The following is a 115,343-nucleotide window of genomic DNA, read 5'->3' on the forward strand; positions in this document are numbered from 1 at the left end:
GCAGAATCTGAAATTTTCCTTGTAGAGGGAGATTCCGCAGGCGGAACGGCAAAACAGGGAAGAGACAGGTTTTTCCAGGCGATTCTTCCATTAAGAGGTAAAATTCTTAACGTTGAAAAATCAATGCTTCATAAAGTGTATGATAATGAGGAAATAAAAAATATCTATACCGCTCTTGGTGTTTCCGTTGGAACAGAAGAAGACAGCAAAGCTTTAAACATGGCTAAGCTGAGATACCACAAGATTGTTATCATGACAGATGCCGATATCGATGGTTCCCACATTTCTACCCTGATCCTGACGTTCTTCTTTAGATATATGAAAGAACTGATTGAAAACGGATATATTTATATTGCTCAGCCGCCTTTATATTTACTGAAAAAAGGAAATAAAAAGGTCTATGCCTATAATGAGAAGGAGCGTGAAGAATTTACCCTCGAAATGTCTCCGGACGGAAAAGGAGTGGAAGTACAGCGTTACAAAGGTCTTGGAGAAATGAATCCTGAACAGCTTTGGGAAACAACCCTTAATCCTGAACACAGAATTCTTAAGCAGGTAACTATTGATAATGCAGTAGAAGCAGACAGTGTCTTCTCTATGCTTATGGGAGATGAGGTTCCTCCGAGAAGGGAATTTATTGAGAAGAATGCAAAATATGCAAAAATTGATGCATAATATAATAGCATTTAACATAATAAAGGCCTCAGTAATGAGGTCTTTTCCTTTTATTTTAAATCCTGTTTAACATAAAAAAATAATTATAAACACTTAAAGGGATTTTCTTATTTTTGCTAAATTTTAATAACCATGATTAAAATACTTTGTACCGTAGCTCTTTCCACAGCATCATTGTATTATGCACAGAGCTTTCCTGCTTCGGCAATTCCTGAAAATTTGAAGAAGAATGCAGACGCAGTTATCAGAAAAGATTTCACTACTGTCCAGATCAATAAGATCGATGATATCAAATACCAGTATTATACCGTAACAACAGTTCTCAATAAAGATGGAGATTCGGATGCCCAGGTATTCATTCCTTATGAAAAAGGAAACAGTATTTCCGATGTAAAGGTGAATATCTATGATGAAGCCGGGAAAAAAATAAAGTCTTTTTCCAAATCTGATTTCAATGATTTTGCAAATAATAATCAGGGAACATTTTATTCGGATAACAGGGTAATGGTTTTACCTTATATGGCGACACAATATCCTTACACCGTTGAATTTTCTTATCAGATCGGTGATGAAAATACGGTATTCTTACCTGATTTTACACCTTTCAGATCAACGAAAGTATCATTGGAAGAAGCGCAAATGAAAATTGTCAATAAATCCGGAATAGATCTTAAAACAAAAATTTATCCGTCGCCCTATAATTATACTTCGGTAACTGAAAGTGAAAATGCCGGCGAAAAAAACTATACTTATAAAAATGTTCCGGCTATTGATGATGTGTTTTTACTGCCTCAACCTGTGAAAATTTTGCCTAAAGTAAGCTTTGCTTTAACAAAATTCAATCTCGAAGGAAAACAGGGAAGTATCAATAACTGGGGAGATTTCGGAAGCTGGTATTATAATAGCATTTTACAGCCGGTTTCTGTATCTACACCTGCTATTAAAGCTGAGGTGATGAGCCTTGATCTTAAAGGAACAACAGAAGAAAAAGTAAAAAAGCTGTACCAGCATATGCAGGCTAAAACAAGATATATTTTTGTAGCGCTTGGAATAGGAGGATGGCAGCCTATGCTTCCTGATGAAGTGCAGAAAAAAGGGTATGGTGACTGTAAAGGACTTACCAATTATATGAAAACTTTGCTGGATGAAGCCGGTATTCCATCGTATTATTCAGTAGTTAATTCAGGTACTTCGCCTGTATCTTTTGATAAAGATTTCCCAAAGATGGGTGGCAATCACGTTATTTTAATGGTGCCGACAGAAAAAGGGAATATCTGGCTGGAAAATACTTCCCAGCAAGTAGCATTTAATCATTTAAGTTACAATACAACGGCAAGAAATGTTCTTTCGATCAGAAAAGAAGGAATTGAACTGATTAATACTCCGGATTATACCGCTGAACAAAGTAAAGAAAAGCAGAAGCTCACAATCAAAATTAATGAAGATAACAGTATTTCGGGTGAAGGAAGTTTTTCTTATACCGGAATTCAGTATGATAACAATCTTGTTCTTGCTTCCATGTCTTCAAAAGAACGAACCGAAGCCGTAAAAAATATGTTGGATGTTTTGCATTTTGAAAAAATCGAGATGAAAAATTTCCTGAATGATAAAGATAATGCAGTTGCGAAATACGACCTGGATTTTAAAGCCAACAATTATTCTAAAAATGCGGGAAACAGTATTATTTTCAGAGCAGTTCCTATTTTTTCTAACAATGTTTATAAAAATGAAGAAAACAGAGAATTGCCATTCGAATTGAGACAGTCTTTTGAAGATGAATATGAAGTAAGCTTTATCCTTCCGCAGCAATACAAAGTGGAAGAACTTCCGGAAAATGTTGTACTGAATTCGGAATTCGGAACGTACAAGCTGAGTTTTGTGAAAAACGGAGAATCGCTGAAGGTCACAAGATCCATCAGAATTAATAAAGGTATTTACCCGAAAGAGAAATATAACGATTATATCAATTTCAGAAAAAAAACAATTAACATAGACAACTCAAAAGTTTTAATATCTAAAATTTAACATGAAAAAAATAGTATTCATCGCTCTTTGCTCAGCTCAATTTATTTTTGTGAATGCTCAAAAACATAAATTTCTCGATCCGCCAAAATTCAATGATGCAGATTTATCTAAACAGAAATCAACTCTGGATGAAAATGCTCCGGCGGAAATTCTTTACAGATCATTACATTTCAGTATTGATAATACAACCGGTAATCTTATTAAAAATACATTCTATAGAGTAAAAATTTATGATAAAGATAAGGCTGAAGATTGGTTGAATGTTGAAATACCGCTTTATCAGAACGGAAGTGATCAGGAATCACTTGCCAAAATGAAGGCGTTTACTTATAATCTTGAAAACGGAGCTGCGGTTGCCACCAAAGTTGACAAAACATCAAAATATAAAAGTAAAGAAAGCAAAAATATTTCTATCAGCAAGCTTGCATTTCCTAATGTGAAAAACGGTTCTGTTATTGAATATCAGTATGAGGTAGTGTCTCCCTTTCTTTTTATTATTCCCGAAATTTTGATTGAAACGGATACCCCTTCCCTTTATACGGAATACGTTTTGGACAGTCCTGCCAATATTGCATACAATCTTAATTATACAGGTTCTCTGCTGCCAAAATATAAAGAAGTTGATGAAAGACTATTGTATGGAGCAAACTATAGAACCTACCGCTTTGCTTATGAAAACCTGAAATCTTTCAAAACGGAAAAGTTTGTAAACAATGACAGAAATTACAGGACAAAAATTGGTGCAGAGCTTCACTCTACAAATTTTAGAGAACTGAAACTCTACTCATCATCCTGGGAGCAGATTAAAGAACGTCTTTATGAAAGTGAAGATTTTGGAGGAGAGCTCAAGAAAACAAGACTGGCCAAAGATAATATGCCTGCCAATATTGCAGGTATTTCCAATGAATTGGAGAAGGCCAATGCTATTTTTAATTATGTGAAAAATACTTTTACCTGGAACAAAGATGCGGGTCTGTATGTGGAAGACGGGATTAAAAAAATGCTCGAAACTAAAACCGGAAATGCCGCTGAGATGAATCTTTTCCTGGTAATGTTGCTTCGGGAAGCGGGTATTAAAGCAGATCCTCTTGTTATTTCTACAATAGGTAACGGATTGATCAATCTTGCGTCTCCCAATGTTTCTAAGATGAATTTTGTAATTGCAGCAATCCAGACGAAAGATGGTATTCATTTGTTTGATGCTACGGTAAAGCAGTCATCTATCGATCAGCTTCCTCCCAGAGACTGGAATCAGTTCGGAATCCTTATATCTAAAGATAAAGTTCAGCAGGTTACAATGAGCAATGCCAAAGCAAGCTTTACCTATCTCACGGCAACGGCTAAAATTAATGAAGACGGAAGTATTTCCGGAAGTTATTCAGACAGAGATACCGGGACATATGCCATGTTTGCCAAGGAAAGCTATGACGATAATGCTGATAAATATAAAAAACAGTATAAAGAGAATTTCTCCATAGACTTTACAGATATCGATTCAAAAGTTATTGAAAACGGTGACTTTGAAAGCACGATGAAGTTTTCGTCCGAAAACCTTATTGATAAAGTCGGCAAAAAGATCATCATCAATCCGATGCTTTTCCTGAATAAAAACTCCAATGAATTTGATCAGACGGAAGAAAGAAAATACATGATTGATTTTATCACACCTTTTACAAGAGTGAAAAAGATCATTCTTCAGATTCCGGAAGGATATGCGATTGAAGAAATGCCGAAAAATAAAAAAATTGTTACCGAAGATAAAGAAATTGAGTATAGCTATATCGCAGAGCAAAAAGGCAATACTTTGGAAGTGATTTCCACCACAAAAGTTTTGAGCCCGAACTATCCGAAAGAATATTATCCTGCATTCAAACAGATTTGGGGGGTAGCATCCAAACAGGAGAATCAGGTAATCAGCCTGGTGAAAAAATAAAACCACATAATTTTTAAAATAAGTTTAAAACCATTCATTTTTTGAATGGTTTTTGCATGTATATAGAAAAAGAATTATGAAAAACACTATAGCCGCTCTTGCTCTTTCGGCACTTTTTATCATTTCATGTAAAAAAAACGAAAACAGCAGCACGGAAATTATTAAGAATGACTCTGTACACGCAAATACATTTATGGTAGATTCTTTAAAGGTGAGTGATTCTTTAAAATTGAATGATTCTCTTAAAGTTAAATATTCAGCTACAATGCTGGTATTTCCTGACATTAAAAACAATGCACTTCTGGACAGTATTTATTTCGAAGAAAAAAATATCCGTGATTTTTCGAAAAACGGCATTCAGGATTGGCTTGAAAAAGATAAAAACGAATACTTCAACAGCATTAAAAAAAATTCTAAAGACTGGATTTCAGATATGAATTTTTCTCAGGAGTGGTATTCTGATAAAGCTATGAAACTTAAATCAAAGCTGAATGATTATCTGCATATTCAATATATCTGGGGTTCTTATGAAGGAGGTGCTCATGACAATTATGGTTTTTCGGAAAGAGTTTTTGATGTAAAAAACGGTAAAAAGCTTCAGTTAAAAGATATCACCAGCATGTCGACCTCGAAAATTGAAGCCCTGCTTCTGAAAAATATTAATAAAATAAACAGCGGAACTACAGATAATACCGGAGCAGTTAATAATTCGGAGATGCTTTTGGTAGATGTGATTCCCGCAACGGAAAATTTCTATTTTGACGAAAAAAACCTGTATTTTCACTACAGTCCTTACGAAATTGCCGCTTTTGCTGCAGGAGATATTACCATTCCTATTTCATGGACAGAGCTGAAAGGTACTATTAGTCCTGAATTCGAAAAAAGAATGGGCATAACCTATTAAGCCGATACCAAGATCGATACAAAATGATGAAAAAAATCTATTTCATATGGATATTGTCTTTCCTTTCAGTCATCTTTGCCTGCAAAGAATTTGGAAATGAGAATAAAAATTCAGAAAAAAACGGATTTGGTAGAACTACTGTAGATTCTGTCATAGAAGAAGATACCCTGAAAATTTCTGATTCTGTTGTATTGCGTTATTCATCTAAGCTGTTATGGTTCCCCGGTCTTGACAATAAAAAATTTCTTTCGGAAATTTATTCCGGCGAAGAAATATCAGATTACTCCAAAAACGGACTTCAGGTTTATATTGATAAAGAAAAAGAATCTGTTTTTGACAGAACGAAAAATTTTCGTGGCCTGCCGGATGTAAAACAGCAGCAACAATGGTCTTATATCTCCCAGATGAATGTGCGTATGAACAGAAATAATTATGTAGCTGTTCAATATTACAGCAGTCAGTTTCTGAATGAGAATAAAGTTCAATATCATTATGAAGAGAAAGTTTTCGACTTTAAAAATCACAAGAAACTTGAATTATCAGACGTATTAGTTCTTTCCGAAGAAACCATCCGCAGGATATTAAAACTGAGCCTGGAAAAAACAACCATGATGCAGCAGATTAAAACCTATGATCGGGAAGCTTATGCAGCTCTTTCTGCTATTACTTTTCCGGTGACCAGGAATTTTTATTTTGATGATTCCAACCTGTATTTTCATTACAATATGAATGAGATCAGCCATAATTATGATATCGGAGATATTATTCTCACCATTTCATGGGAAGATCTGAACGGATATATTAAGCCGGATTTTGCCAGAAGAATGAAAATTAACTGAATTTAATGCTTTCTAATCTGAAAGCATTTTTTATTTTTGCATCAATGGAAAAAGTAGCCTTCATTATCAATCCCTTTTCGGCCAAAAGAAACTATCAGCCGTTTCTTACTGAACTGCATGCCAAGGTGAAAAATCCTTTGTATTATATTTCAGAATCCATTTTGGGAACCGACGATTTTATTCATAATCATTTTGATGAAGTTGATATTTTTGTAGCGATAGGAGGAGACGGAACTATTTCAACGGTAGCCCGTAATCTCATCAGTACACAAAAAATTCTGGCTATTTTTCCGGCAGGTTCCGGAAACGGATTTTCCAACGAGACCAATTTCAGCAAGAATCTTGATGAACTTCTTGAAAAACTCAAACGAAAGAAATCCAGAAAAATTGACACTTTTACCATCAATGGAAGACTGTCCATCAACGTTTCTGGGACCGGTTTCGATGGTAAAGTGGTGAAAGAATTTGAAAAAACAACGCGGGGTTTTAAAAATTATATTAAAGTTTCCCTTAAAACATTCTTCAAATACAAGCCGAAAAAAGTTAAATTTTTGGATGAAAAGTATAAAGAATACGATGGTAAATACCTTATGGTGAATATTGCCAATACGCGCCAGTTTGGAAATAATGCATACATAGCACCACATGCAAGCAAAAGTGACGGACTGGTGGATATGGTTCTGGTAAAGAAATTTCCAATCACTTATTCTCCGTTATTTGCATTCAGAATGTTTACCAAAAAACTGAAAGATGATAACTATATTACTTATCTACCTGTATCAGAAGTGGAATTTAAGGTAAACACCAAAAATTGGCATATTGACGGTGAGTTCAACAAGATAAAGTCACCTATTCATGTAAAAGTGCAGCCTTCGAGTTTGAATATTTTAATTTAAATTATTAATTCAGTTAAATTTATAAATGTCTCCATATCCATTGGTGCATTCCCTGAAAAATTCTTTAGGTAAACCGTTTTTAAGACTGATTTTTGATACAATATTTTTATTACAATGCAAATTTGTATTTTGAAAGATTAAAATTTTATTTATCAGCTTGGTGGGTAAATCTGTATCTACGCCAACAGTGTAATTTCCTAAATATTGATTCTCTCCGTTAAAAATAAGTATTCTATTTGTTGATCGTCGAGATAATCCCCAAATCCACGTTGAATTCATTATTTTATAAGTTTTGCCTTCATTTGTTTTAACTCTTCCAAGATAAGTAAGATGTGTTTCTGTTCCTCTCGTTTCTGTCCATTTTCCAAAGATTATTTTTTTTCCAATTAATCTTTTTGATAAGACTATTTGCTGAATTTTGTCATTGCTGATTTGTGAATTTCCAGAAAAAGGAATTAATATGCATAAAGAGGCCAAAAGCTTAATATAGAATAATTTTTTCATCAATTAAATTTCTAATTTCTTTTCTATATCACGGGGATGATTCAGAGAATACTGCAGTTGATCCTTATCCAGTTGTTTTTCCCAGTTGGCAACCACAACTGTTGCTACGGAATTCCCGATTACATTGGTTAAGGCACGGCATTCACTCATGAATTTATCAATTCCCAAAATCAGCGTCATTCCCGCAATAGGAATTTCAGGAACAACGGCCAACGTTGCAGCTAATGTCACGAACCCCGCTCCTGTAACACCTGCAGCGCCCTTTGAACTCAGCATGGCTACTAACAGCAGCATCATCTGCTTTTCAATCGGAAGATGAATATTAAGAGCCTGAGCAATAAATAATGAGGCCAGTGTCATATAAATATTGGTTCCGTCAAGATTGAAAGAATATCCCGTTGGAACCACCAAACCTACGATAGCTCTTGAACAGCCTGCTTTTTCCAATTTTTCCATAATTCCGGGAAGTGCAGATTCAGACGAACTTGTTCCTAAAACTAACAGTAATTCTTCTTTAAGGTAATACATCAGTTTGAAAATATTAAACCCATTGTACCACGCTACAGCAACTAGCACCAGCACTACAAACAATGCAGAAGTAATGTAGAAAGTTCCCACCAGAAATATGAGGTTCAAAACAGAATGAAGTCCATATTTACCAATTGTAAAAGCCATCGCTCCAAAAGCTCCAATCGGTGCCAGCTTCATCAGCATATGAACAATTTTGAAAACCGGTGTGGAAAGATCCTGCAGAAATTCGGTTACTTTCGCGCTCTTTTCTTTTGTTAAAACCAAAGCAACACCCATCAGAATGGCTACCAGCAGAACCTGAAGAATATTTTCGCCCACCAGCGGACTAAAAAGTGTTTCGGGGATAATATTCATGATAAACCCGGTAAGGGTAGATTCATGTGCTTTTTGTTGGTATTGTGACACATCTCCGGACAGGGTAGTAGGATCTATATTCAGTCCATCGCCAGGCTGTAAAATATTTCCAACCACAAGTCCGATAATCAGTGCTAATGTTGAAAAGGTTAAAAAATAGATCATCGCTTTAACGGCAATTCTTCCTACTTTTTTCAGGTCTGTCATGTGAGCGATTCCCAAGGTAAGGGTGATGAAGATTACCGGAGCAATAATCATTTTTACCAGTTTAATAAAGCCGTCACCCAAAGGTTTCATCTTCTCTCCCAGTTCAGGGTGAAATTTTCCTAAAAGGATTCCGGCAATTATAGCGATCACCACCTGAAAATAAAGCTGCTGATAAAGTTTTTTTGCTTTCAATGAAATTGTTTTAAAGAACGAAAATTATGAAAAAATTACTGTTTCTGATGACAAATATCAGTAAAAGTTTCGGCGGGGCTTTTAGCCCCGCCGAAACTAATTATATAAAGTCCTGGAGAATAAAAAACGTAATTGTTATTCCACTGCTACGGAATCATCACCTCTGCCATCCGCAACAGCATGAATATTCCCTTCATCGTCAATCATAATCATTTCTGTTCTCCCTATTTGTCCCCATTTTTCAGCTTTATATCCAAGTTTTTCCATATCATTAATAGTGCTTTCAGGAAAGTTCTTTTCAAAAGCAACCGTTTCCGGAAGCCATTGATGATGGAATTTTGGAGCATTGACAGACAAATTGGCACTGAGTTTAAAATCTACTACATTTACAATAGACTGATAAACAGAAGTGGGAATTGTTGTTCCTCCTGGTGTGCCTACAATCATATAAGGTTTTCCGTTTTTCAGAATAATTGTGGGAGTCATTGAAGACAGCATTCTTTTATTAGGCTGTATGGAATTTGCTTCTCCGCCCACGGCTCCGAACATATTCGGAACACCAGGCTTAATGGAAAAATCATCCATTTCATTATTTAGAAAAAAACCTGCGCCGGAAACAACAACTTTACTTCCATATAAGCCATTCAGAGTAGTGGTTACAGCAGCTGCATTACCATCTTTATCAATTACTGAAATATGCGTAGTCTCTGTTGATTCTTTAGGCTGCTTTATGATTTTTCCGACTTCTGCACTTGGGGTGGCTTTGCTAAAACTAAAATTTTTCCACCTGTTTTTTAAGTATTCATCTGAAATAAGATATGAAGTTTTATCCTGGATGAAAGCGGGATCTCCCATATATTCTGCCCTGTCAGCATAAGCTCTTCTTTCTGCTTCCACCATAATCTGAACAGCTTTTGTAGAATTCTGCTGGTATTTTTCCAGATTTTCATAAGATGCCATTTTCAGCATTTGTGCCAGAAGAATACCGCCGCTTGATGGCAGTGGCATAGATACAATCTGGTTTCCTTTATAATCAAAATCCAATGCTTTTCTTTCAATAACTTTATAGTTTATAAGATCTTCAGATGTAATAATTCCGTTTCCCTTTTTCATTTCAGCAACCAGAAGTTCAGCGGTTTTGCCTTCATAAAATCCTTTTTGCCCGGATTTCTGGATGCGTTTTAAAGTTTCTGCCAGCTCTTTCTGAATAAGCAGGTCGCCGGTTTTCCAGGGAATATTTTTTACAAAAGCAATACCTGTTTTGTTATAACGCTCAAATTTTTCTTTATTGGCGTTTAAAAGATCAGCTTCCTGGCGGGTAATGGCAAATCCTTTTTCGGCCAAATCTATTGCCGGCTGAATAAGTTGTTCCATGGGTAGTCTGCAATGCTTCAGTGTTGCAAAAAAACCGGCTATACTTCCCGGGACTCCTACTGCAAGCCTTCCGTTTTGGGAAAGGTCTGTATCTGCCTTTCCTTTTTTATCAAGATACATATCGTGGGAAGCACTTGAAGGTGCAGTCTCACGATAATCAAGTGTAAATTTTTCACCGTTATTTTTTACACCTACCAAAAAACCGCCTCCTCCGATATTTCCGGCCTGCGGATAAACCACTGCAAGCGCATACTGAGTGGCAACAATGGCATCATAAGCATTTCCCCCCATCTTCAATATTTTGGCACCTGCCTCACTTGCAAGAGGATGCGCCGAAACAACAACACCTTTATTTTTTACCTTTACTTCCTTTAAAATGTTAATGTCAGTATATTGCGCTGATACTGTGGAAGTAAATAAAATAAAAGAAATAATAATCTTTTTCATTTACAAATTTTACAACCGAATTTACGATTTTGTTTTAAGATAGACTTTAAAATATTACTTTTGCTTTTATCAACTAATAAAAATAAAATGGAATCCCACACGGAAAAAATACTCATTACGGGTGCCTTAGGGCAAATCGGTACCGAACTTACTAACAGACTTGTTGAAATTCATGGAGCAGAAAACGTAGTTGCTTCAGGTCTTGACAGATGGCAGAAAGGTATTACTTCAGCAGGATATTATGAGAGAATGGATGTAACCAATACCCAGCTGGTGAGACAGATCATTAAAGATTATGAAATCACCACAGTGTATCATCTGGCTTCATTATTATCCGGAACTTCAGAAAAACAGCCAATTTTTGCCTGGAAGCTGAATCTTGAACCTCTTCTTCACTTCTGTGAAATGGCAAAAGAAGGACTTATTCAGAAGATTTTCTGGCCAAGTTCAATTGCTGTATTTGGAAAAGGAATTCCAAAAGAAAATGTAGGTCAGGACGTAGTGTTAAACCCGACTACCGTTTACGGAATCTCCAAAATGGCGGGAGAAAAATGGTGCGAATATTATTTTGATAAGCATGGAGTAGACGTGAGAAGTATTCGTTATCCGGGTCTTATTTCCTGGAAAACTCCTGCCGGCGGAGGAACTACAGATTATGCCGTAGAGATTTTTTACGAAGCGATTGAAGAAGGAAAATACACAAGCTTCATTTCTGAAAATACTGGAATGCCAATGCTGTATATGGATGATGCGATCAATGCAACGCTTAAACTTATGGAAGCTCCGAAAGAAAATCTCAGCGTACGTTCTTCATATAATTTAGGCGGAATGTCTTTTACTCCAAAAGAATTGGCTGAAGAAATTAAGAAAGAAATACCGCGTTTTGAAATCGATTATAAGCCTGATTTCAGACAGCAGATTGCTGATTCCTGGCCGGCATCAATTGATGATTCTGTTGCGAAAAAAGACTGGGGATTGTCTTATGAATACGGAATTTCTGAAATGACAAAAGATATGATTAAAAATTTAAGAGTAAAACTTAATAAAAATAAATAGATAAAGTATAGCTTTAAATATAAATTTATTTAACATCTGATTTTTAATTGCTTATATTTTTTATTTAAAATTAACTTTAAATGGTATTATTAACTTTTAACATCGTAAATATTGTAGCAAAATGTAAAGATGGCGCTGAAGTTTCCGATGAGGAAAGGCTGAAAATTTCAGAAAATAATACGAAAGCTATTTTAAGAATTTTAGATATACATGATATAAAGGCAAGCTTTTTTGTGGAAATTTCCTTAGCAGAAAAGCTGCAGAATTTACTAAAAGCAATTTCATCCCAAGGGCATGAAATTGCTTTTTACAATCAGAATTCAAGTCCTGAAGAAATAGAAGATACAAAAAGAATGACTCAGGATTTTTTGGAAAAGCAGATCAAGGGAATCCGCCAAAAGGACAATAAAATTTCTTATCAAAGGTTGAAATTGATGGAGTTCAGTTATATTTCAAATATTGATAATGCCGGTATACTTTTTCCTTTCAAAAGACTTAAAAGAGATACGGAGATTATTGAGCAGGACGGATTGAGTATTGTTCCGGAGAGTATCTCACCTTATAGCCAGCTCCCATATAATGATTTTGTGTTTCAGGTTCTGCCGATGAAGTATTACCGGAATATGGTTTTTGAAACATTAAAGAATGATGACTTTGTGCTGATCTATTTAAATTCCTGGCAGTTTACCGATTTCGCAAGATATCATTTTGATGTTCCTTTTTACAGAAGGCTAAATTCTGGCAAAAAAATGGAGGACAAACTGGATAATCTCCTCAACTGGATCAACGAGAAAGAAATGGCTACTTCCCGTATGAAAGATTACATTTTTTAAAGTTCTATTCTTCGTTTTTACAAATGGCCAGAAGATCTGTAGAATATTGCATTTCTTTTTTAAATACAATATCTTCATGGGAATACTGCGATGCAAAATCAGCTGAAGTATTGTCCTCTGACCGGAGTGGATTTTTATTCCCGGTCCTGATTTTTCTTAAAAGCTCAAATATCTTTTTCTGAACATTTAAAAGGAAAACTCTCAATGAGTAAGGATAGATTGATAAAGTGGATGGAAGAACTGCTATTCGCTGTTTTTTTGTTCTTTTTATTTCTTCTAAAATTAAATCTGAATCTGAACCTATTTTTAAAATTTCAACCTGTTTAAAATACTTTTTAAGCAATTTTTCCAGGCTTTCCGGTGTATATTCTTTCAGATGAAAAATATTCCAGGGTTGCTGAATATAGTTAAATAACCTGTATTTTTTATCCGGTGTGGAAATAATCAGGATTCCGCCGGGATTTAAAAGCTGTTTTAGCGCAGAAGTATATTTTTTATCATCAGGAACATGTTCAATAACCTGAAAGGAAGTAATAACATCAAATTTTTCATTTCCTAATTCAGCAATTGTTTTGAAATTCAGATTGGGAGCTTTATATTCATTATTTGCAAAGTCTACCGCTTCCTTGCTGATATCAACACCAGTGACGCTTGCAGCAGTCAAAGAAAGCATGTGTGAACCATACCCCGAACCGCATCCGTAGTCTAAGACTTTTTTGTCTTTTACAAGTTTTTTGGCGTATTCATAGGTTGCAATATGCATTAAGTGCAGATACAATTCAGATTTATTGGTAAATTGCTGATGTATAATATGTCTTTCTCCCGTATCTTTCATTTTAATGTCTTAATTAGATGGATAATTATGCCAGTTCGAAAAGCGTGATTTCGGGCAAAACACCCACTCTTCCCGGATAGGCCAATACTCCAAAACCTCTGTTTACATACAGCATTTTTCCTTCACTTTCATATAAATCTGCCCATTTCGGATATTTGTACTGTACCGGAGACCATTTGATATTTTTAAGGTCGAGCCCAAACTGCATTCCGTGCGTGTGCCCGGAAAGGGTCAGATGAATGTTTCCCGGGTGTTTTTTTACGACATAATCGAAATGTGTAGGATCGTGGCTCATCAGGATTTTTGTAGCCGATTCCGGAACTCCTTTCAACGCATCATCAATTCTCCCGAATTGCGGAAAAGGTTTCAATCCCCAGTTTTCAACCCCCAGAATGTAGAGCTTTTCACCGTTTTTCTCAATAATGCGGTGCTCATTCCGAAGCATATCAAAACCGGCTTGTCTCTCATAATCAATCAATGTATCAAGGTTTTTTCTCTTTTCATCCGGTGAGTTCCATTGTACATAATCGCCATAATCATGATTGCCAAGAACGGCAAATTTGCCATCTTTTGCTTTAATCTTTGAAAACAACGGGATAAATGGCTTAAATTCTTCAGCCACATTATTCACCATATCTCCTGTGAATAGTACAAGATCAGGATTTTGTTCATTGATAAGGTTGATGGCATGTTCCAGCTTGGAAGGATCCGAAAAACTTCCGCTGTGGACATCCGAAATCTGTACAATTTTATACCCTTTGAAACTTTTCGGAAGATTGGCAAAATTAATCCTTACTTTTCTTACTTTGTGACGGTATTTTCCAAAGGTGATTCCATCAATAAAAAGAGCGGAAAGTACACCTCCGAGTCCTAATCCTAAGATGCTTAAAAATTTTCTTCTTTCAGGAAAGAAATTCTCTGAAGATCCTGCAAGTCCGATCAGGTAGCCTCCGGTTCTCAGGATATCATCAATTAAAAGAAATAAAACGACAAAAATTTTAGGCAGAATGAAGATCAAAAATAGTGATATCATGATCTGGGCCCTCATCATACTTCTGTCGGCTCTGCTGAAGTTAGAAATTTCGTATGCGAAAAAACCGTATACTACTAGGGTAATAACCCAATAGCCGATCCTGATCCAGGAATTATCTGTAAGGGTTCTGATCGCCTGATAAATGTATGCTTCCAGCAGGAGGAAGACGGCAGCAATAATTAAAAAGTTTCTTTGCATAATCGTTTAAAAAAAGCACAAAGAATAATTTCCCTGTGCTTTTTGTTATTTTAATTAAATATTATTAAGGAAATCTGTAAACGATAGCATTGATATTCATTCCGGCACCTACCGAAGTCATCACAATGTTACCTTTATCTTTAAACGATTGACCTTCCATTTTTCCTTTAATTATTAAATCAAACATGGTAGGAATGGTTGCCACAGAAGAATTTCCGAATTCCTGAATCGTCATTGGTGAAATAGAATGATCATAATCTTTCACATTATAAAGCTTGTGAAGTCTTTCGATCATGGCATAATCCATCTTGGCATTAGCCTGGTGAATCAGAATTTTATTGATGTCTTCTATAGAAAGTCCCGCGTCTTCAATAGTTTCTTTTATCGCAGCAGGTACGTTTTTCAACGCATACTCATATATTTTTCTTCCCTGCATTCTTACAAAAATACGCGTCTGGTCAGATTCTTTATTAATGGAAGGGCCATTTGCTAAATAATCCAGTTCCGGGCCGTTGTCACAAATGGTGTTGTGGGCAATGATTCCTACATTTTCATCGTCTGTTGCTTTTACAACAACAGCACCTGCACCGTCGGCAAAAATCATTCTGTTTCTGTCGTGAGGATCAGTTACCCTGCTTAATGTTTCTGCGCCGATTACAAGAATGGTTTTAGCTACTTTAGCTTTAATTAAGTTGTCGGCCAAAATCATCGCTTCCACCCATCCCGGACACCCGAAAAGCATATCATATGTTACACATTTTCTGTTTTTAATGCCGAGCTTATTCTTTACTCTTGCCGCCATGGTTGGCATGAAATCCGCATATCCGTGTACCGTGACTTCTCCGAAATTGCTGGCATAAATAATATAATCAAGTTCTTCCTGATCTATTTTCGCGTCTTCAATCGCAATTTTGGCAGCCTCGTACCCGATTTGTGAATTGGATAGATCTTCTTCTATGAATCTTCTGTTCTCAATTTCTGTAATTTCTACAAATTTTGCAATCGTTTCTTCAGCAGGTTTATCAATTTTCACCCCGTCTTCTGAATAAAAATCTGAACCTAAGAAATAGTCTCTCCCGATAATTCTGCCGGGAAGGTAAGATCCAGAACCAATTATGATCGTATTCGGCATTCGTTTAAATGATTTTTTAAAGATGCAAAGTTAATAATTAATATTAATAACAGAGAATTAAAAATATTATTAAATTTGCAAAAATTGTACTTTACAATCCTATGAAAAATAATGCATCCTTAAAAGGCTTACTTATTGCAATTGCGGCATTTATCTTTGCCTTTGGGATTTACTTTCTCTTTCTGGCCAAAAGGAATTATTATGTAGTGGACAATCCTACGGCAAATACATTCTATTATAAAATAAACAACGGTTCAGAAGGAACTATCGCAGGAGGGCAGACCGTTCACGTTGACCTTAATAAAGGGAAAAATTCCATTAAAGTGTTTGACCAGAATAAAAAATTGTTGTTTGATTCTGCTTTCGAAGTTAATAAAATAAGAGGGCTTATTAATATTGCACATCAGGATTATTATATCAATGAGCAGTATTATGGCTACAATCTTAAGAAAGATTCACTACTTTTGGCATTGGATAAAACCATAATCGACGGAAAAGCCTATTTTGGAGGAGCAAGACGCTTCAACAAACTGTTTACCGACGATTTTTACTATAACGTAGATGAGGATTATGATAAAGTAATCAAAAACGTTCAGAAGGTAGAGTCAAGATCAAAGATCTTCAGAAAACAGGATTACCTTAATTATTATAAAGAATATTACAAGTTTTAAGTTTTGACAAAAGATATTACCAAAATTACGCCCTACAACTCTGAAGCTACTAAAAAAAGCCAGGTAGAGGATATGTTCGACAATATTGCACCGAAGTATGATCTGCTCAATCATGTGCTGTCCATGAAAATTGATGTTTTATGGAGAAATACTTTAGTGAACTGGATGAAAAAAGATAGCCCGCAGGAAGTGCTGGATGTCGCTACCGGCACGGGAGATCTGGCCATTGCTGTTGAAAAAGGCACAGGCTCAAAAGTGATCGGATTGGATTTATCGCAACAAATGTTAAATGTTGGCGTTATTAAAATAAAAAAACTTAAATTAGACGGCAAAATTTCCATGCAAAAAGGAGATGCGGAAAACTTACCTTTCGAGGATAACAGATTTGATGCGGTATCCATTGCGTTTGGAGTGAGGAATTTTGAAAACCTTACCAAAGGTTTGGCAGAGTTGAGAAGAGTTGTTAAAGATAACAAGAGTGTTTATATACTGGAGTTTTCAAAGGTTGAGGGTTTCATGGCGCCATTCTATATGTTTTATTTTAAAAATATATTACCTGCTATTGGCAGACTGGTTTCCAAGGATAATAGGGCATACACATACCTTCCGGATTCTGTAAATGCTTTTCCTTTCGGGGAAAAGATGAGACAAATTCTTTTAGATACAGGATTTAAAAAAGTTGAATATAAAAAACTAAGTTTAGGTATAGCCACAATTTATAAAGCAACAAAGTAACCTATGAATAAATTTTTATTAAAAGCACTGGTTTTAGCCTCAGTAAATGTTGCGTTGTTAGCAAACGCGCAATTCAGAACCCGAAACAGAATGGATAAGTTGGAAGACTTTGATGAGCAAAAGTTCAGCTGGGGTTTTTATCTGAATGGTAACAGACTAGACTACCGTATCGTTCTGAATCCAAGATATGGCTCAAGTAATAACCAGAATCTTGTTACCTCTAAAGAGAGTTACAGTTTTGGTGCCGGATTAATTGCAAAATGGAGACTGAACGATTATTTGGATTTAAGATTAGAACCAGGGTTACAATTCGGTCAGAGACAATTAACTTTCAATACACAGTCTAACGATCAGTATGCAGCAGGTACTTTGACAAACGATCCTTTTATTCCTATTCCTTTGGCTGAAAAAGACAGAGTAAGAGAAGTTAAAACAACTTTGGTTGACGTTCCTGTGTTGCTGGAATTCCATGGGCAGAGATGGTACAATTCAAGACCATATGTTGCAGCAGGGGTTAATTATATTGTTAATCTACAGTCAAATTCAGACTCTACTGATGATAACCTACAGCAGGTTTTCAGATCTACAACACACAATTTTGCATGGTCTGCAGAAATGGGCATCCAGTTTTACTTTAATAAATTTAAGCTTACACCAGCAATCAGAGGAACATTCATTATGAATAACGAGATTGTGGCAGATAATGCGACAACACCTCCTTACTGGACTGCAGCAATGTCTACCTTACAGACAAGAGCTGTTTTCTTCGTACTGAAATTTGAATAAGAAAATAGAATAAGAGATAAAAAGGAGGCGCATTTGTGTCTCCTTTTATGTTTGAAATCAAAATATAAAGACTTTTATTTTTGTTAGTGTTAATATTTTGTTATTTTTGCTACTAGTTAGAATATACAAAACCTGAAATGCTTCAAGATTTAGAAAACAATTTTTCAGAATTAGAGAAAAAGATTTTGCTATTACAAAAGAATTACAAAAGTCTTACTGAAAAATTCTCGGAATTAAGCATGGAGCATGAAGACCTGAAAAAAAGGTATGATGAAGAAAGGAAAAAAAATCAGGTATTAGCAGAAGAACAAAAAAATATAAAACTTTATTCAGCAATATCAGGAAATCCTGAACACAACAGATTGATGAAAAATCACATCAACAGGTTGGTGAAAGAAATAGATTTCTGTATTGCACAGCTTCAAAACAGTGGATTATAATGGAAGTAAGAAGAATAACCATTAATATTGCAGGAAGAGTATATCCGCTGAACGTACCCGCAGCAGAAGAAGAAACGTTGCGCAAAGTTGGGAAGCAGATTGAAAATATGATTAAAGATTTTGAACAGAATTTCGATGTGAGAGACAAACAGGATGCTTTGGCAATGTGTGCCCTGAAATTAGGAACCAATGCGGAAGTAGTGTCTATGAACTACGAAAAAACAATACAATCTACCAACGAAAGATTAACAAACATTAATCAATCGTTGAATGAAATAGGGAAATAGATTTTTTTTCCCGGAAAGTGCTGCCTACAATAATTCTAACACATTAAAGGTAAACTCAACGCTAAACAATTACCGAACAAATGTCCATTGAATGGCGTGCCGGTTCGTCCGGATTACAGACAGTGGAAATCAGTTCAAATCGTGTTGATTAGGAGTTTACTCTCAATCTCTGGATTATTGTGGGCTTTTTTTATGTAATACAATTAAAACTCAATATACATTATGATAGAAGTTATAGTCGGCGTTGTTTGTTTAGTAATCGGAGCGGCAGTAGGAGTGTTTTTCTCCAAAAGTTCACTCAATACTAAAGCAAAATTTATTATAGATGATGCAAAGAAAAATGCCGAAAACCTTATAGAAAAAGCCAACGTACAGGCCGAGTCCATAAAGAAAGAAAAAAACCTTCAGGCAAAAGAAAAATTCCTGGAGCTGAAATCACAGCATGATGCTGATATTCAGGTAAGAGAAAAGAAAATGCAGGAGGTTGAAAAAAGGATTAAGGATAAGGAACACAAACTGAACGATGAGCTTAGCAAGGCCGGTAAACTGGAAAAGGACCTCGATAAACAAATCGCGGATTATGCCAAGAAAAACGAAATTTTAGATAGGAAACAGCAGGAACTTGATCTTGCAACCGCTAAAAAAGTTGAAATTCTTGAAAAAATTTCTAACTATACGGCAGAAGAAGCAAGAGCAGAATTGGTGGAAACCATGAAAGCAGAAGCCAAAACAAGAGCTCAGGCACACGTGCAGAGCATCATGGAAGAAGCTCAGCTTAATGCTAAAAGTGAAGCAAGAAAAATCGTAATCCAAACGATTCAGAGAATCGGAACCGAGCAGGCTATTGAAAATTCCGTATCAGTTTTCAATATTGAATCAGATGAGGTTAAAGGTAGAATTATCGGTAGAGAAGGGAGAAATATCCGTGCTTTGGAAGCAGTAACAGGCGTGGAAATTATTGTAGACGATACTCCTGAAGCAATTCTTCTTTCATGTTTCGATCCGGTTAGAAGAGAAATCGCCAGATTATCCCTTCACCGATTGGTAACAGACGGTAGAATTCACCCTGCGAGAATTGAAGAAGTGGTAGAGAAAACCAGAAAACAGATTGAAGAAGAAATCATTGAAGTAGGAAAAAGAACGATCATTGATTTAGGGATCCACGGATTACATCCTGAACTGATCAAAATCGTTGGTAGAATGAAATACCGTTCTTCTTACGGTCAAAACTTACTGCAACACTCAAGAGAAGTGGCAAACATTGCCGCAACCATGGCTGCTGAATTAGGATTAAATGTGAAACTAGCAAAAAGAGCAGGTCTGTTACACGATATCGGTAAAGTTCCTGAACAGGAATCTGAACTTCCTCACGCTTTACTGGGAATGCAGTGGGCTGAAAAATACGGCGAAAATGCAGAAGTGGTAAACGCTATCGGTGCTCACCACGATGAAGTGGAAATGACATCGTTATTGTCCCCGATTATCCAGGTTGCCGATGCGATCTCAGGAGCAAGACCGGGAGCAAGAAGACAGGTGTTGGAATCCTACATTCAGAGATTGAAAGATCTTGAATCTGCAGCGTTAAGTTTTGATGGGGTTTCATCAGCGTATGCAATTCAGGCGGGTAGAGAACTAAGAGTAATGGTAGAAAGCGGCAAAGTGAATGACGAAGTCGCTTCCCAGCTGTCTTATGATATTTCAGAAAAAATCCAAAACGAGCTTACATATCCTGGACAGGTAAAAGTAACCGTAATCAGGGAAACAAGAGCTGTAAATATTGCGAGATAATCGATATACAAAGATATTTCATAAAAACCTTTCAAGAAATTGAAAGGTTTTTTATTTTTAGCAAAATTAAAACTCCGAGATGCAAGAACTTTCCACTTCTTCGAAACTGAAGTACATTTTTTCGATTCCTGTTATCATTTCCGCTTTGGGATACTTTGTTGATATTTATGATTTGCTTCTGTTCGGCATTGTACGAATTCCCAGTTTAAAAGCTTTAGGCCTAAATCCGGATACGGATGGAACCTTTATTCTCAATGCACAAATGGTAGGATTACTGATAGGCGGCATATTTTGGGGAGTTTTCGGCGATAAGAAAGGCAGGTTGTCGGTTTTATTCGGATCCATATTGGTTTATTCTTTAGCAAATATTGCCTGTGGTTTTTTACCTTATTTTCCAAAAGAACATTTAGTGTATCAGTATGCAGGATTAAGATTTTTGGCAGGGATAGGTCTTGCCGGAGAACTTGGAGCCGGAATTACCCTTGTTTCCGAAAGCCTGCCGAAAAATCTGAGAGCCATTGGAACTTCTGTTGTTGCCGGTTTCGGACTGATGGGCGCAGTAGTCGCGCAGCTTACGGTAGAGCTGGCTGGTGGCTGGAATATTTCTTACATCATAGGAGGAGTACTCGGTATTTTATTATTATTCCTGAGAATAAGTGTTTCGGAATCCGGGATTTATAAAAATATTGAACACAAATCTGTTTCCAAAGGTAACTTTCTTACATTTTTTACCCATAAAGATCGTCTGATAAGATATTTGAAATGCATTGCAATCGGATTACCGACCTGGTATTGTATCGGGATTCTGGCGGTACTTGCCAATCAGTTTGCTCCTGAACTGGGAATTAAAGATCTGAGTCCAGGTAAAGCTATTATGTGGGCATATGTAGGAATTTCCGTAGGTGATCTGGCAAGCGGGTTTATTTCGCATCTTCTGAAATCCCGGAAAATGGCTATTTTTTATATGCTGATTTTTACCATTATAGGTGTTGCCCTCATGCTGTTTGGCAATACGGATACGGAAACAAAATACTATATTTTCTGTATCTGGCTTGGTTTGGGCACCGGATATTGGGCTATGTTTGTCACACTGGCAGCAGAACAGTTCGGAACAAATATCAGGAATACGGCAACTACCACTGTTCCCAATATGGTTCGTGGTTTAGTTCCGGTAATGATCCTGGCTTTTGATTTTTTTAAAAATGATTTTACGGTAATTGTAAGTGCCGCATTAGTAGGTCTTATCGTTTTTACACTTGCTTTCTACTCATCGCTTACGATTTCCGAAACTCACAACAGGGATCTGGAATTTACAGAATAAATTCAGCTGTTTAAGAAATAAATTAGTATAGTTTACCGTTATAAAAATATTAAGTTGAACAAAATAAATTAATTATAAAATTTAATATTAAATTATGCTGTGAATAATTAATATTTGTTTAACTTTGAAACTGTAATTAATCACCAAAACCAAATCACAATGAAAAATTTTTTGAAAAACGCCACAAAATTAAAAAAAGCTGATCTTAAAAACATTACGGGTGGTATTAGCGGAACGCCTGATCTTTCCCTTTGCGGATGCGACTGCGCAGGATCTGTAACAGGCCCTAAATATTGCATCCAATACATAGCATGTCCACAAGTATATACTTGTAAGGATTTTGTATAAAAGAGAATTATTTCATTAGAAATAAACATTTCCACATTTAATACGCAGAAGCCTTTTGGGATTACCAAAAGGTTTTTGTAATTATTGAAACTGTTATTCCGCATGCAGGTTTTAAAAATTAATTTTCAGGAGCTGTTCCCGCTTTCCGCACTCGCTATTTTTATAATTTTCGGCGCGGCGGCGCACCCGCCGCGCCGAAAATTATAAAAATGAGCTCAGACAATTGCTGCAATCGGGGCTAAAGTTGCAGACATCAAAGAGATATTTAAATTAAACTATAAGTATAAAGTTTCAGGAAGTATCTTTCCGAATTGAATTATGGAATTATAATGCACCCTGAATTTGGAAATTCTGCGATCATTTTACAAATCTTCAAAATTCTTATTGTTAAAATACCTGAACCTGCTGTTTTTAGCTTCCCCGATTTTTTGTTTTGTGTAAATACTGTTATTTCCTGAAAATAAATAAGCTACAATACAGGCAATGGCAACATATATTCCACATTCTGCACCAAAAAGCTCAATTCCCATCAGAGTGCAGGCAAGGGGAGTATTGGTAGCACCTGCAAAGACTGCTACAAACCCCATTCCCGCCAGTAATCCATAGGGAAGCGGAATGAATATAGACAAAGCGCTTCCCAAAGTGGCTCCGATGAAAAATAATGGGGTAACCTCACCTCCTTTAAATCCCGCTGAAAGCGTTACGACTGTAAATAACATTTTCAGCACAAAATCATACAAAGGAAGCTGTTCTCCGAAAGCTTCTTCAATAACGGGAATTCCCAATCCGATATATCGTGTTGTTCCCATTGCAAAAACCGCTGCGGCAATAATAATTCCTCCAACAAAAGAGCGTAAAGGCGGATATGCAAATTTTGATTTAAAGATAAAACCTCCATAATGCATCAGCCTGCTGAAAGCAGCAGCACAGATCCCGAAAACAATTCCTGCTATCACAGAATAAATAAAAGGCAGAAAATCATTTTTAGGGATTACTCCGATAAGATATTCTGTATGATGAACATGCCACAATCGGGTAACCTGATCTGCCAGAATAGCGGATGCAAAAGCCGGAAAAATACCATTGTATCGAATTTTTCCTATGAGAAAAACTTCAAGCCCGAAAACCGCTCCTGCCAATGGAGTTCCGAACACAGAACCGAATCCGGCAGCAATTGCTGAGATGATAAGCACTTTTCGATCCTGCTCATTCAGCTTTAAAAGTTTTGTAAATTGGTCTGAAATAGCACCTGCCATTTGTAACGCTGTTCCTTCACGCCCTGCCGAGCCCCCGAAAAAATGGGTGGCAATAGTTCCGATATAAACAAACGGGGCCATTTTAAAAGGAATGATTTTTTTCGCCGGTTCATGAATGGTTTCGATGAGAAGGTTGTTTCCCGCTTCCACATCTTTTCCAAAGTAATAATACAGCATTCCAACAGCAAGTCCGGCAAGCGGAAGAAAGGTAATCAGCCAGGCATGGCTTTCCCTGAAACGGGTGGCCCACGACAATGATTCCAGAAAGCCTGCGGAAGCGGTTCCTGCAGTGATTCCAATGATTAAGCTAATGAAAAGCCATTTAATGACATATAACAATGCCGGGTATTTACGTGAAAATAAACGAAGTTGAAGTTGTATTATGTGAGTATGGGTTCTTTGTTTTGGAGACATAATTTTCCTGATCAAATTATTGTTAATAATCTTTCTTAATCAGGCGTCATCAGCTTTTTGAAAGCGGTTGGGTAAGGAAGAACACCATTTCCTTTTTGTTGTACAAAGATAAAAATTATTTTAAAAAGAAACGGTTTTTAGCAATAAATTCGTTGCTGATGCAGATGCTTTCAAAAATATCTTTATCACTGGAATCCTGCTCCAGGAACCAGTATTGAAGGCCCGCCTGCTTTCCGGCTTTAAAAATCCGCTCAAAATCGATGGTACCATTTCCGATCTCGGTGAAATCTTTCGTCCCGGCTTTCATATCTTTTACGTGCCACAGCGGAAATCTTCCGGGATATTTCTCGAAATACATCAGAGGATCAATTCCTGCCTTTGAAATCCAGTAAAGATCAAGCTCCATTTTAACCAGTTCCGGTGAAGAATTTTCTAAAATAAAATCATAAACATTTCGGTTATCATCAAACTTTTCAAATTCAAAATCGTGATTATGGTACGCAAACTGAATTCCGGCTTCTTTTGTAGCTTTTCCTGAATTTTCAAGCAGTTCAGGAAGTTTCTTATAGTTTTCCAAAGTTCGTTCTTCCGGAAAAAGGTAAGAACAAACCATATATTCTGAACCGATAAAATGAAGATCTTCCACAGATTTTTCCCAGTTATAGAGTAAAGTTCCCTGTCCTTTATTAAAATTTCCTGTTATATGATGTGAGCTGATGACTCTCAATCCTGTATTTTTAAGAATGCGCTGAAATTCCTGAGGGGTTTTTCCGAAAAAAGTACTGTTGTACGCATAGATTTCCAGTCCGGTAAAGCCCATGGCTGCCAGTCTTTCGAGTGTTTTTTCAGGGTCTGTCGACATTGCATCCCGTACGGTGTATAACTGAATTGCCAATGTATTTTGTCTTTTTTTAAATGGAGAAATTCCACAGGAATATAAACCTAAGAATCCCAAGGATGAAAGCTTGATAAAATCTTTTCTATGCATTACAGAAAGGGTTTCATTTCATCTTCAATCTGTGTACGCAGCTGCATTAGCCGTATAGCGTACTGTTCTTTCTGTCTGTCTTCTTCGGTTTCGGGAATCCATTTCGGGACCGGAAGTTTTTTTCCGTTCTCATCAACTGCCACAAATACAATGATACAGTGTGTTTTCTTATCGAATTTAGGCTGCTTAAGGTTTCTGGAGAAGACATTGATGGCGATATGCATGCTTGAAGAACCGGTGTAGATCACCTGCGCTTCCACTTTTACAATTTCCCCTATTTTTATAGGTTCATAAAACCGGATTCCGCCCACGTATACAGTAACCGAATAATTCCCGCTCCAGGTGGTGGCACATGCGTAGCCGGCCTGGTCAATCCATTTCATCACGCTTCCTCCATGCACATTTCCTCCGTAATTTACGTCTGAAGGCTCAGAAATAAACTGAAAAGTCACAGGTTTGTTCTCCATTCTTTTAAAATTTGAATAAAGGTATTTATAATTTTTAAAATTTTAGATTAAATCTTACTTTTGAAGAATGAAAATGAATATTTTCTGTTAACGATTAGAATATTATTTAAATGAAAAAAGTTTTTCACCTGAATACGTGTGATACCTGCAGAAAGATTTTAGCGCAATTTGATTTATCAGACTGGGAATTGCGCGAGATCAGAAAAGAACCGGTTACGGAAGAGGAATTAGCCGAAATGTATGAGAAAACCCAATCTTATGAAACATTATTCGGTAAAAAGTCTACGCAGATTAAATTGAGAGGCCTGGATGTAAAGTCTTTAACAGAAAAGGATTTTAAAGAATTGTTATTGGATCATTATACGTTTTTGAAGCGTCCGGTTTTTATTACCAATGATAAAATTTTCGTGGGAAATGATAAGAAAAATGTAGAAGCGTTGCAGGAGTTTTTTGGAGTGAAATAGCTTTGCACCAATTCGCGAATTTTAAAATATTTTTTGTAAGATATCCAAACCTCACAGGTTTTCAAAACCTGTGAGGTTTTATCTTTAAAAATAACTTATAACCAAAATATTCTGCCGGAAGTCTCAAACAAGGTTGCGGGAAACAAAATGCAATTGCCGGAAGTCTCAAACAGGTTGTGGGAAACAAAATGCAATTGACGGAAGTCTCAAACAGGTTGCGGGAAACAAAATGCAATTGACGGAAGTCTCAAACAGGTTGTGGGAAACAAACTGCAGTTGCAGAATCATAATTTGGTTGACCAAATTCCAGCCCGGATAGAAACGGCATCCTTTTTCTTGGTCGGCGGGAGCAAAGCTCCCGCCGACCAAGAAAAAGATAAAGTGGATAGCCGGATTAAGCTCCTAAAAAACAAAAACCCGCTAAAAGGCAGGTTTTATGGTATGTTTTGAACGTAGTCAAAATTTCGGTTTTGACAAAGTAATGTCAAAAATTATACAAAAGGCGCTTTCACTACTTTGGCAGGAATATTTTTATTTCTTACCTGGATGAAGATCTCAGAACCGATTTTAAAATGAGGTTTGTCAACATACGCAAGACCTAACCCTACTTTTTTCATTGGAGATTGTGTTCCGGAAGTTACTTTCCCGATCACGTTGCCTTCTGCGTCTACAACAGGGTAATCGTGTCTCGGAACTCCCTTGTCGGTCAATTCGAAACCAACCAGTTTTCTGGTAACGCCTTCTTCTTTTTGCTTGGCAAATGTTTCTTTCGAAAGAAAATCTTTGTCAAATTTGGTGATCCATCCCAATCCTGCTTCAATAGGCGATGTCGCATCATCAATGTCGTTTCCATACAGGCAAAACCCTTTTTCAAGACGCAGTGTATCTCTGGATGCCAGTCCGCAAGGAATGATACCTTCTTCTGCACCTGCTTCAATAATAGCATCCCAAAGCGTTACCGCATCTTCATTTTTAAAATAAATTTCAAAACCGCCGCTTCCGGTGTAACCAGTATTGGATATGATGACATCATTTACTCCTGCTACGGAACCTACGGTAAAGTGATAATAAGGAATTTCTGAAAGATTGGTTTCCGTTAATTTCTGAAGAATCCCGGTAGCTTTCGGACCCTGAACTGCCAGTAAGGACATATCGTCTGAAGCGTTCGTCATTTTCGCTCCGAAAGTATTATATTTTGAGATGTGATCCCAGTCTTTATCAATGTTTGAAGCATTAACAACCACGAAATATTTGTCGTCTTCCATTTTGTAAACGATAAGATCGTCCACGATTCCTCCGTTTTCGTTAGGAAGGCATGAATACTGGGCTTTTCCATTTTCCAATGCATCTACATTATTGGTTGTAACGTACTGCAATAGTTCTTTGGAACCCGTTCCTTCAATGAAAAACTGTCCCATGTGAGAAACATCGAACAAACCTGCCTTTTCTCTTACGGCAAAGTGTTCTTCAGTAACTCCGGAATATTGTACAGGCATTTCAAAACCTGCAAAAGGTACGATTTTAGCGCCTAAAGATACGTGCTTGTCGTACAATGCTGTTTTCTTCATAGTTAATTTTTATTTCTATTTCTTTATTTTAAAACTGTCAAAAGCTTCATTGAAAAGCTTCATAAAATTGCCGTTCCAGTATTTCTGTCCGCAGTTGATGGAAATCAGGTACAGGTCTTTATCTTTCTGGTAGACTTTGGTAAGCCAAACGAGCTTTTCTTTTTCGTCAAGGTATTCGTAAAAATATTCTGTATATCCTTTTTTGCCGCTTTTAGAAATTACTTTCTTTTCGTCATCGGACGATTTGTAAAGGGCAAGGATGAATTTTTTAGTTTCGGATTTCGGCAGATTCAGGCCATGATATTCCGAAATGGTAATGGCTCCTATCTGGCTTGGAGGAAATATATTGACTATCTCGCTGTCATTGGTGACTTTCCAGCCTTGAGGATAAATGATAGAGTAGTTTTCATGATCATATACCTCTGTTGGAATTGATTGTGCCATCAATAAAGTTCCTTTCAACAGAACAAATGCGAGAAAAATTTTTTTCATGAATTAAAATGGTGTTTGTATTCATCAAGGATAATCTTGAACCACTCTGTAAAATTTTCAGGATTTCCGGCTATTTCTTTGTCGAGATCCTCCATTGAAATATATCGTATTTCTTCTACTTCATCTTTATTAAGGTGAAATTCTTCTTCAAAAATCCCTGTAAAAACGTGATCAAGTTCATGTTCCCATAGCCCGTTTCCTACATCAGCCTTGTAAATAAAGCTGAATTTTTCTGAAAGTTCAGCGTCAATTCCCAGCTCCTCTTTCATTCGGCGTCTGGCTCCCTCTAGATATGTTTCTTCAATTCTGGGATGAGAGCAGACCGCGTTGGTCCACTTTAATGGGGAATGATATTTTCCGGAAGCTCTTTTTTGTAAAAGCATTTCACCGTTACTGTTGAACAAAAATACAGAGAAAGCACGGTGCAGAAGGCCGTTGACGTGTGCCTGCTGCTTTTCCATTAAACCGAGAACTTGATCTTCGGGGTTTACTAAAACTACGAATTCTTCCATTTCTACAAATGTAAGCGTAATATATGTATTCTGAAAATTTTTGGTAAAACATCATGATTTTGATATTTAAAGATATCTGTAAATGGACGTTATCAAAAAAAGAAAATTTTTAACTTAAATTATATAAAAGAGTTATTGTAGTTAAAATTATTCGCTAATTATCAAATTTTAGTTTAAAAATTTTACATTTAACAAGTTTAGCAGGGCTTATTGATGTAAAAAACGTAACTTTGGCATTCAATTTTTTATGATGGAATTAGAGTACAAAGATCACATTAGCCCTATCCTGAAAGACGGCGTAAAAAACTACCTCATTGATATCGATGGAACCATTACAGAGGACGTTCCGAACGAAGAACCAGAAAGAATGGTTACCTGCGAGCCTTTTCCCGATGCATTGGAAACCATCAACAAATGGTATGATGAAGGTCACCAGATCTGTTTTTTCACATCGAGAACAGAAAACCTGAAACAGATTACCATTGACTGGCTGGATAAACACGGTTTCAAATACCACAGTGTATTATGCGGAAAGCCAAGAGGGGGAAATTACCACTGGATCGACAATCACCTGGTAAGAGCAACACGGTATAAAGGTAAATTTACTGATCTTGTTGAAAAACAGGTTACCATTGAAGTTTTTAAAGAAGACGGAGAATAAAAATTTAATTCAAAGATTAAACGATTAATGTTTGAGTTAATCGCTAGTCTTTACTTTAATCTACAAAGTTTATGAAAGTTTTAGCAAACGACGGCCTGGATCAATCCGGTATTGATGCACTCACTGAAAAAGGTTTTGAAGTAATCACTGCAAAAGTTCCTCAGGAGTTTTTGATGGATTATATTAATGAGCATAAGATCCGCACATTGCTGGTACGAAGTGCCACACAGGTTAGAAAAGATATTATTGACAATTGTCCGTCTCTCGAAATCATCGGGAGAGGTGGTGTAGGAATGGATAATATTGATGTGGATTATGCCAGAGAAAAAGGTATTCATGTAATCAATACGCCTTCAGCTTCTTCAGAATCGGTGGCAGAACTGGTTTTTGCCCATTTGTTTTCCGGAGCAAGATTTTTGCAGGATTCCAACAGAAAAATGCCTTTGGTAGGTGATTCCGAATTTGCAGCCCTGAAAAAAGCATATGCAGCCGGTATTGAACTGAAAGGAAAAACAATCGGTATTGTAGGAATGGGAAGAATCGGGCAGGAGGTTGCTAAAATTGCACTCGGCCTTGGAATGAGAGTGGTAGCAGCAGATAGCAATGTGGGAAGAGCAAGTATTAAAGTAACTTTCTATAACAACCAGTTCATCAATGTTGATATCGAAACGGAACCGCTGCAGGATGTTCTTAAACATTCAGATTTTATAACGCTTCATGTGCCGGCGCAAAAAGACGGATATATGATCGGTAAAAATGAATTTGAAATGATGAAAGACGGAGTTGCCATCGTAAACTGCTCAAGAGGTGGTGTTATCGATGAAACAGCATTGATCGAAGCCTTAAATTCAGGAAAAGTGAAATTCGCAGGACTGGATGTTTTCATCAATGAGCCTACACCTTCAAAAGAAATCCTCAATCATCCGAAAATTTCCATGACACCACACACCGGTGCTTCAACACTGGAAGCTCAGGACAGAATCGGGCTTTCATTGGCAGAGCAGATATCCAGTATTTTACAGATTCAGTAGTACAATATTAATCACAATAATAAAGCACTTCATACGAAGTGCTTTTCTTTATATATTATTTTTAGTTTTAAGTAAATCTCTTATTTCTGTAAGTAATTTCTGGTCTTCCGTAAGTACCGGTGGCGGAGGTGCTGTTTCCGGTTTTTTATTAAGACTGTTTACACCTTTAATAAGAAGAAATAGAACAAAAGCAACTATAAGGAAGCTGATAACCGAAGATAAAAAATTACCATATTTTACCCCTCCCCAGGAAAGTTCTGCAATATTTTTAACATTAGCCTTTTCCAAAGCCGGATTCAGAAGAAGTGGTGTAATGATGTCATCAACAAATGACTTTACAATGGCACTGAACGCAGCACCAATGATGACACCGACTGCAAGATCAAGCACGTTCCCTTTGAACGCAAATTCTTTAAATTCTTTAACAAATCCCATATTTATATTTTTAATTATTGTCTAAAATCAGGTTAATTTACAAAAAAATATGTAATTGTTTCATTTTAATTCCTTCTTTAGCGAATAATTTGCATAGATAAGGACTGCTTTCTAATATTTTATTATAAATTTTATATGTACCGGTTTTTTTAAAATTACTTTTTTGTAAATTGCTGATAACACATTATTAATTATCAATCAATGAAAATTTTTACAGCAGAGCAGATTCGCGACTGTGATCAATACACTATAAAAAATGAGCCGGTTTCTTCTGTACAGCTTATGGAAAGAGCTGCAGAATCATGCGTGGAATGGATCTCTGAAAACTGTAATCATCACCGTAATTTTGTTGTTTTCTGTGGAAGCGGAAATAATGGGGGCGACGGTTTTGCTATTGCCAGAATGCTTTACCAGAAAGGATTCGATATAGATGTATTTACTCATACAAAAGCTAAGTTTTCTTCCGATGCTCAGGAAAATTTCAGGCACATCAAAGAAATTTCAGGAATAACAGTCAGGGAGTTTAAAGAAGTATTCAATTATCGTTTTGACAGCAGAACAGTGATTATTGATGCGCTCTTCGGCACCGGACTTTCAAGAAGTCTGGACGGTGATATGAAAAACCTGGTAGAGTTTTTAAATCAGAAAAAAAACATAAAAATTTCCATTGATCTGCCTTCTGGTCTTCTGGCTGATGCTGTTTCAGATTCTGATTCGGTTGTTTTTATGGCAGACTATACGTTAAGTTTCCAGTTCTGGAAAAAATCTTTTCTCCATGCCGAAACCGGAAAGTTTGCAGGAAGAGTTCAGGTATTGGATATTCATTTAAGTCAGGATTATATTGATGAAACTGAAACGGAAGATTTTGTAATTGATGATGAGATCATTAAAACTATTTTTAAAATAAGAAGTGAATTTTCGCATAAAGGAACTTATGGAAAGGTAAATATTATCGCCGGAAGCTATGGGAAAATGGGAGCGGCAGTACTTTCTACCAGGTCTGCTCTGAAGACAGGTGCAGGTCTCACTTTTACACTGGCTCCAAAATGCGGATACGAAATTTTGCAGACTTCTGATCCGGAGGCCATGTTTATCGAAGGCGGAAAAGATTGTATTGAAAGTTTCGATATTGATGAAACAGCTGTTTGCGGAATAGGTCCCGGAATCGGAACCGATGAAAAAACAGCGACAAGTCTTCTTAAGTTTTTAAAAAGCTATTCAAAACCGTTGATTCTTGATGCAGATGCTTTAAATATTATAGCTCAGGATCCTGCCAGTTTAAATTTAATTCCTAAGAAATCGATTATCACTCCCCATCCCAAAGAATTTGAAAGGCTTTTCGGAAAAACGAAAAATTCTTTTGAAAGAACGGAGCTGGCTAAAAGTAAAAGCCGGGAGCTGCAGATTTATATTGTTTTAAAAGATCATCATACCCAGATTATTACCCCGGAAGGCAAGGTTTTCTATAATATCACAGGCAATTCCGGGCTGGCCAAAGGCGGGAGCGGCGATATTCTTACGGGAATTATCACTTCATTCCTGGCACAGCAGTATACAGAGCAGGAAGCAGCAGTGTTGGGCGTATGGTTTCATGGAAAAGCAGCTGAATTTGCTTCAGAGAAACATTCCAAAGAATCCATGCTTCCATCTGATGTAATTAATGAGTTTGGGAATGTATTTTCTGAATTGAATGGTAAAGTGGAGAAGCTTTTATGAGAAGCTTTTAAATATAATAGACGAGAGAATACGTCAGATTCCAGTCTTGAACTTTGTTTGACTACACCGACATAACATTCACCGAGTAAAAGAAGATATCTTCGATTTTAAAACAAAAGATAATTGAATAATCTTAATCAAAAAATGATAATCAAATAAAAAGCAAGCCTCCACGACTTGCTTTACTTGTTTGTAATAAAATATCTTAAGAATTATTCAGGTTTTTCATTTTCCGCCTGTGTGATTCTGAACTTTTTAGATATAATCATGATTACAACGCCGGCAATCATAAAAGGAATTGATAATACCTGTCCGGTATTCAGTCCTCCGAACTGAATGAATTCATCACCCTGTGGCTCTTTCAGGAATTCTACAAAGAATCTTATTGCCCAAAGAATGATGAAAAACAATCCGAACAACCATCCCTGCTGATATTTCTTATTGGTTTTTCTGTATAAAATCCACAACAGTACAAACAGACAGATATATCCGAATGCTTCAAAAAGCTGTGATGGATAACGTGGCACCGTCACGCCGTACTCGCTGCTTTGTTGCGGGAAAAGTAAAGCGAAGGGTGAGTTGGGGTCCACCGGCTTTCCGATAATTTCGGAGTTAAAGAAATTTCCAAGTCTTACGAACGCACCCCCCAGTGCTACAACAATTCCAAGTCTGTCGTACACCCATAAAGGATTTTTCTTAATAATTTTGAATGAATAATAAAGGGTGGTAAAAATCAGTGCGATGGTTGCCCCATGACTTGCCAATCCTGAAAACCCGGTAAATTTAAGGCCATTTTTAGTACTGATCGGTAAAAATACGCTCCAGAAATCTTCTTTGAATAATTCCGGCTGGTAAAAGATGACGTGTCCCAAACGTGCCCCCAGAATTGTTCCTACCAAAGTCCAGGTAAATAATGGCTCCAGGTATTTCTGGTTGACATTGTCGATTTTAAAGATCCTGTTCATTAAAACATACCCGAAACCGAATGCGAAAATGAACATTAAGCTGTAAAAATGCAGGGTTATTGGTCCCAGTACAATTCCTTTTGTAGGATCCCAGATCTTAAAAGAAGTCTCCAGGTTTATCTGATCTGATGAAGCAATCGGTTTACTTGATTTTACCGCGTACTTGAAAGCTGCGATATTATCTTTCGTGGCCGGTGTTTCTATAAGCTTGAAATTTTTATCCAAAAACTGGTAGTGAGCTGTTTTAAGCTTATCCAGAGTAAGAGCACTGATGTTGAAATAGGCAGGTTCAAAATTAGCTTCGTTCAGAATAATCAGTATGTTTCCTTCTACTTTTCTGTCCGGGAACACGTTAAGGTCTCCAAGTTCCGTAGTACTGTAGATCTTTACAGGAATATTTGCATTGTTGATTTTTAAAGTTCCTTCCGACATTCCGTCCGGATAATTCTGCGCAAATAAACACTGGGTAATAAACGCAAAAATAACGAGGTACATTCTGAAAAAAATATTGCTCATTTCTATTCTTTTATAGTTTGTTATATTCTAAATTTTATTGTGTCGGGGCGGAACGGGATCATAGCCGCTTCCTCCCCAGGGATGACATCTTGAAATTCTTTTGATGCCCAGCCAGAATCCTTTCAAAGGCCCATGCACCTGTAACGCTTTTACCATATAATGCGAACAGGTAGGTTCATACCTGCAGTTTTTAGGCAGCAGCGGAGAAATAAACCATTGGTAGAATCTGATGAGAATTACCAAAGGAAAGGTGATGATTTTGTTGGCTGTACGTTTCAAAACATTGCAAAAATAGGGTAAAAAATCGGAAGTTGGCGGAAATATACCGGAAGTTTCAGCAGGAAAGGAGGGTGTTTATCGGAGATATTTTGGTGTTGATCGATTTGTGAAATTGCTGTAACCTAAATTATTGCGATCCGTGTTATTTTCTAAAAGAAAATTATGTATTTTTGATAAAATGCTTCTTCCCAAAACCTTATCGGCAATAAAGAAGAACATAAAAAGTTAAGAACAGGTAGAATTCTGGAAAACCCAGGCTGAAAGCCGCAAGTAATTTCCTGTTTTCCCGAAAAGCTGTTGCATCCCTGTAATGACTTTTCGGGAACACCCGAAAGTTTGTCGCACCCTCGCAACAGCTTTTCGGGAAACCCCGAAAGCTTCCTGCAGCCTGCAGGAGATTTTCGGAAATATCCGGAAGGTAATCTTATTGATGAAGGGGGCTAACCGGAACAGATAAATAAAAAATCGTATCGTACGGTTTAAATAATAAAAATAATACACAAATGAATTTTATTGATTTACCTAAACTCCGCGATGCAGAATACCTGCAATACGTAAAAGACTTCTCAGGAATTATCGCCCTGAACAATCCTTCAACCTTACAGATCGATGCCAAACTTTCAACCTTTAACACCAGGATTGATGAGCTTGAAAACCTGTACAAAGAAACCTTGGACAACGGGAAAACGCAGGACCTTTTGCAGTTGGATGAAAGAAGAGATAATGCCGTCAAAGGAATTTATTATTTTCTTCTGGGGCATTCTTATCATTTCGAAGCAGATAAAAAACAGAAGGCACAATTGCTTCTCGATAATATGGCTCTGTATGGAAGCGGTATTGCGCGTTTAAATTATCAGGCAGAAACCGCAACGATTAATAATCTCATCAGAGATTGGGAAAATAAGCCCGAACTTACAAATGCGGTTGCCTTCTTAAATCTTTCTGTATGGATCAATGAGATGAAAACAGCCAATGACCTGTTTAATACTGCCTATCTTTCCCGCACCCAGGAATATGGTTATGCAAGTACAGAAGCTATTAAGTCTAAAAGAGAAGAGGTGGATGCCGCCTATTATGCATTGCGTGACAGCATTGATACGATTCATCTTCTGGTGGAAATGCCGCTATCACCATACGAAACAGTCATCAATCAGCAACTGAATACGCTTACGGATCAGTATAATATATTGCTGGTGAATAAAAAAAATGTTTGCCTGTAGAGGAAAAATTAAGAGCTACTTTGAGAATAAGAAATCAATTAGCCCAAAAAACCCGTCAATATATTGGCGGGTTCTTTTATGCTGTGACAGGAATAAGATTTGTATTACTTTATTAACTTTGCATTACATATTAATACCAGTTCACAATATTTAACTTTAACAAATACTTTTACCTACCTTGAATCAAAATATTCCATTAGCAGAAAAACTAAGACCGAAGACACTGGAAGATGTTCTCGGGCAGGAGCACCTTACAGGTGAGAAGGGAACCATAAGGAAAATGCTGCAGAATAATACACTGAATTCCTTAATTTTCTGGGGGCCGCCGGGAACAGGAAAAACAACCCTGGCAGAAATTATTTCGGAACAGTCGGGAAGGAAATTCTATAAGCTTTCTGCAGTTTCTTCGGGGGTTAAAGATGTCCGTGATGTTATTGAAGATGCTAAAAAACAGAATCTTTTTTCGGGAAAATCTCCGATTTTATTTATTGACGAAATTCACAGATTCAACAAATCACAGCAGGATTCGCTGTTGCATGCTGTAGAGAAAGGATGGATCGTCCTGATTGGGGCAACCACGGAAAATCCCAGTTTTGAAGTGGTTTCCGCATTGCTCTCAAGAAGTCAGGTTTATATTCTGAAAGCACTGAGCTATGAAAAACTTGAGGAATTAATAGATATCGCTCTTGATAAATTTAATACTGATGAAAAGTCTGATTTTAAGGTTGTTGAAAAAGAAGCATTCATACAATATTCCGGCGGTGATGCAAGGAAACTGATCAATTCTGTGGAGCTGGTGCTCAATCAATATATCAATTCTTCCAAAAAAGAGATCGGTAATGAAGATGTTCTGGAAGTACTGCAGGAAACGATGGCACTGTATGATAAAAACGGCGAACAGCATTATGATATCATTTCAGCATTCATCAAATCAATGCGCGGAAGCGATCCAAATGGGGCGGTGTATTGGCTGGCAAGGATGATTGCGGGAGGAGAAGATATTAAGTTCATAGCCCGGAGAATGCTGATACTGGCTGCTGAAGATATCGGATTGGCAAATCCTAATGCTTTGATTATGGCCAACAACTGTTTCCAGGCGGTAAATGTGATTGGGAATCCGGAGGCAAGGATTATCTTGAGTGAAACGGCAGTTTACCTGGCGGTCTCTCCAAAGAGCAATTCGACCTATATGGCTATCAATGAGGCGCTGGCACTGGTTAAAAAAACCGGAAATCTTCCTGTTCCCCTTCACCTGAGAAATGCTCCTACCAAACTGATGAAAGATCTGGATTATGGGAAGGAATATAAATATGCACATTCATATGATGGTAATTTTGTTGATCAGGATTTCCTTCCGGAAGAGATTCGGGAGGTAACATTGTATCAGCCGGGCAACAATGCAACGGAAAAGAAAATCTATGAAGAACTTAAAAAGAAATGGAACAATAGATATTAATGTTGTGCTGTAATGAATAAATAAAAAAAGGATACTTACACAAGTATCCTTTTTTATATAATGTTTAAAAAAATTATTTCTTAATAGCAGTGGTGATGGAAACGGCTTTTGCTCCATGGTTGTCTATAACTTCCATTTTATTCAGGATATCACCGAAAACTTTTGTATCACTGTTTTTAAATTCATAGCCGTCAATGAATACAGGTGTATCTTTGGCAAGGCCATAATGCACGTTAAGTTCGGAAAGCGGAATCCTGTCGATTGCTCCTTCGTCGCTTTTTAATTTATATACTACCAAACCGTTTTCAGCGATGAAGCTGTATTTTTTAAGGTTTTGCGGAAGTTCTGCTGCAGATTTGTAAGTCTGTGTATTCTGAATAGCGGTTTTATGATTGGCAGTAAACATATCTACTGTTCCGACAATATCATCAGCCACTGCAAATTTTGTAGAAGCATTCTTCTGTGCAAATAAAGTGACAGAAGACAATAATAAAAAGGAGTAGAGCAATTTTTTCATAATGTTTTTGGAATAAGTATCTGTTAAAAACTTGATAAATATAGTTATTTTTTAGAAAGCGTAAAGAAAATTTTATAATAATTTAATCAAATCATTAAAAATAAACCATTTTCAGGTTGTTTTGTCCGGTTCTTCCTTTTTCTCAACCATCGTTACTACTATATTTTTCAGTCGCTGGAATAAAAAAGAGCTGAGCAGTAAAATAAAACCGAGTATGATAAATGCAATGATCCTTGAAACATTATCCATTTTCCAGACATCATACAGATAGAGCTTGGCAATCGTGATGCCCAATAAAGCGAAGCCGGCCTTAGCATATTCTCTGGCATCGGTTTTCAACCCCTTATAAATAAAAATACTTGCCAGTATAGCCCATATAATCGGAAGGTAAAGTAGAGTAAAGTATTCCTGAAGTTTTTTCATACCGACGATATTTTCCGAGAAGGTTAAAAGATAAATGTGATGTGTTTCCATGCTTACAGCGGTTACAATAGCAGTTACTAAAAGCCAATAGGAAAGCTTTATTGTGAAAAAAGATGAATGGGGAATGATTTTTATTATGGTAAAGATCAAAGGAATCAGATACAGCCCATACATGAAATAATACTTTAGATCAACATTTTTCATAATAATACGGGTAATAATTCCGGAGCCGGCGATGATGGTGTTCAGAATAATCAGGGAGAAAAAAATATACAAAAGTCCGTATTCAAGTATTTTTGCGATCTCAAGTTTTTTTCTGAAAAGCAGAATAATAAAAATAAAATACAAAGTGAAAAGCATTCCGATGATAAAAATAATGATCATCGGTTCGTCCGAAATATGATAAATGATTTCTGATAAAATGGCAATATAAATAACCGCATAGCTTACCGCCGAAAACAGGTTTTCAAAAAAGCTGCTGCCTTTTTGTTTCTGGTGTATTTTTCTGAGCAGGCTAAGGTTCATAAAAACGGTAATAACAGTTACCAAACTCGTTAGAAACACAGGATTGAAAATGATTTTAAGATTCCGGGAATTTATATATTCTGCCCAGGTCATTATTTGCGCAATAATCACAAGAGGGAAGAGGATATAAAAAAAGTTCCTGAAAATACTAAGGCGGGTTTTCCTCCAGATGAAAAGGAGAAGGGTACTTTCAATAGCCCAGACCGTGGTAATTAAATGAGTACTGAATTGAAGTGCAAAAGCTGCCGTAATAAGACTCACTGCAATCCCCGAAAATATGGAATGTGCGCTGCCGAATTTTTTTTCCGAATGTTCTCTGTACAACAGAATTCCATTGATTATAGCAAATGCAACGGGGAAAATAATAACGGGATCATATTGTAATTGTTTGAAAATAAATACCGTCCCGATAATTCCTGTAAAGTTCACCAGAATAAGCATCAGAATATCAGTGGGCAACAATTTCTTTTGCGTGAAATAGTTCTGTAATGCAAATGCGTAGAAAATAATATAGCTTATTACATAAAAATATACTGTGTTGATTTCAGTCTTTGTCAGCGTCCAGTAAAAAAGGTAGATACAGGTGAAAATAAATGAAATCCAGCCAATACTCTTCCATTTTTTAAGGAATGCAATCGCAAGCATTCCGGTATTAATGACGGTTATATAGATAAAAAGAAAAGGGTAATTGCTTTGTCCGGTGCTGATCATCAACGGAGCAAGAAATCCTCCGAACAGCGAAAAAATAATGAGAATTTCACTTTTGTAATAATAAGAAAGAAATATGGAAACCAGCGTTACAAAACATGTCATTGAAAATGCTGCATTCTGCGAAAACAAATGGTACTCCCGAAATGCAATGGTTGTTGTAAAATACAGTACGGAAATACCGCCACCAGTGATAATGGAAGCAAAAACGGTATAATTCTTTCTTAGAAAATGCCCGGCAGTAATTATTCCCGCACCTGCAGCAAAACCTATTGCTGCTCTTGAAACTTCACCGAGCCAGTTATTGTCAATCGCATATTTCACGAAATACCCGATTCCGAGAACCAATGTGAAAATCCCGGCTATTGCAAGGGCATTCTGCTTTAAAAAATCAAATATTGGACTGATTTTTACGTTAGGCTCTTCGGTATTCTTATTATCGTGAGATCTTTCATCTTCTTCAATAATTTCTTCTGATAATGGAAACAGTTGTCTCTCCGGAAGATCTTTTATTTCCTCTTTGCGTTTTGCGGTTTGTTCTTCCCTGATTTTCGAAATTTCGTTCTCGAGATTCCTGATCCTTTTATTCAGACTTCTGAAAAGAAGGATGATAATAATTAATAAAATGATGATCAGGATATACATCTGCTTCGGATTTGGTAACATCAAATATAATTAAATGTTTTACAAGTATGCTGACTGCAATTTGTATTTCTATGACAAAAAGATTTACATTAAAAAATCTTTCGGATATAAATTAACTTTTAACTTTCTAATCCAAACTCTTTGTAATTTCCCAGGAAGTTCGTTTCTGCATCCAGCGCTTTTAATTCTTCCAAAGCATTATGATGAAGTGCAGATTCCCATTTTCCAACCACGTTAATGAAAAAGAAATAATTTCCCAGTCCTGTTTTAAGCGTTCTCGATTCTATTTTGCTGAGATTCATTTTTCGCCATGCAAATACGGATAATACCTGGTGAAGGCCTCCTGCATGATCTTCCGGAAGAGTTACCAGCAATCCTGATTTTTCACCTAAAACTTTCAGGCTGTCGTTGTCATAGCTCCACGGATCTTTGGAAATGATAATAAATCTTGTATGATTCTGCTCAAAGTCATGGATATTGTGATGAATAATCTTCAGTCCGTACAGATTGGCTGCAAACTGGTTGGCAACGGCTGCTAAATTCCTGTCCGCATTTTCTGAAACATATCTTGCGGCAGCAGCAGTTGAAGAGAAGTCCTGTTTCTGAACTTCCTTAAAATGCGTATCCAAAAAGTGGAAACTCTGCGCCAAAGCCTGCGGATGGGAATAAATCTTCTCAACAGATCCCGAATCTGAGTCAGGATGTACCATCAGATGATGGGCAATCGGCATCACTGCTTCAGCCAGTATTTTTATTCCGGCTGTTTTATATAAATAATCCAGTGTCATGGAAACCGTACCTTCGATAGAATTTTCTAGGGGAACAACGGCTGTATTCACTTCGCCTTTTTCTACCGCTTTAAAGCAGTCGAGAATATTGGGTTGAGGAATAAGCTCTTCTCCCGGGAAAAGCTGAATCGCTGCAAGCTGTGTAAAACTGGCCTCCGGGCCCAAAAATGCAATCTTCATTATTCTTTATTTATTCTTTCCAGTTTTCTTTAATCAGTGCCATGAGGTAATCCGGACATTTCACTACTTTATTGGTTTTAGCATCAAGAAAAAACAGTGTGGTAGAAGCCTCTGTAATTTTAATATTTTCCTCGTTAAAAATTTCATACTCGAATTCAATTCTCACACCGGGAATTTTTTTAACATAAGTATGAATTTCCAGTTTTTCATCGTAAAAAGCAGGCCGCAAATACTTAATTTTATACTCCGAAACAGGCAGCCAAATTCCTTGATTCTCAATCTCATTATAAGACATTCCTATACTGCGGAAAAGTTCTACCCGGCCAATTTCGAGGTACTCTGCATAATTACCATAATAAACGTATTTCATGGGATCTGTTTCTCCGTAACGTACTCGTAATGAGTGTTTTGTATGTATCATTATTCCTGCTTAAATATACATACAAATATATTTTTAAATAATCAATAACTACAATATTTTTTTTTGAAATAAAAAATATGGACCTTTGTCTTCCTTCCAAAAACAATACTAACTAAGAACTAATCGGGGCATAAATTATGGATGAAAATTTAATGTTGACATGGCAGAAGTGCCTTCAGTTCATGCGCGATAATCTAAACGCTGCTGAAGATAATTCTGATCTTAAAAAACTTGAAAAATCTTTCGATTTACTGTTTGATAAAGTACAGCCAATTTCTTTGGTTGACAACAATCTTACATTAATGGTCCCGAGTGATTTTTACAAGGAATATATTGAGGATAATTACCTGTCCTTGCTTTCTGCTGCCCTGAAGAAAAATATAGGAAAAGGTGTAAAATTATGGTATTCGGTAATGGAGAATAAGCCTTCAGGTTTAGAAAAACCGGTTACCATGAATATGAAAGGAAAAACCGTTCCTACCCCTAAAGTTCAGGAAACAATGCCTCAGGGATTTTCATCAAATATCGTCAATCCTTTTGTAGTGCCGGGAATCAAAAAAGTAAATATTGATTCCAACTTAAAATCGGATTTCTCTTTTGATAATTATGTAGAAGGAGAAAGCAATAAATTTGCAGCAACTGTAGCAAGATCTATTGCAAAGAGACCGGGAGCAACAGCTTTCAACCCTTTATTTTTATATGGTGGTTATGGAGTTGGAAAAACCCATCTCGGCCAAGCGGTAGGACTGGAAGTAAAAAGCCAGTTTCCGGATAAAGTCGTTTTGTATCTTTCTTCCGAAAAGTTCATCCAGCAGTTTATTTCGGCTGCAAAAGCTCATAAGCAAACAGAATTTGCCAATTTTTACCAGATGGTGGATGTTTTGATTATTGATGATATTCAGTTCCTTTCCGGTAAATCTGCAACGCAGGATAGTTTCTTCCATATTTTCGATTATCTTCATCAGAACGGAAAACAGATTATCCTTACATCTGATAAAGCTCCGGCGGATATTATGGATATTCAGGACAGAATTGTTTCCCGTTTTAAATGGGGACTTTCCGCAGAAATAAAATCTCCGGATTACAGCACCCGTAAACAGATTATCGTTGATAAATTAAGCAGAGACGGTATCGTCCTTACTGAAGATATGCTCGATTTCTTAGCTTCAGAAGCCAAAACAAACGTAAGAGAACTTATTGGAGTAATCAATTCTGTAATTGCATATTCTACCATTTATAAGTCAGATTTAAGTCTTGAATTGTTAAAGGATACCATCAATAAGATTGCAGCCAATCAGAAGAAAATCATCAATATTCCGTATATCCAGGAAGTGGTTTGCGATTACTTCGGAATCAAAAGAGAGCAGCTTTTATCCAAGACAAGAAAAAGAGAAATTGCACTGCCAAGACAGCTGGCCATGTATTTTGCGAAAGAGCTTACAAACGCAACCTTTACTAAAATCGGTGAAGAAATGGGTGGAAAAGACCATTCTACGGTAATGTATGCCTGCGAAACGATTAAAGATGTTTCTAAAATCGATAAAGAGGTTAAAAAATACGTTAAGGAATTATCCGAAAGAATTAAGCAATAAAAAAAATCAATGTAGATATTAAAAATGGAGAATAATTTTATTCTTCATTTTTTATTTAGTTTTGTCTGAATTTAATTATTATCAATATTGCCATGAAAATACTGATGGTCTGTCTCGGAAATATTTGCAGAAGTCCTTTAGCAGAAGGAATTATGAAAGCTAAAGCTCCCAAAGATTTTTATATAGATTCTGCAGGAACCATTTCACTCCATGAAGGGAAAAATCCCGATAAAAGAGCCATACAAACCGCAATCCGCCACGGAATTGATATTTCCCAACAAAGATCCAGACCCATTACACAAGCGGATTTTGAAAATTTTGATAAAATTTACTGTATGGATGTGGATGTATTGGCAGATGTTGTTTCCAAAGCAAGGAATGAAGATCAACGAAAAAAAGTTTCTTTATTTCTGGAAGTGCTCGGCGATCATCAGAATGCTGAAGTTCCGGATCCGTATTGGGGAGATATGAAAGAGTTCGAAGAAGTTTTCCAATTACTGGACCGTGGTTGTGAAGCTATTTTAAAACAAATAATTTAGTATGAGAAAGATATTAATCTTACTTTTGCTGAGTTGTAATTTTATTTTCGGACAGACTAAAGATGAAAAGGCTATCAGACAAGTAATGACTGATTTTATGAATTGCATTAAAACGAGGGATGAAGCTAAATTTATTTCTCTTTTTCAGGAACCTGTTCTCTGGACAGGTGTATATACTGATCGGACTTACAGAAAAGTTTTAGAAAAAGATCCCAATGAAAAAAGTTTTTTTACAGATAATTATAAAGCATTTATCAAAAGTTTTAAAAACAATAAATCTGAAGAGCGGTTTGATAATGTTAAAATTATAGAAGACGGATCAATTGCTTCTGCTAATTTTGACTACAGCTTTTGGTACGATGGCAAGATGCTAAATTGGGGAAAAGAAATATGGACACTGATGAAGATCAACGGTCTATGGAAAATAACATCAGTTTCTTTTTCAATGGATATGACAGAATATTACGTACAACCTTCTTTACAAGAGAGACTTAAAAAATAATATAAATGCTTTTCTTACTTCCGGCTTACCTTTCCGAAAATACTTCTATCACGCATTTTTCACCAGTGATAAAAGATTACATCATGCAGACTGACTACTTTTTTGTGGAAAATGAAAAAACCGCAAGAAAAGTGGTGAAATTCTTTGCTCCTGAAAAAAAACAATCGGATCTTAAACTTTTTCTTTTAGATAAATATACGGAAAATGCGGATATCAAAGAAGCACAGGAACTGATGCTGAAAGGTCAGGATTTCGGACTGCTTTCAGAGGCAGGACTTCCATGTATTGCAGATCCTGGAAATCTCATGGTGAAATGGTGCCACGAAAAGAATATCCGGGTGATTCCTATTTCCGGGCCTTCGTCAATTATTCTGGCTCTAATTTCCAGCGGATTTAATGGTCAGGAATTTACATTCAACGGATATTTGCCGATTGATAAAGGAGAAAAGAAAAAACAGATTCTGCATCTCGAGACGATGGTTCAGAAGACTGGTTATTCACAGATTTTTATGGAAACGCCTTACAGGAACAATCAACTTTTTGAAGATCTCTGCAAGTTTTTGTCACCAAATACAAAATTATGTATTGCTGCTAATATTAATGATCCGGAGCACGAGTTTATCAAAACCAAAACCATAAAAGAGTGGCAGAAACAGAAACCGGAACTGCATAAAATTCCGGCGGTATTTGTACTGGGGAAATAAATTTTATAATCTCGCGCTGATTTTCCAGATTAATCAGATTTTTTGTCAAATTTTGATTTGCGTAATCTGTTAAAAGATGGTTCGACGAACTCAGCATGACATCTCTAATACTAAACTATTGTTGTGTAATGGTATCAGACTGAGCCTGTCGAAGTCTGTGTAATGATCAATTTTATATATTGAAAATATCTTTATCCTTTATTTTTTCTTATTGTTCCTCCATTTTCTCCAGAGAAATACAACAACAGGAATCAGCAGAAAGAAAGGCCAAAGCGAAATAACTCCTAATAAAAAAGCTACAAAACTGTTCCAGCCTTCCGTTACAGAATCACCAAACCGGCTTCCGAAACCTATTTTTGAAGTAGCGGAACTTCTGATTTTTTCTTTGTATAAATTTACATTCAGAGTACTGTAATTCACGCGGTCATCAATAAAACGGAGCCTGCCTTCCGCAACGTCAATTTCATCTTCCAGAGCACGGATATTTTCCTGGATCTCCAGCATGTCTTTCGTTGTTTTTGCTGTTTTAAGCATCTCACGGTATTTTTCAAGATAAATTTTCTTGTTGCCGAGTTTAATGGAAACATCGGTATATTCTTCCGTTACGTCATTTGACGAAATATTTTTAGACAAAACTGAACCTATTCCGCTAGAAAAAGAATTAATCAGAGCATCAAAGTTCTGATGAGGAACTCTTATGATAATATCTAAATTTTCATCGTTATCCGTATTCTGAAACTCCTCTTTCTGAACATAGGCTTTATTGTTTTTAAGAATAGAATTAATATGCTCCTGTGCCTTTTTGATATCACCCACCTGAATTCTCATTTCACCATTTTTAATAATCTTCTTGGTAATTGTGATAATCTGTGAAGACGGGTTTTCAGGATCAACTTCTTGATTGGGAGGCATCATTTTTTCAGGTAAAGAAGTTGGTGTACTCACTGCAGCTACTTTATCTTCCTGAATGACATCAACAAGACTGGCATTGAGCGACTGCGCTTCATTTTTTTTACAATGGATAAGAATTAAACAGAATAAAGGGATCAGTAATTTTTTCATGAATAAAAGTTTTATTGAGCACAGCAAAAAGTGTACTGAAAATTGTATCAGACTCCAATGCTGTTTTTTCTCTGGTTTATATTAAAGATACATTGAAATAATTTTATATTTTTAGTCAATGAAAAAAAGTCTTTTAGCTATTGTATTTTCACCGTTTTTAGTATTTGCCCAGGAAGTCCCGAAACTTACCGATGAGGTGGCCATAAAACTATCTGAAAAGCCGCTTCACTGCATCACTCAGGAATATCCCAACAAAACCGCACATATCATCAATAATGAAAGTGAAGTTCCTTTAAGCCCGAAGGTATTGCATCCCAGCTTTTATGGCTGTTTCGACTGGCACAGTTCGGTACACGGACACTGGATGCTGGTTCGTTTATTGAAAACAAAGCCGGGGCTTTCCATAGCAAAAGAAATTGAAAAGACGCTGGATCAATCATTCAGCAAAGAAAACCTGCAGGTGGAAGCAGATTATTTTACAAAGTATCAGCTTACCGGTACTTTTGAAAGAACCTACGGCTGGGCGTGGCTGTTGAAACTTGATGAGGAACTTACGACATGGAATCATCCTAAAGCAAAAATCTGGCATCAGAACGTTAAACCGTTAACAGATAAGATTCTGGCAGCCTGGAAGGCCTACATTCCAAAACAGACCTATCCGAACAGAACAGGTGTTCACCCTAACAGTGCTTTTGCTATGGCTTTCGCGCTGGATTGGGCCAGGTCGGTCGGGGATAAGGAATTTGAAAATCAGCTGATCGAAAAGGCAAAATATTTTTATTTAAAAGATGAAAAAACACCTGCTTATCTTGAACCGGACGGATCGGATTTCTTTTCTCCGAGCCTCGAAATAGCAGATTTAATGAGAAGAGTTCTGCCTCAGAAAGAATTTGTACAATGGCTGGATACATTTTATGAGAAACGCAGTATCGAAAATATAGAAAAGATTCCTGTTGTAAGTGATCTGTCAGATTATCAAACGGTACATCTGGTAGGACTATCTTTTTCAAAAGCATGGTGTATGAAGGGAATTGCAAAATCACTTCCGGACCGTCATCCCCTGAAAAAAGAATTTCAGAGAACAGCCGCATTATTTTTAAATAACGGCCTTCCGCTGCTTTTCCAAGGAAATTACGGAGGTGATCATTGGCTGGCCAGTTTTGCGGTGTATGCTTTAGAAGATTAATCCCATTTAAAGCGTGATGCTGATGAGGGAAGTTAAGTTATCTATCCTAAAAAATTTACTTCCATCATCCAGCTTCTGTCTTCCTTATAAGAATTCTAATATCTGATTCCTGTTTTTTTAAGAATAAAACTTAGCAGCCATATCGGCCCGACTAATAGAAACTGTAAGTCTTTTAGAAAAGATGGTTTTTTTCCTTCAATTTTATGACCTACAAACTGGAAAATCCAGGTAACCACAAAAACCGAGAGGTAAACGATCCATGCATTTTCTTTAAACCTAATATTGATTCCGTATGCAAAGCTCTCCATGATCACCATCAGGATAAACATGATGATACTTATAACAACCGAAAGCCGCATGTAAAAAATGGTAATTAAAGCAATTGCTGCAAAACTTACATAACTGATCTCTCCAATATAGATAAAGCCGATTGACTTTGACGGAATAAGGGAAATAAACCCTAAAATACTCCAGAAAATCAGCGGGACACAAATCCAGTGGATCAGTTTGTTGGTAGAGTTCCTGTGGCTTTCACTGTATTCTGCAAAAAGCAAATCAATTTTTCTCATAGCTGTAATTTGGAACACTAAAATAATAAATTTTTGTAATCACTCAGCAGATTGCTTACATTTGTTCTATGTCTGTCTTAGAAAAATTCGGGGTTGAAATTTTTACCCAACATAATATTTTCGAGAGAATTGCTGTCGACAAACCTTTCCGTCCGGAAAATCCTGCGTTTATCTTTATAAAATCAGGAACGATAAAGCTGAAACAGCACTTCCGGGATCTGGAACTTTCTGCCAATATGTTTATGGTAACAGACCCGCAGACGGTCTATGAAATGATCTCAGTAAGCGATGATTTCCAATCCAGAATGGTATCTTATAAAAGAGAATTTATCTCGGCATTATCATTAAAATTCAACAGGTTAATTACATATCGGTATTTCAGACAGCAGATGAATATCGGCGTTCCTTTTCATGCCGATGAAATGGAAGTCGTATGGAAAAGCGTTAATTTCTTAAAATATATCTTGGATTCTGAAACGGAAATGACCTATAAAAAAGAGATTGTGGAACATCTGTTTTCCGTATTCTGCTATCAGATGGCCGGAATTATTTCCAAAGAAGACAGCAGTGCCATGAACCAGATGTCGAGGCAGGAAGAAATTGTTTTTGTTTTTCTGAATGATGTGGCTAAACATCATAATGCTGAGCGAAGTGTAGAGTTTTATGCCGCACGGCAGTCGATTACAACCAGACATCTTTCATCGGTTGTTAAGCATGTTACCGGGAAATCCGCCAGTGAGATCATTGCTTTAATTGTTATCAATGAAGCAAAGGTGTTATTGAACTCGTCTAATAAGCCTGTTTCCGAAATTTCTGCACTTCTTGGTTTTAGTGATCAGTATTCTTTTTCTCACTTTTTTAAAAAACATCTGGACGAAAGTCCAACCCGGTATAGAAATCAGTTCGAAAACTGAAATCCTACATTTGAACATCTTTTTCCAAAATTCAAACATTTGTTTGAGTTCATGGGTGCCATAACTTTGCATTCGTAAAACAAGGTAAAATGGTACAGAATATAAAAACAGTGCTGTCATTAATGATGGCAGTCTTTCCTGCGCTGTTTTTTTCACAGGAAATAAAACAGATGACAGCGAATGAAGTGGCGGAACTTGCTCTGCAGAACCATCAGCAGCTGAAAGTTTCGGCACAGAATATTGATATTGCAAAGCAGAATACAAATGTTGTAAAGTTGCAGAAACTCCCGAATATCACTGCATCTACAAGTCAATTCTATTTGGGTGACGCCGTAGCAATTGACAAGGATTTCTCAAATTCAACAAATGTTGCCATGCCTCATTATGGAAGCTCGTACGCTGTTCAGGCAACCCAGCTGATCTTTAAAGGAGGATTGGTGAACAAATCTATTGAAATGGCAGGACTTCGCGAGCAGCTTTCCGAGCTTGATCTGGAGAAAAATAAACAGGATGTGAAAATTCTGGTAATTTCCAATTATCTGGATATCTATAAAATTGTAAACCAGGAGAAAGTTTTTCAGAATAACAAAAAGCTGGCACAGGAAAGGCTTAAAAATATTCAGAAATTCTATCAGCAGGGAATGGTCACCCGTAATGAAGTGATTCGTGGTGAGCTGGCGATCAAGAACCTGGATCAGGGAATCCTGACATTAGCCAACAATAAAAAAATTCTCAATTATAATTTAAGTGTTGCCCTCGGATTAGCTCCGGATACGGAAATAGTTCCTGTAGAAAGTCTTGAGAACAAAGAATCCGGTATTGGTATTGACTATTATCTGAGTCTTGCTCACGATAACAATCCTTTACTAAAATCGGCACAGACCAACGTAAATGTTGCCGATAAGAATATCGAAATCATTAAAACCGATAAGATGCCAACCATTTCAGGTTTTGGCGGGTATACGCTGCAAAGACCCATTACGACAAGAAATCCTGTTCTGGATATGTATTCCGGAGGATGGCAAACCGGAATTTCCCTCAGCTATAATATTGATAATTTATATAAGACTAAAGAACGGGTAAAATTGGGTGAGCTTCAGAAAAATCAGGCCAATGATGCGGTAACCCTGACACAGCAGAATGTAGATATGGCCGTAAATGCCGCTTACATTAAATATCAGGAATCCATTCAGCAGGCAGAAATTCTTAATGATGCTAAAAAATTAGCAGAAGAAAACTACAAGATTACGGAAGCGAAATATCTGAATCAGCTTGCGGTTCAGGCGGAAATGATCGATGCACAGAATCAGAAATTACAATCGGAATTAGATTATGCCAATGCAGAGATCAATGTACTGTATCAATATTACAATCTGCTGAAATCAACAGGGACATTATAATTTTTTAAGGTAAATAAAACAATGGAAAACAAGGAACAAAATACCCAGAATACAACTTCGGTACCAGTACAGACCAGTGCTGCAGCGAAGAAAAAAGAAAATAAAAAGAACAAACTCCGAGCAATTATCTCCAATATCGTCGTATTTGTGGTCATTGGTTTCGGATTATTCTGGCTGGTCCGTGAATATTTTCATGTGGGCGATAAAACGTATACGGAAGCAGCTCAGGTGGAAGAGTTTATTAATCCTATTAATACCAGGGTTTCGGCCTATATTAAAGATATTAAATTTATTGAACATCAGCCTGTAAAAAAAGGTGACACTTTGGTTATTCTGGATAACCGCGAGATTCTTACCCAGCTGGGACAGGCGGAAGCTGCCTACCAGAATGCTCTTGCCCAGAGAACGGCAACCAGTTCTTCCGTTAATACAGTATCCAATAATGTCAATGTTATGGAATCCAATATTGCCGGTGCCAAAGCCAGATTATGGAACGCAGAACAGAACCTCAACCGGTATAAAAATCTTCTGAATTCCGAAGCCGTGACCAGACAACAGTACGACCAGGTAAAAACCGAATATGACGCACAGAAAGCAGCTTATGAAACCTTAATCAACCAAAAACAATCTGCAAACCTTTCCACAACAGAGGTGAAAAGTAAACTTGGGATTAATGATGCTGAAATTAAAAGAACAAAAGCAGCTCTCGATATGGCCAAGATCAATCTTTCGTACACCGTAATTATCGCTCCTTATGACGGCGTGATGGGGCGAAGAACCATTTCGGAAGGTCAGCTGATACAGCCCGGACAGCAGGTCGCTACCATTGTATTAAACGGACAGAAATGGCTAACTGCCAATTTTCTGGAAAGTCAGATGCCTGATGTGAAAATCGGCGAAAAAATGATGATGACCGTAGATGCCTTGGGCGGAAAACAGTTTGAAGGTGTGGTAACGGCAATTTCTGCGGCAACCGGATCAAGATATTCCAGTGTGCCGACCGATAATTCCACCGGAAACTTTATTAAAGTTCAGCAGAGAATTCCTGTGAGAATAGAATTTACAGAAGCCAATAAGAAAACTGATCTCGATAAACTGAGCGCCGGAATGAATGTGAATTTAGTGAGTAAAAAGTGAGAGGTGAGAAGTGAGAAGTGAAAAGACCAAGTATAGCAGATTGTAAATTCATAAAACTCTTGAGCCTTTATAATTTTACTTCTAACTTCTAACTTTTTCACGTCTCCCATAATATAAAATCTATGTACAACAAAGGACTATACAACGACTGGGTTCCCAAGCCACTACAGCTTTTTCTTATCGTATTGCTGCTTGCAGTAGTAATGCCGTTGGGAGGAGTGTATACCGGAAACATCAGCTATCTCGTAAATGGAACCGGTGCGATGACAGAATATTTCATGTGGGCCAATTATGCAACAACCATCGGAATGGGCGCCTGTATGCCGATTGTTCTCAGGATGAAAATGAGATTTAAGGTCCGGGATAAAATGACAGTTTTGCTGGTGCTTTTAGGATTGCTAAGTTACCTAAATTCCACAACCTATGATCCTATGATCTTTGTGTTCAGTTCACTGGTAATCGGGTTTTTAAAAATGATGGTTACGATAGAGCTGTTTCTTCCGCTGATGGCGATGATTGGAAACCGCGGAATGTTTTATGGCGCATTTTATACTTTCGTTCTGGTGCTCAATCAGGTAGCAGCTTACTATGCCGTGGACATTTCTATCCGGTACAACTGGCAACAGTTTTATATCATTGTGGCAGTTGGATGTTTCGTACTGGCGCTGCTGCATTGGATCTTTATGCATGATCGATACTTTGCCTTAAAAGTTCCGCTGCATTATATAGACTGGCTGAGTGTTTTGCTTTTTGTGGCAACCTTTATGTTTTCGGCCTATGTTTTTTCGTTCGGGAAACAGCAGGACTGGCTTCATTCAAACAAAATTATCAATGCGGGAATTGCAGCTTTTGCAAGTTTTGCGTTGCTTGCGATACGGCAGCTTACTTTAAAGAGACCATATTTGTCTTTTAAAATTTTCACCAAAAATAATGTTCAGCACGGTCTATTCATGCTTTTTTGCCTGGGCATGTTTTTAGGAACGACTTCGTTACAGAATACTTTTGCAGTAGGGGTGCTGGGATATGATCAGCTGACCAATGCGAAACTGAATCTCTTAATGATTCCCGGTTTGATCCTGGCAGGTGTAACGGCTATTTTCTGGTTTAAAAAAGAAATCCCGCTGAAAATGTTCATCTTTTCGGGTTTTGCCGCTATGTTGGGATATGCGATCATCATGTACTTTTCCATGGTGCTGGAGTTCAGCTATGGCTACTGGTATCTTCCCATGTTCCTGAAAGGATATGGAATGGGAGCACTTTTTATTTCCGTATGGTTTTATACGCTGGACAAACTTGAGATGGATGAAATGCTTGCTGCCATTGGTCTGGTGCTGGTCTGGAGAACATTTCTGGCAGTAGGTGTTTTTTCAGCACTGTATTCCTGGTTTCAGTACCGTTTTCAGGTAGTGGCTGTCGGTGATCTGGCGGTATATATGGATGGGATGACCGTATCGCCGCAGAATGTGGCTGCCAATATGAAGCTTATTCAGCTGAATGCCATTATCATTGCTACCAAAAAAATATTCGGATATATCATTCTGGCCGGAATCGGTGTGTTGATCTACGTGTTTACCCATCATTTCGGTAAAGAACGTTTTGTCTCTACGCGTTTTATAAGAATGCTTACGGGTAAATCGGTCATCGCCAGAAGAAGGCTCCGTGAAAGAAAAAAAATTTAGAAGAAATAAAAGACGCAGCAGGGCCTGCGCTATAACGATACCTTGTTTTTCATTTACTTAGTCAAAGCTTCATTTTATTTATAGAATGGAGCTTTGCATTTTACGGAATTGTCTTAATAGGTTTTACGCAAATTGCTATTTTTCAATGCGGTGTTGACCGTACTGTTGAAGGTGCGTTGACTGTACCTTTGAAGGTGTGTTGAACGTACCTTTGAAGATGCGTTGATCGCCCGATCTAAGCAGCGTTGACCGTACGGAGCAAGATGCTTATGTCGAGGCTAACATGATGCTTGTGACGTACGATGCAATCATCTTGATGATACTGCCTTAGTCTTAATATGCAAATTAGTATCAGAATTAATTGCATATTAGCACACTACCTGTTGTGGTTATAAAAGTTTAAACAGACGTATTATAAATATTTTCTTGTGACCATTGCGTTCATAACTTACCTGAACAGCATTCTGAAAATACATCAAAAACAGCTATATTTACAGTCAGAATTAGCATTATGAAAGACCTTATGGGAAAGGCGATCCGGGATTATTACCATCAGGAAAATCCTCAGGATCTGCAGACTGAAACTTCAATCTCCGAACTGGATGAGCTTCCGGTTGCATATCTCTTCCGGGATTTTGAAGAAATGAATGAAATCGAACAGAGAGCTTTGGAACTGTCACGGGGAAAAGTCCTGGATATTGGTGCCGGCGCGGGTTCACATTCTTTATATCTTCAAAATGAAAGAAACCTTGATGTAACAGCCCTGGATATTTCTCCTAGATCCATAGAAGTTTGCCGATTGAGGGGAATAAAAAAAGCAGTAGCTGAGAACATGCTGCAATTCTCCGGTGAAACTTTTGATACGATCCTTTTATTAATGAACGGAACCGGAATTTTCCAAAGCCTCCAGGTGATTGATCTCTATCTTAAAAAACTGCACTCACTTCTGAATGAAAACGGACAGATCCTGATCGACAGTACCGATATTCTCTATATGTTTGACCGTGATGAAGACGGAGGGGTGTATATTCCGGCGGAAGGCTATTATGGTGAACTGGATTATATCGTTCATTACAAAGGAGAATCGGAAGACCCGATCAAATGGCTGTATCTTGATTTTAATACCCTGAAAAATGCTGCTGAAAACAATGGTTTTAAGATCGAAAAATTGCTTAAGGATGAAGATGCTTATCTGGCGAGGCTGACTAAATAAAATATAAGTCATTGCGAGGAGCAAAGCGACGAAGCAATCTCTTAATAATCTTAACCACTTAAATAACCTTAATGTTTCAATTTTTTAACCATTAAGATTCAATTAAGATTTTAAGAAAAGTTAAGTTTAATTTTAATAATCAAATAAGTATTAGACATGTCATGGTGAGACTGTCGAAGCATTCAATAAAACAAAAAATCCACATGAGTTTTCATGTGGATTCTGTTTATTTAAGAATGATGGATTACCCAATCTCAATCCCATTTTCTACATTGCTGTCGTCAGGGGTTACAAAAGATAATTTCCCGTCTGGTTTCGTTGTTAATAATAACATTCCCTGAGACTCGATACCTCTGATTTTTCTTGGAGCAAGATTTAATAAGATCATCACCTGCTTTCCAATTACCTCTTCCGGCGTAAAGCTTTCTGCAATTCCTGAAACAACGGTTCTTACGTCAACCCCTGTATCAACAGTCAGCTTTAATAATTTATCTGCTTTTTCCACTTTTTCAGCTTCAAGGATCGTGGCTGTTCTCAGGTCGATTTTTGTAAAATCATCAAAAGTGATCTCTTCTTTCATAGGGTTGGCGTTTGGATTGGTTTTTTTATTATTCTGTTTCGTCTGTTCTAATTTCTGGATCTGGGCTTCGATTACATCATCTTCAATTTTTGAGAAAAGGAGAGATGCTTCGTTGATGGTATATCCGGTTTCAATTAAAACAGATTTTGTTTCAACATCCTTCCAGCTTTGCTTTTCAACATTAAACATATTCAGTAACTTATCAGAACTGAAAGGCATAAACGGTTCACACAACTGTGCTAAAGCAACGGCGATCTGTGCGCCTACAAATAATGAATGAGCTGCTTTTTCAGGGTTATCCTTAATGGTTTTCCATGGCTCTTCAGTCTGAAGATACTGGTTTCCGAAACGTGCTAAATTCATTAAAGCTGTTAACGAATTTCTGAATTCATAATTTTCCAGGAAGCCTGAAATTTCTTTAGCCGATTTACTGATTTCCTGTAATTCAGGTGCATTAACATCACCTTGCGGAATAACGCCGTCATAATATTTATGAATCAGAACCGCAACCCTGTTGATAAAGTTCCCGAAGATTCCTACCAGCTCAGAATTATTTTTGGTCTGGAAATCTTTCCACGTAAAATTATTATCCTTTGTTTCCGGAGCTGATGAGAGAAGGGCATATCTCAAAACATCCTGTTGTCCGGGAAAATCTTCAACATATTCGTGTGCCCAGACGGCCCAGTTTCTTGAGGTTGAAATTTTGTCATTTTCAAGGTTCAAAAACTCAAATGCCGGTACATTGGCAGGCATGATAAAGTCACCATGCGCCTTCATCATACTTGGGAAAATAATACAGTGAAACACGATATTATCCTTTCCGATAAAGTGAACCAGATCAGAATCTTCGCTCTGCCAGTAGTCTTTCCAGTCTTTTCCGTTTTTCTCCGCCCATTCTTTGGTGAAAGAAATATAGCCGATCGGTGCATCAAACCATACATATAATACTTTGCCTTCTGCACCGGGAAGCGGAACAGGAACGCCCCAGTTGAGGTCGCGGGTCATGGCGCGCGGTTTCAGTCCGTCATTCAGCCATGATTTTACCTGTCCGTAAACGTTTGGTTTCCAGTCGTCTTTATGGCCTTCGATGATCCACTCATTCAGGAAATTTTCATATTCATTCAATGGGAGATACCAGTTTTTTGTTTCTTTCAGGATAGGAACATTTCCGCTCAGCATTGATTTAGGATTAATCAATTCTGAAGGAGAGAGCGTAGAACCGCAACGTTCGCACTGATCACCGTAAGCATTTTCGTTACCGCAATTCGGGCATGTTCCTACAATATAACGATCTGCTAGGAATTCCCCGGCCTGCTCATCAAAATACTGTTCAGACATTTCTTCCGTGAACTTTCCTTTTTCATAAAGAACCTTAAAAAAGTCCTGACTGGTTTCATAATGATTTTTAGAGGTAGTCCTTGAATATTCGTCAAATGAAATTCCTAAATCCGCAAAAGACTTTTTAATGATTTCATGGTATTTGTCAACAATATCCTGAGGAGTGACTCCTTCTTTTTTTGCTCTTATGGTAATAGGGATTCCGTGTTCATCCGAACCACAGATAAACGCTACGTCTTTTCCCAATCTTCTCTGAAATCTTGCATATACATCTGCAGGAATATACACACCTGCCAAATGTCCTATATGAACCGGGCCGTTTGCGTAAGGCAAGGCTGCCGTAATCATCTTTCTGTTCGACATTTATAGTAAGTTTTAGTGTGCAAAGATAACGAATATCTGCGGAATAGTATAAGGTGTCCTTTTTAAAGTGTTTTATAGTCTATTAATACGATCGGATATTACATTTAGTTAAACTCATGTTTAACTTTTTGTTAATTTTAATGTTGTGCTATGCGATGCATATTTTGTATTAATATATTGATAACTAGTGGATTAATATTAATTCATCGTTTAATTTACATAATTTTAACAATTTTTTTTAAAAATTTAAGATAATTATGTTTTTTTTTTAAATTGCAGCAGGCTCAGGCCGGTATGATGAAAAAAGTAACTATATAAAAAATAATATTGTGAGAAATTTTACAACGGTATTAAAAATTGCACCTGCATTTCTATTGGCAAGTGCAATGATTCATGCACAAACCAGTGACACTGCAACTAAAGAAAAAAAAATTGAAGAAGTAGTGCTCATTGGTTATGGAAAGCAAAAGAAAACTGATCTTACGGGATCGATATCTTCTATTACTTCAAAAGATTTTAACGCAGGTGCTTCAACTGCAGATCAGTTGATTATCGGAAAAACACCGGGAGTACAAATTACCGGAAACAGTGGTGCTCCGGGAGCTGGTTCAACCATTAGAGTACGGGGAGGATCATCATTTATAAATAATGATCCTTTAATTGTAATTGATGGTGTTCCTATTGATTTCAACAGTTTAAGTGGAGCAACAAATCCATTATCCTTAATTAACCCTAATGATATCGAAACTTTTGATATTCTTAAGGATGCATCTTCTGCAGCCATCTATGGAAACAGGGCTTCAAACGGGGTAATTTTAATTACTACTAAAAAAGGAACAACAGGAAAGTTTAAGGTGAATTTTAATACCAACTTTTCGGTTTCGACGAAAATGGGCAATGTTGATGTTATGAGTGCAGATCAATTCAGAAGTTTTGTAGACGCTTATGGAACTGCTGCACAAAAATCTTATTTAGGTAATGCAGATACAAACTGGCAGGATCAAATTTATCAGCAAGCTTGGGGAACGGATAATAATGTCGCTTTTTCAGGCGGTGTGAAAGGTTTACCATACAGAGTTTCGTTAGGATATAATGAACAAAACGGGATTGTAAAAACAAATGAATTTAGAAGAACATCTTTAGGATTAAATTTTTCACCGAAATTTTTTGATAATCATTTAACGGTTAATGGTAATTTTAAAGGAACTTTCTCTGAAAACAGGTTTCCTGATGGTGGTGCTATCGGAGCTTCCATTTATTTTGATCCCACACAGCCTGTTTATTCAGGAAATTCTAACTATGGAGGGTATTATGAATGGCTAGATCCTGCTAACACAGCAACAGGACTGAATGTGAACGGAACCAAGAACCCACTTGGTTTATTGTATAGTAAAAGAGATCTTTCTTCGGTATTCAGAATTATTCCAAGTTTGCAGTTGGATTATAAATTCCACTTCTTACCTGATTTACGTTTGAATTTAAATGGATCTTATGATTATGCAAAAAGTGACGGTTCTGTAAATGTCTCTAAAGATTTTGCTCAGGGAATAGGAACGCTGGGATCTTACAGATCTTATTCTCAAGAGATTAAAAGTAAACTATTTGAATCATATTTGAATTATGTAAAAAAAATTCAGGCAATTAATACTACTGTAGATGTAATTGGTGGTTATTCTTATCAGGATACTAATACAATCACTCCGGAGGCGCCCACTTACTATGGAAACGGAAGGAAAACGGATTTCTCGACTCCTGGCGATACACGAAGAACATTAGTTTCTTTTTATGCAAGAGGTATCTTTACTATTGCAGATAGATACGTTATTAATGGTTCAGTAAGAAGAGACGGATCTTCAACATTCTGGAATGGAAACAGAGATAATGTATGGGGTAATTTCCCGGCTGTTTCGGTTGCCTGGAAAGTTAATGAAGAAAGCTTTTTGAGAGATATTTCAACAATTAATTCATTAAAGGTTAGAGCAGGTTGGGGTAAAACCGGGCAGCAGGAAACGGGAACTTTCTATCCTGCCTTTGGTTCTTATTCTTATAGTAACAGTAGTACTGCACAATATCAGTTTGGGAATAATTTTTATACACTATTACGACCTGATGTTTATAATCCCAATCTTGTCTGGGAAACCACAACTACGAAAAATTTAGGATTAGACTTTGCCATTTTCAATAACAGAATCAGCGGTTCTTTTGACTATTTTGATAAAAAATCAGAAAATCTTATTTCCAAAGTACCTACTTGGGCAGGCGATCTAAGTAATTTCAATGTTAAAAATGTCGGAATTATTGCAAACAAAGGTTTTGAAGTAAATTTAAATATAGTTCCTGTCAGGAAAGATAATATAACCTGGGATGTTAATCTTAATGCAACCAGATTTAATCCAAAAGTGACAAGTTTATCTCAATATGTAGATGAATCATATAAAATTGTTGCGGGGAGTATTTCAGGAATTAATAACTATATTCAGGCTATAACAGTGGGCCAACCCTTAAATGCATTTTATGTGTATCAACAGGTTTATGACAATAATGGGAAACCGTTGGAAGGTATTTATGTAGACCGAAATGGCGATGGAAAATCTACTGAAGATGATAAATATTTTTATAAATCTCCGAATCCTGATGTAATATTAGGTTTTTCTACAAAAGTTAGTGTTAAAAAATGGGAATTTAGTACTGCTTTGAGAGCGGTTTTAGGAAATTATGTTTACAACAATTCGGCTTCTAACAGCTCCATTGCAAATATTCAGGCAAACAACTTTTTAAGTAATACGAATGTGAGCGTTCTAAGTACTCAGTTTGCAACAACACAACTTTTCTCTGATATGTTTATTGAAGATGCTTCGTTTTTAAGAATGGATAATTTCTCAATTGCTTACAATGTAGGAGAATTTATGGGCAAAGGAACGAATTTAAGAGTAAATGCAATGGCACAAAACGTATTTGTCATTACGAAATATAAAGGAATAGATCCTGAAGTTTTCGGAGGTGTTGATAACGGATTTTATCAAAGACCTAAAGTGTATTCAGTTGGCTTTAACTTTCAATTTTAATTTATCATGAACAATAAATATTTATATAAAAAGATTATTTTAGGATCTATTACATTAGGAACTCTGTTTTTCACAGGTTCATGTACACAAGATCTTGAAAGAGAACCTACCTTAGGATTAACTTCTTCTGTGTTATACAAAGATTTTAGTAATTATAAACCAGCTTTGGCTAAAATTTACGCGGGTCTTGCAATCGGGGGACAGGGAGACCAGAATAATGGTGATGCAAATACCGATATTGGAGGTATTGATGGAGGGTTTTCAAACTATCTTCGTCAGATGTACAGTATGCAGGTTTTAACTACTGATGAAGCAGTTATAGCATGGGCAGACGCTGGTCTTCCGGAAATGCATAGCATGACTTGGAACGCTTCCAATCCTTTTGTGGCTGCAATTTATTATAGAATATTCAATGTAATTGCTGTGAGTAATGAATTTATTAAGAATACCACAGACGAAAAACTTTCTTCAAATGGTATTGCAGGTAATGATCTTACAGAAGCAAAATATATGCGTGCCGAAGCTCGTTTTTTAAGAGCACAATCATATTATCACGCATTGGATCTATTTGGAAATGTCCCTTATGTAACAGAAACTACCGATATTATTAATACACCGCCTCCAAGAATTGTGAGAGCAGAGTTATTCAAATATGTAGAATCAGAACTCTTAGCATGTGCTAACGAATTAAAAGATGCCAGAACAAATGAATATGGCAGGGCGGATAAAGCCGCAGCATGGGCATTATTAGCAAGATTATATCTTAATGCTCAGGTGTATACAGGTACTGCAAGATATACAGACTGTATTACTTATTGTAATAAAGTTATCAGTGCAGGATATGCATTAAAAACAAACTACGCATCACTATTTATGGCTGATAACAATGTAAGCAATCCTGAAGTTATTCTATCTGTAAATTATGATGGTACGAGTACCAGAACGTATGGAGGATCAACCTTCATGGTGCATGCTGCAGTTGGAGGGTCAATGCCTGCTTCGCAGTTTGGAATCAACGGAGGATGGGGTGGTTTAAGAACAACAAAGGCATTTGTTAATTTGTTTACTCCTAATGACCAAAGGGGTAATTTTTACACCAGCGGGCAGAATTTAGAAATAAATAATGTAAGTACGTTTACAGATGGATACGCATTCATAAAGTATAAAAATATTAAATTCTCAAACGGAGCTCCTGGTTCAGATGCTTCCGGTGATTTTGTAGATGCAGATATTCCTTTATACCGTTTAGCAGATATATATTTAATGTATGGTGAGGCAGTTGCAAGAGGGGGCTCCGGTGGTAGTACAGCTACGGCCTTGGGTTATGTGAATGCTTTGAGAACAAGAGCAGGGGCAAATACAGTTGGATCTATTAACACAGATTTCTTTTTGGATGAAAGAGCCAGAGAATTATCGTGGGAAGCAACTAGAAGAACAGATTTAATCCGTTACGGCAAGTTTACATCTTCATCATATTTATGGCCATGGAAAGGAGGGGTGAAAGATGGAAAAGCAGTTGAGGATTATAGAAATCTATTTCCAATTCCTGCAAATGATATCGTGGCAAATCCTAATTTGATTCAAAATCCTGGATACTAATATTAAACACTTTAAAAATGAAAAATATATTTAAATTTTTAGTTTTTGGGCTGATTGCAGTTATGCTTTTTTCATGTGAGAAAGATGAGGATCAGGCTGTTTTGCAAAAACCTTCTGCATCTACCCTTAAAGCAGATAAAGCTACTTTAGTTTTAATAAAAGATAATGCATCTCAAACAGGTATTACATTCGATTGGACGAATCCTGATTATAGTGTTGCAGTAGCACAAAAAAATCAGCTCCAGATTGCAGTTAAAGGAACAAACTTTGCAACGCCAAAAAATGTTGATTTGGTAGACGGAACAAAAAAAGTTTCTTATACCGTTGCTGAATTTAATAATGTATTATTGGACGCAGGATTAGCACCTGGTGTTGCCACTGATATAGAAGTGAGATTATCTTCAAAGCTGGGAAGTTTTGATGCTGTCAAGTCTAATGTTGTTACTATTAAAGTGACACCTTATATTACGGAGTACCCATCTTTCTACATTGTTGGTGATGCTTCAGCTGTAGGATGGAATGCGGGAGGATCTCAAATGCTTTATAAGAAAGATAATTTGTCAACTATTTACACTTATCTGGAGAATGGTAAATACTTTAGATTTTTAGGACAGCAGGATTGGGGACCGTTAAATTATAGTATGGATGTTGCGGGAATGAATGCAGGAAACAGATACTTTAAAACATGGTCTACTAATTTATCGCCTTCAACCCCTGAAAATATGCAATTTACGGGTGCTTCCGGAATGTATAAAATCGTTATAGATGCAGACGCTACTGTAAAGTCAATTACTGTTTCAGCTTCGCCGATCAATAATTGGAATCCTGCTAATTTGTATCTTGTAGGAACAGTGAACGGATGGAATTCCGGAACAGCTATTCCAATGACAAATTTAGGAAACGGGAAATTTGAGCATACTATCGCTCTTCCGGCTGCTTCAGAATTTAAATTTTTAGGACAGCAAAGCTGGGGAGATCTTGACTGGGGAAATATTTCTGCTGATGGAAATACCGGCTATTTGGGTTCGAAAGGAAGTAATGGAAATATTAAATTTGACGGAACAGGAGGTAGTTATAAGATTTCTGTAGATATAAAATTAGGAACTTATAAAATACAGCCTTTGTAGGGTGAAATTATATTAAATTTACATAGCAAAGTGTTGCTGAAAAGCAGCACTTTCTTTATTTTTAAAAGTTTATAAATAATCATTATGAAGAAAATTACAGTGGGAGCGTTATTGTTCTCAACAATGTTTGTTGGTATTAATGCCCAATCCTTACAATCTCCTGACGGAAAGTTTGAGATGAACTTTCAGCTAAAGCAGGGAATTCCGTATTACAATCTGAAATATAGCGGAAATGTAGTGGTGGAGGATTCTAAATTGGGGCTGAGATTATTTAAAGATACCGCCATTAAATTTGCTTCGGAAATTGCAAAACCCGGAGATGCCAAATTTGACCTCAACAACGGCTTTACCAAAACAGAAGAAAAAAGGGATTCTAAAAACGAAACCTGGCAGCCTGTGTTGGGAGAGAAAAAAAATTATATCAATCAATACAATGAATTGGCGGTAACTCTTCATCAGGACGATACAGATAGAAATATTGTGGTTAAATTCAGATTGTTCAATGACGGATTGGGTTTCAGGTATGAATTTCCACAGCAGAAAAACCTTAACTATTTTGTCATCCGTGAAGAAGATTCCGAAATTGATTTTCCAACGGATATGAAAGCATGGTGGATTGCAGCGGATTACGACTCCCAGGAATATCAGCCGCAGACAACAAAAATCTCTGAAATTCCGGCGAGATGGCCGAATTCATTCGACAGTAATGCGTCGCAGCAAATGGTGCCGAATGCCGTACAGTCTCCTTTAATGTTGAAAAAAGAAGGTAAAGATCCTTTATATGTAAATGTTGGTGAAGCTGCGGTGTTAAATTATCCTGCTTCACATCTTGAAGTAGATCCGGTTAATTTTAAATTTAAAACACACTTAACTCCCGACAGACAGGGTGCAAAAGGATATATCCAAACCTCTTCCGTTTCCCCGTGGAGAACCATTATTGTGTCCCCGAAAGCAGAAGAAGTTTTAGCATCTAAAATGATGTTCAACCTGAATGAGCCTACAAAATATACAGACACCTCGTACATTCACCCTACAAAATACATGGGTGTCTGGTGGGAAATGATCATCGGAAAATCACAGTGGGCGTATTCCACAGCTGAAAACGTTCATATCGGAGTCACGGACTTTTCCAAATTAACACCTAACGGAAAACATGCCGCGAATAATACGAAGGTAAAAGAATATATCGATTTTGCGGCAGCCAACGGTTTTGGCGGATTACTTATCGAAGGATGGAATGCCGGCTGGGAAGACTGGTTTGGACATTCAAAAGAATTTGTTTTCGATTTCATCACACCTTATCCTGATTTTGATATCAAAATGCTTAACGATTATGCGCATTCAAAAGGAATAAAGCTCATCATGCACCATGAAACTTCAGGTTCGGCCACGAACTATGAAAGATGGGCAGACAAAGCCTTCAAATTAATGAATGACTATGGTTATGATGCCGTGAAAACGGGTTATGTAGGAGACATCATACCAAGAGGTGAACATCATTATTCCCAGTGGACGATCAATCATTTCTATAGAATTGCAGAAAAAGCGAATGAATATAAAATCATGGTGAATTCTCACGAATCGGTAAGACCGGGAGGAGAGAGCAGAACGTACCCGAACTGGATTTCAGCAGAAGCAGCAAGAGGAACAGAATTTGAAGCCTTTGCAGGAAACAATCCGGATCACCAGACGATTCTACCATTCACGAGATGGATGGGAGGACCAATGGACTATACGCCGGGGATTTTCCAGACGAAACTGGATTATTACTTCCCAGGAGACAATCGTTTTGTAAAAACAACACTGGTAAAACAGCTCGCTTTGTATGTGGTGATGTACATGCCGCTTCAGATGGCTGCAGATTTACCGGAGAATTACCAGAAACATATGGATGCTTTCCAGTTTATTAAAGATGTCGCTGCAGACTGGGATGATACGAAGATTTTATCGGCAGAACCGGGAGATTATATCATCACGGCCAGAAAAGCAAAAGGCACAGAAAACTGGTTCGTAGGAGGGATCACCGACGAAAACAAACGTGAATATACGGTAGATTTTTCATTTTTAGATAAAGGAAAAAAATACGAAGCCACGATTTATGAAGATGGAAAAGATGCGGATTACATCAACAATCCACAGAGTTACAATATCTACAAAAAACAGATCACAAGTAAGTCTAAAATCAATTTTAAAATGGTGAGAAGTGGCGGTTTCGCAATCTCTATCAAGCCTGTAAAATAATTTTAAATAATTAAAACCTTACAGATTATTCTGTAGGGTTTTTTTAACACAAACTCCTATGATAAAAAGAATTATAAATCCCATTCAAATGCCGTTTTGGTGGCAGGATTTTCTGTTTACTATTCCCAGAATAGTGTGTGGATATTTACTGACTAGCGACTTTGGAGCCGCAAAATTTGGCTTGCCGTGGTCTCCGGAAGATAACAATTTGAAATTTTTTGAGGTAGCTTTCTGGTTTCCAAATGATGTTTCTGAATACGGAGGGATTTTTGCAATGTTTCCCGCATTCTTTGCGTGGATGGGAGCATTCAGTGAAGGAGTGGGAGGGATTTTTTTATTATTGGGACTGTTTACCAGACCTTTTGCAGTTCTTATTTTCATTACCATGTTCGTAGCTGCATTTTTTCAGCAGGCCAGTCAGGGTGTCTGGAATATGTTGCCGGCAATGGGAATTATGTGGTTGAGCTTATTTTATATCATTTTAGGCTCAGGAAGATTGGGATTAGATTATCTAATTGCTAAAAAAATGAGCAGATGAATAAAATAGTACTTCTTATAATCTCTTGTTTTATAATGAGTGGCTGCGTTCAGAAGGCATATAAGCAGACTGTAATTTACACCCTCAAAGTTCCCGCCCAGACAGAAGTTAAATCCATTGGGATAAGAGGAAACGATAAACCCTTGAGCTGGGAGCAGGACACCAGACTCGAAAAAATAAATGGCGATAATGTATATCAGGCGAAAGTAACCTATTTAACGGGTTATAAATTCACGGAAGTAAAATTTACATTGAATGGAGAATATGAACTTCAAAATATGCCGAATCGGAGGGTGGAATTTAAAAATTCGGGGATAACATATTACAATGCAGTTTTTAATCAGCCGGTAAAATAATATTTAAAATCACTCATGTAATTTTTAATAAATAATTATGTATCAGAAATTTATATATACAGCTTCACTTTTTGCTTCATCTTTATTTTTTTCACAAATTCAAAAAGTAGAACCTGCTTTTTGGTGGAAAGGGATGAAAAACCCTGAACTTCAGATTTTGGTTTATGGAAAAAACATTGCCAATGATCAGATTGAGCTTTCAGACGGAGTTCAGATTAAGGATATTCAAAAGGTTGAAAATCCGAACTATGTATTTGTAACAGTAAATACTGCTGAAATAAACGTTCCGAAATTCAATATTAATATTAAGAAAGGAAAAAAGAACATCAGTACCTACACTTATGAACTAAAACAAAGACAGTCTAATTCCGCAACAAGGGAATCCTTTACCTCGAAAGATGTAATGTACCTGATTATGCCCGACCGTTTTGCCAACGGTGATGAGAAAAACGATTCGAATCCTCAATTAACGGAAAAAGCAAACCGAAGTCTTCCCGGCGGACGCCATGGCGGAGATTTGCGCGGAATCATCAATAATATCGACTATATTCAAAACCTGGGAGCAACGGCAGTATGGCTCACCCCTGTGAATGAAGACAACGAAAAAGTGTATTCTTACCATGGTTATGCACAAACCGATTTATATAAAATCGATGCAAGGTATGGCACCAATGAAGAATATCGAGAACTTTCACAAAAATTAAATAAAAGGAATATGAAACTGGTGATGGATTACGTCACTAATCATTGGGGAGTTTCGCATTGGATGATCAAAGATTTGCCGACAAAGGATTGGATTCACTGGTTTGAAGATGGTGAAAACGGATTTAAACGGTCCAATTACAAAACGACTACCCAGTTTGATACCAATGCTTCTGATATTGACAAAAAAATTGCTCTCGACGGCTGGTTTGATACCACAATGCCGGACATCAATCAAAAGAATCCGTTGGTTCTGAAGTATCTCACACAAAACGCAATTTGGTGGATAGAATACGCCGAACTGGGAGGTTTTCGTGTAGATACCTATCCTTACAATGATAAAGAAGCCATGGCCAAATGGGCAAAAGCCATTACCGATGAATATCCCAATTTTAATATCGTAGGAGAAACATGGCTAAGTACGGCTGGTCATATTTCAGCATGGCAAAAAAATTCTAAAACAGGTGAGGCCGCAAATTACAATTCATATCTCCCGTCTGTTATGGATTTTATGCTGTACGGAGATCTGCCGAAAGCACTTAAAGAAAAAGACGGCTGGGACAGCGGAATGAACAGGATTTACAATACGTTATCCAGCGATTTTCTTTATCCTGACATCAACAATGTAATGATTTTCTTTGAAAATCACGATACCGAAAGATGGAACGAAATATTTAACGAGGATCCGAAAGCATATCAATTGGGATTAACCCTGCTTTCAACCGTTCGCGGAATTCCGCAGATTTATTACGGTTCGGAAGTAGGAATGAGGGGTGACAAAAACAAAGGCGGTGATGCAGATATTAGAAGAGACTTTCCCGGCGGCTGGAAGTCTGATAAACAAAATGCCTTTAATCCTTCGTCGCAGACGCCCGGGCAAAAAGAATTTTATCAGTTTACCCAAAAGCTCCTGAACTGGAGAAAAGGAAAAGAAGTCATCCATACCGGAAAAACCAAAAATTTCGTTCCGCAGAATAATGTTTTTGTATATTTTAGATATAATGAAAAAGAAAGTGTGATGGTTATTTTAAATAATAATGAAACAGAGCAGACATTGGATTTGAAGCATTTTGCTGAATCATTAAAAGGATTTTCAAAAGGAAAAGACATCATCTCCGACAAAGACTTTTCATTGCAAAACAACTTGGCCATACCCGCTAAAACATCTATGATTATTGAATTAAAGTAACTTAAAAATATATTCATTCACTTTGCTGAGTGAAACGCCTTTGCGAACGAAAATATTAAGTAAAATTACAAAAATGCTTAGCGCTCTTTGCGTTAAAAACAAAAATTATATATGAAAAAAACAACAATATTCTTTACATTAATCATATGTATATTGAGCTTTACGACCATTTCAGCTCAGAAAAAATTTGAAAAAGAAAAAACAGAAATCGGGACAATGTTAGACGGATTCAACGTCGCTGCAGCAAAAGCTGATTTTAACACTTATTTCAATTATTTTGCTGAAGAATCAACATTTATAGGAACCGATGCTACCGAAGTCTGGGATAAAAAAGCCTTTATGAATTGGGCCAAACCTTATTTTGATAAAAACAAAACCTGGAACTTCACTTCACTGAAAAGAAATATCTATTTTAGTAAAGAAGGAAAAATCGCTTGGTTTGATGAACTTTTGGATACTCAAATGAAGATCTGCCGGGGTTCAGGAGTTGTTGAAAAAATAAACGGACAGTGGAAAGTAAAACAGTATGTACTTTCCGTAACAGTTCCAAATGATGTTGTAGATAAAGTGGTGGAAATAAAAGCTCCGATAGAAGATATATTAATTCAAAAAATGAAGCAATAATGGCAGAAATGACAGGAAAATACAATAAGGGTGAATTTGGCAAAATGAAAAAGCCGAACTTATCAATGCTTCAGATCATCAATATGAGCATGGGATTCTTAGGAATCCAGATGGCATTTGGATTACAGAACGGAAATGCAAGCCGGATTTTGGCAAATTTTGGAGCAGATGTTCACGAGTTGTCATGGTTTTGGCTGGTGGCTCCTATAACGGGATTGATTGTGCAGCCAATTATTGGTCACATGGGAGATAATACCTGGAGCCCGCTGGGAAGAAGAAAACCTTATTTTTTAATAGGAGCGGTTTTATGTGCAATCGGACTGGTAATGCTTCCTAATGCTGCTTCTGCAACGCAGATGATGGCGGCAAATGTCCTGCTGATGGCTGTAATTTTTCTTGCCATGATGGATGCGTCCATTAATGTGGCTATGGAACCTTTCCGTGCTTTAGTGGGAGATATGCTGCCGAAACATCAGGCAACCATTGGATTTTCAGTTCAGACAATTCTAATTGGAATCGGAGCGGTTATTGGGTCAGATCTGCCGGGATGGCTTACTAAATTGGGCGTTTCCAATGAGGCACCCAAAGGATTCGTAGCAGATAATGTGATTTATTCTTTCTACATTGGAGCAGTTGTTCTTTTGATATCAATTTTATACACCATTATTTCCACAAAAGAATACTCACCGGAGGAGTTTGCCTCTTTTGAAGGCGGAAAAGAAATTGTAGAAGAAAAATCTAAACTTTCGGATATCTTTAAAGATTTTGCCAATGTACCTTCCCAGATGAAAAAATTAGGAATTGTACAGTTCTTTTCATGGTTTGCCTTATTTACCATGTGGGTTTTTACAACAAGTGCTTTGGCAACACATCATTTCGGGCTTTCACCGGACGATACCCATTCTGCGGAATTTAACAAAGCCGGAGATTTAACGGGAAGCTTATTCGGAAGTTATAATTTCTATGCCATTTTCTTTGCTTTTGCTTTAACACCGATTGCAAAATTTATAGGTAAAAAACAGACTCATGCGTTAGCCCTGACTTGTGGAGGACTGGGACTGATTGCCATGTATTTTATTAAAGACATTCATTATCTGTGGATTTCAATGGTTGGACTGGGATTTGCCTGGGCAAGTATTTTAGCCATGCCTTACGCGATGCTGATCGATTCAATTCCACAAAAGAAAATGGGGGTTTATATGGGGATTTTCAACTTCTTTATCGTGATTCCTCAGATCATTAACGGGATTTTCGGGGGACCGATTGTAAGTGGGATTTTCGGCAAAATGGCCATTGATTATATCGTAGTCGGTGGAATCTGTATGCTGTTGGGAGCTGTTTTAACTATGGTTTTTATTAAATCTGAACATGATTCGCCAAAGGAAATTGAAGAAGAAATTAAGCAGGTACATTTTTAAAGTTAATAACTTTTAATTTCAGTTTAATCAATTAAAAATCAAACAAAAATAACGGAACGGGTTCATAAGAATCCGTTTTTTATTGATTAATAATCTTTCTTACCTTACATCAACATTTCCGTGCGTAAGACTTCCGACATTTGTACCATAAATAATCACAATATGAAAACAGTATATCATAAAGCAGATACAAGAGGCCACGCCAATCATGGATGGCTTAATTCTTACCATACTTTCAGTTTTGCAAATTATCAAAACCATGAAAGAACCCATTTCGGAGTTCTCAGAGTGTTGAATGACGACACCGTTTCCCAGGGGATGGGATTCGGAACACATCCGCACAAAAACATGGAAATTATTTCAATCCCGCTGGAAGGTGATCTGGAACACAAGGATTCAATGGGGACAACAGCCGTTATCAGAAAAGGAGAAATTCAGGTGATGAGTGCCGGAACCGGTGTAATGCACAGCGAATACAACAAAAATAAGGATGAAGAAGTAAAATTTTTACAGATTTGGGTATTTCCAAGAGAGGTTGATGTTGAGCCGAGGTATGATCAGAAAAGTATCAAAGAAGGTGAGAAAATAAACGGATTTCAGCAGATTTTATCGCCGGATAAAAACGACGAAGGGGTCTGGATTCATCAGGATGCCTGGTTTAATCTGGCAAACTTTACCAAAGGAAACGGTAAAAACTATATGCTTCATAAAAAAGGAAACGGGGTTTATGCATTTGTTTTAAAAGGAAACGCAAAAATTGGCGACAGAGTTTTAAACGAAAGAGACGGTCTGGGAATCTGGGATACCCAAAGTTTCAACATTGAAGCCATTGAAGATGCCGAAATTCTTCTAATGGAAGTTCCCATGGACTTGCCATCTTACCTTAAATAATATTAAATTTGTAAACTTAAATATAAACAATGAAAATTTTAGCCATAGCCGGAAGCAATTCCGAGACATCAATCAATAAACTTTTAGTTTCTTACGCAGCTTCACTTATTCAGAATGCAGAAGTGGAAGTGGTAGATATGAACGAATTTGAAATGCCAATCTACAAACACCAGCGCGAAGTGGAAAGCGGACTTCCGCAGGAAGCAAAAAATTTCGCTGCGAAAATTGATGCGGCAGATATACTTATCGTTTCTTTATCCGAACACAATGGAACGTATTCTTCGGCTTTCAAAAATGTATTCGACTGGACTTCCAGAATCAAGGACAGAGCAGTGTGGAATGAAAAACCAATGCTGTTAATGGCGACAGCTCCGGGAGCAAGAGGCGGATTAGGCGTTTTAGAAGCGGCAACCAAACGTTTCCCACTTCACGGCGGAAATATTGTGGATACCTTTACACTTCCTTTCTTCAATGACAATTTTGATAAATCGGCTCAGACAATTTCTAATGAAGAGAAAGACAGCGAATTGAAGGAAAAGATTGCAAAAATTTCGGCAGTAGAGATTATCCTTGAAAAATAGATTTGAATATTAATTTAAAATTAATATCTTTGCAAAAAGAAAAAAGATGAATATTCAGACCACTTTTAAAGAATGTTTCTCCAAGAAAGGGAATATTGTGGACTCTGAAATTCTGAGATAATACAACGGCCGATAATCTACTAAGATTGTCGGCTTTTTTATTTTCGAAATTAAAACTTAAACATAGAAATAAATTGTGCCAATTTAGCACATTAACAATCAAAATCATTGTTAAATTGTTAAACTGATACACTGTTACATTAATAATATGAGCAACACGTACAAATCCGCAGGAGTAGACAAAGAAGAAGGATACAAAACCGTTGACAAGATCAAGAAAGCGGTTGGCGAAACCCATAATTCCAACGTACTGAATCATTTGGGAAGTTTTGGTGCTTTTTATGAAATCGGAGGATACAAAAATCCTGTCTTGGTTTCGGGAACCGACGGGGTGGGAACAAAGCTTAAAGTAGCTTTAGATTCAAAAAAATATGATTCTATTGGTGTAGACTGCTTCGCAATGTGTGCCAATGATATCCTTTGTCATGGTGCAAAACCTTTGTTTTTCCTGGATTACCTGGCTTGCGGAAAACTTGATTCCGAAATTGCTGCAGAAATTGTTTTAGGAATGGTGGAAGCATGCAAAGATAACAACTGTGCACTGATTGGCGGAGAAACTGCCGAAATGCCGGGAATGTATCAGCCTGGAGATTACGATGTTGCCGGTTTTTGTGTAGGTATTGTTGAAAAAGACCAGATCATTGACGGATCCGATATAAAACCAGGAAACAAAATTATTGCTCTGCCAAGTTCGGGATTCCATTCAAATGGATTCTCCCTTGTTAGAAAAGTATTCCCTGATTTCAACGAAGAATTCGAAGGAAAACCTTTGTACGAAACACTTTTGGTGCCTACAAGATTGTATTATAAAGACATTCATAAAGTTCTTGAAGAAGTAAAAGTATGCGGAATTGCCCACATCACCGGAGGTGGATTATATGAAAACATTCCGAGAATTATTGGTGAAGGATTATGTGCTTCCATCGATGCTTCAAAAATCAAGATTCCAAGCATCATGCTGGAACTGGAAAAAAGAGGCGGTGTAGCCCGTGAAGAAATGTTCGGAACCTTCAATATGGGAGTAGGAATGATCGTTGTAGTAGATGCGGAACACGCAGAAAAAGTACTGCACCTTTTGGATGATGCTTACGAAATCGGAGAAATTACGGAAGGAAGCGAAAAGATTAATTTGAAAATTTGAAAATTGATCAATTAGATAATGTTTCTATTTCATTTTCAAATTAACTCATTTTCAAATTGACTTATTAATGAAAAATATTGTTATACTCGTTTCAGGGTCAGGAACCAATCTTCAGCGAATCATCGATACTATTGATAATGGAGAAATCCAAAATGCAAAAATATCTTTGGTTGTTGCCGACAGAGAATGTTACGGACTGGAAAGAGCGAAAAATCATAATATAGACAACGTTCTGATTCCGAGAGGAAAAAATTTCAGCGGCGAATTGGCTAAAATTATTCCTGAAAATATGGACTTAATCGTTTTAGCAGGATTTTTATCTATTCTTAAACCTGAATTTTGTGAAGCCTGGAGGGGAAAAATAATCAATATTCATCCGGCGCTGCTTCCTAAATTCGGAGGAAAAGGAATGTGGGGGCATCATGTTCATCATGCTGTGATTGAAGCTAAAGAAAAAGAAAGCGGCGCAACCGTACATTTTGTAACCTCGGGAATTGATGAAGGAGAAGCGATTCTTCAGAAGTCATTTGAAATCACTGAGAATGACACACCCGAAACCGTAGCGGAAAAAGTTCATCAGATTGAGTATGAAATCTTCCCGATAGCGATAAATAAAGTATTGAATAATAATTAAAAAGCAATTATTAGCAATACAAAAATTCCCCTCCTCTGGAGGGATGGTAAAAATTCAGAATGAATTTTTGACGGGGTGTTAATATAAAATATTAAAAAACATCCACCCTTTGCTGAGTGAAACGCCTTTGCGAACGAAAAATATTCAGCAAAAAATAAAAAACTTAGCGTCCTTTGCGTTAAAAAAATAAACAAAACACATTTAGATTTTATTATTTCGAAAAACAAGAAAAATCTAAGTAAAAATAAATAAGATCGGAGGTGAAAGAACCGGTCGACAGTTTGAAATAACTGTAAAAAGTAAAATTGAAAGTAAAGTTCTTTAAGTGTTGGAGTCCTGAAAGGACGACCTACATCAGGATAGGATGAAGTCCTATCAGATTGTACATAAGAATTATTACAAAGAAAAAATCGAAAGTAAAATGAGCAAAAAAAGAGTTTTAATCAGTGTTTCTGACAAAAGCGGGTTGATCGAATTTGCACAGTTTCTGGAAGCCCAAAATTATGAGCTGATCTCTACGGGAGGAACGTTCAAACATTTGAAAGATGCTGGTTTAAATCCGATTCAGATTGATGAAGTTACCAATTTTCCTGAGATGTTGGACGGAAGAGTGAAAACATTACACCCGAAAGTTCACGGAGGATTGTTGGCGGTTCGTTCCAACGAAGAACACATGAGTACTGTTCAGGAACATGGAATTGGTCTGATTGACATGGTAATTGTAAATCTTTATCCTTTTTTCGAAAATGTAAACAAAAACATTTCTCTTCACGAAAAGGTGGAATTCATCGATATCGGAGGACCTTCGATGCTTCGCTCTGCGGCTAAAAACTTTGATTCCGTTACGGTAATTACTGATGTTGAAGATTATGCTGCGGTAAAAATTGAAATGGAGCAAAACGGTGATACCTATATTGAAACCCGTAAGAAATTGGCAGGAAAAGTATTCAATCTTACTTCTGCTTACGATGCAGCGATTTCAAGAATGCTTTTAGAAGAAGATTATCCTACTTATTTAAATGCCTCTTACAAGAAAGTTTCTGATCTGAGATATGGTGAAAATCCTCATCAGACAGCAGCTTACTACGTTTCTACTTTCGAAAACGGCGCGATGAAAGATTTTGAACAGCTGGGAGGTAAAGAATTGTCTTTCAACAACCTTCGTGATATGGATCTTTGCTGGAAAGTAGTGACTGAATTTAAAGAAGAAATGGCTTGTTGTGCCGTAAAACACTCTACACCTTGTGGAGTAGCAATCGGAACTTCAGCCTTGGAAACCTACCAGAAAACTTTCGAATGTGATCCGGTTTCTATTTTTGGCGGAATTGTTGCTATGAACTACAAAATCGACGCGGCAACCGCGGAAGAATTAAATAAAACATTCCTTGAAATTGTAATGGCTCCTAAATTTGATGAGGAAGCGATTGAAATTTTGAGAAAGAAAAAAAATCTGAGAATTATTAAAATTGTAAATCCTGTATCCGACAAACAGACGTGGGTAAAGATCGACGGGGGTATTTTGGTTCAGGATAACGACAGCATCTTCTCGGATGACATCAAAGTCGTAACTGAAACTCAGCCTACGGAAGAGCAGAAAAAAGCGTTATTGTTCTCCCAGAGAGTAGTAAAATATGTAAAATCAAATGCAATTGTAGTTTCCAATGGAATCCAGGCTTTTGGAATCGGAGGCGGACAGGTAAACAGAATCTGGGCAACTCAACAGGCAATTGAAAGAGCCAAAGAAAAGTTCTCCGGGGAATTGGTATTGGCTTCAGATGCCTTTTTCCCTTTCCGTGACGTGGTAGATTTCTGCGCTCAAGAAGGTATCACAGCAATCATCCAGCCGGGTGGAAGTGTGAAAGATCAGGACAGTATTGATGCTGCCAATGAGCACAAAATACCAATGATGTTTACGGGAATAAGACATTTTTTACATTAATTAAAATTAGATTAAAATTACAGATGAAAATCTGTAATTTAGGATAGATTGCTTTCCGGTCTTTGCTGAGTGTTAGTTTATGCTGAGCTCGTCGAAGTACCTTTACGAACTTAAAAAGCAGTCAGTTATTAAAGATATCTTAGCGGACTTTGCGTTAAAAATTTTTATTGAGATTAAATGCATACATCCGGAAATTATATTTTGAGATTGTATTTATAGCATTCAAAATTATATATTTGTAAATTATAGACTAGTTAATTAAATAAAGTATGAGAATATTAATCATAGGTGAAGGTGGACGAGAATCTGCTTTGGCAGCCAAGCTTCAGAACGATTCAAGAATTACGAAGATGTTTTTCGCCAACGGAAATGCTACCACTGATGTAATAGGAAAAAATGTTCATTTATCAGAGATTAAAGAACTTAGAGATTTTGCAATCAAAGAAAAGGTAGACTTAACGATTGTTGGTCCGGAAGCGCCGCTTGTAGCTGGTTTGAAGGACGAATTCAAAAAGCACGATTTGAAAGTTTTTGGCCCGAATCAGAAAGTGGCAAGCTTGGAAGGAAGCAAGGCTTTCTCTAAAAAATTCATGCAGACCTATGATATCAAAACAGCAAAAGCAGTAGTATTTGATTCATACAATGAAGCTAAAGAATATGTTCAGACTCAGCAATATCCATTAGTGATCAAAGCAAGCGGACTTGCAGGAGGTAAAGGTGTTGTGATCTGCGATACCTTAGAAGAAGCTGAAGCAACAATTCATGATTTTATGATCAGAAGAATCTATGGAGATGCAGGGATTCGTTTGGTTATTGAGGAATATTTAGAAGGATTTGAAGCCTCCATCATTGCTTTTTCAAACGGTGAAAAATTATTCCCGTGTATTGCGGCGAAAGATTATAAGAAAGCAGGAAACGGAGATACAGGACCGAATACCGGCGGTATGGGAACGGTAGCTCCAAGCCCTGAATTTACCCAGGAACACTATGCTGACTTTGAAAAAAATATCCTTGAACCTACTTTAAAAGGTCTTAAAGCGGAAGGCTTCGGTTTCAAAGGAATTATTTTCTTTGGATTGATGGTTACCAAAAACGGAACGTATCTTCTGGAATACAATATGAGATTCGGAGACCCTGAAACTCAGGTGTTGATGGCTTTAATGGAAAATAACCTTCTTGATGTGATCCAGGATTGTATGGACGGAAAAGACATCGAGCTTAAATTTAAAGACGAAAAAGCAATTTGCCTTGTGATGTGTTCAGGAGGCTACCCGAGAAACATCGAAACAGGTTTCGAAATCGTGGGCGAAGATAAACTGAAATACAGCAAGCTTTTATACGCAGGAGCCATCAGAAAAGGAGACAAAGTAGTTTCCAACGGTGGTAGAGTGCTTAACATTGTAGCTACCGGAGCAACTTACGATGATGCCCGCAAAAAAGTGTACGAAGATGCAAGTCATGTACATTTCGATTACGGCTTCTACAGAGAAGACATCGGAAAGTTTTAAAATAATGCCCTGATTTTTCGGGGCTTTTTTTGTTAGAAGCTATTTCCCGCTTTCCGCTGTATCTTTTTTGTCATTGCGAACAAAGAGAAGCAATATTTAGAACTTTTTGGCAATCGCAATAACAAAAAAGGATGCCGCTGCAATCGGGGCTATAATTTCAGACAATTTTACAAAATCATTTATCAATCATTATTCATCAATTATAAAAAATGAACAACGGTATTATCATATTAGATTTCGGATCACAGTACAACCAGCTTATCGGAAGAAGAATCCGTGAAATGGGTGTATATTCTGAAATCTTACCTTTCAATACACCATTAGAAACAATTTTAGAAAAACGGCCGAAAGGAATTATCCTTTCAGGAGGACCAAGTTCTGTAAATGCAGAAAATGCTCATCTGGTTGAAAAAGAATTGTATGAGCAGGGAATTCCTGTTTTGGGAATCTGTTACGGAATGCAGTTAACAGCCCATCTTTTAGGCGGAAAAGTACATAAAGGCGTAAAAGGAGAATACGGAAAAGCACACCTGGAAATTGTAAAAGAATCTTCCTTGCTAAAAGGTGTAACCAATAATTCTATCGTTTGGATGAGCCACTTTGATGAAGTAGGACAATTGCCTCCAGGCTTTGAATTAAATGCTGAATCAGGCGTAATTGCTTCCATGGCGAATGAGGATAAGAAAATCTATTGCGTACAGTTTCACCCTGAAGTTTCCCACACCGAAGAAGGCGGGAAAATGTTGGAGAATTTCGTGTTCGGAATCTGTAATGCAGAGAAAAACTGGAAACTGACTAATTATATTGATAAAACAGTTGCAGAAATCCGCGAAAGAGTAGGTGACCAAAAGGTTATCTTAGGACTTTCAGGAGGGGTAGATTCTTCTGTAGCGGCAGTGTTAATTCACCGTGCAATTGGTGACCAGTTGACATGTATCTTCGTAGATACAGGTTTACTGAGAAAAGACGAAGGCAAAAAAGTAATGGACAATTATGGAGAGCATTTCCATATGAACATTAAATTAGTGGATGCTTCCGAAAGATTTTTATCAAAATTAGCCGGAGTAGATGATCCTGAAGCAAAAAGAAAAATCATCGGAAACGAGTTTATTCACGTTTTTGATGAAGAATCTCATAAAATTGAAGGCGCTAAATTCTTAGCACAGGGAACAATTTATCCGGATGTAATTGAAAGTCAGTCGGTAAACGGTCCTTCTGCAGTGATCAAATCTCACCATAACGTTGGCGGACTTCCAGAAGAAATGGAATTTGAATTGCTGGAGCCTTTAAGAGAATTATTTAAAGATGAAGTAAGAAAAGTTGGAGAAGAGCTGGGAATTCCTCATCATTTGGTACACAGACACCCTTTCCCTGGTCCGGGATTAGGAATCAGGATTTTGGGAGCTGTTGATGCTGAAAAAGTAAGAATCCTTCAGGAAGCGGATGATATTTTCATTGAAGAATTATATAAAAATGATTTATATGAAAAAGTTTCTCAGGCATTTGTTGTGCTTCTTCCGGTAAAATCGGTTGGAGTAATGGGCGATGAGAGAACGTACGAATATACAGCCGTTGTCCGTTCTGCCAACACCATCGACTTTATGACGGCAACCTGGAGCAGACTTCCTTACGAGTTTTTAGATACCGTTTCAAGCAGAATCATCAACGAAGTAAGAGGAATCAACAGAGTAGCGTACGATATTTCAAGCAAACCGCCTGCAACGATCGAGTGGGAATAATTTTTGACTTGAGTTAAGATATAAATCCTGCCTTTGGGCGGGATTTTTTCGTTTAATTATTAAAATTATTTGGAGCTTTTTCCAGCTTTGAGTTGATGCTGAGCCTGTCGAAGTACTATATCTTTTTGGTTATGGGCTCCTGAACTATGTTTGTAAGCTTCCGGTTTATGCTCCGGCCGCAACCAAAAAGGATGCTGCTTCAATCTGGGCTAGGGTTGCAGCCGCCCTTTCAGTTTATAAAATCATACAATTACAAGTCAGTTTGTACAGTTAAGAAATACAAATAATTCAAATTTAGATTTACATTGCTGGAATGTATGATGAAATTAACCTATTGTTAGCTTTTGTCTTCAAGGCTCAACTTAAGTAAACAAAATCTTTTGTGTCTTTTGCGGTTAAAAAACTCATGCATTATAAATAAGTCTCAGTTTTTCCCTAAATTTAAGTAAAATTACATCAAATGCAAATTGAAACAAGAACGCTCACCGTTCAGGATTACTCAGAATTGGTAGAAACTATGAAACGGGCCTATCCTCAAATGTCTGAATATGTATGGTCTAAAAGAAGCATCGAAAAACTAACAAGAATATTTCCTCAGGGACAGATCTGTATTACGGTTGACGGAAAACTCGCCGCCGTAGCACTTTCAATCATTGTAAATTATGATGAATTCGGCGATGATCATACTTACAGCGATATTACGGGAAATTATACTTTCAATACCCATACTTCCACAGGGAATGTACTCTATGGAATCGAAGTTTTTGTTGATCCGGAATTTCGTGAACTTCGGCTGGGAAGAAGATTATATGATGCCAGGAAAGAACTTTGTGAACTGTTAAATCTAAGATCGATTGTTTTAGGAGGCAGAATTCCGAACTATCACAAACACAGCGAGCTATCACCGAGGGAATATATCAGGAGAGTTAGAGATAAAGAAATTTATGATCCGGTTTTATCATTTCAGCTTTCCAATAATTTTTTGCCCATCAGAGTTTTAAAGAAATATCTCCCCGAAGACGAATCCTCAAAAGAAAATGCTGTGCTCCTGCAATGGAATAATATCTATTACAGTAAGAAGCCCAATACCATGCAGGACAGCATTATCCGGCTGGGACTGGTGCAATGGCAGATGAGACATTTCAAAGATATTGATGCCTTCTACGAACAGGTTGAGTTCTTTGTAGATGTGATGGGCGACTATAAAGCCGATTTCGTTCTTTTCCCGGAATTGTTCAACACTCCTTTGCTGGCTCCCTTCAACAAACTTTCCGAAAGAGACAGTATGATTGAACTTGCAAAATTAACGGAAGAAATCAAAATGAAAATTTCGGATCTGGCCATCAGCTACAATGTTAATATCATTTCCGGAAGCATGCCTGTTTTCGAAAATAATGATTTATATAATGTAAGCTATCTTCTTCACAGAGATGGAAGAATAGATGAATACAGGAAAATTCACATCACGCCGAATGAGAAAAAATATTACGGAATGAAAGGCGGAAACGAAATCCGTGTTTTCGATACGGACTGTGGTAAAATCGGACTGGTAATCTGCTACGATGTGGAGTTCCCGGAATTACCAAGAATTTTAGCCGATCAGGGGATGAAAATTCTTTTTGTGCCTTATCTTACGGATACGCAGAATGCCTATATGCGTGTTCGGCATTGTGCGGCCGCAAGAGCTATTGAAAATGAGTGTTATGTTGCGATTGCAGGTTGCGTAGGAAATCTTCCGGGTGTTAATAATATGGATATTCAGTTTGGTCAGGCAGCCGTATTTACTCCTTCCGATTTTGCTTTTCCATCGAATGCTGTGAAAGGAGAAGCAACACCCAATACGGAAATGACACTGATTGTAGATGTGGATTTAAATCTTCTGAAAGACCTTCATCACCATGGCTCCGTACAGGTGATGAAAGACCGTAGAAAAGATCTTTATGAAACATATTTAAAATAGTTTTCAGTATGATCTGTTTATAATAAAAATTTACACCTCTTTAGGAAAAAGGGGTGTTTTTTTGTAACGATATTTCGAGACGCCATCGAAAAATAAGTGTCAATAATTCTATACATATACAAAGATTTATACATGAAAAGCTGGATAAGAAATTTTTACAAATTGATGAGTATTACATAGTAATAATTATACTGAAATTACTGTAATACACAATAAAATAACAGGATAAGCGTTAGCAGATAAAGTTTAGTAAAAATTTACAAATAGGAATTAATATTTTTATATAAATTAATAAATAACTCTAATAATAATATTTAAATGTAAATGCTTTAAATATATTGTATTATTGTTTGGTTTTATCTAAATTTGTAAAAATAGTTTAGTTTAAATAAAGCTAATAATTGCCACTGAAAACTTTAACCTGACAAACCTGATTATAGAATATTCATGAAAAATTCGGACCTGGATAAATCTTTAAGTAATGACCAAAGATTTAATACCGTCTTAAAATTCCCTCCATTCTTAAAAATGCAAACTGTTGAAATTGATTTTGTTTTGCGAAGTATTAAAATAATTAATGCTTCTCATGAAAATTAGTGCAAACACATGAAAGTTATCTGATAATGAATAATACATTGCACATGGATTGTAAGCTTCGGTTTCTGGTAATTTCAATAGTTTTTTTTCGTTTTCTATCCGGAGATAGAGAATTTTATTTACCCAAAAGTAATAACACCATTTTTATTTTTCACATATAATACTAAAAGGATGAAATTTGACTACAAAGAAATACACATAGGAAGTATCATAAAGACTCGCGTTGAAGATACAGAAACTGATCTTGAAAGAATTTGCAAATTCCTGAAAACTACAAAAGACCAGATTGAAGAGATGTATCGCTCCAAGAGCTTAGATAGTGATATTCTTATGAGATGGAGTAAACTTCTGGAATATGATTTCTTCAGAATATATTCTCAGCATCTTATCCTCTATGCACCTCCTTCCAAAGTAGATAAACAGGTAGAAAAAAAATCCATGCTCCCCAGTTTTCGCAAAAGTATCTACACCCGGGAAGTTATCGATTTTATTGTTGAACTGATAGAAACCGAGGAAAAAACAATGCCCCAGATTGTGAAGGAATACCGGATCCCGAAATCTACGCTTCATCGGTGGACTAAAAAATACGGTAATCTTAATAACGGATAACATGAAAAAAAATAAAACTTCACAGCCGGATTTTAAAAGAATATATACTGATATCCTGCAAAAGAAATTCCCGGAAAAAAAAGAACTTTGTGATAAAATTCTCAGCAAGAAGACTCTTTCCGAACTGGATGTTATTGCAATTAACAATATTATATTTACTCCTGTTTCAGAAGATATCATCAAATCCAATCAGCAGCACCGGTCGTACAGCAAGTCTACCATTATTAAAATCCTTGAGTTCCAGAAAGAGCACGGACTGAACAATACCAAACTCGCTCTGCATTATAAACTGAGCCGCAATACAGTTTCGAGATGGAAAAAACTTTTTATTGTATAAAATAATATAACAGCTTTATAAAATAATATAACAGCTTTGCCTTTATGGCAAAGTTTTTTTTGGATATTAGGAATACTTTTTGAATGCTTGTGGCTTGTTTTTATTACTTTTATGCATTATGTTTGATAAGCAACAAAGAAAACTGAAAAGGTCTGCAAAACTCATTTCCGTATTGAGCAAATATGGCTTTAAAGATCTTCTGGCAAGAATGAATGTCGGAAATAAACAACCCGAAGTTTCTTCCGATCTCGAAGAAATTATTTCAAAAGGAACGGTTTATGAAAGGATAAGAATGGCCCTGGAAGAGCTGGGACCTACTTTTGTAAAACTCGGACAGACATTCAGCAATCGGGAAGATCTTCTTCCGCCCGAACTGATCCAGGAACTGCAGAAACTTCAGGACAAAGTAGATCAAATAGAAATGAATGTTGCTGAAATCCTCGAAAATGAATGCAATATTTCTGCTTCGGAGCACTTTTCAGAAATTCAAAGCGAACCTCTGGCTACAGCCTCCATTGCTCAGGTATATAAAGCTTTACTGACTGACGGAACGCAGGTTATTCTTAAAATTAAAAAGCCGGATGTTCAGAAAATCATAGAAGATGATCTTCTGTTGATCAAAGATCTTGAGAAACTGATTTCGTCCTATTCTGAAATCGGAGAAAAACTTAATCTTAAACAGGCAATTTCAACTTTCGAAAAATCTTTATTGGAGGAAGTCTCTCTGATTAATGAAAAAGAAAATATTCTTCAATTTAGAAGAAATTTTAAAAACAGTAAAGAAACATATATTCCCAAGGTTTACGAAGAGTTTTCTAATAACAATATTCTCTGCATGGAATTTATCGACGGTATTAAAGTTACGGATAAAGCAGCGTTATTGGCCAATTCAATCAATCCTGTTCATATTTCGGAAGCCGGATTACGGCTTTTTGTCTCTCAGATTTTAGATTATGGCTTCTTTCATGCAGATCCTCATGCGGGAAATATCCTGGTAAAAAAGGACGGAAAAGTTGTATTCATCGATTTTGGTGCAGTAGGTAAAATCCCGCCGAATGACAAGGAAATCCTGGAAGATCTTATCGTAAGTTTCGTTGCAAAAAATCCGCATAAGATTGTGCGTTACCTTAAAAAGATGGCGGTCAGTTATCAGATTCCTAATGAAAGAAGATTTGAAGGAGATGTGGAGGATATCCTGGATTTCGTCCACAATACCTCACTTAAAGAAATTGATCCGCATGCGGTGATGAACAAAATGAAAGATGTATTGAAAGATAACCGACTGTACATGCCGGATTATTTTTATCTTTTATTCAAAGGAATTGGATTGATCGAAGGAGTGGGGCGCACCATTAATCCCGATCTGGATGTAGTGAAAAGCCTCCATCCGTACACCAAAAAAATATTCGCTAAAAAGATAAGTCCGCAGAATATTTTAAAAACAGGGATGGAAAAAATGATGACTTTTACAGATAATGTAGATGAAATCCCTAAAGAATTGCGTTCCGTCCTACAGAAACTCGATGAAAATAAGTTCACGGTTACCAGCGAAATTAAAAATATTGAGAAAACCAATCAGCTGATCAAGTCAAGTGTTGTTAATCTGATTCTAACCATGATTCTCGGTGCGAATATCATTGCTACAGCAATTGTATTTGTCTCGGAATCCGGACCTAAAGTTGGGGAAATGTCCTTAATTGCTGTTCTGGGATTTATATTTTCAGTCTTATTAACGATTATCATTTTATTAAGGATTACCAGGAAATAAGCGGATAATACTTAGAATGGCACTTTAAATAGTCAATGGATCGGTCATATTCTTTCAAAAATTAATTGCCTATCTTTGCAAAATGGAAAAACTCACTTTTGCAGATTTTGACCTTCCGGTTAAAATTCTTGATGTTTTGGCAGATCTGGATTTATTTGAACCTACTCCCATCCAGGAGAAGAGCCTTAGGCCGATACTTTCAGGACGCGATGTAATGGGAATTGCACAGACCGGTACGGGGAAAACCCTGGCTTATCTTTTACCCGTTCTTAAAACCTGGAAGTACAATAAAAACGGAAATCCTACGGTTCTTATTCTTGTACCTACAAGAGAGCTGGTAGTACAGGTTACGGAAATTCTTGAAAAGCTTACAGAAAATATCACGGCAAGAGTGATCGGTATTTATGGAGGTAAAAATATTAACACACAGAAACTTTTATTCGACGGAGGATGTGATATTTTGGTGGGAACTCCTGGACGGGTGATGGATTTGGCGATCGACAATGCTATATCACTGAAAGAAGTTCAGAAGCTGATCATCGATGAGTTTGATGAAATGTTGAATCTCGGTTTCAGACCGCAGCTGACGCATATTTTCGAAATGATGAAGGAAAAGAGACAGAACATTCTTTTTTCTGCAACCATGACGGAAGCAGTAGATGTTATGCTGGATGAGTATTTTGCAAGTCCGGTAGAGATTTCTCTTGCAAAATCCGGTACTCCGCTTGAAAAAATTGAACAGACTGCTTACAAAGTTGAGAATTTTAATACCAAAATCAACCTGTTGGAATATCTGTTAAAGCGGGATGAGGAGATGTCTAAAGTGTTGATTTTTAACAATAATAAGAAAAACGCAGATCTTCTTTTTACTAAAATTAATGAGCTCTTCCCGGAACAGTTTGATGTGATTCATTCCAATAAATCACAGAATTACAGGCTGAAAGCCATGAAAAGTTTTGAAAATGAAGAGATAAGAGGCCTTATAACCACAGACGTCATGGCAAGAGGTCTTGATATTTCGGATATTACCCATGTTATCAATTTTGAAACGCCGGATATTCCGGAACAGTATATTCACAGGATCGGTAGAACGGGTAGGGCAGATAAAGATGGAAAAGCGGTAACATTTGTTACTAAAAAAGAGGAACCGCTGATCCTTGACATCGAATTACTGATGGATAAGGAGCTTAGATTTATCAACTTCCCTGAAGAGGTGAAAATAAATCCTAAGAAAATTGCCTCTGAAGAAGAGCAGATTTCCATGAAAAATCCTGCCCAGGTAAAACTGAATGAAGGCGGAGGCGCATTTCACGAGAAGAAAGCCAAGAATACAAAAGAAAACTGGGGCGGACCATCCAAAAGAAAGGCCCCGAAAAAATTTGGTGCCAACAGATCTCAGCAAAAAGCTATTTCAAAATCCAAGAAAAAGAAATAACAAAAAACTCCCGAATTTCGGGAGTTTTTTGTTTGAGTCAATTAAAATTCATCGTCTTCATCTTCGTCAAGAAAATCGAGTTCGTCATCACTCTGAATATAGTCATGAGATATTCCAGGAGGATTAAATAATCCCCAATCATCTACAATAAAATGTTTCGGATCAAATCCGGCTACCCATTCCACAAACAAAATGCGTAATTCTTCTATAAGGCTTCTGATCAGTTTGTAATATTTTGAATCTGTAAACCCGAACATTTCAAGGTTATTTCCGCTTACCATAATATCTCTCGCTGCTTTACGGATAATTGCAGCGTTCTCCATCTTGATGTCATAAAGTCTTACGGCTTCAGCACCAGATATTTTAGCCTGAATAATCATACTGTCTTCAAGAAGATTTATCTTTAGATGTTGCAGATAGTCATTATCTTCGGGGAAAAGATCAGTAATGATCTTTAACGTTTCTTAGATTTCCTCGGCTTTTTGATAAAGTGGTAAATTTCTAACCGATTCTCTCATTTATTTCATATAAGGATTCATTACCGATGTCCACAATTTGTAGCCTTCCGGTGTCATATGAAGCATATCTTCTACAAAAAGGTCTTTTCGTACATTTCCGTTGGCATCTTCCATTACTTTGGTGATATCAATAAACTCTGCATTCGGCTGTTTTTTCATGAAAGCGGCAATTTTTTTATTGGCTTCTTTCATTTGGGGCCAAAGCTTTTCGCGGCTTGGAGAATATTTGATTGAGATATAATCTACTTCAATGGTAGGAAATTTAGCACGTATTTTTTTGTAAAAAGTTTTGAATCGTTCTACCACAACATCTGCCTTCAGTTTATCATCATCGGCAAAATCATTTTCACCGCAATAGATGATAATCTGTTTGGGTTGATAGTGTAATAGATCATTGGCAAAATAATTAAGATCTGTTAATCTGGACCCTCCAAAACCTCTGTTGATAATAGTTTTATCCGGGAAATAATTGGCAACATCCGTCCATTTTGTAAATGATGAGCTTCCAATCAGGAGGATAGCGTCTTTGGGGGGCGGTGTTTCCTGATCCTGTTTTTTGAAATTCTGTATGTCTTGCCAGAACATCGGTTTTTTTTCCTGCGAAAAGAAAAGGGCAAAAGTCAGCAGTAAAAATGCTGATAACATCTTCTTCATTGTATAATCATTTTAAAAATTCCGTTTCATAAAAAAACTCCCGGAATCTCGGGAGTTTCATTTTATCTTTTTAAAGAAATGTAGGTGTAATCGATCACCTGATCTCCATTCTGGTCTATGTTTCCGAACATCTGTTTAAGCCTCATCTCAGAACTTGTAAGAATAACTACCTGATATGGTCTTGAGCTGTCATTCGTATATTTTATGGTGAGATTCTTAGTCTCCGTATCATAATCATACGTTCCTTCCGATTTGTAAGCGATCTGACAGTCTGTTCCTGTTCCGGTATATGCTGTAAAAGAGGTGTAAAAATCCGTTCTGTATTCCATCGTATTGTTGGTTTCACATCCGGTCGGCACATAAGTACTAAGTGCTGTCTTATCGTCTTTTCCTGAAATTACTTCTGTTTTACTGATTTTCCATTCACCTTTCATCATATCCATTTCATACGCTTGGATATCATCATCTTCACATGAACTAAGCACGAATGCTGAAAAGGCAAATAAAAGTAATTGTTTTTTCATTTTTACAAATTTAAGAATATGCTAAAATATAAATAAATTTGAAATATCTCTAATGAAATTAAGGTTTTTTAAACGAATGTTTGTAAACAAAATAATTTGACCGGAAGTTTGAAGATGGTAATGGCAGGTTCATAATTAATTTCTGAATTTTATAACCTCCATCTTCCATCTTCACGCTTCCTGTTTTTTAATAGCTCATTTCTACGATCTTCTTTGCATCCTGAGGCGTAAGTTTTTTATATTCACCAAGACCTGTCCATTTTCTTTCCGTGAATGCTTTTTCTACTCGTTCTGCTGTTCCCTGGAAATCTTCGGTGTATTCCGAAAGCTTAGTCTGGATGTGCAGGCTGTGGAAAAAGTCTTCCAGCTTTCTGATTCCGGCTTCTGCTCGTTCTTCAAGAGTTCCCTCTTTAATTCCCCACACTCTTTCTGCATACTGAGCGAGCTTTCCTTTTTTAGCTTCAAAATTATAGCGGTAATGGGAAGGAGCAATGATAGCCAGTGTTCTTGCATGATCAATTCCGAAATATGCGGTCAGTTCATGGCCCATTGCGTGAACGGCCCAGTCGGTAATCACACCTTTCTGAATAAGCCCGTTTAAGGCCATTGTGCAGCACCACATGAAATTTCCGGCTGCTTCATAGTCGAAATCATCTGCAAGAACTTTCGGAGCAGTTTCCTGAAGGCTGATCAGGATGCTTTCTGCAATTCTCTCCTGCAAATCTGCTGACGACGGAGCAGTCATATACTGTTCCAAAACGTGTGTATAAGCATCTGTTAAACCATTTACAATTTGTCTTGCCGGTATTGATCTTACGACTTCAGGATCCAGGACTGAAAATTGCGGGAAAAGGCCCGGCCCTCCGGAAGACAATTTTTCATTGGTCTCTCTTCTTGAAATCACATAGCCGGAATTCATTTCAGATCCGGTTGCGGGCAAGGTAAGAACCGTTCCGAAAGGCAATCCTTCTCCTTCGAAAGTTCTTACGGATTTGGTAAGGATTTCCCACGGCTCACCATCATAATTTGCTGCTGCAGAGAGAAATTTTGTTCCGTCAATCACCGAACCTCCGCCAACGGCCAGAAGGAAATCGATATCTTTTTCTTTGATAAATTGGAGTGCATTGACCAGAACTTCATATTCGGGATTGGCAGGAACGCCGCCGAACTCATAGATTTCATGATCTTTCAACGCCTCTTTTACCTGGTCGTAAACACCATTGTTTTTAATGCTTCCGCCGCCATAAATCATTAAAACTTTAGCATTGGCCGGAACTTCTTTAGATATTTTGGCAATTTCCCCTTTACCGAAAAGTATTTTAGTTGGATTTTTAAACTCGAAATTAAGCATAGTCCTTAAATTTATTTAAATTCAAATGTACGCAATGCTTGATGAAATCCGGGTTAATAAAGTTTTAAAATTTTAATGATTCAGTTTTATTAAAACTATCGGGTTTATTATAATAGACGTTTCGTCAGTTCGAGTGAAAATTCTGAAAAGAATTTTATATCGAGAACATATTAACTAAGAGTTCTCGATACAATTTTCCTCCATTTCATTACGGAAAATCACTCGAACTGACGATTAATTGAAAGACGTATATTAAAGAAGATTTATATTTTTCATCACGTCAGTTCGAGTAAAAATTCTGAAAAGAATTTTGTATCGAGAACATATTAACTAAGAGTTCTCGATACAATTTTCCTCCATTTCATTACGGAAAATCACTCGAACTGACGATTAATTGAAAGACGTATATTAAAGAAGATTTATATTTTTCATCACGTCAGTTCGAGTAAAAATTCTGAAAGAATTTTGTATCGAGAACAGATGTCTTAATTATAAAAAGTTCTCGATGTGCTTTTCTTTATTGCCTTGCGAAAAACCTGCCTGAACTGACGGATTAAAGTATTTTTGTATGTAAAGTGAAATTCAGCCATTCAGTTGAGGCCATCAACTACTTTGATGAGATCGTCAAGTACTTCGAATGGCGGATCAATCAGTTCGATAAAGGAATCAAGTGTTTCGAATAAGCGATCAACTGCTCTGAAGAGGGAACCAACCAGTCCGAAGTAGCTATCAAGCATTCCGAAGAGGCAATCAACCAGTCCGAAGAGGCAATCAAGTGCAATTTGTTATTTTTCAATGCTTTATAGCTTTGTTGAAAAGAGCGAATCAATAAAAAAGTACGCTGTATCAATAGAATTCAGAGCTTTTTAAACGTAAAAAGTAATTTTGTGTATGAAATAAATAGCGGATATTATAGAAATCGAACAGACATATTTATATTAAAAAGTTCCATTGCTTTTACCTCATGTTTTCCCGTTTTCCTGTTGATCTTAATGAAAAAAGACTCTTTGTTTTCGGTATTGTTTGTAAGCTTGGTGAGATATAGAAAAATATTTTTATCATCCATTTTATAAGAGCTGCTTAGTGCATTGCCTGTGTCAACAGTATAACCGTATGTGTTGGCTATTAAAATAGCTTCCGGAAGATTATCGACAGTTCCGATAAAATCTCTCAGTTGCTGTTCAGTTGAAAAGTATTTCGTTTTACCTTTTTCACAGGCCAGAAGGTAAGAAAAACAATCTTCTCCGAGGCATTTCTGAAAAAATCCTTTCTCAGGAGTAGGATCATTTAAAGTCATGAAATCCGGTGCCTGGCTTTCATAGATAACCGCTTTGTCGGGATCCGGATTGTTTCTGAGAACACTCCAGTAGTCATATTTTTTGTCCGGAACGATAAAAGGGTAGAGTAGTTCCGGATTGTCAAGAATTTCAGGGATTTTTTGGTAACCTGCCGGAATAGTTTTCTGGCTGAAAACCAAACCTGAACACAGCAATACAACCGGAAATAATACTTTCATTCTGTTATTTTTTTAATTTAGCAAAAAAGCTGTTAAACTATTTTAAAGTTAACCACAAAAGAGGCAGGGCTATTTTAAAGTTGTTACTGGAGAAACAAAGTTCTCAAAAGAATAAAAATCAAAGATTTTAAAAACTATTGTATTATGTTCTTTATTCTTCATGTTGATGAACTTTAATTGAAAGTATTTAAATCTTTTGTAGTTAATAGAAATTTTCAACAAGTAAAAGGAAATTTACTGGAATATAATTTTGTAATATCCGTTTTCATCTTTCACATCAAATCCCACGCCGGTAAAAGTCAGTTTTTTGATCTGATAGCCTTCGCAGCCGCTATTGAATTCTGCGGATTCTATTGAGAAATCAAAAAGTTTGACATTAGAATAAAATTTATAATTTTTTGTACCGTTGTACGCTCCTACATTTTCCAGAAGTACCCTGTTCTCTGAAGTTTTGGTAAGCTGAATGCCCACATTATTTTCATCCTGTATGGAATAGGTAGTAAGCGTTCCGTTGGCGATCAGGTTTTCACCGGCAGCATTCACAAATTCAAAAACAATAGGCTGTGGCGGATTATAGCAATCTTCACCGCAGGCGGTAAAAAGGAGAAGCGGGAGGAGGAATAGGATGAGTTTTTTCATGGCATATTAATTATTGCGAATACAGTAAAAGTAGTAATTTAAAATTATAATTGATTTGAATTGTATCGGGCTCTGAAAATTTTCAGAACCTGCGAAAGCTGATGATCCGTAATGTCAAAATCTTCAATATTAATTTCTATTTTCTCATCGTTATGAAAGAAGTAAAGATAATTAATTTCCGGTTTATAATCATGTTTTGATTCACGACTTACCAAACGTTTTACAATAATCTTTTCAAGCTGAATATATTTCCAAAGATATCGTGGATTATCTTTTATCTGAATTCCTTTTCCGTCGATTGAAATAACAATTTTGGATATCTTCTTGATTTCCTTGAAAATTTTTACAATAAAATAAGCTGTAAAAGCTATTGCTAAAGCCAAAATAATAATGCTTTGAGAATCAGATTTTACAATGATGGAGTAAAGAAAAAACAGTCCTAAAATCATAAAAATACTGTAAATTGAAATTGCAATAATCCTTCCGGAACGTGAATGTTTAACAACAACTTCATCCGGAAGTGTGTTTTCATCATAGACAATTTTATCACTTTTATGAATGCTGTATTCTTTATGAATAAATATACCGTTGATAAACGTGCCAATGAAAAAAATGATAGAGACGGGAAAAGAATAGTGCAGCAAATAAATGCCTGTCAGTAAACCTGCAGTTCCTAAAACAGCATAGAAAATAATTCCGAATTTCATGCGTGGTTAAAAATTTTCACGAAGATACGGTTTCATCTCAGTTGTAGAACGATTCTTTTTAATTGATTATGTTGCATTCTTCAAAAATATTTGTGAAATTTAGCTGTTTTTTAAAGCAAAAACAGGATTAAATCAAATCAAAATCCCCTACATTTGTTATTATGATACACGACCAACGCGCAGAAAAATTCAGGCAGATCGTGGAAAATAAGTTCCAGATCTACAATTCATTGTTTATGAGCCTGCCTTATGATAAAATGACGAACATCGGGATGCTGCTCCCGTTTCTTTGTGAAGAAAGCAAAACTGGCTATCAAGCCGGGAAAACTCCCGAAGAAATCGTTGAAGAATTCTTTAAAAGCCATACCGATTTACAGACCGAAGAACAGAAACTCGAACTGCTTTTTAAAATTATACAATATATTGAAAGACAGGTTGTTTTGTTCGATAGTATCGAAGATGCAGCGTTTCCCAATCTTCATTCCGACAGCGATAAAGGAACGGTAACCAACCTTTACGAGCATTCCCTCCAGGACCATAAACTGGAACAGGTTCGTGAGAAACTCAAAGATTTTGCGATCAAAATTGTCTTTACCGCACACCCGACTCAGTTTTATCCGAACTCTGTGCAAAGGATTCTTCATGACCTTAGAAATGCAATTACCCACGATTCGATCACCAATATCGATATGCTTCTGCAGCAATTGGGAAAAACGCCATTTGTAAATAAAGAAAAACCGACCCCGATTGATGAAGCCATGAGCATCATTTATTATCTGAGATATGTGTATTACGATACGATTGGGGAACTTTTCACGAAAATAAAAGAAACGTTCGGAAGTGAGCATTTCCATATTCATGAAGACCTCATCCAGCTTGGTTTCTGGCCGGGAGGCGACCGCGACGGAAATCCTTTTGTAACGGCCGATGTTACCAAGAGGGTAGCAGAAGAACTTCACTCAGCCATTCTCAAAGCATATTACAATAATCTGAAGTCAGTAAGAAGAAGATTGAGTTTCAGGGGAGTTTCGGAAGTGTTGACAAAACTCAGCAACGAACTGTATTCGGCTATATTCAGAAATGAAAGAATTACAGCAGATGATATCATCAGACGACTGGATGAAGCGGAAACAATTGTCAGAGAGCAGCATAATTCGCTGTTTATTGATCTGCTGACGGATTTCAGGGACAGGGTGAAAATTTTCGGAACCCACTTTGCGACATTGGACGTTCGACAGGACAGCAGGATTCATCAGAAAGTAATTGATGAAGTTTTTGCCAAAGTTGTTGGCAACCCAGACGCTGATTCAGAAGAGAAATTCAACCGTCTGATTCAGGTTTCGGAAAAAATAAATCCGGATGATTTTGAAGATATCGTTAAAGATACTTTGCTTACGGTTGCTCAGATTACAGACATTCAAATGCTTAACGGCTTGAGAGGAATGAACCGTTACATTATTTCCAATTCCGATGCGGTAAAAGATGTGATGAATGTGTATGCATTTTTCAAAATCTGCGGTTATCAGGATGAAGAAATCAAGATGGATATTGTTCCGTTGTTCGAAACCATGGAAGGTCTTGCCAATGCGGAAAAAGTAATGGCTGAACTGTATCAGAATCCGGTGTATCAAAAGCATCTGGAAAGAAGAGGAAATCAGCAGACCATTATGCTTGGCTTTTCTGATGGTACAAAAGACGGCGGCTATCTCAAAGCCAATTGGGAAATTTACAAGGCCAAGGAAGTTTTAACGAAACTTTCCGAACAAAACGGAATTAAAGTGGTCTTCTTCGACGGAAGAGGCGGTCCGCCTGCAAGAGGTGGTGGAAAAACCCACGATTTCTATGCTTCCCAGGGAAGAACGATTGCCAATAATAAGATTGAATTAACGATTCAGGGACAGACGATTACCAGCATTTTCGGGAATAAGGAGCAAGCAAAATACAATTTTGAACAGCTCTTAACAGCCGGTGTGGAGAATGATGTGTTTAAAAATTCCAAAAAAGACCTTACGGAAAAAGAAAGATCGCTGATTGCCGAACTGGCTGATATCAGCTATAAAAAATATTCGGATCTGAAAGCACATCCTATGTTTGTTCCCTATCTCCAGGAAATGAGTACGCTGGAATATTACGGGAAAACCAATATCGGAAGCCGCCCGTCGAAAAGAGGTGCCGGAAATGAGCTTAAATTTGAAGATTTAAGAGCCATTCCTTTTGTAGGTTCATGGTCACAGCTGAAGCAGAATGTTCCCGGGTTTTTCGGACTCGGTTTTGCTATGCAGCAGATGAAAGAACAGGGACGGTTTGACGAAGTAACAGCACTGTACAGGGGTTCCGACTTCTTCAAAACATTGGTTTTAAACTCCATGATGAGTTTAAATAAAACTTATTTTCCGCTGACTTATTACATTAAAAATAATCCTAAATTCGGGGCATTCTGGAATATTTTGTTTGATGAATATAACCTTTCTAAAAATATTATGTTGGAGCTTACCGGCTTCACCATGCTCCAACAGGAAGATCCGCTTTCCAGAAAATCCGTAAAGATCCGCGAAAGAATTGTTCTTCCGTTACTGAGTATTCAACAATATGCTCTGATTAAAATTCAGAAAGGGGAAGGAAATAAAGAAGCGTATGAAAAGCTTGTGACACGGTCTTTGTTTGGAAATATCAACGCCAGCAGAAATTCAGCTTAAAAATAGTATGAAAAATATATTCTTTTCAGTTTCGGTTTTTACAGCCCTTTTTTTGTTTGAAGGTTGTAAAAAATCCAATGAAAGCCAGTTGCCGCCAGCTGCTAAAAATGAAGCATTATCGGTAGAAAAAGTTTTGGAAGATCATGTAAAAACTGCTGATAAGAAAAAACCTGCTGATTTTATACCCACTGGATTTGTGCTTTTTGATGAAGTAGAAGGAGATCTGAATAACGACGGACGTAAAGATCATGTGCTGATCATTAAAGGAACTGAAAAAGATAAAATAGTCACCGATGAGTATCGTGGAAAACTGGATCGAAACCGCCGGGGAATTATTATCTTGTTTAAAACAGAAGATAACAGCTATAAAAAGATTGTAGAAAACAACAACTGCTTTTCATCCGAAAACGAAGATGGCGGCGTATATTATGCTCCGGAAATGGAAGTTTCCATAGACAAAAATAATCTCTATGTTAATTATATGCACGGCAGATATGGATATTGGACCTATACTTTTAAATACAGAAGCAATGATTTCCAGCTCATTGGTTATGATGCAAGCTATAACCGCGGCCCGATTGTTCAAAATGAGACAAGCATTAATTTTTTAACCGGTAAAAAGCAGATTAAAGATAATATCAATAAAGATGAGGAATACAAGGATGAGGTTTTCAAGGAAACATGGTCTAAAGTTGATATTCAAAAGCCTGTTCTTTTATCTGAAATTAAAGATTTTGATGAACTCAGCTTCTGACATAAATTCAATAAAAAACCTCTCGGACTGAGAGGTTTTTGCTTTATTCTTTTATAAATTTTTCATAATAGATTGCATCTTTTGTTTTGATCTTCACGTAATAAACCCCTTTACTGAAATCTTCAACTTTCAAAGATTTTTGATTATTTACTGTGGTGATCAGTCTTCCTAAATTATCATACACTTCCAGTGATGTAATTTCTTTTTCGGAAGCAATATTGAGAATATTTTTTACCGGATTCGGGAAAATGACAATATTGTTTTTCTTTACCAATTCAGACGTATTTAAAACATTGTTGTACAAGCTTCCGAAATTAAGGATTCCAAAACCCATCTGATCGGTATGATTCGGATAAAGCGATGCGGTCTGTCTTAGCTTATCTCTCATCAGATCTCTGTTCATTGTAGAAAAAGCCTGGATGAGACATGCGACGCCTCCTGCTGCAATGGGCGTGGCGATAGAGGTTCCGCTTACCGGAAGTGTGGAATTGTTATTGCTCACCGTAATCGCTGCTGTTCCTCTTGCACTTGCATCAGGTTTAATAACTCCCGCAGAATTGGGTCCGTAAGATGAAAAATCCGACGATGCTCCTGCAGCGTCTACAGAACCGATACTAAAAACTTTCGCGTTATCCGCCGGCGTTAAAATATAATGCCATGGCTGAACTCCAGAATTTCCTGCGGCAAATAATACAAATATTCCTTTGTTTACTGCGATTTCAGCACCACGCGCAATAAAGGAAGTCGTTCCGTTCAGATTGGCGTAGGAATAATTGTACTTCGGGTCATCAAAAGTGGAATACCCTAAAGATGTGGTAATCATATCAACTCCTTTCCGGTCTGCTTCTTCAGCAGCTTCAATCCAGTAAAGTTCTTCTTCGGGAATTTCGACATTGGCATTTTCACTTCGGTACAAATAAAAATCGGCATCAGGAGCAGAGCCTACAAAAGTATCCTGTACAAATCCGCCAATGGCTCCGAGAACCACCGTTCCATGTATATTAAGAGAAGGATTATAAATGTCTGCGGTCTTCGTTACAAAATCATATCCGCCTTTGATGTGTCCGTTATTCCAAAGCCTCGTAAATGCGGAACCTGTATTTACATTCGGAAAACCGGTGTCGATGACAGCGATGGTAACTCCTGTTCCGGTATATCCTGCAAGATGCAGCGGACGAATGTTAATCTGGTCAATCTGCTGTGCTCCGGAACCGTAATCAAAGACGGTGAGGTTTTTTCCTGTATTGACGTCCGGATTTATCCATTTATTGATATTTTCCATCTTTGGTACACCGGATGCATTCTTTGCGAAACTTTCTACGGAATTCACATAAGTCTGTGACTGAAGAAGAGTAATCTGAGCCGGAGTAGCATTGACGGCAACACCATTAAGCCATTTTGAATAATCCGTAACGGTGAAGCCCAAATTCTGAATACTGGTAATGTAGGATGGCTCAATAGGTGCATCCTGATCATTCAACGGAACGCCAAGGGCAGTACGTCTGTCGAGAGACTTTTGGGAAAGTTCAGACAAGGGATTGGCATAAAATGCGGCCTTGTTCGGCTTATCTTTAAAGAACACGAAAACAAGCGACGTTTGTGCAAAACTCACTGAATAACATGCTAAAAGACAAAAGAGTAGAATTTTTTTCATGTAGATATTTTATATAAAGATAAAACAAAATCAATAAAATTTTTGATAGGATTTTAAATTCCTTATTTTTACAGAAATATTTATTTATGAAAAAGATTCAAATGGTTGACTTACAAAGTCAGTATTACAAGATAAAGAATGAAGTAGATAATGCAGTTTCAAATGTAATGGATTCAGCGGCTTTCATCAACGGCCCTGAGGTAAAGTCTTTCCAGAATGAATTAGAGTCTTATTTAGACGTAAAACATGTAATCCCGTGTGCCAACGGTACGGATGCTCTTCAGATTGCTTTAATGGCTCTTGATCTTAAAGAAGGGGATGAAATCATCACTGCAGATTTTACTTTCGCAGCAACGGTTGAGGTTATTCATTTGCTTAAACTTAAATCGGTACTGGTAGATGTTGATTATGATACGTTTACGATTTCTACAGAAGCGATTAAAAAAGCGATTACCCCAAAAACAAAGGCCATTATTCCGGTTCATCTTTTCGGGCAGTGCGCCAATATGGAAGAAATTCTGAAAATTGCAGAACAGCATAATTTATATGTTATTGAAGATAATGCACAGGCGATCGGTGCAGAATTTACATTTTCCGACGGAAGTGTAAAAAAAGCAGGAACCATGTCTACGGTAGGAACCACTTCTTTTTTCCCTTCTAAAAATCTCGGATGCTATGGCGACGGAGGAGCTATTTTCACCAATAATGATGAATTAGCGCATCGTTTAAGAGGAATCGTGAATCATGGCATGTACGAAAGATATTATCATGATGAGGTTGGTGTAAATTCAAGATTGGACAGTATTCAGGCTGCTATTCTGCGAAAGAAACTTCCGCATTTAGACAATTATAATGAAGCAAGAAACAAAGCAGCTGATTATTACGATGAGGCTTTTGCAGGGCATGAGCACATTTTAACGCCGAAAAGAGCGGATAATTCTACTCATGTTTTCCATCAGTACACGTTGAGAATTTTAAACGGTCAACGCAATGACCTTCAGAAATTTTTAACGGAAAAAGAAATTCCGGCCATGATCTATTATCCCGTAGCCCTAAGAAAGCAAAAAGCTTATTATCAGGAAAGCAATGATGCCGATTTCGTGAATACTGATAAGCTGCTGGATGAGGTTATTTCTCTTCCGATGCATACGGAACTGGATGAAGAGCAGCTGAAGTATATTGCAGATGCGGTGCTGGAGTTTATGAAGTAATGGGAAGGAAGGTTTTTAGATATAAAATTATTGGGATATTAATTTTTTTAATTGAACTCTTTATATTTGCCCTATTCAGTTATGGGAGTTATGATAGTTTTATCGAAGTAGATTTTAATAATATCTTTTTGATGCAAAACTTCATTTTTATTTTTGCAGTACTGGTAGCTTCTACAGCATTATCAAATTTAATATTTATTTTATTTAGTGCTAGAAAAAGTATATTATTTTTAAATATCCATTTTTCAATAATATTCCTGTTTTTTACTTATGGCTTTGTAAAAATGCTTCTTGAAAATGGTTATTATGAAGAAGATAATATTAAATTTATTATTGCATTTTCATTAATTTTCATTCTATTATTTGTTGTTAACTTTTTTAAATACAGAAAGGTAGAGTTTTCGGAAATTGAAGAAATAGGAAAATACAATAATTAACAACACTTTGTCAAAGTTGAAAATCTTTTACAAAGTTTAAAATAGATTATGCTTCACGAGGAAAGGATATTAAAGAATAAGTTTGCATATTTTTTTGCAATTGTTTTTCTTCTTGGCTGGATTATTTATTATGGTGTATTTGCTGTCAATGTTTTACTACGAGGATATAGATTAGCAGAAAAATATGTAAAATTTAGAATTCCTGTATATTTTCTAAATTTAATTGTATTTGCATTATTAATTATAACCTTTATACATATTTTTAAAGAGTCAAAAAAAATGTTCATATACTTAAATGTAACAAGTTTTTTGATTATAGTTTTAGGCGTAATAAGCTTTTATATGAATTATGAAGGACTTTGGAAAGCATATATTAAATCTTTTTTAATTGCATTTGCTGTTTTATTGATAGGTCCGGTATTATTAATAAATTATTTAAGGCATAATCCGGCAAAAAACGAAATAGATAACATAGGAACACACGATGATTAAAAAAACAATCTTTGTCAAAGATTTTAACTTTGACAAAGTCCAAAAAAATACAATATGGCAATACTCGTAACAGGAGGTTTAGGATATATTGGTTCACACACTGTGGTGGAACTTTTGAATAACAATTTTGAAGTTGTTATTGTAGACGATTTATCCAATTCGGAGAAATTTATACTAAAAAATATTGAGGAAATTACCGGAAGGAAACCTGTCTTTTATCCTTTTGATTTAAAAAGAAGAGAACTTTTAACCCAGGTTTTTGATGCGCACCCTATTGACGGCTGTATTAATTTTGCCGCTTCAAAAGCGGTGGGAGAGAGCCAAATAAAACCGGTTGATTATTATGAAAACAATCTGTTCTCTCTGATCAATATCTTGCAGGAATTTAAAGAAAGAGGACTTTCCAATTTTATTTTCAGTTCTTCCTGTACAGTTTACGGCCAGGCAGATACGATGCCGATTGATGAAAATACACCGCTAAAAATGCCTGAAAGCGTTTATGGGAAGACCAAGCAAATGGGCGAAGAAATTTTAGCTGATTTTGCGAAAGCTTATCAGAGAAAAATTTCTCTATTGAGATATTTTAACCCAATCGGAGCACATCCGTCCTCAAAAATTGGCGAATTACCTATAGGAATTCCAAATAATCTTGTACCTTATGTTATGCAGACTGCAGCAGGTATCCGCGAAAAGCTGAATGTCTGGGGAAGTGACTACCCAACACCAGACGGAACGGCAATCCGTGATTATATTTACGTAGTTGATCTTGCAAAAGCTCATGTGGCTGCGCTGCAAAAATTGATGCAAAGCACATCAGACGAAGCTGTAATTGATATTTACAATCTCGGAACAGGAAAAGGATCTTCTGTTCTTGAAGTGATCAAGGCCTTTGAAGTGGCAAATAATGTTGAAGTTCCCTATCAGATCTGTGATAGAAGAGAAGGAGATATTACCATAGCTTATGCCAATGTAGATAAAGCAGAACGAGAACTTGGATGGAAATCTGAAACTTCTTTGGAAGAATCGTTAAGAACGGTATGGGAATGGCAGGAGTATCTTCAGTCAAGGAATATTTAAAATTAATTAAAAAAAGAAATTTATTATGAAAACACAAAGAATAGGCATTACGTTTTCGTCTTTTGACTTACTTCATGCCGGACACATTAAAATGCTTGAAGAAGCAAAAACGGTTTGTGATTACCTTATCGTTGGCCTGCAGATTGATCCCTCTCATGATCGCCCGAATAAAAATAAACCTACGCAGACTATCGTAGAAAGATATATTCAGCTGAAAGCCGTCAACGCGGTGGATGAGATTATTCCTTATTATACCGAGCAGGATCTGGAGGATATCTTAAAATCATTTGTAATCGACGTTAGAATCATTGGAGATGATTATAGAGAAAAAGATTTCACAGGAAAAAAATACTGCGAAGAAAATGGCGTTGAGATCTTTTATAACAAAAGAGACCACAGGTTTTCATCTAGTGATCTCAGAAAAAGAATTTACGAAGCTGAAATGGAGAAAAATTCAAAGGCTGAAGCTGTAAAATAAAAAAATCCCGAAAAAATTTTCGGGATTTTTTATATATGAAGGATATTACATTGGTCCTCCCTGCTCATCTCCGCCAGTATCATTGGCATTAATGTCTTTTTTACGTTTCGGCTGTTCCACTTTCTCTCCCTGCTTAAATCTGTAAGTAAACGATAGAGCGAACTGTCTTGGCTGCCACTGCATGTAAGAATCTCTCACGCTGTTTGCTGTATAAGTGGTAGATCTCATTGCTCTCGTGTTGAAAATGTCCTGGATATTGAAAGAAATGGTTGCATTTCCGTTCCAGATCGTTTTTGAAGCTCCGAAATTAATGGCATACATATCTTTTCTATCCTGATAGGCTGTTTTCTGGCCACCTCTATAGAATCCCTGTACCTGTAAACTGAATGTCTTATCAACCTTTACCGTAGAAGTAAGTCTTGCTCTTGTTGAGAATCCTTTTCCTTCAAAATTAGCAATAGCCTGTGTAGGGTTTCCATCCAGATCAAAAGTATCATACGCAATGCTTCCTTTTGTATTATATCCGAATAAATCAACATTTCCGAGGAATTTCAGCCAGCTTGTTGCATCAAAGTTGAAGTTTAAATCCAATCCGTATCGGTCATCGGTACCAAGATTGATAGGTTTTGTATGAGATTCGATCACCTTTGGCGTAAGAATATTTCCAGCTTCATCTGTTGCTAATTTGTTATATACTAACATTTTAGTATCATCAGTCTGATGTCTGTAGTATAATGTAGGATTAATCGTGAATTTTTTCTTGGAAATGCTGTATCCGAATTCATATGAATCAACATAAGAAGGGTTCAGGTCGATATTACCATCGAAAATATTCTGGTTGTCATTATAATTAGGATTCGGAATCAGGAAGAAAGATCTCGGACGGTCAATTCTTCGGGTATAATTTAATAATAACTGATTGTCTTTTGAAAATTCATAGCTTAAATACACACTTGGAAACAGGTTGTTATAGTTTTTTGTAGTATTTAAAGCCGGGCTCGTCGGAACTAAATTTTTATAAGCAATATCAATGCTTGAAATTTCATCTCTAAGTCCTAACTGGTATCCTAAATTTCCGATTTTACTTTTAAACTGCACATAGAAAGCATTAAACATTTCTTTGTAATTAGCATCGTAAGTATACGGTCTTAAAAATGACAATGCAGGAGTGGTTACAGTGCTTTGCTGTACATCATTGCTGTAATCGTTATTGTTGATATCCAATCGGTAACCTGCCTCAAGTTTAGAGTTTTCTCCAATCGGAAGTTCATAATCCGCTTTAGCAATTACGGTTCTGTTTATTGTATTCTGGTTAACAATATTCCTTAATTCAAATAAACCATCACGGGTCTGATCAATATCGGTATCGTTATAAGAACGGTTTCTTTGTAAACTTAATGATAAGGATAAATTTTGTCCTTTATCGTCAAATTTATGGTCTAATCCGAAATCTCCCTGAAATGCCAGGTTGTTATTGGTTCCTAATGTAATCCTTTGCGAACGACTGTTTGGAATTGCTAAAAAATCGTAGAAATAATCAATATTTCCTACACTTTCATTATCAAACGTTCTTACGGTTCCGGATGCGTTTACGGAAGTTTTATCCGATATGTCATAAACGATTCCGGCAGAAGCATTATAGTTGTTATTCTTGCTGTTGTTCTCAGAATTCGTATTTCTCTGGATCTGATCATCGGCATTCACAGCATTGCTGAAATAATCATTATTTCTGTTGGTGTTTTTAGACTCTCTGTATCCGCCGCCGCCGTTCAGGAACCATGTAAAGTTTCCTTTTCTCCAGCTTAAATTGGTATTCAGGTTGGTTTGGGGAAGGTACCCTAAAGTTCCCGTAACACTTCCATTGAAACCTGTTTTTTTGTTTTTCTTTAAAATGATATTTAAAATACCTGCTGTTCCGCTCGCCTCAAATTTAGAAGAAGGGTTTGTAATTACTTCAATTCTTTCGATCTGGTCTGCCGGAATACTCTGTAAAGCATTAGCCCCGTCGTCAATTCCTAAAAGTGCAGATGGTTTACCATTAATTAAAAAACGTACATTAGAGCTTCCTCTCATGGAAACCGTACCATCGGTATCAACAGACACAGAAGGAACATTAGAAAGGACATCCTGAAGATTTCCTCCTTTACTTACAATATCCTGAGAAGGGTCGTAGGTTCTTTTATCAAGTTCAACTTTATAAGGTTTTGTAGAAGCTGCAGTGATAGTAACGCCCTGGATTTCTCCGGTTTTCATATTGGTTGCGCTTGCTTCAGGATCAATAGAAAGTGCACCGATATTGCCCGCTGCTGTAATCTGTTTGGTAATAGTACTTTTTTTGTAATCGATTGCCTCAACAGAAATGTCGTATTGTCCGGGTGTAAGATCAAGCTTATATTGTCCCTTTTCATCGGTGAGTGTTGCATCACTCAACTGTTTGTTTGCCTTGTTAGTGAACGTAACTGAGGCATAAGGAACGGGCTGATTGCTCTTGCTGACAACCGACCCTGAAATACCCACCTTCTCCTGTGCAAAAGCCAACGCTGCGGCCGAAAGTACAAAAGTAAGCCCTAGGGTTTTCTTTGTAAAAATGTTAATGATTTCCGTCTGATTCATAAGGTATTTTTTTGTGTAAAATCGTGAAAGATTTTTCTTAATATTATGAAATTATCAATTGTGTTTAACTTCAAATATTAAGCCTAATTTATTATTTGTAAATATATATGTCGCTTTAATTAGCGAAATGTTAATTATAAAATTGTTAAAAAAAGTTAATTATAATTATTATTTTATATTATTTGAATTCAGCCAGTCCTGATATGCTTTTGCATTAATTGCATGCTGTTCGGCACTTGCAGTGAATTTGTGGTATCCTAATCTTGCAGGATCGGCACACATAAAAATATAATTGTTTTTTTCAGCATTTAAAACTGCGTCAACAGAATTTTTATCTACCACACAAATTGGTCCCGGAGGAATACCTTTATTGGCATAGGTATTATAAGGAGATGGCGTAGATAAATGTTTATAGAAAACTCTTTTAATAGGCTGCTGGAAATTAGTCTGTTTATTAATGGCATAAATAACTGTGGGGTCCGATTGTAATTTCATTCCCTTTCTGTAGCGGTTCAGATAAAGGCCGGCAATGGTTTTCATCTCGTCCTTTTTACCGCCGGATTCTTTATAAACAATGGAAGCGAGTGCATAAATCTGTTCTCTCGTAAGACCTGATTGCTGCTCTTTGGCTTTTCTTTCAGCATTCCAGAATTCATTATACTGATCATTGAACCTGTTGAAAAATTCTTTTGGTGTTACCGTCCAGAAAAAATTATAGGTATCAATAAAAAAATATTTTTTAAGATCTTCTGCGTTATTATAGCCTTTTTCGGCTGCGATGGTGTTGAGTCCTTTCACAAATTCCAAAGAATCCAGTTCTGTTTTTTTGGTTACTTTACCCAACATTTGGTACACATCCCCGAAATCCCCGATTCTAAAGCTGTTCTCACTCTGGTTTCCTGCTTTGATCATGTTTACAAGATGAGCATTTCCCAATCCTTTCTGAAAATGATAGCGTCCTGCTTTGTAAAATTTTTCAAGGTCTTTTTCTTTAGCTACCGCTTCAAATGTTTCCCGGTTGTCTACATATTTTGCCGCCGAATCTAAGATCTGTTTAAAACCGGCATTCTGAGGAATGAGAACATAACCGTCATTTTTGATATTGTTTCCGTAATATTTGGAATAAAATTTAAAACCAAAAAATCCACCTATTACAAAAATAAGCAGGGCAATAATGAGGATAGCTTTTTTCATGTATCTTTTAACTAGATTTATTTACAAAACATCTATTCTTCCTTTAAAAACCTGTTTCGCAGGGCCTTTCAGCCAAATGCTTCTGAAAGAATTTCCGTCTTTTTCAGCATATACTTTAAGATTTCCTCCCAAAGTCTTCACATTTACGGAAATTAGATTGTTATTTTGAAGAAAGGTTAAAGCAGAAGCTGTAACTCCTGTACCACAGCTGTATGTTTCATCTTCAACGCCTCGTTCATAGGTTCTTACAAATATTTCATCTTCATTAATTTTTTCCACAAAGTTTACATTGATCCCCTTTTCTTTGTAGTTTTCCGAATTTCGGATACCGCTTCCTTCTGCAAAAACATTATAATTCACAAGATCTTCAACATATTTTACATAATGTGGAGAACCTGTATTCATTACGGTATCATTTCCGTCAACAGCAATGGTTTCCACATCATTCATTTTCAGTTTTACGATTCCGTTGTGGATTTCCGCTTCATGAGCTCCGTCAATGGCTGTAAACCGGCATTTACCTTCAAAAATATCAAGGAAGAAAGCAAACGCAACCGAACATCGGGCCCCGTTTCCGCAAAAGCTTTTGGAGCCGTCGGAATTATAATAATCAACTTCAAAATCAAAACCTTCTGCCTTATTTATTTTGATCAGTCCGTCCGCGCCGATACCGAATCGTCGGTCACAAAGCTTCTGAATACTGGCTATTGAAAGGTCATCCCATTCTCCGGAACGATTGTCTATCATTACGAAGTCATTTCCGGTTCCCTGATATTTGTAAAATTCCATATGGTAGCTGATATTTGTCTCAGATTGAGCATGCAAAATTAGTACAATTAAAACAAAAAACGAACAGTGTTAGCTGTCCGTTTCGTTATTTATAATCGTTTTATCTAAAACCTCCTCCGTTGGTATTCCTATTGTTGTTCTGCTGGGCAGGAGCCTGCTGATTTCCTGATCCTGAATTATTCCTGAATCCTCCGTTATTCGAATTGTTGGAATTATTGGAATTGTTTCTAAACCCTCCGTTGTTTTGAGGCTGCTGTGTATTCTGCTGCTGATTTCTGAAACCATTATTGGACCTTTGATTATTATTTTGTCTGTTGCTGTTTCTAAAACTGCCGTTATTGGAAGTGCCATCGTTTACATTTCCTCTGAAACCGTTATTTGGTCTTGCAGAAGTTGCTTCACCACTTGATCTTCTCTCCAGGTATACTTTTCTTCTAGAGTTATTGTAGTTCTGGTAATAATACGGCATACCGTTATCATAATAATAATTCATATTATTTCGATAGTAGTATCCATCATTTCCCCAATATCCGCCACCGCCGTAATACCCTTGTGGTGCATAATAATATCCGTTATCATAATATGGATCTCCATAAGCATTTGCATAAGGATCCGCGTACGCTGTACATGATATTAAACCTGCTATCGTTACAACGCTGAATGCTATTTTTAATAAATTTTTCATGACTTTCTAACTTTTTCTTAAACTTTTTTTCCAGGTAATATAGCCCTGGATTGCCATTATAGTAAATACCAAATATTGAACCGAAGTGATACCGAGACCTTTATAAATCATCATAGGTATACAGATAAAATCTCCGATGATCCAGAAAACCCAGTTTTCAATGCGTCTTTTTGCCATAAACCACATTCCTACTAAAAATACGGACGTGGTGATTACATCCAGCCAATTGCCCCAATCCAGGTGATACAGTCCTAAACTGATGTTTTCCATTGAAAAACTGTTGTCGATATACGGCTTATAATAATATACTACAGTTACTAAGATTAAACTTAAGGCAAAAAGTAAAATCCCATACAGCCATTCTTTTTTTGTAGCCCATGAAACTTCAACGTGAACATGGTCGTCCGAATTTTTTGCCCACAAAACCCATCCGTAAATACTCATTACCGTATAATAGACATTAATCATACAGTCGCCCAACAGCCCGAAATTGAAAAGAATATAGACATAAATAAGCGTGGAAATAATTCCTGTAGGATAGACCCAGATATTCTTTTTAATGGAAAAATAAACACTTAAAATTCCGAATACGGTTGCAAAGGCTTCCAGGAAAATCTGAAGGTTTGTGTAGGTTTCGTAGGGTTTTACGAAAAGATTGTATAGGTTCATGAGATCAAAAATAAATAAAAAAAGGTACATTTTAAAATGATTTAAATATTATGAAAATCAGTTTTTTATCTGCCTTTATTTAAAAAAAATAATGAAATTGTATTAATAAACGTTAAGGTTTCTAAAATTTTTATATTTTCGTAAATCTTTAATAAATAATAAAATATGTCTAAAATTTGGACCAAGAAACCGATGAGTGCTTTCGAAAATGATATGAAAAGCAGTCAGCTCAAAAGAGTACTCGGTAAATGGAGTCTTACAGCTATCGGGATCGGTGCTATCATTGGAGGGGGAATTTTCGTACTTACAGGTACCGGAGCTTACTACCATGCAGGACCCGCATTAGCCATCTCTTTTATCATTGCAGGAATCGCTTGTATTTTCGCTGCATTATGTTATTCTGAATTTGCTTCCATACTTCCTGTGGAAGGATCTGCGTATGCGTATGCGTATGGAACGGTGGGTGAGATCTTTGCCTGGATCATCGGATGGGGGCTTATCCTCGAGTATGCAATGGGATCTATGACGGTGGCTGTATCATGGTCCGGCTATTTTAATAAACTTTTAAAAATGTTCGGTATTCATCTTCCCGAATATCTTACTTCTGACCCAGCCAGTTATACGGGGGAAGGTTTTTCTATGAATTTACCAGCTTTCCTTATCGTTTTATTTGTGATCGGGATTCTGATCAAAGGAACAAAAGAGGCTGCTAAGACCAATAACCTTATTGTAATCATGAAAGTTTCGGCAGTATTGTTCGTGATTATTGCAGGTGTATTTTTTATTAATACCTCTAATTGGGATCCTTTTATTCCTGCACAGAAAATGGTAATGGAAGGCGATAAAATGAAAGAAGCATACGGAATCCAGGGAATTGTTTCCGGAGCTGCTGCCATATTCTTTGCTTATATCGGTTTTGATGCTGTTTCCACTCAGGCAGGTGAAGCAATTAATCCTAAAAAAGATGTGCCTTTCGCCATCATTGTTTCATTGTTGGTTTGTACAGGTCTTTATATTCTGGTGTCTCTTGTTTTAACAGGGATGATGCATTATTCGGATTTTGATCCTCAGGGAAAATATCCGGACGCTATTAAAGCACCGGTTGCTTATGCTTTTGAAATTGCAGGACAAGGCTGGGCAGGATATATCATTACAATAGCAGCAACAATCGGTTTGATTTCTGTATTAATGGTAATGATCATGGGACAATCAAGAATTTTCCTTGGAATGTCTAAAGACGGGCTTATTCCGAAAATGTTCAGCGATGTTCATCCTGTAAGAAAAACACCGGCCAAAAGCTTAATGCTTTTAGGAATCGTAATTGCTACGATAGCCGCTTTAACGCCAATCAGCAAACTCGCGGATATGACAAGTTTCGGTACTCTTTTCGCTTTCACAATGGTGTGTGTAGCGGTTTGGATTCTCAGAAAAAAAGAACCGAATCTGCCAAGATCATTTAAAGTGCCGGCACTACCTGTTATTGCGACATTAGGAATCTGTATCAACGTTTATCTGATCTGGAACCTGAGCCATGAAGCAAAATACCTTTCTATGGGCTGGCTTGCACTGGGAGTTTTAATTTACTTCACCTACAGTCTTAGAAACAGTAAACTTCATAAGGTTGGTTACGGCGAAACTTTCAAAGCAGAGCAGGAGCCGCTGGAAAAACCGGATCTTGATCTTTAAAAAAATAATATATTTGAAAAAATCCACAGAACAAACTGTGGATTTTTTATTTTTGTTACCTATGAAAAAAACAATACCATTTTTACTATTATTCTTGGGAGTACTTACATTTTCTCAGCAGATAGAGCATTTTAAAACCATTCTGAATGATAAAATAAGCATCCGTGCTTTGCAGCTATATGGCAATAAAGTATGGTACAGCGGTACGGATTCCAAATTCGGGTACGTTGACTTAAATAACCCTGAAAATCAGAAACAAATTGTATTGTCAGATCAAAAGCTGCAGTTCCGGACATTGGCTCAGGATAAAAAATATTTTTATGCTATTAATATTGAGAGTCCCGCTTATTTTTTTAAGATTGATAAAAAAAGTTTAAAATATCAGATCATTCATACCGATACGGCAAAAACAGCGTTTTATGATGCTCTTTCTTTTTCAGGAAAAAATGGTATTGCACTAGGTGATCCTTACGGGAAATGCATGAATATCGTAATCACCAGAAACAGTGGTAAAAGCTGGGAAAGTCTGCCTTGCGGAAAGTCATTTGAAATAGGAGAAGGAGAAGCTGCTTTTGCCGCAAGCAATACCAATATCTTTATTCATGATGAAGAGTTCTGGTTTGTGACGGGCGGAAAAAGATCAAGACAGTTTTATTCTTATAGAATGGGAGAAAAGCTGTATGGAAAAGAAGTGAATTTTGTAAACGGAAGTTCTTCAACCGGGATTTACTCTTTGGATATCGATCCGTCATCGAGATTCGGAATTGCTGTTGGTGGAGATTATACACAGCAGGAAGCCAATATCAATAACATCGCTACAACGATCAATGGCGGTGAAAGCTGGCAGATTCAGGCTTCGGGAAAAAATGCAGGATATACCACCTGTGTTAAAATCAAACCGGGCTCGAAAGGAAAGGAGATTATTGCTGTAGGAGATCAGCATATCAGCTATTCATCAGATTTTGGAAAAACGTGGAAAAAGATTTCCGATGAAAAAGGTTTCTATGTCTGTGAATGGATTGATTCAAATACCGTTGTTTTTGCAGGAAAAAACAGGATTTCGTTATTGAAGCTTACCTTCTGATTATAAAAGTATTTAGATTGATTATAAATTTCAAAAAATAGATGCTAATATATTTCATGGTTAAAAATTCATCAGATATGCGTAATTTTGTAAGATGAAACTTGCTGAAAGTTCATTAAAATTTTAAATCGAAAATGAATTCTTTAATAGATAAATATAATATTCCCGGCCCAAGATACACCTCTTATCCAACTGTTCCGTATTGGGATGAAAGCAGTTTCTCTCCGGAATTGTGGAAGCAGAGTGTCATCAGGACTTTTAAGGAATCGAATGCGGAAGAAGGAATTTCTATCTATATCCATTTACCATTCTGTGAAGCATTGTGTACGTTCTGTGCCTGCCACAAGCGTATTACCAAACAGCACAGTGTTGAGATTCCCTATCTGGAAAGTGTATTGAAAGAATGGCAGCTGTATCTTAACCTTTTTAATGAAAAGCCTAAGCTGAAAGAACTTCATTTGGGTGGTGGAACACCGACTTTCTTTTCTCCGCAGAACCTGAAAACTTTACTGGAAGGCATTTTTGAAACCGTGGAAATTGCAGAAGACCAGGAATTTTCTTTTGAAGGTCACCCGAATAACACTACAAGTGAGCATCTTCAGACTTTATATGATCTTGGCTTCAGAAGAGTGAGCTTCGGTGTACAGGATTACGATCTGAAAGTTCAGAAAGCAATCAACAGAATTCAGCCTTTTGAAAATGTACAAAGAGTAACGGAATGGGCAAGGGAAATCGGGTATAGAGGGATCAGTCACGACCTTGTTTTCGGACTTCCGCATCAGTCCTGGGAGGCGATGGAATACACCATTCGTAAAACAATGGAATTAAAGCCGGATCGTCTTGCTTTTTATTCCTACGCACACGTTCCGTGGGTGAAAGGAGTGGGGCAGAGAGGATTTGATGAAAACGATCTTCCAAGCGGTGAAGAAAAACGCCGTTTATATGAAGACGGTAAAAAATTATTGGAAGAATTAGGCTATATTGAAGTCGGGATGGATCATTTTTCGCTTGAACATGATGATCTGTATCAATCTTTGATTCAGAAAAAACTTCACAGGAATTTTATGGGATATACTTCCAGCAAGACCCAGCTGATGGTTGGGTTGGGAATGTCTGCTATTTCGGATTCTTGGTATGCTTTTGCCCAAAATGTAAAAACGGTGGAAGAATATCAGAAAATAGTGGAAGAAGGACAGATCCCTGTTGTAAAAGGACATATCCTGAACGATGAAGATCTTACCGTAAGAAGGCATATTCTGAATTTAATGTGTCAGCTGGAAACAACTTTCGATATCAACAACTCTTTTCCTGAACTTGAAAATGCTTTTGATATGCTGAAAGAAATGGAAAATGATGAATTGGTGGAAATCAATGGGCATCATATCCAGATTACGGAGAAAGGAAGAGCCTTTACAAGAAATGTAGCCATGGTTTTCGATCTCAGAATGATGCGCAACAAACCGGAAACGAGAATTTTCTCGATGACGATCTGATAGTATGTACAGGAAATTTCTTCTGATATTTCTTTATCTGTATGCACTGGTTTTCAGTGTTTCAAAAACCATAAGAATACCGAACCAATGGGCGCAGTCTCACTGGCTGGTAGATTACAGGTTCGGATTTATCAAAAGAGGTTTGGCTGGAGAATTATTAGGCTTTTTATGTGAAAAAAATGTATTTTCAGTCACTGTTCTTTCTGTATTGGTGTTGGTGGTATTGTATTTTTTCATCATCAGCATCGCAGTAAAAATAACCTGGAGTAATAAAAGAAGTTATTACAGGATCCTGTTTTTTGTCATTTTCCTTCTTTCCCAGTATATTGTATTTTCTGCTCATTTGATAGGGTATTTGGATCATGTTGTTTTCCTGATGACGATTTTTACAGTGTACCTTATTACCCGAAACAAATTGTTTCCGGCATCAATCATTGCAGTTTTCAGTATTTTTATTCATGAAATTTCAATTGTGTTAATGCTTCCTGTCTGCTGTTTTGCCATTATTGTCAATCAGGTGCCGGAAAGGAAATTTTTTATTAAAAATGTATTTTCTCCAAATGTTATAAAGAAGCTTGCTTTATTTTTAATATTGCCGTTTCTAAGTGCTGTTTTTATTTCAGGCTATCAGGAAGTCAACGGAGGAAATTACTATACACAACTATTTTCCTATTTAAAACAATCATCAATATCTGAAAAAGTTGCCGACTCGGTCTGTTCAGCCTATACTAAAAGTTTTACGTATTATTTCAGTGAACAATATGAATATTTTTTTCAACGAATTTTTATTTCGAAAGCAACAATATTTTATGGAATTCCTATTGTTTTCTGTTTATGGATGATTTTTAAAGAATTTAAGCTCAATATTCAATTGTTTATTTTGCTTATTGTTATTTCAGCAATTCCGTTAATTCTTCATTCCATTGCATATGATACCTACAGAATCTGGACCTTCCCTTATATGATTTTGTTCTTAGGATTCTGGATTTTAAGCTTAAAATATAAAAGAGACATTGGGCAAACAAAGCCCGAAAAATTTTCATGGTGGGAATATGTATTTTTTATTACAGCCTTCCTTTTTGTTTCCTTAATTCCTGCTATTTTGTTTGATGGCGAAACGGAAAGATTTTCAGTTGCAGTAAAGTTAATATTGATGCTGCCCATATTGGGAATATTATATTTTATAAAAAAAGCTCCAGTCAAAACTGACTGAAGCTCTATTAAATTCTGAAAATTATTTTATAATTAATTTTTTACTGTACGATTTCTGATTTTCCGTATTAATATGAAGGAAATAAACGCCTGTAGGTATTCCTGAAATATTTAAGCTATGGTCACTTTCAATTTTTGCACCTTCCAATACTTTTCTTCCTTCAGTATTGGAAATGTCAACGGTTGCATTTTTTTCCTCAATTCCCTCAATGAAAACCTTTTCAGAGGCAGGATTGGGATAGATTTTTATCTGTGCCGAAAGTTCATTTTCCCTGATATTCAAAGTTGAAGTCGTTACCCTGAATATCTTTCCGTTGTTTACTGCTGCTACAAAAAGTTCGTTCTGATTATTAATTCCGAATGTTGAAAAATTATTTCCTGAAAATGCCGCCGACCACGTGATGGAATCATCATTATTCAGAATTCCGATCTGCGTAGAACAGTAATCGGCAAAAATATATTTTCCCTGGAGAGCCGGATATAATGAGCCTCTGTAAACATATCCTCCCGTTATGGAACATCTTCCGCCGGAATGGTTATAGGCAGCAACGGGAAAAGTCATGGTTGATTGTGCTGCGCAACCGGATGTATTATAGGCATTATTGCCTTCATAGCATCTCCAGCCGTAATTGATTCCTGCCTGTGTAATGGGCATTCTGTTGATTTCTTCGATATTACCCTGTCCAACATCTGCAATCATAACATTGCCGGAAGCCGTATCAAAATTGAATTTCCATGCGTTTCTCAGCCCGTATGCCCACACTTCATCAGCGCCGTCGGTGCCAACAAAAGGGTTATCCGGTGGAATATTGTACGGGCCTGTGGAATTGATGTCCAGCCGCAATAATTTGCCTAAAAGAGAATTTTTATTTTGCCCGTTGTTATTGGGGTCGCCACCACTTCCTCCATCACCCGTCACAATCCACAGATAGCCGTCCGGTGCAAAATGAATGCTTCCCCCGTTGTGATTGTCAAATGGTTTTGGCTGATTCAGAACAATTTTTTCAGTAGTGGGATCCGCAACATCCGGATTGGAACTTCTGGTGTATCTTGCTACCGTAATATTTCCGCTGGTATCATTGTAATACACAAAAAAATACCCATTGGTAGAGTATTGCGGATGAAAAGCAAGTCCTAAAAGTCCTCTTTCTCCTCCATAGGTAATTTTAGAACTGATGTCTAAGAAGTTGGATGAATTTATGCTTCCGTTCGGCTGTACGATTTTAATGATGCCGTTTTGCTGTACTACGAACATTCTGGTATCGTTGGCGTGAGTGATTTCTACCGGAGCGGTAAAACCTGTTGCAAATTCTTCAAGGTTAATACTTTGCGCATTAAAAATGCTGAAAGAAAACAAACCTGCATAAAAAAGTAAATTTTTCATAATATTTTGATATTTAGTGTATTATATCAGAATGAAAATTTCATACCATAAAAACATTATAAAATTCATTAAAATAGCAGGAAAAAATTATTAAATCTTAAATAAAAATAAGAATACCGATATATCTGAAAATAAATGATTTCTGTTGTTAAAAATTCATAAAATTCAAGAAAATGATTATATTTGCCGACTTAATTTAACGTAGTTATAACAAAATGCAAGGAAAAGGACTTATTACAATTGTTGCTATTGTACTAGGGTTGATTTGCTTAAACGAGCTATTACCAACATGGTACACCAGCAAAATTGAAAAGCAGGCGACTGCTATTGCAGGAGACAATCCGGAGAAGTATCAGAAAGAAATCATAAGACTTTCTAAGGATACACTGAATCTTGGATTCACAAAACTTTATTACACCAAAGCCAGAGACAAGGAAATGAAACTTGGTCTTGACCTTAAAGGAGGGATCAACGTTCTTTTGGAAATCAACCAGAGAGATCTGGTGAATGATTTAACCAATTATTCCACAAATCCTGTTCTTATTGAGGCTTTGAACAAAACAGATGAAGTTCAGAAGAATTCTACAAGATCGTACATCGACAATTTCTTTGAGCAGTTCGATGCAGTTAACAAAGCAAAAGGTACCAACCTTAAACTGGCAGATCCGGAACTTTTCGGAAATACCACGCTTACTGAGGTAAAGTACAATACGCCTGACGAGCAGGTAAAAGCGATTGTTAAGAAAAAGATTGATGCATCTGTAGGAACGGCTTTCGAGGTGATCAGAACCAGAATTGATAAACTGGGAGCGATCCAGCCAAACGTTCAGAGAGTTCCGGGTACTGCCAGAATTTCTGTTGAAATGCCGGGAATGAAGGACATTGATAAAGTGAAAAAAATGCTTCAGACTTCTGCAAAACTTCAGTTCTGGGAAGTACAGCAATCTCCTGAAGTATATCCTTATTTCCAGACATTAACTACAATGATCGCTGCAAAAGGCGATTCTATGGGCGTTGCCAAGAATGTAAACCTTCTGAACATTTTGCAGAAAGGTAAATCCATGAGCCAAAGTGCAGTAGGAAGTGTAAAATTGTCTGATACGGCTGTTGTAAATAAAATTTTAAACAGCAAAGTTGCACAATCTTTACGTCCTGCAAACATTAAATATACTCAATTCATGTGGGGATACAAGCCTGAGGCTTCAGATGCTGAAAGCTTAGTATTGTATGCCATCAGAGGAAATATCAACCAGAAAGCTCCTGTAGACGGTGCTGTTGAAACCGCAAATATCGGCTACGATGAATTGAGCAGAGTGGTGGTAGATATGCAGATGGATTCGAAAGGAGCAAAAGAATGGAAAACATTAACGGAGAAAAATGTTGGGAAACCAGTTGCCGTAACGCTTGATAACAGAGTATACACAGCACCGAACGTTGTAAATGCAATTCCTAACGGTAGAACACAAATTTCCGGTAACTTCTCTCAGGAAGAAGCCAAAGAACTGGTAGATGTTTTGGGAGCGGGTAAATTGCCTGCTGGTGCAAAAGTAGTTCAGGCTACGGTTGTAGGTCCTTCTTTAGGTCAGGAATCTATTGATGCAGGTTTGATGTCATTCATGATCGCATTTGCTATCATTATTGTTTATATCATCTTCTATTATGGTGGAGCGGGTGTTTATGCAGTAATTGCAATGATCATCAACCTTTTCTATATTTTCGGTATTATGGATTCGGGAGATTTCACGCTTACGCTTCCTGGTATCGCGGGTATCGTTTTAACGATGGCGGTCGCGGTTGATACAAACGTTATCATTTATGAAAGAACAAAAGAAGAATTATTTGCAGGGAAAAGTATCCTTGAAGCTTATAAAGACGGATTTAAACATGCATTGAATGCGATTATTGATGGTCATACCACAACTTTCTTAACGGCAGTGGTATTGTTCTTCTTCGGAACAGGACCTATCAAAGGTTTTGCCTTAACTCTGATGATTGGGGTTGCAATGACACTATTCACGTCTGTATTGCTTTCAAGAGTAATGATCTTCTCAAGATTAAATAAAGGAAAAGGACTTTCCGTATGGACGCCGGCAACTAAGAATCTTTTTAGAAATACCTGGATCGATTTCATCGGGAAAAGAAAATATGCTTACATTTTCTCAGCTGTTTTAACGGTGGTTTGTATCATTTCAATCGCTACGCACGGTTTCAAATATGGGATTGATTTTACGGGTGGTAGAAATTATGTAATAAGATTCGACAAAGACGTAAAAGCAGAAGATGTTGAAAACAAACTGGTAGCATTATTTAAAACGGAAGACGGCAAAAACTCTTCAGTAGAAGCCAAAACTTACGGAAATAACAATCAATTAAAGATCTCTACTGATTATCTTATCGAAGACGAATCTTTGAAAGCTGACCAGGTTATTGAGCAGAAATTATATGAAGGATTAAAATCAGAATTACCTGCAGGAACAACGTTAAAAGATTTTAAATCTGCAGATAAAGAACATGCAGGAATTATTTCTTCCGAAAAAGTAGGACCTTCTGTTGCGGACGATATCAAAATTCACGGGTTATATGCGGTGCTGGGAGCATTAGGAATTATCTTTATTTATATCTTATTGCGATTCAGAAAATGGCAGTTCTCCCTTGGTGCGGTAGCAGCATTGTTCCACGATGCAGTTATTATTTTGGGAGCATATTCTTTGCTTCACAAATATATGCCGTTCAATATGGAGATCAACCAGGATTTTATCGCAGCCATCCTTACGGTATTAGGATATTCCATTAATGATACGGTAATTATCTTTGACAGGATCAGGGAATACTTAAGAGAGAAGAAATCATTAACATTGGCAGGGTTATTTGATGATTCAATTTCCAGTACACTGGGTAGAACGTTCAATACTTCATTTACTACAATCCTTGTAATCTTGGCCATCTTTATTTTTGGTGGAGATAACCTGAGAGGATTTATGTTTGCGATGTTAATCGGTATCGGTTTCGGTACTTATTCATCCATCTTCGTGGCATCGGCAATTGCCTATGACTTCCTGAAAACAGGTAAAGAAGAGGAAGTTCACGGTAAATCTACTACCAACAAAGAAGTACTTGCTTCAAAATAAAAGTAAACTACAATAAATAAGAAAGCCTTTCCAATGTGAAAGGCTTTTTTTTTGCTTTGTTAATTGTTGATTGCTTACTGTTTGTATTTCATATTAATTCTTTAAACTCACACTCCGGAATCTCAAATCCTCAAACTCTTCAATTTAATTAGGAGCTTTTTCCTGCTTTCGCTACTCGCTTTTTTCTATTGGTGCGGCGGCGGAGCCGCCGCACCAATAGAAAAAGAGCTCAGACATGCCGCTCAATCAGGGCTAAGGTCAAAGCCAATATTTCAATATTTTATAAACATTAACAATAGCTGTCTTCCAAAAAATAGTAACGATTATATACAGACATCAAAAAAATTAAATTCACCATTAATAATTTATCATTTCATTACCCATTCGTAACCTGCAATTTAGAATCATTATTTTTCCCGATTTGATTATTTTTGCATCATTATGGAAAACTCAAGGAAAAAAGCGGCAATGAGCTTCATATTTATTACGTTGTTAATTGATATTACGGGATGGGGTATCATTATTCCGGTGGTTCCTAAACTTATTGAGGAACTGATTCACAGTGATATCAGTGAAGCTGCAAAATACGGCGGCTGGCTGGGATTTGCCTATGCATTTACACAGTTTATTTTTTCGCCGGTAGTGGGAAATCTTAGTGATAAATTCGGGAGAAGGCCAATCATCCTCATTTCTCTTTTCGGATTTGCCATAGATTATGTTCTGCTGGCTTTGGCTCCTACCATCATATGGCTGTTTATCGGAAGAGTTATTGCGGGAATTACAGGGGCAAGTGTTACAACGGCAAGTGCCT

The 115,343-nt window shown here is 36.8% G+C and carries 103 protein-coding genes and 1 riboswitch (2 of these 104 running past the window's edge); of the genes, 66 read left to right on the forward strand and 37 right to left on the reverse strand.

All coding sequences use genetic code 11. The annotated features are described in order from the left end of the window. The 6 genes from gyrB to U9K52_RS03040 all read left to right on the forward strand — a co-directional run. On the forward strand, positions 1 to 675 hold the final stretch of the coding sequence (gyrB, locus tag U9K52_RS03015; protein WP_248392359.1) for a DNA topoisomerase (ATP-hydrolyzing) subunit B. It extends 1,260 nt beyond the left edge of the window; the window shows 675 of its 1,935 coding nt (coding positions 1,261-1,935); the start codon falls outside the window, past its left edge; its stop codon occupies positions 673 to 675. 132 nt (positions 676 to 807) lie between these two features. Next, positions 808 to 2,700 (forward strand): DUF3857 domain-containing protein, encoded by a 1,893-nt coding sequence (locus U9K52_RS03020; protein WP_322925260.1) that lies wholly within the window; start codon positions 808 to 810, stop codon positions 2,698 to 2,700. Between the two features lies 1 nt (position 2,701). Beyond that, positions 2,702 to 4,633, forward strand: a complete 1,932-nt coding sequence (locus U9K52_RS03025; RefSeq protein ID WP_322925262.1) for a transglutaminase-like domain-containing protein — start codon at positions 2,702 to 2,704, stop codon at positions 4,631 to 4,633. Positions 4,634 to 4,709: 76 nt separating this feature from the next. Beyond that, on the forward strand, positions 4,710 to 5,537 hold the full coding sequence (locus U9K52_RS03030) for an RsiV family protein (protein WP_322925264.1): 828 nt from the start codon (positions 4,710 to 4,712) through the stop codon (positions 5,535 to 5,537). A 23-nt stretch (positions 5,538 to 5,560) separates the two neighbouring features. After that, positions 5,561 to 6,376, forward strand: coding sequence for a hypothetical protein (locus U9K52_RS03035; protein WP_263603618.1), 816 nt, complete (start codon positions 5,561 to 5,563; stop codon positions 6,374 to 6,376). Positions 6,377 to 6,381: 5 nt separating this feature from the next. Then, positions 6,382 to 7,272 carry a diacylglycerol kinase family protein gene (locus tag U9K52_RS03040; protein ID WP_322925267.1) on the forward strand — a complete coding sequence of 297 codons (891 nt, stop codon included), beginning with the start codon at positions 6,382 to 6,384 and terminating at the stop codon, positions 7,270 to 7,272. A gap of 9 nt (positions 7,273 to 7,281) precedes the next feature. On the opposite strand, the gene U9K52_RS03045 is transcribed toward U9K52_RS03040, so the two are convergent. The 3 genes from U9K52_RS03045 to ggt form a co-directional block, all read right to left on the reverse strand. Then, positions 7,282 to 7,776, reverse strand: a complete 495-nt coding sequence (locus U9K52_RS03045) for a hypothetical protein (protein WP_322925269.1) — start codon at positions 7,774 to 7,776, stop codon at positions 7,282 to 7,284. 3 nt (positions 7,777 to 7,779) lie between these two features. Further along, a complete protein-coding gene (locus U9K52_RS03050; protein ID WP_322925270.1) occupies positions 7,780 to 9,060 on the reverse strand; it encodes a dicarboxylate/amino acid:cation symporter in 1,281 nt (426 codons plus the stop codon). Positions 9,061 to 9,195: 135 nt separating this feature from the next. Then, the gene (gene ggt, locus U9K52_RS03055; RefSeq protein WP_322925272.1) at positions 9,196 to 10,881 is read right to left on the reverse strand and encodes a gamma-glutamyltransferase; all 1,686 of its coding nucleotides are present in this window, start codon (positions 10,879 to 10,881) and stop codon (positions 9,196 to 9,198) included. 87 nt (positions 10,882 to 10,968) lie between these two features. Between ggt and U9K52_RS03060 the strand changes: the two genes are divergently transcribed. Both U9K52_RS03060 and U9K52_RS03065 read left to right on the forward strand, forming a co-directional pair. Further along, positions 10,969 to 11,937: an NAD-dependent epimerase/dehydratase family protein gene (locus tag U9K52_RS03060; RefSeq protein ID WP_322925274.1), complete on the forward strand. Its 969-nt coding sequence runs from the start codon at positions 10,969 to 10,971 to the stop codon at positions 11,935 to 11,937. Positions 11,938 to 12,017: 80 nt separating this feature from the next. Beyond that, on the forward strand, positions 12,018 to 12,770 hold the full coding sequence (locus tag U9K52_RS03065) for a polysaccharide deacetylase family protein (RefSeq protein ID WP_263603613.1): 753 nt from the start codon (positions 12,018 to 12,020) through the stop codon (positions 12,768 to 12,770). Positions 12,771 to 12,774: 4 nt separating this feature from the next. Here the strand turns inward: U9K52_RS03065 and U9K52_RS03070 are convergent, their stop codons facing one another. From U9K52_RS03070 to U9K52_RS03080, 3 genes are all read right to left on the reverse strand, one after another. Then, entirely contained in the window at positions 12,775 to 13,605 is an 831-nt protein-coding gene (locus U9K52_RS03070; RefSeq protein WP_322925276.1) for a class I SAM-dependent methyltransferase, read from the reverse strand. A gap of 25 nt (positions 13,606 to 13,630) precedes the next feature. Then, the gene (locus tag U9K52_RS03075; protein ID WP_322925278.1) at positions 13,631 to 14,836 is read right to left on the reverse strand and encodes a metallophosphoesterase; all 1,206 of its coding nucleotides are present in this window, start codon (positions 14,834 to 14,836) and stop codon (positions 13,631 to 13,633) included. Positions 14,837 to 14,900: 64 nt separating this feature from the next. Further along, the gene (locus U9K52_RS03080; RefSeq protein WP_248392383.1) at positions 14,901 to 15,968 is read right to left on the reverse strand and encodes a 3-oxoacyl-ACP synthase III family protein; all 1,068 of its coding nucleotides are present in this window, start codon (positions 15,966 to 15,968) and stop codon (positions 14,901 to 14,903) included. Between the two features lie 101 nt (positions 15,969 to 16,069). Between U9K52_RS03080 and U9K52_RS03085 the strand changes: the two genes are divergently transcribed. The 8 genes from U9K52_RS03085 (at position 16,070) to U9K52_RS03120 (ending at position 22,344) form a co-directional block, all read left to right on the forward strand. Beyond that, entirely contained in the window at positions 16,070 to 16,639 is a 570-nt protein-coding gene (locus U9K52_RS03085; protein ID WP_248392385.1) for a hypothetical protein, read from the forward strand. Between the two features lie 3 nt (positions 16,640 to 16,642). After that, positions 16,643 to 17,374, forward strand: coding sequence for a bifunctional demethylmenaquinone methyltransferase/2-methoxy-6-polyprenyl-1,4-benzoquinol methylase UbiE (ubiE, locus tag U9K52_RS03090; RefSeq protein ID WP_322925281.1), 732 nt, complete (start codon positions 16,643 to 16,645; stop codon positions 17,372 to 17,374). Positions 17,375 to 17,377: 3 nt separating this feature from the next. Next, entirely contained in the window at positions 17,378 to 18,160 is a 783-nt protein-coding gene (locus U9K52_RS03095) for a porin family protein (protein ID WP_322925282.1), read from the forward strand. Positions 18,161 to 18,297: 137 nt separating this feature from the next. After that, positions 18,298 to 18,600: a hypothetical protein gene (locus U9K52_RS03100; RefSeq protein ID WP_248392389.1), complete on the forward strand. Its 303-nt coding sequence runs from the start codon at positions 18,298 to 18,300 to the stop codon at positions 18,598 to 18,600. Next, a complete protein-coding gene (locus tag U9K52_RS03105; RefSeq protein WP_322925285.1) occupies positions 18,600 to 18,887 on the forward strand; it encodes a cell division protein ZapA in 288 nt (95 codons plus the stop codon). The genes U9K52_RS03100 and U9K52_RS03105 overlap by 1 nt, the downstream gene beginning before the upstream one ends. Positions 18,888 to 19,109: 222 nt before the next feature. Continuing rightward, entirely contained in the window at positions 19,110 to 20,675 is a 1,566-nt protein-coding gene (gene rny, locus U9K52_RS03110) for a ribonuclease Y (protein WP_248392393.1), read from the forward strand. A gap of 79 nt (positions 20,676 to 20,754) precedes the next feature. Further along, positions 20,755 to 21,996 (forward strand): MFS transporter, encoded by a 1,242-nt coding sequence (locus U9K52_RS03115; protein WP_322925288.1) that lies wholly within the window; start codon positions 20,755 to 20,757, stop codon positions 21,994 to 21,996. Positions 21,997 to 22,155: 159 nt separating this feature from the next. Then, a complete protein-coding gene (locus U9K52_RS03120) occupies positions 22,156 to 22,344 on the forward strand; it encodes a hypothetical protein (protein ID WP_322925290.1) in 189 nt (62 codons plus the stop codon). A gap of 362 nt (positions 22,345 to 22,706) precedes the next feature. On the opposite strand, the gene U9K52_RS03125 is transcribed toward U9K52_RS03120, so the two are convergent. The 3 genes from U9K52_RS03125 to U9K52_RS03135 form a co-directional block, all read right to left on the reverse strand. Beyond that, positions 22,707 to 24,014, reverse strand: coding sequence for a voltage-gated chloride channel family protein (locus U9K52_RS03125; protein WP_322925291.1), 1,308 nt, complete (start codon positions 24,012 to 24,014; stop codon positions 22,707 to 22,709). 33 nt (positions 24,015 to 24,047) lie between these two features. After that, positions 24,048 to 24,115, reverse strand: a riboswitch (Fluoride riboswitch). A 14-nt stretch (positions 24,116 to 24,129) separates the two neighbouring features. After that, positions 24,130 to 25,002, reverse strand: coding sequence for a sugar phosphate isomerase/epimerase (locus tag U9K52_RS03130; RefSeq protein WP_322925293.1), 873 nt, complete (start codon positions 25,000 to 25,002; stop codon positions 24,130 to 24,132). Beyond that, positions 25,002 to 25,469, reverse strand: a complete 468-nt coding sequence (locus U9K52_RS03135; protein WP_169229910.1) for an acyl-CoA thioesterase — start codon at positions 25,467 to 25,469, stop codon at positions 25,002 to 25,004. Before U9K52_RS03135 ends, U9K52_RS03130 begins: the two co-directional genes overlap by 1 nt. A 110-nt stretch (positions 25,470 to 25,579) precedes the next feature. Between U9K52_RS03135 and U9K52_RS03140 the strand changes: the two genes are divergently transcribed. Further along, positions 25,580 to 25,933, forward strand: coding sequence for an arsenate reductase family protein (locus tag U9K52_RS03140; protein WP_322925297.1), 354 nt, complete (start codon positions 25,580 to 25,582; stop codon positions 25,931 to 25,933). 491 nt (positions 25,934 to 26,424) lie between these two features. Here the strand turns inward: U9K52_RS03140 and gcvT are convergent, their stop codons facing one another. The 3 genes from gcvT to idi are packed head-to-tail and all read right to left on the reverse strand — an operon-like array spanning position 26,425 to position 28,505. Continuing rightward, positions 26,425 to 27,501 (reverse strand): glycine cleavage system aminomethyltransferase GcvT, encoded by a 1,077-nt coding sequence (gcvT, locus tag U9K52_RS03145; RefSeq protein WP_322925299.1) that lies wholly within the window; start codon positions 27,499 to 27,501, stop codon positions 26,425 to 26,427. A 15-nt stretch (positions 27,502 to 27,516) separates the two neighbouring features. Beyond that, positions 27,517 to 27,993, reverse strand: coding sequence for a hypothetical protein (locus tag U9K52_RS03150; RefSeq protein WP_322925301.1), 477 nt, complete (start codon positions 27,991 to 27,993; stop codon positions 27,517 to 27,519). Continuing rightward, positions 27,990 to 28,505 (reverse strand): isopentenyl-diphosphate Delta-isomerase, encoded by a 516-nt coding sequence (gene idi, locus U9K52_RS03155; RefSeq protein ID WP_322925303.1) that lies wholly within the window; start codon positions 28,503 to 28,505, stop codon positions 27,990 to 27,992. Before idi ends, U9K52_RS03150 begins: the two co-directional genes overlap by 4 nt. Before the next feature lie 250 nt (positions 28,506 to 28,755). On the opposite strand from idi, the gene U9K52_RS03160 reads away from it, so the two are divergent. Then, positions 28,756 to 29,166, forward strand: coding sequence for a phosphoheptose isomerase (locus U9K52_RS03160; protein ID WP_029294086.1), 411 nt, complete (start codon positions 28,756 to 28,758; stop codon positions 29,164 to 29,166). A gap of 71 nt (positions 29,167 to 29,237) precedes the next feature. Further along, on the forward strand, positions 29,238 to 30,197 hold the full coding sequence (locus U9K52_RS03165) for a D-2-hydroxyacid dehydrogenase (RefSeq protein WP_248392416.1): 960 nt from the start codon (positions 29,238 to 29,240) through the stop codon (positions 30,195 to 30,197). Between the two features lie 48 nt (positions 30,198 to 30,245). On the opposite strand, the gene mscL is transcribed toward U9K52_RS03165, so the two are convergent. After that, on the reverse strand, positions 30,246 to 30,632 hold the full coding sequence (gene mscL / locus U9K52_RS03170; RefSeq protein ID WP_248392417.1) for a large conductance mechanosensitive channel protein MscL: 387 nt from the start codon (positions 30,630 to 30,632) through the stop codon (positions 30,246 to 30,248). A 201-nt stretch (positions 30,633 to 30,833) separates the two neighbouring features. Here mscL and U9K52_RS03175 point away from each other — a divergent pair, with 201 nt between their 5' ends. Further along, complete coding sequence (locus tag U9K52_RS03175; protein ID WP_322925308.1) at positions 30,834 to 32,348, forward strand: NAD(P)H-hydrate dehydratase; 1,515 nt, start codon at positions 30,834 to 30,836, stop codon at positions 32,346 to 32,348. Between the two features lie 212 nt (positions 32,349 to 32,560). On the opposite strand, the gene lgt is transcribed toward U9K52_RS03175, so the two are convergent. The 3 genes from lgt to U9K52_RS03190 all read right to left on the reverse strand — a co-directional run bounded on the left by lgt (position 32,561) and on the right by U9K52_RS03190 (position 34,609). Then, complete coding sequence (gene lgt, locus U9K52_RS03180; RefSeq protein WP_412059353.1) at positions 32,561 to 33,427, reverse strand: prolipoprotein diacylglyceryl transferase; 867 nt, start codon at positions 33,425 to 33,427, stop codon at positions 32,561 to 32,563. Between the two features lie 429 nt (positions 33,428 to 33,856). Then, on the reverse strand, positions 33,857 to 34,108 hold the full coding sequence (gene yidD, locus U9K52_RS03185) for a membrane protein insertion efficiency factor YidD (RefSeq protein WP_248392420.1): 252 nt from the start codon (positions 34,106 to 34,108) through the stop codon (positions 33,857 to 33,859). Between the two features lie 225 nt (positions 34,109 to 34,333). After that, a complete protein-coding gene (locus tag U9K52_RS03190; protein ID WP_322925313.1) occupies positions 34,334 to 34,609 on the reverse strand; it encodes a hypothetical protein in 276 nt (91 codons plus the stop codon). Between the two features lie 2 nt (positions 34,610 to 34,611). On the opposite strand from U9K52_RS03190, the gene U9K52_RS03195 reads away from it, so the two are divergent. After that, entirely contained in the window at positions 34,612 to 35,328 is a 717-nt protein-coding gene (locus tag U9K52_RS03195; RefSeq protein ID WP_322925315.1) for a DUF6261 family protein, read from the forward strand. Between the two features lie 178 nt (positions 35,329 to 35,506). Next, positions 35,507 to 36,784, forward strand: a complete 1,278-nt coding sequence (locus U9K52_RS03200) for a replication-associated recombination protein A (protein ID WP_263603598.1) — start codon at positions 35,507 to 35,509, stop codon at positions 36,782 to 36,784. 73 nt (positions 36,785 to 36,857) lie between these two features. Here the strand turns inward: U9K52_RS03200 and U9K52_RS03205 are convergent, their stop codons facing one another. The 4 genes from U9K52_RS03205 to U9K52_RS03220 all read right to left on the reverse strand — a co-directional run bounded on the left by U9K52_RS03205 (position 36,858) and on the right by U9K52_RS03220 (position 40,991). Then, positions 36,858 to 37,301 (reverse strand): hypothetical protein, encoded by a 444-nt coding sequence (locus tag U9K52_RS03205; RefSeq protein WP_248392424.1) that lies wholly within the window; start codon positions 37,299 to 37,301, stop codon positions 36,858 to 36,860. A gap of 111 nt (positions 37,302 to 37,412) precedes the next feature. Continuing rightward, positions 37,413 to 39,623, reverse strand: a complete 2,211-nt coding sequence (locus U9K52_RS03210; protein WP_322925319.1) for a DUF2339 domain-containing protein — start codon at positions 39,621 to 39,623, stop codon at positions 37,413 to 37,415. 98 nt (positions 39,624 to 39,721) lie between these two features. Then, positions 39,722 to 40,570, reverse strand: a complete 849-nt coding sequence (gene pheA / locus U9K52_RS03215) for a prephenate dehydratase (protein ID WP_312177467.1) — start codon at positions 40,568 to 40,570, stop codon at positions 39,722 to 39,724. Positions 40,571 to 40,580: 10 nt separating this feature from the next. Further along, positions 40,581 to 40,991, reverse strand: a complete 411-nt coding sequence (locus tag U9K52_RS03220) for a thioesterase family protein (RefSeq protein WP_322925322.1) — start codon at positions 40,989 to 40,991, stop codon at positions 40,581 to 40,583. Between the two features lie 137 nt (positions 40,992 to 41,128). On the opposite strand from U9K52_RS03220, the gene dnaA reads away from it, so the two are divergent. The 4 genes from dnaA (at position 41,129) to U9K52_RS03240 (ending at position 44,328) form a co-directional block, all read left to right on the forward strand. Then, positions 41,129 to 42,583 (forward strand): chromosomal replication initiator protein DnaA, encoded by a 1,455-nt coding sequence (gene dnaA, locus U9K52_RS03225; protein ID WP_248392431.1) that lies wholly within the window; start codon positions 41,129 to 41,131, stop codon positions 42,581 to 42,583. Between the two features lie 92 nt (positions 42,584 to 42,675). Beyond that, a complete protein-coding gene (locus U9K52_RS03230; protein ID WP_322925325.1) occupies positions 42,676 to 43,122 on the forward strand; it encodes a low molecular weight protein-tyrosine-phosphatase in 447 nt (148 codons plus the stop codon). 1 nt (position 43,123) lies between these two features. After that, a complete protein-coding gene (locus U9K52_RS03235; RefSeq protein ID WP_263603592.1) occupies positions 43,124 to 43,624 on the forward strand; it encodes a nuclear transport factor 2 family protein in 501 nt (166 codons plus the stop codon). A 5-nt stretch (positions 43,625 to 43,629) separates the two neighbouring features. Continuing rightward, the gene (locus U9K52_RS03240; protein ID WP_263603591.1) at positions 43,630 to 44,328 is read left to right on the forward strand and encodes an SAM-dependent methyltransferase; all 699 of its coding nucleotides are present in this window, start codon (positions 43,630 to 43,632) and stop codon (positions 44,326 to 44,328) included. Positions 44,329 to 44,526: 198 nt separating this feature from the next. Here the strand turns inward: U9K52_RS03240 and U9K52_RS03245 are convergent, their stop codons facing one another. Further along, positions 44,527 to 45,390, reverse strand: coding sequence for a DUF4349 domain-containing protein (locus U9K52_RS03245; protein WP_322925327.1), 864 nt, complete (start codon positions 45,388 to 45,390; stop codon positions 44,527 to 44,529). Positions 45,391 to 45,508: 118 nt separating this feature from the next. Between U9K52_RS03245 and U9K52_RS03250 the strand changes: the two genes are divergently transcribed. Next, entirely contained in the window at positions 45,509 to 46,576 is a 1,068-nt protein-coding gene (locus tag U9K52_RS03250) for a DUF2891 domain-containing protein (RefSeq protein WP_322925329.1), read from the forward strand. A 95-nt stretch (positions 46,577 to 46,671) separates the two neighbouring features. Here the strand turns inward: U9K52_RS03250 and U9K52_RS03255 are convergent, their stop codons facing one another. Further along, on the reverse strand, positions 46,672 to 47,145 hold the full coding sequence (locus tag U9K52_RS03255; RefSeq protein ID WP_322925331.1) for a DUF962 domain-containing protein: 474 nt from the start codon (positions 47,143 to 47,145) through the stop codon (positions 46,672 to 46,674). A gap of 68 nt (positions 47,146 to 47,213) precedes the next feature. Here U9K52_RS03255 and U9K52_RS03260 point away from each other — a divergent pair, with 68 nt between their 5' ends. The 5 genes from U9K52_RS03260 (at position 47,214) to U9K52_RS03280 (ending at position 53,488) form a co-directional block, all read left to right on the forward strand. Continuing rightward, on the forward strand, positions 47,214 to 48,059 hold the full coding sequence (locus U9K52_RS03260; RefSeq protein ID WP_322925333.1) for a helix-turn-helix domain-containing protein: 846 nt from the start codon (positions 47,214 to 47,216) through the stop codon (positions 48,057 to 48,059). An 89-nt stretch (positions 48,060 to 48,148) separates the two neighbouring features. After that, positions 48,149 to 49,459, forward strand: a complete 1,311-nt coding sequence (locus tag U9K52_RS03265) for a TolC family protein (protein WP_322925334.1) — start codon at positions 48,149 to 48,151, stop codon at positions 49,457 to 49,459. A gap of 21 nt (positions 49,460 to 49,480) precedes the next feature. Then, entirely contained in the window at positions 49,481 to 50,596 is a 1,116-nt protein-coding gene (locus tag U9K52_RS03270) for an HlyD family secretion protein (protein WP_322925336.1), read from the forward strand. Between the two features lie 122 nt (positions 50,597 to 50,718). Then, positions 50,719 to 52,275, forward strand: a complete 1,557-nt coding sequence (locus U9K52_RS03275) for a hypothetical protein (RefSeq protein ID WP_322925338.1) — start codon at positions 50,719 to 50,721, stop codon at positions 52,273 to 52,275. 511 nt (positions 52,276 to 52,786) lie between these two features. Further along, complete coding sequence (locus tag U9K52_RS03280; protein ID WP_322925340.1) at positions 52,787 to 53,488, forward strand: class I SAM-dependent methyltransferase; 702 nt, start codon at positions 52,787 to 52,789, stop codon at positions 53,486 to 53,488. 244 nt (positions 53,489 to 53,732) lie between these two features. Here the strand turns inward: U9K52_RS03280 and metG are convergent, their stop codons facing one another. Then, positions 53,733 to 55,769: a methionine--tRNA ligase gene (gene metG / locus U9K52_RS03285; protein ID WP_322925342.1), complete on the reverse strand. Its 2,037-nt coding sequence runs from the start codon at positions 55,767 to 55,769 to the stop codon at positions 53,733 to 53,735. 329 nt (positions 55,770 to 56,098) lie between these two features. On the opposite strand from metG, the gene U9K52_RS03290 reads away from it, so the two are divergent. The 21 genes from U9K52_RS03290 (at position 56,099) to U9K52_RS03390 (ending at position 83,887) form a co-directional block, all read left to right on the forward strand. Beyond that, entirely contained in the window at positions 56,099 to 58,834 is a 2,736-nt protein-coding gene (locus U9K52_RS03290) for a SusC/RagA family TonB-linked outer membrane protein (protein ID WP_322925344.1), read from the forward strand. A gap of 6 nt (positions 58,835 to 58,840) precedes the next feature. Next, positions 58,841 to 60,433 carry a RagB/SusD family nutrient uptake outer membrane protein gene (locus tag U9K52_RS03295; RefSeq protein WP_248392448.1) on the forward strand — a complete coding sequence of 531 codons (1,593 nt, stop codon included), beginning with the start codon at positions 58,841 to 58,843 and terminating at the stop codon, positions 60,431 to 60,433. A 17-nt stretch (positions 60,434 to 60,450) separates the two neighbouring features. Next, entirely contained in the window at positions 60,451 to 61,560 is a 1,110-nt protein-coding gene (locus U9K52_RS03300; protein WP_322925348.1) for a SusE domain-containing protein, read from the forward strand. Positions 61,561 to 61,644: 84 nt separating this feature from the next. Next, positions 61,645 to 63,801, forward strand: coding sequence for a glycoside hydrolase family 97 protein (locus tag U9K52_RS03305; protein ID WP_322925351.1), 2,157 nt, complete (start codon positions 61,645 to 61,647; stop codon positions 63,799 to 63,801). 58 nt (positions 63,802 to 63,859) lie between these two features. Continuing rightward, positions 63,860 to 64,339, forward strand: a complete 480-nt coding sequence (locus tag U9K52_RS03310; RefSeq protein ID WP_312176009.1) for a DoxX family protein — start codon at positions 63,860 to 63,862, stop codon at positions 64,337 to 64,339. Further along, positions 64,336 to 64,695 (forward strand): hypothetical protein, encoded by a 360-nt coding sequence (locus tag U9K52_RS03315; protein WP_263603576.1) that lies wholly within the window; start codon positions 64,336 to 64,338, stop codon positions 64,693 to 64,695. The genes U9K52_RS03310 and U9K52_RS03315 overlap by 4 nt, the downstream gene beginning before the upstream one ends. A gap of 37 nt (positions 64,696 to 64,732) precedes the next feature. Next, a complete protein-coding gene (locus tag U9K52_RS03320) occupies positions 64,733 to 66,586 on the forward strand; it encodes a glycoside hydrolase family 13 protein (protein ID WP_322925354.1) in 1,854 nt (617 codons plus the stop codon). 111 nt (positions 66,587 to 66,697) lie between these two features. Continuing rightward, positions 66,698 to 67,210: a nuclear transport factor 2 family protein gene (locus U9K52_RS03325; RefSeq protein WP_322925356.1), complete on the forward strand. Its 513-nt coding sequence runs from the start codon at positions 66,698 to 66,700 to the stop codon at positions 67,208 to 67,210. Next, positions 67,210 to 68,628 carry an MFS transporter gene (locus tag U9K52_RS03330; protein WP_312175997.1) on the forward strand — a complete coding sequence of 473 codons (1,419 nt, stop codon included), beginning with the start codon at positions 67,210 to 67,212 and terminating at the stop codon, positions 68,626 to 68,628. The genes U9K52_RS03325 and U9K52_RS03330 overlap by 1 nt, the downstream gene beginning before the upstream one ends. 162 nt (positions 68,629 to 68,790) lie before the next feature. After that, entirely contained in the window at positions 68,791 to 69,519 is a 729-nt protein-coding gene (locus U9K52_RS03335; RefSeq protein ID WP_322925358.1) for a pirin family protein, read from the forward strand. A gap of 29 nt (positions 69,520 to 69,548) precedes the next feature. After that, a complete protein-coding gene (locus tag U9K52_RS03340; protein WP_263603571.1) occupies positions 69,549 to 70,100 on the forward strand; it encodes an NADPH-dependent FMN reductase in 552 nt (183 codons plus the stop codon). 268 nt (positions 70,101 to 70,368) lie between these two features. Further along, the gene (gene purM / locus U9K52_RS03345; protein ID WP_263603570.1) at positions 70,369 to 71,361 is read left to right on the forward strand and encodes a phosphoribosylformylglycinamidine cyclo-ligase; all 993 of its coding nucleotides are present in this window, start codon (positions 70,369 to 70,371) and stop codon (positions 71,359 to 71,361) included. Positions 71,362 to 71,428: 67 nt separating this feature from the next. Further along, the gene (purN, locus tag U9K52_RS03350; RefSeq protein ID WP_322925361.1) at positions 71,429 to 71,995 is read left to right on the forward strand and encodes a phosphoribosylglycinamide formyltransferase; all 567 of its coding nucleotides are present in this window, start codon (positions 71,429 to 71,431) and stop codon (positions 71,993 to 71,995) included. A 421-nt stretch (positions 71,996 to 72,416) separates the two neighbouring features. Further along, positions 72,417 to 73,934 (forward strand): bifunctional phosphoribosylaminoimidazolecarboxamide formyltransferase/IMP cyclohydrolase, encoded by a 1,518-nt coding sequence (purH, locus tag U9K52_RS03355; RefSeq protein ID WP_322925363.1) that lies wholly within the window; start codon positions 72,417 to 72,419, stop codon positions 73,932 to 73,934. A 269-nt stretch (positions 73,935 to 74,203) separates the two neighbouring features. Beyond that, positions 74,204 to 75,442 (forward strand): phosphoribosylamine--glycine ligase, encoded by a 1,239-nt coding sequence (gene purD / locus U9K52_RS03360; protein WP_322925365.1) that lies wholly within the window; start codon positions 74,204 to 74,206, stop codon positions 75,440 to 75,442. Positions 75,443 to 75,651: 209 nt separating this feature from the next. Beyond that, positions 75,652 to 77,181, forward strand: coding sequence for a glutamine-hydrolyzing GMP synthase (guaA, locus tag U9K52_RS03365; RefSeq protein WP_322925367.1), 1,530 nt, complete (start codon positions 75,652 to 75,654; stop codon positions 77,179 to 77,181). Between the two features lie 460 nt (positions 77,182 to 77,641). Continuing rightward, positions 77,642 to 79,141, forward strand: a complete 1,500-nt coding sequence (locus tag U9K52_RS03370; RefSeq protein ID WP_263603568.1) for a carbon-nitrogen hydrolase family protein — start codon at positions 77,642 to 77,644, stop codon at positions 79,139 to 79,141. 768 nt (positions 79,142 to 79,909) lie between these two features. After that, positions 79,910 to 80,347, forward strand: a complete 438-nt coding sequence (locus tag U9K52_RS03375) for a transposase (protein WP_248392488.1) — start codon at positions 79,910 to 79,912, stop codon at positions 80,345 to 80,347. A gap of 1 nt (position 80,348) precedes the next feature. Further along, the gene (locus U9K52_RS03380; protein ID WP_066436637.1) at positions 80,349 to 80,684 is read left to right on the forward strand and encodes a transposase; all 336 of its coding nucleotides are present in this window, start codon (positions 80,349 to 80,351) and stop codon (positions 80,682 to 80,684) included. 118 nt (positions 80,685 to 80,802) lie between these two features. Beyond that, a complete protein-coding gene (locus U9K52_RS03385) occupies positions 80,803 to 82,452 on the forward strand; it encodes an ABC1 kinase family protein (protein WP_322925372.1) in 1,650 nt (549 codons plus the stop codon). A gap of 82 nt (positions 82,453 to 82,534) precedes the next feature. Continuing rightward, positions 82,535 to 83,887 (forward strand): DEAD/DEAH box helicase, encoded by a 1,353-nt coding sequence (locus U9K52_RS03390; RefSeq protein WP_322925374.1) that lies wholly within the window; start codon positions 82,535 to 82,537, stop codon positions 83,885 to 83,887. Between the two features lie 41 nt (positions 83,888 to 83,928). Here U9K52_RS03390 and U9K52_RS03395 read toward each other — a convergent pair whose 3' ends face one another. The 7 genes from U9K52_RS03395 to U9K52_RS03425 form a co-directional block, all read right to left on the reverse strand. Next, the gene (locus tag U9K52_RS03395; RefSeq protein ID WP_322925376.1) at positions 83,929 to 84,267 is read right to left on the reverse strand and encodes a hypothetical protein; all 339 of its coding nucleotides are present in this window, start codon (positions 84,265 to 84,267) and stop codon (positions 83,929 to 83,931) included. A gap of 138 nt (positions 84,268 to 84,405) precedes the next feature. Continuing rightward, complete coding sequence (locus U9K52_RS03400; RefSeq protein WP_248392496.1) at positions 84,406 to 85,059, reverse strand: GDSL-type esterase/lipase family protein; 654 nt, start codon at positions 85,057 to 85,059, stop codon at positions 84,406 to 84,408. A 62-nt stretch (positions 85,060 to 85,121) separates the two neighbouring features. Then, the gene (locus tag U9K52_RS03405; protein ID WP_248392498.1) at positions 85,122 to 85,583 is read right to left on the reverse strand and encodes a lipocalin family protein; all 462 of its coding nucleotides are present in this window, start codon (positions 85,581 to 85,583) and stop codon (positions 85,122 to 85,124) included. Between the two features lie 187 nt (positions 85,584 to 85,770). Next, complete coding sequence (locus tag U9K52_RS03410) at positions 85,771 to 86,934, reverse strand: iron-containing alcohol dehydrogenase (protein WP_322925379.1); 1,164 nt, start codon at positions 86,932 to 86,934, stop codon at positions 85,771 to 85,773. A gap of 910 nt (positions 86,935 to 87,844) precedes the next feature. Beyond that, on the reverse strand, positions 87,845 to 88,450 hold the full coding sequence (locus tag U9K52_RS03415; protein WP_322925381.1) for a hypothetical protein: 606 nt from the start codon (positions 88,448 to 88,450) through the stop codon (positions 87,845 to 87,847). Positions 88,451 to 88,684: 234 nt separating this feature from the next. Next, positions 88,685 to 89,089: a hypothetical protein gene (locus tag U9K52_RS03420; RefSeq protein WP_169229973.1), complete on the reverse strand. Its 405-nt coding sequence runs from the start codon at positions 89,087 to 89,089 to the stop codon at positions 88,685 to 88,687. A 44-nt stretch (positions 89,090 to 89,133) separates the two neighbouring features. Continuing rightward, positions 89,134 to 89,796: a hypothetical protein gene (locus U9K52_RS03425; RefSeq protein ID WP_322925384.1), complete on the reverse strand. Its 663-nt coding sequence runs from the start codon at positions 89,794 to 89,796 to the stop codon at positions 89,134 to 89,136. Positions 89,797 to 89,957: 161 nt separating this feature from the next. Here U9K52_RS03425 and U9K52_RS03430 point away from each other — a divergent pair, with 161 nt between their 5' ends. Next, complete coding sequence (locus tag U9K52_RS03430) at positions 89,958 to 92,492, forward strand: phosphoenolpyruvate carboxylase (RefSeq protein WP_322925386.1); 2,535 nt, start codon at positions 89,958 to 89,960, stop codon at positions 92,490 to 92,492. 7 nt (positions 92,493 to 92,499) lie between these two features. Then, positions 92,500 to 93,246: a hypothetical protein gene (locus tag U9K52_RS03435; RefSeq protein ID WP_322925388.1), complete on the forward strand. Its 747-nt coding sequence runs from the start codon at positions 92,500 to 92,502 to the stop codon at positions 93,244 to 93,246. Between the two features lie 43 nt (positions 93,247 to 93,289). Here U9K52_RS03435 and U9K52_RS03440 read toward each other — a convergent pair whose 3' ends face one another. Further along, positions 93,290 to 94,900, reverse strand: coding sequence for a S8/S53 family peptidase (locus U9K52_RS03440; RefSeq protein ID WP_322925390.1), 1,611 nt, complete (start codon positions 94,898 to 94,900; stop codon positions 93,290 to 93,292). Between the two features lie 86 nt (positions 94,901 to 94,986). Between U9K52_RS03440 and U9K52_RS03445 the strand changes: the two genes are divergently transcribed. Genes U9K52_RS03445 through U9K52_RS03465 form a run of 5 tightly spaced genes read left to right on the forward strand, consistent with a single transcriptional unit; the run spans position 94,987 to position 98,595 of the window. Then, on the forward strand, positions 94,987 to 96,111 hold the full coding sequence (locus U9K52_RS03445) for a DegT/DnrJ/EryC1/StrS family aminotransferase (protein WP_248392513.1): 1,125 nt from the start codon (positions 94,987 to 94,989) through the stop codon (positions 96,109 to 96,111). Further along, positions 96,111 to 96,548 (forward strand): hypothetical protein, encoded by a 438-nt coding sequence (locus U9K52_RS03450; RefSeq protein ID WP_322925394.1) that lies wholly within the window; start codon positions 96,111 to 96,113, stop codon positions 96,546 to 96,548. Before U9K52_RS03445 ends, U9K52_RS03450 begins: the two co-directional genes overlap by 1 nt. Positions 96,549 to 96,596: 48 nt before the next feature. After that, positions 96,597 to 97,040: a hypothetical protein gene (locus U9K52_RS03455; RefSeq protein ID WP_263603557.1), complete on the forward strand. Its 444-nt coding sequence runs from the start codon at positions 96,597 to 96,599 to the stop codon at positions 97,038 to 97,040. Positions 97,041 to 97,094: 54 nt separating this feature from the next. Further along, entirely contained in the window at positions 97,095 to 98,117 is a 1,023-nt protein-coding gene (gene galE / locus U9K52_RS03460) for a UDP-glucose 4-epimerase GalE (RefSeq protein ID WP_322925396.1), read from the forward strand. A gap of 25 nt (positions 98,118 to 98,142) precedes the next feature. Beyond that, positions 98,143 to 98,595 (forward strand): adenylyltransferase/cytidyltransferase family protein, encoded by a 453-nt coding sequence (locus U9K52_RS03465; RefSeq protein ID WP_248392517.1) that lies wholly within the window; start codon positions 98,143 to 98,145, stop codon positions 98,593 to 98,595. A 45-nt stretch (positions 98,596 to 98,640) separates the two neighbouring features. On the opposite strand, the gene U9K52_RS03470 is transcribed toward U9K52_RS03465, so the two are convergent. The 5 genes from U9K52_RS03470 to pnuC form a co-directional block, all read right to left on the reverse strand. Then, complete coding sequence (locus U9K52_RS03470; protein ID WP_322925398.1) at positions 98,641 to 101,208, reverse strand: TonB-dependent receptor domain-containing protein; 2,568 nt, start codon at positions 101,206 to 101,208, stop codon at positions 98,641 to 98,643. A 168-nt stretch (positions 101,209 to 101,376) separates the two neighbouring features. Then, positions 101,377 to 102,402 (reverse strand): endolytic transglycosylase MltG, encoded by a 1,026-nt coding sequence (mltG, locus tag U9K52_RS03475; RefSeq protein WP_322925400.1) that lies wholly within the window; start codon positions 102,400 to 102,402, stop codon positions 101,377 to 101,379. Between the two features lie 21 nt (positions 102,403 to 102,423). Then, a complete protein-coding gene (dapF, locus tag U9K52_RS03480; RefSeq protein ID WP_322925402.1) occupies positions 102,424 to 103,191 on the reverse strand; it encodes a diaminopimelate epimerase in 768 nt (255 codons plus the stop codon). Positions 103,192 to 103,291: 100 nt separating this feature from the next. Next, a complete protein-coding gene (locus U9K52_RS03485; protein WP_322925404.1) occupies positions 103,292 to 103,876 on the reverse strand; it encodes a hypothetical protein in 585 nt (194 codons plus the stop codon). 6 nt (positions 103,877 to 103,882) lie between these two features. Then, entirely contained in the window at positions 103,883 to 104,545 is a 663-nt protein-coding gene (gene pnuC / locus U9K52_RS03490; protein WP_248392527.1) for a nicotinamide riboside transporter PnuC, read from the reverse strand. Between the two features lie 165 nt (positions 104,546 to 104,710). Here pnuC and U9K52_RS03495 point away from each other — a divergent pair, with 165 nt between their 5' ends. The 4 genes from U9K52_RS03495 (at position 104,711) to U9K52_RS03510 (ending at position 110,021) form a co-directional block, all read left to right on the forward strand. Continuing rightward, entirely contained in the window at positions 104,711 to 106,231 is a 1,521-nt protein-coding gene (locus U9K52_RS03495) for an APC family permease (protein ID WP_248392529.1), read from the forward strand. Between the two features lie 61 nt (positions 106,232 to 106,292). Continuing rightward, a complete protein-coding gene (locus tag U9K52_RS03500; RefSeq protein WP_322925410.1) occupies positions 106,293 to 107,315 on the forward strand; it encodes a hypothetical protein in 1,023 nt (340 codons plus the stop codon). A 134-nt stretch (positions 107,316 to 107,449) separates the two neighbouring features. Beyond that, positions 107,450 to 108,808 (forward strand): oxygen-independent coproporphyrinogen III oxidase, encoded by a 1,359-nt coding sequence (gene hemN, locus U9K52_RS03505; protein ID WP_322925412.1) that lies wholly within the window; start codon positions 107,450 to 107,452, stop codon positions 108,806 to 108,808. A gap of 4 nt (positions 108,809 to 108,812) precedes the next feature. Beyond that, the gene (locus U9K52_RS03510) at positions 108,813 to 110,021 is read left to right on the forward strand and encodes a hypothetical protein (protein WP_322925414.1); all 1,209 of its coding nucleotides are present in this window, start codon (positions 108,813 to 108,815) and stop codon (positions 110,019 to 110,021) included. A 21-nt stretch (positions 110,022 to 110,042) separates the two neighbouring features. Here U9K52_RS03510 and U9K52_RS03515 read toward each other — a convergent pair whose 3' ends face one another. Next, positions 110,043 to 111,404, reverse strand: coding sequence for a PQQ-dependent sugar dehydrogenase (locus tag U9K52_RS03515; RefSeq protein WP_322925416.1), 1,362 nt, complete (start codon positions 111,402 to 111,404; stop codon positions 110,043 to 110,045). 215 nt (positions 111,405 to 111,619) lie between these two features. Here U9K52_RS03515 and secD point away from each other — a divergent pair, with 215 nt between their 5' ends. Next, entirely contained in the window at positions 111,620 to 114,532 is a 2,913-nt protein-coding gene (secD, locus tag U9K52_RS03520) for a protein translocase subunit SecD (RefSeq protein WP_322925418.1), read from the forward strand. Between the two features lie 441 nt (positions 114,533 to 114,973). Continuing rightward, a protein-coding gene (locus U9K52_RS03525; protein ID WP_323673769.1) for a TCR/Tet family MFS transporter crosses the window boundary here: on the forward strand, positions 114,974 to 115,343 show its 5' end (the start). Its footprint extends 890 nt past the window's final position; 370 of the gene's 1,260 nt are visible here — the first part of the coding sequence; its start codon is at positions 114,974 to 114,976; the stop codon falls past the right edge of the window.

It is taken from the genome of Chryseobacterium sp. MHB01, from assembly GCF_034651565.1.
Taxonomy (GTDB): Bacteria; Bacteroidota; Bacteroidia; order Flavobacteriales; family Weeksellaceae; genus Chryseobacterium; species Chryseobacterium nepalense.

Excerpts from the sequence above, each read along its gene's own strand:
- U9K52_RS03020 (WP_322925260.1), top strand. The coding sequence starts at position 808 with ATGATTAAAATACTTTGTACCGTAGCTCTTTCCACAGCATCATTGTAT.
- U9K52_RS03025 (WP_322925262.1), top strand. The coding sequence starts at position 2,702 with ATGAAAAAAATAGTATTCATCGCTCTTTGCTCAGCTCAATTTATTTTT.
- U9K52_RS03030 (WP_322925264.1), top strand. The coding sequence starts at position 4,710 with ATGAAAAACACTATAGCCGCTCTTGCTCTTTCGGCACTTTTTATCATT.
- U9K52_RS03035 (WP_263603618.1), top strand. The coding sequence starts at position 5,561 with ATGATGAAAAAAATCTATTTCATATGGATATTGTCTTTCCTTTCAGTC.
- U9K52_RS03040 (WP_322925267.1), top strand. The coding sequence starts at position 6,382 with ATGCTTTCTAATCTGAAAGCATTTTTTATTTTTGCATCAATGGAAAAA.
- U9K52_RS03045 (WP_322925269.1), bottom strand. The coding sequence starts at position 7,776 with ATGAAAAAATTATTCTATATTAAGCTTTTGGCCTCTTTATGCATATTA.
- ggt (WP_322925272.1), bottom strand. The coding sequence starts at position 10,881 with ATGAAAAAGATTATTATTTCTTTTATTTTATTTACTTCCACAGTATCA.
- U9K52_RS03060 (WP_322925274.1), top strand. The coding sequence starts at position 10,969 with ATGGAATCCCACACGGAAAAAATACTCATTACGGGTGCCTTAGGGCAA.
- U9K52_RS03065 (WP_263603613.1), top strand. The coding sequence starts at position 12,018 with ATGGTATTATTAACTTTTAACATCGTAAATATTGTAGCAAAATGTAAA.
- U9K52_RS03070 (WP_322925276.1), bottom strand. The coding sequence starts at position 13,605 with ATGAAAGATACGGGAGAAAGACATATTATACATCAGCAATTTACCAAT.
- U9K52_RS03075 (WP_322925278.1), bottom strand. The coding sequence starts at position 14,836 with ATGCAAAGAAACTTTTTAATTATTGCTGCCGTCTTCCTCCTGCTGGAA.
- U9K52_RS03080 (WP_248392383.1), bottom strand. The coding sequence starts at position 15,968 with ATGCCGAATACGATCATAATTGGTTCTGGATCTTACCTTCCCGGCAGA.
- U9K52_RS03085 (WP_248392385.1), top strand. The coding sequence starts at position 16,070 with ATGAAAAATAATGCATCCTTAAAAGGCTTACTTATTGCAATTGCGGCA.
- U9K52_RS03095 (WP_322925282.1), top strand. The coding sequence starts at position 17,378 with ATGAATAAATTTTTATTAAAAGCACTGGTTTTAGCCTCAGTAAATGTT.
- U9K52_RS03100 (WP_248392389.1), top strand. The coding sequence starts at position 18,298 with ATGCTTCAAGATTTAGAAAACAATTTTTCAGAATTAGAGAAAAAGATT.
- U9K52_RS03105 (WP_322925285.1), top strand. The coding sequence starts at position 18,600 with ATGGAAGTAAGAAGAATAACCATTAATATTGCAGGAAGAGTATATCCG.
- rny (WP_248392393.1), top strand. The coding sequence starts at position 19,110 with ATGATAGAAGTTATAGTCGGCGTTGTTTGTTTAGTAATCGGAGCGGCA.
- U9K52_RS03115 (WP_322925288.1), top strand. The coding sequence starts at position 20,755 with ATGCAAGAACTTTCCACTTCTTCGAAACTGAAGTACATTTTTTCGATT.
- U9K52_RS03120 (WP_322925290.1), top strand. The coding sequence starts at position 22,156 with ATGAAAAATTTTTTGAAAAACGCCACAAAATTAAAAAAAGCTGATCTT.
- U9K52_RS03125 (WP_322925291.1), bottom strand. The coding sequence starts at position 24,014 with ATGTCTCCAAAACAAAGAACCCATACTCACATAATACAACTTCAACTT.
- U9K52_RS03130 (WP_322925293.1), bottom strand. The coding sequence starts at position 25,002 with ATGCATAGAAAAGATTTTATCAAGCTTTCATCCTTGGGATTCTTAGGT.
- U9K52_RS03135 (WP_169229910.1), bottom strand. The coding sequence starts at position 25,469 with ATGGAGAACAAACCTGTGACTTTTCAGTTTATTTCTGAGCCTTCAGAC.
- U9K52_RS03140 (WP_322925297.1), top strand. The coding sequence starts at position 25,580 with ATGAAAAAAGTTTTTCACCTGAATACGTGTGATACCTGCAGAAAGATT.
- gcvT (WP_322925299.1), bottom strand. The coding sequence starts at position 27,501 with ATGAAGAAAACAGCATTGTACGACAAGCACGTATCTTTAGGCGCTAAA.
- U9K52_RS03150 (WP_322925301.1), bottom strand. The coding sequence starts at position 27,993 with ATGAAAAAAATTTTTCTCGCATTTGTTCTGTTGAAAGGAACTTTATTG.
- idi (WP_322925303.1), bottom strand. The coding sequence starts at position 28,505 with ATGGAAGAATTCGTAGTTTTAGTAAACCCCGAAGATCAAGTTCTCGGT.
- U9K52_RS03160 (WP_029294086.1), top strand. The coding sequence starts at position 28,756 with ATGGAATTAGAGTACAAAGATCACATTAGCCCTATCCTGAAAGACGGC.
- U9K52_RS03165 (WP_248392416.1), top strand. The coding sequence starts at position 29,238 with ATGAAAGTTTTAGCAAACGACGGCCTGGATCAATCCGGTATTGATGCA.
- mscL (WP_248392417.1), bottom strand. The coding sequence starts at position 30,632 with ATGGGATTTGTTAAAGAATTTAAAGAATTTGCGTTCAAAGGGAACGTG.
- U9K52_RS03175 (WP_322925308.1), top strand. The coding sequence starts at position 30,834 with ATGAAAATTTTTACAGCAGAGCAGATTCGCGACTGTGATCAATACACT.
- U9K52_RS03195 (WP_322925315.1), top strand. The coding sequence starts at position 34,612 with ATGAATTTTATTGATTTACCTAAACTCCGCGATGCAGAATACCTGCAA.
- U9K52_RS03205 (WP_248392424.1), bottom strand. The coding sequence starts at position 37,301 with ATGAAAAAATTGCTCTACTCCTTTTTATTATTGTCTTCTGTCACTTTA.
- U9K52_RS03210 (WP_322925319.1), bottom strand. The coding sequence starts at position 39,623 with ATGTTACCAAATCCGAAGCAGATGTATATCCTGATCATCATTTTATTA.
- pheA (WP_312177467.1), bottom strand. The coding sequence starts at position 40,570 with ATGAAGATTGCATTTTTGGGCCCGGAGGCCAGTTTTACACAGCTTGCA.
- U9K52_RS03220 (WP_322925322.1), bottom strand. The coding sequence starts at position 40,991 with ATGATACATACAAAACACTCATTACGAGTACGTTACGGAGAAACAGAT.
- dnaA (WP_248392431.1), top strand. The coding sequence starts at position 41,129 with ATGGATGAAAATTTAATGTTGACATGGCAGAAGTGCCTTCAGTTCATG.
- U9K52_RS03230 (WP_322925325.1), top strand. The coding sequence starts at position 42,676 with ATGAAAATACTGATGGTCTGTCTCGGAAATATTTGCAGAAGTCCTTTA.
- U9K52_RS03235 (WP_263603592.1), top strand. The coding sequence starts at position 43,124 with ATGAGAAAGATATTAATCTTACTTTTGCTGAGTTGTAATTTTATTTTC.
- U9K52_RS03240 (WP_263603591.1), top strand. The coding sequence starts at position 43,630 with ATGCTTTTCTTACTTCCGGCTTACCTTTCCGAAAATACTTCTATCACG.
- U9K52_RS03245 (WP_322925327.1), bottom strand. The coding sequence starts at position 45,390 with ATGAAAAAATTACTGATCCCTTTATTCTGTTTAATTCTTATCCATTGT.
- U9K52_RS03250 (WP_322925329.1), top strand. The coding sequence starts at position 45,509 with ATGAAAAAAAGTCTTTTAGCTATTGTATTTTCACCGTTTTTAGTATTT.
- U9K52_RS03255 (WP_322925331.1), bottom strand. The coding sequence starts at position 47,145 with ATGAGAAAAATTGATTTGCTTTTTGCAGAATACAGTGAAAGCCACAGG.
- U9K52_RS03260 (WP_322925333.1), top strand. The coding sequence starts at position 47,214 with ATGTCTGTCTTAGAAAAATTCGGGGTTGAAATTTTTACCCAACATAAT.
- U9K52_RS03265 (WP_322925334.1), top strand. The coding sequence starts at position 48,149 with ATGGTACAGAATATAAAAACAGTGCTGTCATTAATGATGGCAGTCTTT.
- U9K52_RS03270 (WP_322925336.1), top strand. The coding sequence starts at position 49,481 with ATGGAAAACAAGGAACAAAATACCCAGAATACAACTTCGGTACCAGTA.
- U9K52_RS03275 (WP_322925338.1), top strand. The coding sequence starts at position 50,719 with ATGTACAACAAAGGACTATACAACGACTGGGTTCCCAAGCCACTACAG.
- U9K52_RS03280 (WP_322925340.1), top strand. The coding sequence starts at position 52,787 with ATGAAAGACCTTATGGGAAAGGCGATCCGGGATTATTACCATCAGGAA.
- metG (WP_322925342.1), bottom strand. The coding sequence starts at position 55,769 with ATGTCGAACAGAAAGATGATTACGGCAGCCTTGCCTTACGCAAACGGC.
- U9K52_RS03295 (WP_248392448.1), top strand. The coding sequence starts at position 58,841 with ATGAACAATAAATATTTATATAAAAAGATTATTTTAGGATCTATTACA.
- U9K52_RS03300 (WP_322925348.1), top strand. The coding sequence starts at position 60,451 with ATGAAAAATATATTTAAATTTTTAGTTTTTGGGCTGATTGCAGTTATG.
- U9K52_RS03305 (WP_322925351.1), top strand. The coding sequence starts at position 61,645 with ATGAAGAAAATTACAGTGGGAGCGTTATTGTTCTCAACAATGTTTGTT.
- U9K52_RS03310 (WP_312176009.1), top strand. The coding sequence starts at position 63,860 with ATGATAAAAAGAATTATAAATCCCATTCAAATGCCGTTTTGGTGGCAG.
- U9K52_RS03315 (WP_263603576.1), top strand. The coding sequence starts at position 64,336 with ATGAATAAAATAGTACTTCTTATAATCTCTTGTTTTATAATGAGTGGC.
- U9K52_RS03320 (WP_322925354.1), top strand. The coding sequence starts at position 64,733 with ATGTATCAGAAATTTATATATACAGCTTCACTTTTTGCTTCATCTTTA.
- U9K52_RS03325 (WP_322925356.1), top strand. The coding sequence starts at position 66,698 with ATGAAAAAAACAACAATATTCTTTACATTAATCATATGTATATTGAGC.
- U9K52_RS03330 (WP_312175997.1), top strand. The coding sequence starts at position 67,210 with ATGGCAGAAATGACAGGAAAATACAATAAGGGTGAATTTGGCAAAATG.
- U9K52_RS03335 (WP_322925358.1), top strand. The coding sequence starts at position 68,791 with ATGAAAACAGTATATCATAAAGCAGATACAAGAGGCCACGCCAATCAT.
- U9K52_RS03340 (WP_263603571.1), top strand. The coding sequence starts at position 69,549 with ATGAAAATTTTAGCCATAGCCGGAAGCAATTCCGAGACATCAATCAAT.
- purM (WP_263603570.1), top strand. The coding sequence starts at position 70,369 with ATGAGCAACACGTACAAATCCGCAGGAGTAGACAAAGAAGAAGGATAC.
- purN (WP_322925361.1), top strand. The coding sequence starts at position 71,429 with ATGAAAAATATTGTTATACTCGTTTCAGGGTCAGGAACCAATCTTCAG.
- purH (WP_322925363.1), top strand. The coding sequence starts at position 72,417 with ATGAGCAAAAAAAGAGTTTTAATCAGTGTTTCTGACAAAAGCGGGTTG.
- purD (WP_322925365.1), top strand. The coding sequence starts at position 74,204 with ATGAGAATATTAATCATAGGTGAAGGTGGACGAGAATCTGCTTTGGCA.
- guaA (WP_322925367.1), top strand. The coding sequence starts at position 75,652 with ATGAACAACGGTATTATCATATTAGATTTCGGATCACAGTACAACCAG.
- U9K52_RS03370 (WP_263603568.1), top strand. The coding sequence starts at position 77,642 with ATGCAAATTGAAACAAGAACGCTCACCGTTCAGGATTACTCAGAATTG.
- U9K52_RS03375 (WP_248392488.1), top strand. The coding sequence starts at position 79,910 with ATGAAATTTGACTACAAAGAAATACACATAGGAAGTATCATAAAGACT.
- U9K52_RS03380 (WP_066436637.1), top strand. The coding sequence starts at position 80,349 with ATGAAAAAAAATAAAACTTCACAGCCGGATTTTAAAAGAATATATACT.
- U9K52_RS03385 (WP_322925372.1), top strand. The coding sequence starts at position 80,803 with ATGTTTGATAAGCAACAAAGAAAACTGAAAAGGTCTGCAAAACTCATT.
- U9K52_RS03390 (WP_322925374.1), top strand. The coding sequence starts at position 82,535 with ATGGAAAAACTCACTTTTGCAGATTTTGACCTTCCGGTTAAAATTCTT.
- U9K52_RS03395 (WP_322925376.1), bottom strand. The coding sequence starts at position 84,267 with ATGATTATTCAGGCTAAAATATCTGGTGCTGAAGCCGTAAGACTTTAT.
- U9K52_RS03400 (WP_248392496.1), bottom strand. The coding sequence starts at position 85,059 with ATGAAGAAGATGTTATCAGCATTTTTACTGCTGACTTTTGCCCTTTTC.
- U9K52_RS03405 (WP_248392498.1), bottom strand. The coding sequence starts at position 85,583 with ATGAAAAAACAATTACTTTTATTTGCCTTTTCAGCATTCGTGCTTAGT.
- U9K52_RS03410 (WP_322925379.1), bottom strand. The coding sequence starts at position 86,934 with ATGCTTAATTTCGAGTTTAAAAATCCAACTAAAATACTTTTCGGTAAA.
- U9K52_RS03415 (WP_322925381.1), bottom strand. The coding sequence starts at position 88,450 with ATGAAAGTATTATTTCCGGTTGTATTGCTGTGTTCAGGTTTGGTTTTC.
- U9K52_RS03420 (WP_169229973.1), bottom strand. The coding sequence starts at position 89,089 with ATGAAAAAACTCATCCTATTCCTCCTCCCGCTTCTCCTTTTTACCGCC.
- U9K52_RS03425 (WP_322925384.1), bottom strand. The coding sequence starts at position 89,796 with ATGAAATTCGGAATTATTTTCTATGCTGTTTTAGGAACTGCAGGTTTA.
- U9K52_RS03430 (WP_322925386.1), top strand. The coding sequence starts at position 89,958 with ATGATACACGACCAACGCGCAGAAAAATTCAGGCAGATCGTGGAAAAT.
- U9K52_RS03435 (WP_322925388.1), top strand. The coding sequence starts at position 92,500 with ATGAAAAATATATTCTTTTCAGTTTCGGTTTTTACAGCCCTTTTTTTG.
- U9K52_RS03440 (WP_322925390.1), bottom strand. The coding sequence starts at position 94,900 with ATGAAAAAAATTCTACTCTTTTGTCTTTTAGCATGTTATTCAGTGAGT.
- U9K52_RS03445 (WP_248392513.1), top strand. The coding sequence starts at position 94,987 with ATGAAAAAGATTCAAATGGTTGACTTACAAAGTCAGTATTACAAGATA.
- U9K52_RS03450 (WP_322925394.1), top strand. The coding sequence starts at position 96,111 with ATGGGAAGGAAGGTTTTTAGATATAAAATTATTGGGATATTAATTTTT.
- U9K52_RS03455 (WP_263603557.1), top strand. The coding sequence starts at position 96,597 with ATGCTTCACGAGGAAAGGATATTAAAGAATAAGTTTGCATATTTTTTT.
- galE (WP_322925396.1), top strand. The coding sequence starts at position 97,095 with ATGGCAATACTCGTAACAGGAGGTTTAGGATATATTGGTTCACACACT.
- U9K52_RS03465 (WP_248392517.1), top strand. The coding sequence starts at position 98,143 with ATGAAAACACAAAGAATAGGCATTACGTTTTCGTCTTTTGACTTACTT.
- U9K52_RS03470 (WP_322925398.1), bottom strand. The coding sequence starts at position 101,208 with ATGAATCAGACGGAAATCATTAACATTTTTACAAAGAAAACCCTAGGG.
- mltG (WP_322925400.1), bottom strand. The coding sequence starts at position 102,402 with ATGAAAAAAGCTATCCTCATTATTGCCCTGCTTATTTTTGTAATAGGT.
- dapF (WP_322925402.1), bottom strand. The coding sequence starts at position 103,191 with ATGGAATTTTACAAATATCAGGGAACCGGAAATGACTTCGTAATGATA.
- U9K52_RS03485 (WP_322925404.1), bottom strand. The coding sequence starts at position 103,876 with ATGAAAAATTTATTAAAAATAGCATTCAGCGTTGTAACGATAGCAGGT.
- pnuC (WP_248392527.1), bottom strand. The coding sequence starts at position 104,545 with ATGAACCTATACAATCTTTTCGTAAAACCCTACGAAACCTACACAAAC.
- U9K52_RS03495 (WP_248392529.1), top strand. The coding sequence starts at position 104,711 with ATGTCTAAAATTTGGACCAAGAAACCGATGAGTGCTTTCGAAAATGAT.
- U9K52_RS03500 (WP_322925410.1), top strand. The coding sequence starts at position 106,293 with ATGAAAAAAACAATACCATTTTTACTATTATTCTTGGGAGTACTTACA.
- hemN (WP_322925412.1), top strand. The coding sequence starts at position 107,450 with ATGAATTCTTTAATAGATAAATATAATATTCCCGGCCCAAGATACACC.
- U9K52_RS03510 (WP_322925414.1), top strand. The coding sequence starts at position 108,813 with ATGTACAGGAAATTTCTTCTGATATTTCTTTATCTGTATGCACTGGTT.
- U9K52_RS03515 (WP_322925416.1), bottom strand. The coding sequence starts at position 111,404 with ATGAAAAATTTACTTTTTTATGCAGGTTTGTTTTCTTTCAGCATTTTT.
- secD (WP_322925418.1), top strand. The coding sequence starts at position 111,620 with ATGCAAGGAAAAGGACTTATTACAATTGTTGCTATTGTACTAGGGTTG.